At 39.8% G+C, this 115,343-nt stretch carries 89 protein-coding genes, 3 tRNA genes and 1 pseudogene (1 of these 93 only partly in view); 54 read left to right on the top strand and 39 right to left on the bottom strand.

The features are described 5' to 3' along the window. The first annotated feature begins 27 nt into the window (after positions 1-27). Both CJ263_RS08590 and CJ263_RS08585 read left to right on the top strand, forming a co-directional pair. Positions 28-1,275 (top strand): mechanosensitive ion channel family protein, encoded by a 1,248-nt coding sequence (locus tag CJ263_RS08590; protein ID WP_094996890.1) that lies wholly within the window; start codon positions 28-30, stop codon positions 1,273-1,275. A 364-nt stretch (positions 1,276-1,639) separates the two neighbouring features. After that, on the top strand, positions 1,640-2,644 hold the full coding sequence (locus tag CJ263_RS08585) for a DUF3500 domain-containing protein (RefSeq protein WP_094996889.1): 1,005 nt from the start codon (positions 1,640-1,642) through the stop codon (positions 2,642-2,644). Positions 2,645-2,778: 134 nt separating this feature from the next. On the opposite strand, the gene CJ263_RS08580 is transcribed toward CJ263_RS08585, so the two are convergent. From CJ263_RS08580 to mce, 3 genes are all read right to left on the bottom strand, one after another. After that, a tRNA-Ile gene (locus CJ263_RS08580) sits at positions 2,779-2,852 on the bottom strand. Between the two features lie 2 nt (positions 2,853-2,854). Beyond that, a complete protein-coding gene (locus tag CJ263_RS08575) occupies positions 2,855-3,037 on the bottom strand; it encodes a GIY-YIG nuclease family protein (protein ID WP_317044133.1) in 183 nt (60 codons plus the stop codon). Positions 3,038-3,237: 200 nt separating this feature from the next. Continuing rightward, entirely contained in the window at positions 3,238-3,645 is a 408-nt protein-coding gene (gene mce / locus CJ263_RS08570; protein ID WP_094996887.1) for a methylmalonyl-CoA epimerase, read from the bottom strand. A 64-nt stretch (positions 3,646-3,709) separates the two neighbouring features. Here mce and rbfA point away from each other — a divergent pair, with 64 nt between their 5' ends. After that, positions 3,710-4,102 carry a 30S ribosome-binding factor RbfA gene (rbfA, locus tag CJ263_RS08565; protein WP_094999172.1) on the top strand — a complete coding sequence of 131 codons (393 nt, stop codon included), beginning with the start codon at positions 3,710-3,712 and terminating at the stop codon, positions 4,100-4,102. A 3-nt stretch (positions 4,103-4,105) separates the two neighbouring features. Then, complete coding sequence (locus CJ263_RS08560; protein ID WP_094996886.1) at positions 4,106-5,317, top strand: FtsX-like permease family protein; 1,212 nt, start codon at positions 4,106-4,108, stop codon at positions 5,315-5,317. Here CJ263_RS08560 and dusB read toward each other — a convergent pair. Both dusB and CJ263_RS08550 read right to left on the bottom strand, forming a co-directional pair. Further along, entirely contained in the window at positions 5,314-6,312 is a 999-nt protein-coding gene (dusB, locus tag CJ263_RS08555; RefSeq protein WP_094996885.1) for a tRNA dihydrouridine synthase DusB, read from the bottom strand. The genes CJ263_RS08560 and dusB overlap by 4 nt on opposite strands. A 42-nt stretch (positions 6,313-6,354) precedes the next feature. After that, positions 6,355-7,581 (bottom strand): M28 family peptidase, encoded by a 1,227-nt coding sequence (locus tag CJ263_RS08550; protein WP_094996884.1) that lies wholly within the window; start codon positions 7,579-7,581, stop codon positions 6,355-6,357. Positions 7,582-7,613: 32 nt separating this feature from the next. On the opposite strand from CJ263_RS08550, the gene CJ263_RS08545 reads away from it, so the two are divergent. From CJ263_RS08545 to CJ263_RS08530, 4 genes are read left to right on the top strand one after another with little or no spacing between them, the layout of a single operon-like run. Next, positions 7,614-8,780 (top strand): TolB family protein, encoded by a 1,167-nt coding sequence (locus CJ263_RS08545; RefSeq protein ID WP_094996883.1) that lies wholly within the window; start codon positions 7,614-7,616, stop codon positions 8,778-8,780. A 2-nt stretch (positions 8,781-8,782) separates the two neighbouring features. After that, positions 8,783-9,556, top strand: coding sequence for a prolipoprotein diacylglyceryl transferase family protein (locus tag CJ263_RS08540; RefSeq protein WP_094996882.1), 774 nt, complete (start codon positions 8,783-8,785; stop codon positions 9,554-9,556). Beyond that, a complete protein-coding gene (locus tag CJ263_RS08535; protein WP_094996881.1) occupies positions 9,528-10,922 on the top strand; it encodes a radical SAM protein in 1,395 nt (464 codons plus the stop codon). The genes CJ263_RS08540 and CJ263_RS08535 overlap by 29 nt, the downstream gene beginning before the upstream one ends. Next, on the top strand, positions 10,919-11,131 hold the full coding sequence (locus tag CJ263_RS08530; protein WP_094996880.1) for a hypothetical protein: 213 nt from the start codon (positions 10,919-10,921) through the stop codon (positions 11,129-11,131). Before CJ263_RS08535 ends, CJ263_RS08530 begins: the two co-directional genes overlap by 4 nt. Position 11,132: 1 nt before the next feature. Here the strand turns inward: CJ263_RS08530 and CJ263_RS08525 are convergent, their stop codons facing one another. Then, on the bottom strand, positions 11,133-13,538 hold the full coding sequence (locus tag CJ263_RS08525; RefSeq protein ID WP_158657114.1) for an outer membrane beta-barrel family protein: 2,406 nt from the start codon (positions 13,536-13,538) through the stop codon (positions 11,133-11,135). Positions 13,539-13,639: 101 nt separating this feature from the next. After that, positions 13,640-16,048: an outer membrane beta-barrel family protein gene (locus tag CJ263_RS08520; protein WP_094996878.1), complete on the bottom strand. Its 2,409-nt coding sequence runs from the start codon at positions 16,046-16,048 to the stop codon at positions 13,640-13,642. Between the two features lie 207 nt (positions 16,049-16,255). Between CJ263_RS08520 and lepA the strand changes: the two genes are divergently transcribed. Beyond that, complete coding sequence (gene lepA / locus CJ263_RS08515) at positions 16,256-18,052, top strand: translation elongation factor 4 (protein WP_094996877.1); 1,797 nt, start codon at positions 16,256-16,258, stop codon at positions 18,050-18,052. 47 nt (positions 18,053-18,099) lie between these two features. Here the strand turns inward: lepA and CJ263_RS08510 are convergent, their stop codons facing one another. Further along, a complete protein-coding gene (locus CJ263_RS08510) occupies positions 18,100-19,968 on the bottom strand; it encodes a cation:proton antiporter (protein ID WP_094996876.1) in 1,869 nt (622 codons plus the stop codon). A 366-nt stretch (positions 19,969-20,334) separates the two neighbouring features. Between CJ263_RS08510 and CJ263_RS08505 the strand changes: the two genes are divergently transcribed. From CJ263_RS08505 to CJ263_RS08475, 7 genes are all read left to right on the top strand, one after another. Continuing rightward, on the top strand, positions 20,335-23,772 hold the full coding sequence (locus CJ263_RS08505) for a PAS domain S-box protein (protein WP_094996875.1): 3,438 nt from the start codon (positions 20,335-20,337) through the stop codon (positions 23,770-23,772). A 9-nt stretch (positions 23,773-23,781) separates the two neighbouring features. Beyond that, entirely contained in the window at positions 23,782-24,171 is a 390-nt protein-coding gene (locus tag CJ263_RS08500) for a response regulator (protein ID WP_094996874.1), read from the top strand. A 152-nt stretch (positions 24,172-24,323) separates the two neighbouring features. Then, positions 24,324-25,187 carry an MBL fold metallo-hydrolase gene (locus tag CJ263_RS08495; protein WP_094996873.1) on the top strand — a complete coding sequence of 288 codons (864 nt, stop codon included), beginning with the start codon at positions 24,324-24,326 and terminating at the stop codon, positions 25,185-25,187. Between the two features lie 29 nt (positions 25,188-25,216). Continuing rightward, positions 25,217-26,848 (top strand): S8 family peptidase, encoded by a 1,632-nt coding sequence (locus CJ263_RS08490; protein WP_094996872.1) that lies wholly within the window; start codon positions 25,217-25,219, stop codon positions 26,846-26,848. Between the two features lie 18 nt (positions 26,849-26,866). After that, on the top strand, positions 26,867-28,726 hold the full coding sequence (locus CJ263_RS08485) for a M1 family metallopeptidase (RefSeq protein WP_094996871.1): 1,860 nt from the start codon (positions 26,867-26,869) through the stop codon (positions 28,724-28,726). Between the two features lie 16 nt (positions 28,727-28,742). Continuing rightward, positions 28,743-29,147 (top strand): ribonuclease P protein component, encoded by a 405-nt coding sequence (gene rnpA, locus CJ263_RS08480; protein ID WP_229702392.1) that lies wholly within the window; start codon positions 28,743-28,745, stop codon positions 29,145-29,147. Further along, a complete protein-coding gene (locus CJ263_RS08475; RefSeq protein WP_094996870.1) occupies positions 29,128-30,762 on the top strand; it encodes a S41 family peptidase in 1,635 nt (544 codons plus the stop codon). The genes rnpA and CJ263_RS08475 overlap by 20 nt, the downstream gene beginning before the upstream one ends. On the opposite strand, the gene CJ263_RS08470 is transcribed toward CJ263_RS08475, so the two are convergent. From CJ263_RS08470 to CJ263_RS08460, 3 genes are read right to left on the bottom strand one after another with little or no spacing between them, the layout of a single operon-like run. Continuing rightward, positions 30,759-31,649 carry a 3-keto-disaccharide hydrolase gene (locus tag CJ263_RS08470; protein ID WP_229702391.1) on the bottom strand — a complete coding sequence of 297 codons (891 nt, stop codon included), beginning with the start codon at positions 31,647-31,649 and terminating at the stop codon, positions 30,759-30,761. The genes CJ263_RS08475 and CJ263_RS08470 overlap by 4 nt on opposite strands. Positions 31,650-31,676: 27 nt before the next feature. Beyond that, on the bottom strand, positions 31,677-32,504 hold the full coding sequence (locus tag CJ263_RS08465) for a PIG-L deacetylase family protein (RefSeq protein ID WP_094996868.1): 828 nt from the start codon (positions 32,502-32,504) through the stop codon (positions 31,677-31,679). Positions 32,505-32,532: 28 nt separating this feature from the next. Beyond that, the gene (locus CJ263_RS08460; protein WP_158657113.1) at positions 32,533-33,639 is read right to left on the bottom strand and encodes an acyltransferase family protein; all 1,107 of its coding nucleotides are present in this window, start codon (positions 33,637-33,639) and stop codon (positions 32,533-32,535) included. A 91-nt stretch (positions 33,640-33,730) separates the two neighbouring features. Between CJ263_RS08460 and CJ263_RS08455 the strand changes: the two genes are divergently transcribed. The 6 genes from CJ263_RS08455 (at position 33,731) to CJ263_RS08430 (ending at position 42,382) form a co-directional block, all read left to right on the top strand. Next, positions 33,731-35,233 carry a S10 family peptidase gene (locus CJ263_RS08455; RefSeq protein WP_094996866.1) on the top strand — a complete coding sequence of 501 codons (1,503 nt, stop codon included), beginning with the start codon at positions 33,731-33,733 and terminating at the stop codon, positions 35,231-35,233. 13 nt (positions 35,234-35,246) lie between these two features. After that, positions 35,247-36,200 (top strand): MBL fold metallo-hydrolase, encoded by a 954-nt coding sequence (locus tag CJ263_RS08450; RefSeq protein WP_229702390.1) that lies wholly within the window; start codon positions 35,247-35,249, stop codon positions 36,198-36,200. A gap of 6 nt (positions 36,201-36,206) precedes the next feature. After that, complete coding sequence (locus CJ263_RS08445) at positions 36,207-37,070, top strand: fructosamine kinase family protein (RefSeq protein ID WP_094996864.1); 864 nt, start codon at positions 36,207-36,209, stop codon at positions 37,068-37,070. Between the two features lie 178 nt (positions 37,071-37,248). Beyond that, complete coding sequence (locus CJ263_RS08440; protein WP_449405335.1) at positions 37,249-39,222, top strand: outer membrane protein assembly factor BamB family protein; 1,974 nt, start codon at positions 37,249-37,251, stop codon at positions 39,220-39,222. A gap of 25 nt (positions 39,223-39,247) precedes the next feature. After that, entirely contained in the window at positions 39,248-40,735 is a 1,488-nt protein-coding gene (locus tag CJ263_RS08435) for an acyl-CoA synthetase (protein WP_094996862.1), read from the top strand. A 126-nt stretch (positions 40,736-40,861) separates the two neighbouring features. Beyond that, positions 40,862-42,382 (top strand): sodium:solute symporter family protein, encoded by a 1,521-nt coding sequence (locus tag CJ263_RS08430; RefSeq protein ID WP_094996861.1) that lies wholly within the window; start codon positions 40,862-40,864, stop codon positions 42,380-42,382. An 11-nt stretch (positions 42,383-42,393) separates the two neighbouring features. Here CJ263_RS08430 and CJ263_RS08425 read toward each other — a convergent pair whose 3' ends face one another. Further along, positions 42,394-43,578: an SH3 domain-containing C40 family peptidase gene (locus tag CJ263_RS08425; RefSeq protein WP_094999170.1), complete on the bottom strand. Its 1,185-nt coding sequence runs from the start codon at positions 43,576-43,578 to the stop codon at positions 42,394-42,396. An 89-nt stretch (positions 43,579-43,667) separates the two neighbouring features. Between CJ263_RS08425 and dcm the strand changes: the two genes are divergently transcribed. From dcm to CJ263_RS08405, 4 genes are all read left to right on the top strand, one after another. After that, positions 43,668-44,894 (top strand): DNA (cytosine-5-)-methyltransferase, encoded by a 1,227-nt coding sequence (dcm, locus tag CJ263_RS08420; RefSeq protein ID WP_094996860.1) that lies wholly within the window; start codon positions 43,668-43,670, stop codon positions 44,892-44,894. Positions 44,895-44,904: 10 nt separating this feature from the next. After that, on the top strand, positions 44,905-45,513 hold the full coding sequence (locus CJ263_RS08415) for a hypothetical protein (RefSeq protein WP_094996859.1): 609 nt from the start codon (positions 44,905-44,907) through the stop codon (positions 45,511-45,513). Between the two features lie 123 nt (positions 45,514-45,636). Then, complete coding sequence (locus CJ263_RS08410) at positions 45,637-46,011, top strand: hypothetical protein (RefSeq protein ID WP_094996858.1); 375 nt, start codon at positions 45,637-45,639, stop codon at positions 46,009-46,011. Positions 46,012-46,190: 179 nt separating this feature from the next. Further along, positions 46,191-46,829: an NAD(P)-dependent oxidoreductase gene (locus tag CJ263_RS08405; RefSeq protein WP_094996857.1), complete on the top strand. Its 639-nt coding sequence runs from the start codon at positions 46,191-46,193 to the stop codon at positions 46,827-46,829. Positions 46,830-47,123: 294 nt separating this feature from the next. Here CJ263_RS08405 and CJ263_RS08400 read toward each other — a convergent pair whose 3' ends face one another. The 8 genes from CJ263_RS08400 to rpiB all read right to left on the bottom strand — a co-directional run bounded on the left by CJ263_RS08400 (position 47,124) and on the right by rpiB (position 52,204). Next, the gene (locus tag CJ263_RS08400) at positions 47,124-47,444 is read right to left on the bottom strand and encodes a hypothetical protein (protein ID WP_094996856.1); all 321 of its coding nucleotides are present in this window, start codon (positions 47,442-47,444) and stop codon (positions 47,124-47,126) included. A 16-nt stretch (positions 47,445-47,460) separates the two neighbouring features. Then, positions 47,461-47,961 carry a hypothetical protein gene (locus tag CJ263_RS08395; RefSeq protein WP_094996855.1) on the bottom strand — a complete coding sequence of 167 codons (501 nt, stop codon included), beginning with the start codon at positions 47,959-47,961 and terminating at the stop codon, positions 47,461-47,463. A gap of 164 nt (positions 47,962-48,125) precedes the next feature. Continuing rightward, positions 48,126-48,428 carry a hypothetical protein gene (locus CJ263_RS08390; RefSeq protein ID WP_094996854.1) on the bottom strand — a complete coding sequence of 101 codons (303 nt, stop codon included), beginning with the start codon at positions 48,426-48,428 and terminating at the stop codon, positions 48,126-48,128. Between the two features lie 147 nt (positions 48,429-48,575). Then, positions 48,576-49,714 (bottom strand): IS3 family transposase gene (locus tag CJ263_RS08385; protein ID WP_229702482.1). Its coding sequence is split into 2 segments (ribosomal slippage): positions 48,576-49,453 and positions 49,453-49,714, totalling 1,140 coding nucleotides; the frame shifts between segments, so codons are not numbered across the junction. Between the two features lie 248 nt (positions 49,715-49,962). Then, on the bottom strand, positions 49,963-50,409 hold the full coding sequence (locus CJ263_RS08380; protein WP_094996853.1) for a GNAT family N-acetyltransferase: 447 nt from the start codon (positions 50,407-50,409) through the stop codon (positions 49,963-49,965). Next, complete coding sequence (locus CJ263_RS08375) at positions 50,406-50,831, bottom strand: PH domain-containing protein (protein WP_094996852.1); 426 nt, start codon at positions 50,829-50,831, stop codon at positions 50,406-50,408. The genes CJ263_RS08380 and CJ263_RS08375 overlap by 4 nt, the downstream gene beginning before the upstream one ends. 13 nt (positions 50,832-50,844) lie before the next feature. Further along, the gene (locus CJ263_RS08370) at positions 50,845-51,765 is read right to left on the bottom strand and encodes a cation diffusion facilitator family transporter (RefSeq protein ID WP_094996851.1); all 921 of its coding nucleotides are present in this window, start codon (positions 51,763-51,765) and stop codon (positions 50,845-50,847) included. A 7-nt stretch (positions 51,766-51,772) separates the two neighbouring features. Beyond that, positions 51,773-52,204, bottom strand: coding sequence for a ribose 5-phosphate isomerase B (gene rpiB, locus CJ263_RS08365; RefSeq protein ID WP_094999169.1), 432 nt, complete (start codon positions 52,202-52,204; stop codon positions 51,773-51,775). A 626-nt stretch (positions 52,205-52,830) separates the two neighbouring features. Here rpiB and rnr point away from each other — a divergent pair. The 3 genes from rnr (at position 52,831) to CJ263_RS08350 (ending at position 56,451) form a co-directional block, all read left to right on the top strand. Then, the gene (gene rnr / locus CJ263_RS08360) at positions 52,831-55,017 is read left to right on the top strand and encodes a ribonuclease R (RefSeq protein ID WP_094996850.1); all 2,187 of its coding nucleotides are present in this window, start codon (positions 52,831-52,833) and stop codon (positions 55,015-55,017) included. A gap of 74 nt (positions 55,018-55,091) precedes the next feature. Continuing rightward, entirely contained in the window at positions 55,092-55,769 is a 678-nt protein-coding gene (locus CJ263_RS08355) for a head GIN domain-containing protein (RefSeq protein ID WP_094996849.1), read from the top strand. A gap of 7 nt (positions 55,770-55,776) precedes the next feature. After that, positions 55,777-56,451, top strand: coding sequence for a LysE family translocator (locus tag CJ263_RS08350; protein WP_094996848.1), 675 nt, complete (start codon positions 55,777-55,779; stop codon positions 56,449-56,451). Positions 56,452-56,499: 48 nt separating this feature from the next. Here CJ263_RS08350 and CJ263_RS08345 read toward each other — a convergent pair whose 3' ends face one another. The 5 genes from CJ263_RS08345 to CJ263_RS08325 form a co-directional block, all read right to left on the bottom strand. Beyond that, the gene (locus CJ263_RS08345; protein ID WP_094996847.1) at positions 56,500-57,006 is read right to left on the bottom strand and encodes an OmpH family outer membrane protein; all 507 of its coding nucleotides are present in this window, start codon (positions 57,004-57,006) and stop codon (positions 56,500-56,502) included. A gap of 230 nt (positions 57,007-57,236) precedes the next feature. Further along, on the bottom strand, positions 57,237-58,067 hold the full coding sequence (locus CJ263_RS08340; protein WP_094996846.1) for a class I SAM-dependent methyltransferase: 831 nt from the start codon (positions 58,065-58,067) through the stop codon (positions 57,237-57,239). Positions 58,068-58,112: 45 nt separating this feature from the next. After that, positions 58,113-59,981, bottom strand: coding sequence for a tRNA uridine-5-carboxymethylaminomethyl(34) synthesis enzyme MnmG (gene mnmG / locus CJ263_RS08335; RefSeq protein WP_094996845.1), 1,869 nt, complete (start codon positions 59,979-59,981; stop codon positions 58,113-58,115). Between the two features lie 5 nt (positions 59,982-59,986). Further along, positions 59,987-60,406 carry an rRNA maturation RNase YbeY gene (gene ybeY / locus CJ263_RS08330; RefSeq protein WP_094996844.1) on the bottom strand — a complete coding sequence of 140 codons (420 nt, stop codon included), beginning with the start codon at positions 60,404-60,406 and terminating at the stop codon, positions 59,987-59,989. Beyond that, on the bottom strand, positions 60,399-63,881 hold the full coding sequence (locus tag CJ263_RS08325) for a DUF4175 family protein (protein WP_094999168.1): 3,483 nt from the start codon (positions 63,879-63,881) through the stop codon (positions 60,399-60,401). Before CJ263_RS08325 ends, ybeY begins: the two co-directional genes overlap by 8 nt. A gap of 184 nt (positions 63,882-64,065) precedes the next feature. On the opposite strand from CJ263_RS08325, the gene gltX reads away from it, so the two are divergent. Further along, a complete protein-coding gene (gltX, locus tag CJ263_RS08320; protein ID WP_094996843.1) occupies positions 64,066-65,595 on the top strand; it encodes a glutamate--tRNA ligase in 1,530 nt (509 codons plus the stop codon). A gap of 2 nt (positions 65,596-65,597) precedes the next feature. Here gltX and CJ263_RS08315 read toward each other — a convergent pair whose 3' ends face one another. The 8 genes from CJ263_RS08315 to CJ263_RS08280 form a co-directional block, all read right to left on the bottom strand. Further along, positions 65,598-66,878, bottom strand: a complete 1,281-nt coding sequence (locus tag CJ263_RS08315) for an alkaline phosphatase family protein (protein ID WP_094996842.1) — start codon at positions 66,876-66,878, stop codon at positions 65,598-65,600. A 124-nt stretch (positions 66,879-67,002) separates the two neighbouring features. Beyond that, positions 67,003-67,740 carry a sulfite exporter TauE/SafE family protein gene (locus tag CJ263_RS08310; RefSeq protein ID WP_094996841.1) on the bottom strand — a complete coding sequence of 246 codons (738 nt, stop codon included), beginning with the start codon at positions 67,738-67,740 and terminating at the stop codon, positions 67,003-67,005. 39 nt (positions 67,741-67,779) lie between these two features. Then, positions 67,780-68,415, bottom strand: coding sequence for a DUF1801 domain-containing protein (locus CJ263_RS08305; protein WP_094996840.1), 636 nt, complete (start codon positions 68,413-68,415; stop codon positions 67,780-67,782). A gap of 185 nt (positions 68,416-68,600) precedes the next feature. After that, positions 68,601-69,089, bottom strand: a complete 489-nt coding sequence (locus CJ263_RS08300) for a DUF4440 domain-containing protein (RefSeq protein ID WP_094996839.1) — start codon at positions 69,087-69,089, stop codon at positions 68,601-68,603. Positions 69,090-69,130: 41 nt separating this feature from the next. Then, the gene (locus CJ263_RS08295; protein WP_094996838.1) at positions 69,131-69,583 is read right to left on the bottom strand and encodes a hypothetical protein; all 453 of its coding nucleotides are present in this window, start codon (positions 69,581-69,583) and stop codon (positions 69,131-69,133) included. A 1-nt stretch (position 69,584) separates the two neighbouring features. Then, a complete protein-coding gene (locus CJ263_RS08290) occupies positions 69,585-70,760 on the bottom strand; it encodes an amidohydrolase family protein (protein WP_094996837.1) in 1,176 nt (391 codons plus the stop codon). Between the two features lie 18 nt (positions 70,761-70,778). Then, positions 70,779-71,741 carry a cupredoxin domain-containing protein gene (locus CJ263_RS08285; protein WP_094996836.1) on the bottom strand — a complete coding sequence of 321 codons (963 nt, stop codon included), beginning with the start codon at positions 71,739-71,741 and terminating at the stop codon, positions 70,779-70,781. Positions 71,742-71,772: 31 nt separating this feature from the next. Next, a complete protein-coding gene (locus CJ263_RS08280; RefSeq protein WP_094996835.1) occupies positions 71,773-72,270 on the bottom strand; it encodes a YybH family protein in 498 nt (165 codons plus the stop codon). Between the two features lie 305 nt (positions 72,271-72,575). Here CJ263_RS08280 and CJ263_RS08275 point away from each other — a divergent pair, with 305 nt between their 5' ends. Next, positions 72,576-73,511, top strand: coding sequence for an SPFH domain-containing protein (locus tag CJ263_RS08275; RefSeq protein WP_094996834.1), 936 nt, complete (start codon positions 72,576-72,578; stop codon positions 73,509-73,511). 79 nt (positions 73,512-73,590) lie between these two features. Here the strand turns inward: CJ263_RS08275 and CJ263_RS08270 are convergent, their stop codons facing one another. Then, complete coding sequence (locus CJ263_RS08270) at positions 73,591-75,276, bottom strand: glutamine--tRNA ligase/YqeY domain fusion protein (RefSeq protein ID WP_094996833.1); 1,686 nt, start codon at positions 75,274-75,276, stop codon at positions 73,591-73,593. A gap of 221 nt (positions 75,277-75,497) precedes the next feature. On the opposite strand from CJ263_RS08270, the gene CJ263_RS08265 reads away from it, so the two are divergent. From CJ263_RS08265 to CJ263_RS08240, 7 genes are all read left to right on the top strand, one after another. Then, positions 75,498-77,744 carry a T9SS type B sorting domain-containing protein gene (locus CJ263_RS08265; protein WP_094996832.1) on the top strand — a complete coding sequence of 749 codons (2,247 nt, stop codon included), beginning with the start codon at positions 75,498-75,500 and terminating at the stop codon, positions 77,742-77,744. An 8-nt stretch (positions 77,745-77,752) separates the two neighbouring features. Beyond that, positions 77,753-79,987, top strand: a complete 2,235-nt coding sequence (locus CJ263_RS08260) for a PorP/SprF family type IX secretion system membrane protein (protein ID WP_094996831.1) — start codon at positions 77,753-77,755, stop codon at positions 79,985-79,987. A gap of 495 nt (positions 79,988-80,482) precedes the next feature. Next, on the top strand, positions 80,483-91,402 hold the full coding sequence (locus CJ263_RS08255) for a T9SS type B sorting domain-containing protein (RefSeq protein ID WP_158657112.1): 10,920 nt from the start codon (positions 80,483-80,485) through the stop codon (positions 91,400-91,402). A gap of 19 nt (positions 91,403-91,421) precedes the next feature. Next, positions 91,422-92,378 (top strand): PorP/SprF family type IX secretion system membrane protein, encoded by a 957-nt coding sequence (locus tag CJ263_RS08250; RefSeq protein ID WP_094996829.1) that lies wholly within the window; start codon positions 91,422-91,424, stop codon positions 92,376-92,378. Positions 92,379-92,426: 48 nt separating this feature from the next. Next, positions 92,427-92,798 carry a dihydroneopterin aldolase gene (gene folB / locus CJ263_RS08245; protein WP_094996828.1) on the top strand — a complete coding sequence of 124 codons (372 nt, stop codon included), beginning with the start codon at positions 92,427-92,429 and terminating at the stop codon, positions 92,796-92,798. 47 nt (positions 92,799-92,845) lie between these two features. Beyond that, positions 92,846-92,917, top strand: a tRNA-Cys gene (locus CJ263_RS20920). 128 nt (positions 92,918-93,045) lie between these two features. Continuing rightward, positions 93,046-93,119 (top strand) — tRNA-Cys (locus tag CJ263_RS08240). A 26-nt stretch (positions 93,120-93,145) separates the two neighbouring features. Here CJ263_RS08240 and CJ263_RS08235 read toward each other — a convergent pair. Both CJ263_RS08235 and CJ263_RS08230 read right to left on the bottom strand, forming a co-directional pair. Further along, the gene (locus CJ263_RS08235) at positions 93,146-93,544 is read right to left on the bottom strand and encodes a DoxX family membrane protein (RefSeq protein ID WP_094996827.1); all 399 of its coding nucleotides are present in this window, start codon (positions 93,542-93,544) and stop codon (positions 93,146-93,148) included. Then, complete coding sequence (locus CJ263_RS08230; protein WP_094996826.1) at positions 93,544-94,707, bottom strand: DNA polymerase III subunit; 1,164 nt, start codon at positions 94,705-94,707, stop codon at positions 93,544-93,546. The genes CJ263_RS08235 and CJ263_RS08230 overlap by 1 nt, the downstream gene beginning before the upstream one ends. 114 nt (positions 94,708-94,821) lie before the next feature. On the opposite strand from CJ263_RS08230, the gene CJ263_RS08225 reads away from it, so the two are divergent. The 3 genes from CJ263_RS08225 to CJ263_RS08215 all read left to right on the top strand — a co-directional run bounded on the left by CJ263_RS08225 (position 94,822) and on the right by CJ263_RS08215 (position 98,767). Beyond that, entirely contained in the window at positions 94,822-96,012 is a 1,191-nt protein-coding gene (locus CJ263_RS08225) for a phosphoglycerate kinase (protein ID WP_094996825.1), read from the top strand. A gap of 117 nt (positions 96,013-96,129) precedes the next feature. Further along, positions 96,130-97,761: a LysM peptidoglycan-binding domain-containing protein gene (locus CJ263_RS08220; protein WP_229702388.1), complete on the top strand. Its 1,632-nt coding sequence runs from the start codon at positions 96,130-96,132 to the stop codon at positions 97,759-97,761. A gap of 13 nt (positions 97,762-97,774) precedes the next feature. Beyond that, positions 97,775-98,767 (top strand): DUF4837 family protein, encoded by a 993-nt coding sequence (locus tag CJ263_RS08215; protein ID WP_094996824.1) that lies wholly within the window; start codon positions 97,775-97,777, stop codon positions 98,765-98,767. 90 nt (positions 98,768-98,857) lie between these two features. On the opposite strand, the gene CJ263_RS21095 is transcribed toward CJ263_RS08215, so the two are convergent. From CJ263_RS21095 to tatA, 3 genes are all read right to left on the bottom strand, one after another. Then, the gene (locus CJ263_RS21095; RefSeq protein ID WP_188669432.1) at positions 98,858-99,034 is read right to left on the bottom strand and encodes a DUF6747 family protein; all 177 of its coding nucleotides are present in this window, start codon (positions 99,032-99,034) and stop codon (positions 98,858-98,860) included. A 253-nt stretch (positions 99,035-99,287) separates the two neighbouring features. Next, positions 99,288-101,885: an OmpA family protein gene (locus CJ263_RS08205; protein ID WP_094996822.1), complete on the bottom strand. Its 2,598-nt coding sequence runs from the start codon at positions 101,883-101,885 to the stop codon at positions 99,288-99,290. 269 nt (positions 101,886-102,154) lie between these two features. Then, entirely contained in the window at positions 102,155-102,340 is a 186-nt protein-coding gene (tatA, locus tag CJ263_RS08200; RefSeq protein ID WP_094996821.1) for a twin-arginine translocase TatA/TatE family subunit, read from the bottom strand. 192 nt (positions 102,341-102,532) lie between these two features. Here tatA and CJ263_RS08195 point away from each other — a divergent pair, with 192 nt between their 5' ends. From CJ263_RS08195 to neuC, 13 genes and pseudogenes are all read left to right on the top strand, one after another. Then, positions 102,533-103,402, top strand: a complete 870-nt coding sequence (locus CJ263_RS08195; RefSeq protein ID WP_094996820.1) for a M23 family metallopeptidase — start codon at positions 102,533-102,535, stop codon at positions 103,400-103,402. Between the two features lie 5 nt (positions 103,403-103,407). Further along, on the top strand, positions 103,408-104,907 hold the full coding sequence (locus CJ263_RS08190; protein WP_094996819.1) for a GH3 auxin-responsive promoter family protein: 1,500 nt from the start codon (positions 103,408-103,410) through the stop codon (positions 104,905-104,907). Between the two features lie 50 nt (positions 104,908-104,957). After that, complete coding sequence (locus CJ263_RS08185) at positions 104,958-106,637, top strand: DUF6909 family protein (protein WP_094996818.1); 1,680 nt, start codon at positions 104,958-104,960, stop codon at positions 106,635-106,637. A gap of 2 nt (positions 106,638-106,639) precedes the next feature. Beyond that, positions 106,640-107,644, top strand: coding sequence for a hypothetical protein (locus CJ263_RS08180; protein ID WP_094996817.1), 1,005 nt, complete (start codon positions 106,640-106,642; stop codon positions 107,642-107,644). Then, positions 107,645-108,652: a dTDP-glucose 4,6-dehydratase gene (rfbB, locus tag CJ263_RS08175; protein WP_373288284.1), complete on the top strand. Its 1,008-nt coding sequence runs from the start codon at positions 107,645-107,647 to the stop codon at positions 108,650-108,652. A gap of 2 nt (positions 108,653-108,654) precedes the next feature. Next, on the top strand, positions 108,655-109,515 hold the full coding sequence (gene rfbA / locus CJ263_RS08170) for a glucose-1-phosphate thymidylyltransferase RfbA (protein ID WP_094996816.1): 861 nt from the start codon (positions 108,655-108,657) through the stop codon (positions 109,513-109,515). Positions 109,516-109,626: 111 nt separating this feature from the next. After that, positions 109,627-110,010 (top strand): annotated as a pseudogene (gene rfbC, locus CJ263_RS08165) (dTDP-4-dehydrorhamnose 3,5-epimerase). Between the two features lie 270 nt (positions 110,011-110,280). Then, entirely contained in the window at positions 110,281-110,457 is a 177-nt protein-coding gene (locus CJ263_RS21255) for a sugar nucleotide-binding protein (RefSeq protein WP_229702405.1), read from the top strand. Between the two features lie 88 nt (positions 110,458-110,545). Beyond that, positions 110,546-111,733 (top strand): UDP-N-acetylglucosamine 4,6-dehydratase, encoded by a 1,188-nt coding sequence (locus CJ263_RS08155; RefSeq protein ID WP_094996815.1) that lies wholly within the window; start codon positions 110,546-110,548, stop codon positions 111,731-111,733. A gap of 9 nt (positions 111,734-111,742) precedes the next feature. Continuing rightward, entirely contained in the window at positions 111,743-112,882 is a 1,140-nt protein-coding gene (locus CJ263_RS08150; protein WP_188669431.1) for a LegC family aminotransferase, read from the top strand. Continuing rightward, complete coding sequence (locus CJ263_RS08145; RefSeq protein ID WP_094996814.1) at positions 112,869-113,501, top strand: acetyltransferase; 633 nt, start codon at positions 112,869-112,871, stop codon at positions 113,499-113,501. The genes CJ263_RS08150 and CJ263_RS08145 overlap by 14 nt, the downstream gene beginning before the upstream one ends. Continuing rightward, complete coding sequence (gene neuB / locus CJ263_RS08140) at positions 113,498-114,505, top strand: N-acetylneuraminate synthase (protein ID WP_094996813.1); 1,008 nt, start codon at positions 113,498-113,500, stop codon at positions 114,503-114,505. The genes CJ263_RS08145 and neuB overlap by 4 nt, the downstream gene beginning before the upstream one ends. Further along, positions 114,502-115,343 carry the 5' portion of a UDP-N-acetylglucosamine 2-epimerase gene (gene neuC, locus CJ263_RS08135; protein ID WP_094996812.1) on the top strand. The gene runs 322 nt beyond the window's last position, so 842 of the gene's 1,164 nt are visible here — the first part of the coding sequence; its start codon is at positions 114,502-114,504; its stop codon lies off the right edge, out of view. The genes neuB and neuC overlap by 4 nt, the downstream gene beginning before the upstream one ends.

Here is a 115,343-nt window from a genome sequence, read left to right as displayed (position 1 = left end):
AAAAGGAATAATTGATACTTTTGCGGCATGGAAAATGAAACATCCAGAATACTCTACAACTACCTGTTGAAGACCGGTATCAGCGAAACAGTTGCCGCCTATCTGAACCTGATTATCCTCATGGCCGTCCTTCTCGTTGTTGCGTGGTTCGTTGATTGGGTCATTTGGAAGATATTACGTGCGCTTTCCATTAGGATAGCAAGACAATCCAAAACCAACTTTGATAATTTTTTGGTAGCGAACAGGGTTCCCAGGTATATGGCCCATATGGCTCCGTTGTTCCTCTTGTTTAAAATGGCACCTGTCGCTTTTATTGATTTTGATTTCGCCCGGGGCATTGCCATGAAGACCTTGCAGGTGCTTTTGGTACTCTTGTCGTTGGCCGTCATAAAACGGGTCTTTAGAAGTATCAATGATTACCTCAAGACCAAACCTCGTTTTAGGGACAAGCCACTCGATAGTTACATACAGGTATTTATGATCTTCGGCTGGTTTGTGGGGATTTTGGCCATTTTAGCCATAATAACCAATGTCCAGGTTTGGAAATTCTTTACCGCCTTGGGTGCCGGATCTGCCATAATATTATTGATTTTCAAGGATTCCATTTTGGGACTTGTAGCAAGCATACAGGTAAGCGCAAATGATATGGTGCGCATAGGTGATTGGATCACCTTTGATAAATATGGGGCGGACGGGGATGTGATAGAGATCAACCTCGCCACGGTCAAGGTGCAGAATTTTGATAAGACGATTACAACCATACCTACGTACGCCTTGATATCGGACTCCTTCAAAAATTGGAGAGGCATGCAGGAATCGGGTGGAAGGCGCATCAAAAGGGCCTTGATCATCAGTCAAAAAAGTATTCGTTTCCTCTCTGATAAAGATGTGGAAACCCTAAAAAAAATCCAATTGATTCAGCCCTACTTGGCGGACAGGAATGAAAAAATAAGGGCCTTCAATATTGAAAATGGCCGGAACAAGGAACTGTCCATCAATGGAAGGAACCTCACTAACATTGGTGTCTTTCGCAAGTATATTACGGACTATTTGGAAAACCACTCTGCCGTGAATAAGGGCATGACCCTGATGGTTAGACAACTGGCTCCTACCCCGCAAGGTATTCCTTTGGAAATCTATGCCTTTAGTGCGGACAAACGCTGGGAAAATTATGAATACGTCATGGCCGATATCTTTGACCACCTGTTGGCGGCCCTTCCCTTTTTTGATCTAAAAGTATTTGAATTTCCTTTGAACCTGACCCAGGAACCCTGATCATCCACAAAAGGCCGGCAATTTGATTTTGAATTTCTTGCCAAGGATTTGTTTCTAAAAAAAGCACCGGCTAATACTATGGTTTTTTTATGATTCTAATGCTCTACTCGTCGCACCTTGAATCCTTTTGGTTGTGGTCAGGATAAACTTCTCGCACAAGGTTTGCTCCACAAAAAACTATCTAGTCTTAAATAAATTTAACTACGCTGAATAAGTGGTTTTAAATCCTCTCATTATCCAACTTACTACATGTAATACGCACTACGATCTGTTGGCCATAAACATGCAAGTCATTTACCGATAGTATCATAAAAATCAATATCTTACCGGAAGCAAACTTTTATTGCAAGTCCATGCCTTTATAATGAAAAAAACAATATTTACAATCCTGGTTGCCATTTCTCCTTTTTTTGGATTTTCGCAGGATGCTACCGTCGTCAACCAGTTTATCAATTCGTTGACAGCAACACAAAAAGCAAAAATTGTTCAAGATTTTGCTTCGGACACAAGAGACGATTGGCACTTTCTGCCCTGGAGTTCCTTTGAGCGACAAGGATTGTCTTTAAAGGAACTAAATCCGGAACAAAAAGCCTTGGTCCATAAGCTGCTTCAATCCTCCCTAAGTGAAACCGGTTATCAGCAGACAACGGAAATCATTGGTTTGGAAAAGGTGCTGGCGGCCAGTTCCGGCGACCCGGTTTATAGGGACCCAGAGCGATACTATATTTCCATTTATGGTAACCCGTCACAGGAAGATGTATGGATGTGGACTTTTGAAGGGCATCATGTTTCACTCCATTTTACCACCGTTGGGGATAGTGTTTCCTATGCACCCCGATTCTTTGGTTCCAATCCTGGTAGGATTATGGAAGGGGAACGGAAGGGATTCAGTCCTTTGGTCCATGAAGAAGATCTGGGGTTACAACTCATCAACATGTTAAGTAATGACCAGAAAAAAATGGCAATATTTAGTACAAAGGCCTATAATGATATTGTAAGCTACAACAAGCCTAGTGCAGAGAAAATTGAATCAGAGGGTATATTGGTCAGCGACCTGACCGATCCACAAAAAAAATTACTGATAAATCTCATCTATGAATATGCCTCAACTATTCCGGCGGAACAAGCTATGAAGCGCATGAGCAACATCCGCAATGAAGAAATGGACGACCTTCTTTTTGCCTGGGCCGGTGCGACCGAATTGGGAAAAGCGCATTATTATCGTATCCAAGGAAAAACTTTTATGATTGAATTTGATAATAGCCAAAATAACGCCAACCATATACATACCGTATGGCGAGATTTTGAGGGGGATTTTGGAAGGGACTTGTTAAAGGAACATTACGCCAATCACCCACACCCGCATTAGTTTTTTTGGTGCTTTGAATAAATAAAAAACGCTCACATTGACTTCCTTCGGCTACGCTAAGGATACACCTCTTGCCCAAGGTTTTTTCCACAAAAAAAGTCCTAGCTAACGCTAAGACTTTTTCACCACTCTAGTGGTCCCACCTGGGCTCGAACCAGGGACCCCCTGATTATGAGTCAGGTGCTCTAACCAGCTGAGCTATAGGACCGGTTAATATTTTTGTTTTAGCCACTGCTTTCCGTATCCACTTTTTAGATACTTCTCTCTTTTTCTAGCAGAAGCAATATCCGGGTACGACTCTTTATAAACTAATTCCCATGGTCTATACCCTTTTGTGCTTTTTGTTCTTCCTGAATTGTGCTCTTTTAAACGTCTATCTATATCGGAGGTCATTCCAATATATAATCTTCTGTCTTTTAAGCTACGAAGAACATAAACAATCATAATGTCAATTAAGCAAGTTTGGCTGAGCCCCGCCTACCTGCCGCTAGGTGGGCAAGTATAGGACCCGCAAATTGCGGATGCAATATTAGTGTTTATTTTTATATGCCGCAAGATTTTGTGATGTCATTTCGACAACGCTCCATGGCCAATTATCCCTGTTTAATTTCTTGGCAAAGTTCTATCAATACGCCGTTAGTGGACTTCGGATGTACAAAGACCACCCATTTATTATCGGCACCCTTTCTAGGCGCATCGCCCAGTACCTGAAATCCTTCTTTTTTTAACCGCTCCATCTCCACAATTATATCCTCTACTTCAAAAGCGATGTGATGTATACCTTCCCCTTTATTAGCCAAGAATTTAGCAATGGGGCCATCTTCATTCAGCGATTCCAATAACTCTATCTTATTGGGTCCGGTTTTAAAGAAGGAAGTCCTTACCCCTTCAGAAGCGACTTCTTCCTCTTTATAAGGTCCTTCACCCAACAATTTTTCAAACAAAGCATTGGAATCCTCCAAGTTTTTTACGGCAATCCCCAAATGTTCAATTTTTTTCATGTCAAAATGGTTTACAGGAACGAAGGATATCAACAAGATACATTATTCTGTGTATTTTTGCCGTATGGAAACACAAAGACAACGAAAGATAGCTGGGGTCATCCAAAAGGATATTGTAGCCATACTACAAAAAGCTGCCATAGAAGGTGGGCTTCGGGGCATCTTGATTTCAGTATCTAAGGTTTCCGTTACAACGGACCTTTCCATTGCCAAGGTCTACATCAGTATTTTCCCGACCGAGCAGGCCAAGGAATTGTTGGAGGGCATAAAATCCAACCAACCCTTGATCAAACATGAATTAGCCCAGCGTACCCGAAACCAGTTGCGTAGGGTGCCGGAACTACTGTTCTATTTGGACGATTCGTTGGATTATATCGAAAAAATTGAAAAGTCCTTGAAAAGGGAAGAAAACCCCATTGAGAACAGGGATCTGTTGCCTAGAAGAAAAAAGTCCTGATTTTTGAACTTTCCGCTATATATCGCTAAAAGATATGTGCGCTCCAAGAGCACACAGAATGCGGTGAACATTATCAATTTCATTACCTTTTTGGTCATTGTCATCGGTTCGGCGGCACTGTTTATCGTGCTTTCCGGATTTGCCGGGCTCAAGACCTTTAGCCTTTCCTTTACCAACTCCTTTGACCCGGAGTTAAAAGCACTCCCCGTAGCGGGAAAATTCTTTTCCATTACTCCCGAGCAGGAAAATCGATTGAATAACATTAGTGGCCTTGCTTCCTATTCCAAGGAAATCGAGGAAAAGGTTTATTTAGAGCATAAAGGGAAAAACCATATCGCCTATATTAAGGGCATTGACTCCAATTACACCAAGGTAGTAAATACCGATACCATTTTATATTTGGGCGACTGGACCATTAATGACCAACAGGTGGTTTCTGGAGTAGGTATCGCCAATATCCTTAGTGTGACCATTAACCAATTTAGAAGCCCGATGCAAATCTACGCCTTTAAACCGGGGAAGGGGTCTCTCTCACAAGGGGCTTTAGGCGTAAGTTCGCTCTATAACCGACTGCCGGTTATCATTGGAGGGGTATATGCGGTGGAGGCCGATTTGGATAACAAATATGTATTCGCCGATCTTGCCTTGACCCAGGCCCTTTTGGAAAAAACAGAAAACGATATTTCCGGTATCAATTTTAAACTGAAAGATTCTGCGGATGAGCAAGCTGTTCGTTCCGAAATCAAGGAGGTTTTAGGAGATTCGGTCACTTTGAAAAATCGTCAGGAGCTCAACAGTACGCTTTATAAAATGTTGAATACTGAAAATATGGCGACCTACCTTATCTTTACTTTGGTACTGATCATTGCCCTGTTCAACGTAGTGGGGGCCATTATCATGATGATTTTGGACAAACAACAGAACTCCAAAACTTTGTACAGTTTGGGAACCACCATAAAGGAATTGCGCAACATTTATTTTGTACAGGGAATTTTGGTTACCGGGCTTGGGGGGCTTATCGGGGTGTTGTTGGGGTCGCTATTGGTCTGGTCACAGATTTTCTTTGGCTGGTTAAAAATTACACCTTCATTAGCCTATCCCGTGGAGTTCCAACTAATCAATGTCCTAATCGTATTGGCCACTATATTGGTCCTTGGCGTCATCGCTTCCAAAATAGCCAGTAGCAGAATCAACAAAAAATTGATTGCCTCCTAGGCATGTTCAAATTCGTAATCCCCGAATTTTTCCAGAACCTCATCAAACGCATCAAAAACATCAACCGCATCGTCACTGGTGACCATTTTCATACGATATTCCTTAAAATTAGGGATGCCCTTAAAGTAATTGGTGTAGTGACGTCTGGTTTCGAAAACCCCTAATTTCTCCCCTTTCCAATCAATGGACATTTGCAAATGCCTCCTTGCGGCTTCTACCCGTTCTTTCATGGTTGGGGGGGCAAGATGTTCTCCCGTTTTAAAGTAGTGTTTTACTTCCCTAAAAAACCAAGGGTAACCAATACTGGCCCTACCTATCATGGCGCCGTCCAAACCATATTCATCACGCATCCTAACCGCCGCTTCTGGACTATCCACATCTCCATTACCAAAAACAGGAATATGCATTCTAGGATTGTTCTTTACCTCGGTAATGGGTTCCCATTTGGCGTAGCCCTTGTACATTTGGGCACGGGTTCGTCCGTGTATGGCAATGGCCTTGCATCCTACATCTTGTAGACGTTCGGCCACCTCAACGATTTTTATGGAATCCTCGTCCCAACCCAATCGGGTCTTCACCGTAATGGGGAGTTTGGTATGTTTCACCATAGCATCCGTTAGGGAAACCATGAGGTCTATATCCTTTAAAATGCCCGCTCCGGCACCCTTGGACACCACTTTTTTAACCGGACAACCAAAATTGATGTCGATGATATCCGGATTGGATTTTTCTACAATCTCCACGGACTGCAACATACTGTCCAAGTTGGCTCCAAAAATTTGGATTCCCACAGGACGTTCCTTTTCGTAAATGTCCAACTTCATGACGCTTTTGGCGGCATCACGAATCAACCCTTCGGAAGAAATAAACTCCGTGTAGACCACATCGGCACCCTGTTCCTTACAAAGGGTACGAAAGGGCGGATCGCTCACGTCCTCCATGGGTGCAAGTAACAAAGGAAAATCGGGTAATTCTATGTCGCCAATTTTGGGCATATTACGCAACGTTTTTAACGGGGTGCAAAAATAGTATTAATTTTAAAATGAAATAGTTGCATTGATCTTTTCCCCATTACGGTCTACGGTGACTTCCGTAGTATCCCCTTCCTTAAAAATAGAAAGTGCTCGCATATAGCTCATCATATCCACGACGGTACTGTCACCAAGTTTCACGACTACATCGCCTTTTTGAAGTCCGGCCGCAGCAGCTGGTTTTCCATCAGAAACTCCATCGATTCGCATGCCTTTACCATCATAAAGATAATCGGGCATAACTCCCAAGGCTACTTTAAACCTGGGCGTATCCTCGCTTTCATTTTTCGTTTTTCTAAAAGCAAGCTTGTCATCGTCATCCAAATCGTAAAGTACAGAGAGAATATAGTCACTGATCATTTCCATACCTTTATAATTCAATTTATCAGAATCATCAGAAGGCTTGTGATAGTCCTCATGCTGTCCCGTGAAAAAATGTAGCACTGGAATATCCTGCAAATAGAAAGAAGTATGATCGCTAGGTCCCATACCGGATTCACTCAATACCAACTTAAATCCAGGATTATTTGAGTTCAAAACTTGGCCCCAAATAGGCGTAGTTCCTGTACCGCTGATCGAAAGGGTCTTATCCTCACGCATTCTCCCCACCATATCCATATTGAGCATATAATTTGCTTTAGATAGGTCGATAGTAGGGTTTTTGGAAAAATAATTGCTCCCCAAAAGTCCCATTTCCTCACCTGAAAATGCCATAAAAAGATAGTTGTGCTGGGTAATAGTATCCTTGAGTTTGGCTGCCAAGTTCAATAAAACGGCGACCCCACTGGCATTGTCATCCGCTCCGTTATGAATGGCCTCGCCATCAGCATACAATGAGCCTTCACCCCCCATCCCCAGATGGTCGTAGTGCGCCCCGATAATCACGGTTTTATCTGCCTTGTTATCTATAAAACCAATAACGTTGGTACCGGTAATGGTGCTATCGCCCCCAACAAATTGAACTTCAGAATGTGGATCGGTTTTTGGTTTGAAGCTAAAGGTCTGAAAATACGTGCCCGCATTTCCCTTGGGTAACAATCCTATGTTTTTCATCCGTTCCTGTAAATAGTGGGCCGCCTCCATCTCGTAGGCCGTCCCCGTTTCGCGGCCCTGTAAGCTATCACTGGCTAAAAAGGCTACATCCTCTCGTATAGTCACTTTCTTCTGGGTCTCCTGTTTACAAGAGCCCAACACTATAAAAAAACCGAACAAAAATATTAGATTGCGTAGCATAGCGTTTATTTTTGACAAAAATACACATCTCCATGAGAATTCTATTTGCTTTGGGCCTTATCTGCCTCGTTTCCAGTTGTAAAAACGAAACAAAAACCAACACCAAGCCACAAGAAGAAACCACCTCACTTATGGCCGGTGCCGATACCTTGATCTATCCTGAGGAAAAGTATTTTAAAAGTATACGGCAAATTACGTTTGGTGGGGATAATGCGGAAGCCTATTGGAGCTGGGACGACAAGCAAATGATCTTTCAGTCCAACAATGCCAATTGGGGATTAAACTGTGACCAGATGTTTTTGTTGAACGTGGAAGAGGGTATTCAGGATTCTATTCCTCCTATGGTGAGTACAGGCTATGGCAGAACTACATGTGCCTATTTTCTTCCGGATAATGAACACTTTGTTTATGGTTCTACCCATTTGGCGGACAAAGAGTGCCCCGAGGTACCTTTACGGCGAAACGGTGCCTATGTATGGCCGGTGTATGATTCGTTCGACATTTTTGTCTCGGATCTAGAGGGAAACATCACGGCGCAATTGACTGACGAACCTGGATACGATGCCGAAGCCACCGTGTCGCCCAAGGGAGATAAAATTGTTTTCACTTCTACCCGAAGTGGCGATTTGGAATTGTATACCATGAACTTGGACGGGTCCGATGTTAAGCAGGTTACCAATGAACTGGGCTATGACGGCGGCGCCTTTTTCTCCCCAGACGGCACAAAACTCATTTTTAGGGCATCTAGACCCAAAACCCCCGAGGCCATTAAAAAGTATAAAGATTTATTGGCTGAAGGTTTGGTAGAACCCACCGATATGGAGCTCTTTATTTGTAATGCCGATGGAAGTGATTTGAAACAACTTACTTTTTTGGGTAATGCCAACTGGAGTCCGTTTTTTCACCCCTCGGGAAAAAAGGTATTGTTCTCCAGTAACTTTGAAGCTGAAAAGGGATTTCCTTTCAATTTGTATTTTATTGATATCGACGGCAAGAATCTGGAACGTGTTACACATGGGGAAACCTTTGACGCCTTTCCCGTTTTTTCCAATGATGGCAAATACTTGGCTTTTTCAAGTAATCGCAACAATGGAGGGACACGGGATACCAATCTGTTCATTGCTGAGTGGCAAGAAGCCTCCCCTAACCCTGTCCCTTCCTCTCGCGATAGCTCGTCGGAGGCAGGAGGAGGGGAATGATAATGATATTGTTATCTTTCATTCCATTTGAGCCCGAACTCTTCGGCCATAAGGTCAATGTGCATTTGGTATTGGAATACCTGGCTTTTCTTGTAGGATTTCGTTATTATCTTTTCCTACGGAAAAATTCCACGGACAACATATCCTCAAACAACCGGCTTTCCATTATCATTGGGGCCATTTTTGGAGCACTTTTCTTTTCCCGATTAGTTGCCTTTTTTGAGAACCCGTTCCTGCATTGGAACCAAGGTTGGATTGCCATCTTAAACAATAAGACTATCATGGGCGGCTTGTTCGGCGGGTTATTGGGCGTAGAATTGGCCAAAAAGATTATTGGGGAGCGACAATCGTCTGGGGATTTATTTACCCTTCCCATTATTTTGGGCATCATTATCGGTAGAATTGGGTGTTTCTTAGCGGGTATGAAGGAGTTCGCGTATGGAAAGACAACCCACTTTTTCTTGGGGATGGATTTAGGCGATGGGTTAGATCGTCACCCCATAGCACTTTATGAAATCTGCTTTTTGATTCTGCTGTTCATAGGCCTCAAAAAGCTAGAGCATAGTGCCGTCTCCCTGGAGAATGGATCTTTGTTTAAGGTTTTCATGGTAAGTTATTTTGGATTCCGCTTTTTGGTCGAGTTTTTAAAACCTAATAGTTTTTATATTCTAGGCCTCAGTAGCATTCAGATTTTATGTTTACTTTGTTTCCTTTATTATCACCAATCTATCCGTCAAGGAATATCCTATGCCCGAAAAAAACTACACCTACTATGATTTTACGCTAAGCCTTTGCCCGGATTGTCTTAGAAGGGTGGATGCCAAAATCATATTTGAAAACGAAAAGGTGTATATGCTCAAGAACTGTCTGGAACACGGGCGTTCCAAAGTCTTGATTGCGGACGACATTGAATACTACAAGAACATCCGTAACTATAACAAGGCCTCCGAATATCCAAAAACCTTCAACACCAAAACCCATTATGGTTGCCCCTATGATTGCGGCCTTTGTCCCGATCATGAGCAGCATTCCTGCCTTACGGTAGTCGAATTAACGGATCGCTGTAACCTTACTTGCCCTACCTGTTATGCCGGTTCTTCGCCAACATACGGGAGGCATAGAACCTTGGAAGAGGTAAAAACAATGTTGGATGTTATCGTAAAAAACGAAGGGGAACCCGATGTAGTGCAACTTAGTGGTGGCGAACCCACCTTACATCCTCAGTTTTTCGAAATTTTGGATTATGCAAAATCCTTACCCATTCGCCACTTGATGGTAAATACGAACGGTATTAAAATTGCTAAGGATTTTGAATTTGCTGAGCGCCTGGCAACCTACATGCCCGATTTTGAAGTTTACCTCCAGTTCGATTCCTTGGACAATAGCGTTTTACAGACTTTGAGAGGGGCAGACCTAACGGAAATTCGTCTACAAGCCTTGCAACATTTAAACCAATTAAATCTTTCCACAACTTTGGTAGTGACCCTCCAAAAAGGGCTAAACGACCACGAGATGGGAAAGACCATAGATTTTGCCCTACAACAAAAATGTGTGCGCGGGGTCACCTTTCAACCAACACAGATAGCGGGGCGGTTGGAAAATTTTGAGGTGGACGAAAATAGAATTACCCTTACAGAGGTGCGAAGAAAGATTTTGGAACAATCCCCTATTTTTGAACCGGAAGACCTTATTCCCGTCCCTTGTAACCCAGATGCCCTGGTCATGGCCTATGCCTTAAAATTGGGAAATGAAGTTAGTCCGTTAACGCGCTACATCAACCCGGATGATTTGCTGAACGAAGGAAAAAACACCATCATCTACGAACAGGATGAGCAACTGCATGGCAAAATGATCGAGCTTTTTAGTACGGGTAATTCTGTGGAAAAAGCATCGGAAAACCTAAAAAGTATTATGTGCTGCCTTCCGGAAATAGACGCTCCGGAACTTGGATATGACAATCTTTTCCGCATCATCATCATGCAATTTATAGATGCCTATAATTTTGATGTAAGGGCCATAAAAAAATCCTGCGTGCATATCGTGAACAAGGACAACAAAATCATTCCCTTTGAGACGATGAATCTTTTTTACAGGGATGATAAAATAAATCGGTTAAAAGAACTACAAAAAGAAACACTATGAGCTTATTTCCGCTAGAAGTTGGCAATTTGGATGGCTTGTTCGTACTGATCCTCCTAATCATGTTCGGTCCAGCCGCACTTTTGGGCATTATAGGAATCATTTTGATGACAAAAAACAAAAAGAAGGCAGGAAAGATATTTATGATCCTGGCAGGGGTTTACTTGCTCATAAGCCTTGGTGTTTGTGGGTCCATGATAGTGGGATTATGATTTAAATCCTGTCCCCCTCGTCCGTGCTTTTTCGTTTTTGATTGTCCCTAATTTTGTTGTTTCCAAATTTATATCGGAAACCAATAAGGAATAACCTCGTCTCTCTTCTGGAGAAGGAACTGTTGTCCTGGTTTAGGTAGTTTCTTGTGGAGAAATAATTGCCGTTGTTAAAAACATCATCGATGGACAAGGATACTGCCGCCCTGCGTTGCCAAAAGCTTTTACTAAAGGAAAGTGTCAATTGGCTGGTAGATTCCCTTTTAGAGTTGCCAAAAACCGTGGGAGCGGAATATCGAAACAAAATATCTGCATACAGTGAACGATCCTTCAACAAGGTAAAGTAATTGTTAAACCGCACATGGCTCGTCCAGATACTATTGTCCAAAATAGCCCCGGAATCTATGTCAGTAAAACTATTTTGTTTGTAGTAATGGCTTAGAAGCAGATACGTATCCCAAAAGTTTGTTAGGCTTTTGTTCCACCTGAACTCGGCCCCATAGGTAATATTCGATTCCAGATTAACACTTAAAAAACGTAATAGGTTTGTTTCATTATCCTGAACCACTTGCTCAAAAAAGTCGTTCTTTTTATGAAAATAATAGACCTCTAGCGAGTAGGTCCTGTTTAAGCTATATTCCAAGGAGACATAATTCCTCGTGGCCGGTCTCAGAAATGGGTTTCCCTCAACCACGGAGTTGTTGCTTTGAAAATATTGAAAAGGATTGAGGTCACTATATCGAGGCCTGGAGATGCGTCGGTAGTATCGCATGGCCAAACTATGCTTATCGTTAAACTTATGCTGTACGGACAAAGAAGGGAACATTTGTAGGTATCTATTTTCTACCGATTCGTTTGTGGTATCCAAATTCCCTAAGGTTTCGGTATATTCTGCACGCAAGCCCATATTGAGCTGCCAATCCTTCCAGCTATTGTTCAGACTAACATAGCCCGCCATAATTTGTTCATCATAATCGAAGACTCCTGCTTCCGTTGGGTTGATTCCTGGTTGGGTCCTGTCAAAACCCTCTTGTGTAATGGTAGATTGGGAGTTGATTCCGGAATACCGTAACCCGGTTTCCAAAATGCTTGATTGTTTTATAGGATCGGTATAGTCTACTTGTGCGCTATAGAGCGATGTTTTCTGACCGGATTGTGTGATAAAATCGTTTTCTCCCGTAACCGCTCCATTGATATCAAAAAAATCCGTGTTCAAGTTTTGGCCCCTCTCATAATCATAAAAGGTGTAATTGGTCGCAAAAGTAATTTTCTCCCCTTTTTTTTGAAATTGATGGTTCCAATCCAGATAATAGGCCGTGTTAAAGACCTCATAATCAGAATCGTTTTCTGTGTAAAAGCTGGAGTCCAAGTCGCCAGCCGTGTCCTCAATAATTGTTTGGGAAGTGATATATCTATTGCCGGGCGTGGTGAAGGAATTGATTGAAGAAAAGCTAAGACTATTCCTTTCGTTGATCTCATAATCCAAAAATCCACTAAGATTATGTTGTTTGTCGCGTATAATGTTTTTTTGTTCGGTCGTCCAGACCTCGTTCACTGAATTGGCATCAAAAAAGTTAGTTATGTCCGTAAATCGATTCAAGTTCTTGTTTTGCCTAAAACTATAGGTAAGCGTAAAATCTGTTTTCTTTCCCTTAAAAAAATGATCTGTACCAAGCATATGCTTTGGAAAAACGGCTTGTGTATATCGGTTGTATATTGAGCCGTTATATCCGGCGATAAGGTTCTTCTTCATTTTTACGTCCAATAAAAGACCGCCTTCGGCACTATATTTTGCTGGGGGATTTAAAATAACCTCTACAGATTCCACATTGTCTGCCGAGCTTCCTGATAGAAGATTGACGATATCCGACTGCGGGATATTTACCAATCTCCCATTGATCATTACGCCTATATTGGAGCTTCCCTTAATATTGATTTTATCGTTAATAATGATAACTCCAGGAGTCTGCTTTAGAATGTCCCAAATGTTTCCTTGGGACAAGGAGGTATTTTCTACATTAAAAATGATTCGGTCTGCCTTTTGTTCAATGGTAGGTTTTTTATAGGTGACCTCAACCTCGTCCAGTTCCATCTCCGTTAGTTCAATAATCAAATCGTCCAAGGAAACATTGGAAGTGACCTCTATAGCTCGAATTTCGCTAGTATTATCCAAGTAGCTAGCGGACAATAAGTATGTGCCGGATTTTATATTTTCTATCCTGAACACCCCCCCCTCATCGGTCGCTGACCCTTGCAAGAGAACGGAATCCGTATCCTTGAGCAGAACGTTGGCAAATATAAGGGGTTGGTTGTTTTGGTCAATGACCCTACCAGAAACCTCATGATTTTGGGCCTTAATCACAGTAGTTAAGAGTAAAAAAAGAATTAACGTACTTAATGCGTTTTTCATGGGGCAACCGTAGTAGCCAACGAATATAAACATAGTTGTTCGGAATTATCTTACAGATACACATCTTTGTAAGAATTGCAGGAAACTATTGATAATCTACCTCATTCGGACCCTATTCGGTCTCTTTCCGCTTTTTCTATTTGACGCTGATTGTCCTCCAATCTGAAATTACCAACATTATAGGTAAAGGAAAGTCTAAGGTTTTGTGTTTCCTCCACCGCAATATAGGCATTGTCTTGGTTTAGGTATTTAGAACTATGCCAAGGGTTTGCCTTTCCTAAGATATCATTGAGCGAAAGGCTTATTTGGGCCCGTTTGTTCCAAAAGGACTTTTGAAGCCCCAAGGTAAGGTTAGTCGTTTCTGACATTGTGTAAGAACCGGCCAAAAAACCAGAAAGGTAGGCTAGCCCAAGCTCCCCCTTAAAAGTACCGTCCTTGGAAAGGGTCAAATAATTTGTGATATCAACATAATACCCATTTATCTCGTTAGTTGCTGAAAATGCATCGCTTTCCAGGGCCAAGAAGGTCTCGTCCTCATGAAAAATAGAAATGTAGCTGTAGAGATACCAGTTGTTGGTTATGGATTTTCCATAATTAAAGTCAAAACCATAGGATGTACTTTCCAGAACATTTTGTGTAACGTCCCTGAGTACCTGGTTTTGGTTATCTTGAAAAGAGAGGGTAGATATGTAATTACCATTATCCCGATAATAAAAATCAAAGAAGTATTCCTGTTTTAGCGTGTAATTGAGGTTAAAATTATTGCTAAAATTGGGCACTAAGTTTGGGTTACCTTCATAATAGATGTTTTCATTGATGAATGTCCGGAAAGGGTTTAAATCCTCATATCTGGGTCTTTCTAATTTTCGGGAATAATCAAAAGCAAAACTGTGGTTTTCATTGATGTTGTGGAGTAGGTAAATAGAGGGGAAAAGTTCAAAATATTCTAGGTTATTTACTCTGGCCAATGCCAAAGAGTTACCAGAACTTTGCGTGTGTTCCGCCCTAAGGCCTGCCTTGATGCTCCATTTTTCCCAATCCTTGGAAGCACTAACATAGGCGGCGTACACATTTTCATCATATAAGTAATTGTCCGAAAGCTCAGGCACAAAAATACGCCCGTTGTTCTCCGTAAAAAATTGTAATTGGCTTTCGGAATTTATCAAAGAAGTCTTGACCCCTGTTTCCAAGCTTACCGTGCCCAATAGTTTATTGTAGTCAATTTGAGCGGTTATAATTTCAATATCCTGATCGGCATCCGTAAAGAAACTATAATTTCGGATGAAATCACCGGTAGGTAGAAAATAGTTGGAACTCGCACTTTGGGTTCGGTTTAAATCAAAGGTAGTGTAATGACCATTAAACCTTAAGGCGCCTCCCTCCTTAAAGGAATATTTGTAGGTCAAATCTCCTGAAATATTGTTCTTGGTCTCATCCAACAAACTTGCCGTGGTAAATGTGGAATCCACAGTGCCAATACCATTGGTTATAATGGTATTTTGAAAATTATCATATTCCCTTTCGGGTGAAAGCTGGATGTTTGAAGTAAAATTGATTTCATTTTTATCATTGATGGTATAATCTACCGTAAGGCCCCCATTGTGGGCTTTAAACCTGTTGGTTTTATCAAAATTCGTATCCCATCGAGAAAAGATACCTGTGTCATTTATAAAGTTCGTCCTGTTCTGAACATCTTTAAAATCTTTTCTGGGAACATAGGAGTAAGTGGCATTTAGATTTAATTTTTTGGTTTTGTAAAAATGTGATGTTCCAAAATTATACTTGGGAAATATACCTTGGGTATAATTGGTGGTCACATTCCCTTTGTATCCCAACGAGATGTTTTTGCTTGTAATGATATTCAACACGGCACCGCCCTCTGCATCATACTTTGCCGGTGGATTGTTTATAACCTCTACGGATTTGATATTCTGCCCTTGATAATTTTCCAATAGACTTCTAACCTCAGAAGGGGACAGTTGTACTTTTCGATCATTGATATACACTACAGCAGGCTGGTTTCTAATTTGAAGCTCGTCCTGCATCAAAATGACACCGGGAGTCTGCTTAAGGATATCCCAGGAGGTACTTTGCGAGAGCACTGTGTTTTCCACGTTAAAAATCAACCGATCCACCTTGCGTTCGATTTTAGGTCTAGAGGACACTACAACAACCTCATCCAGTTGCTCAGATTGTTGGGGAATAATCAATGCACCAATCTTGATATCTGATTGGATGTCCAAAGGAAGTCCGTTGGAACTTTTTCCAATGTAGGAGCACCGAACGATATAAAGTCCCGGTTCAATATCGGAAATCAGAAATATTCCGTTTTCATCTGCCGATGCGCCTTTGACCATTGTCGAATCCAAAGCCTGTAGTAAAAAAACCGAAGCAAAAGGAATCGACTCACCCACCTCATCCCTTACCGCACCCGTAAGTTGATAGGATTGGGAAAACGCAACCTGGGCACACCCTAGAAAGGCTAGGAAAAATAGCAGTAGTGGTTTCACTTTTAGTTTGGGTTGAAGTCCAAATCTAACAAATTATCACTGCATTTTATTACAAATAGTCCAATACGCTTTGATTTTGGCTGGATAATGCCTATTTATTTAAATGGACCTAGCTAAAATGTCCATACAAATTAGATTATATTTGCAATTGCTTTTTAAAGGAGGGACATTCCAGATTTAAATAGCACTATTTTTTCAACCGTTGCTATGAAAAACATTCGAAATTTCTGCATTATTGCCCACATTGACCATGGTAAAAGCACCTTGGCCGACAGGCTTTTGGATTTTACGGGTTCCGTTACCGAAAGGGAAAAAAAGGAACAGCTATTGGACAATATGGACCTCGAACGTGAGCGTGGTATTACCATTAAAAGCCATGCCATTCAAATGGATTATACCTATAACGGTGAAAAGTACATCCTAAACCTAATAGACACTCCAGGCCATGTTGATTTTTCCTATGAGGTCTCTCGTTCCATTGCAGCCTGTGAAGGCGCATTGTTGGTGGTGGATGCAGCACAAAGTATTCAGGCACAGACCATATCCAACCTATATCTGGCCTTGGAAAATGATCTGGAAATAATTCCTGTTCTAAACAAAGTGGATTTGCCCAGTGCCAACCCGGAGGAGGTTACAGATGATATTGTGGATCTTTTGGGCTGTAAAGCCGAAGAGGTTATTCCCGCCAGCGCAAAAACGGGGATTGGGATAGAGGAAATCCTAAAGGCAATAATAGAAAGGATTCCGCCGCCAAAAGGCAATCTGGACGAGCCTTTACAGGCACTGGTCTTCGATTCCGTATACAATCCATTTAGGGGGGTTGAAACCTATTTTAGAGTGGTCAACGGCTCCATTAAAAAGAATCAGAAAATAAAATTTGTAGCTACTGGTAAGAGTTATGATGCCGATGAAATAGGCACATTAAAACTAACTCAACATCCTAAAACCATAATCAGTGCAGGAGATGTGGGATATTTGATTACGGGGATAAAAGATGCAAGGGAAGTAAAGGTAGGGGATACGATTACCGATGCGCACGAGCCCACAAAAAACCCTATCGGAGGATTCGAAGATGTAAAACCCATGGTTTTTGCAGGAATTTATCCTGTAGACACGGAAGATTTTGAGGAGTTGAGGTCTTCCATGGAAAAACTTCAGTTAAACGATGCATCCCTAGTATTTACACCGGAGAGTAGTGCCGCCCTGGGGTTTGGTTTTAGATGTGGTTTTTTGGGTATGCTCCACATGGAAATTATACAGGAAAGACTGGAGCGTGAATTTGATATGACCGTAATCACGACCGTGCCCAATGTTAGTTATTATGCATATACCCGAAAGGATCCAGACACTCCAATTATTGTCAACAATCCAAGTGATCTTCCCGACCCTTCAACCATTGACCGGGTGGAAGAACCGTACATAAAGGCTACCATTATTACCAAGGCCGATTTTGTGGGTAACGTAATGTCACTTTGTATTGAAAAAAGAGGACAGATTACCAACCAGACCTATTTGACCACTGAAAGGGTAGAGCTGAATTTTGATATGCCCCTAGCAGAAATAGTATTCGACTTTTATGATCGACTAAAAACAGTCTCCAAGGGCTATGCGTCCTTTGATTATGCCCCGATAGGTATGCGGGCATCAAAACTAGTACGTGTGGATATCTTGTTGAACGCACAACCGGTAGATGCTTTGTCGGCTCTTATCCATTTTGACAACGCGGCCAACATCGGTAAAAAAATGTGCGAAAAGTTGAAAGAGCTCATTCCAAGACAGCAATTTGATATTCCTATTCAAGCAGCCATCGGTTCCAAGATTATTTCCAGGGAAACGATTAAGGCATTAAGAAAGGATGTTACCGCTAAATGTTATGGTGGGGATATATCTAGGAAAAGAAAGTTATTGGAAAAGCAGAAGAAAGGTAAAAAACGAATGCGTCAAGTAGGTAATGTAGAAATTCCGCAACAGGCGTTCATGGCCGTACTGAAACTGAATGACTAATAGTATTCCGGTTTAATAAGCTAAAAATATAAAAGCCCTCTGACCTGTTAAGTATTGGTTTTAGCTTCTGAATCTTTGTTTTTTGATTCTTCATCTATAGGCAAGACTTTTCCAAGGTATACCAATTTTGAGCCTTCCTGAATATCCGTAAAATCCTTGCTGTAAGCGGAAATAATTTTGATAACATTGTCCGGAGTTTTTAGAAACAGCGGAATAACATCCGTATCGGCCTTTGTTATTTCAATGAGCCCTTCGTAATGTTCAGTGTCATTTACTTCTATTTCACGTATTACAGGATTTTTTCTGGCGGTTTCAGTGAGCTTAATAAAGTCGTCCGTATGGGAAAAGAGGCCTTCTTTGGGGTTGTTCTCAGGATCGTTCATCTCTTCGGCATCCACTAATCTAAAAGAGCCGTTTTCCCCAAATTGTTTTTCAAACTTGGAAATGGCATACTTGTTAATGTCAGAGTTTCCCGTTAATGCCATTAAATATCCTATATCGTTAAGTTCAATATTATCGGTCAATGAATCGGAATAGATATTGGCCACAAAAGCTTCAAGGCCAACATTCTTTGCCTTGGTGATATTGGTTTGGTTATTATCTACCAATACCACATGCCTATTGTTTTTTTGAAGATATTCCCCAATTAGTCTAGATACCTTGGATGCACCCAAAATTAAAATCCCCTCAGATTTTTTAAGAAAAACACCTACGGTTTTGGCAAACAGCCTTGCGGTAGTGGCATTTAATAGTACGGTTCCAAGTACGATCATAAAGACGAGGGGAGTTATATACTCCGCGCCAGGTTCCCCCCTGGAAATTAGTTTAGACCCAAAAAGAGAGGCAATACCTGCTGCAACGATACCTCTTGGACCTACCCAACTGATAAAAAGTTTTTCGTTTAGTTTAAGGTTTGAACCCATAGCACTTAAAAAAACGCCCAAGGGCCTAATGATAAATATGATTGACGCAAAAAGAGCGACGGTTTTCCAATTATAGATAAGTTCTAAATCCGCTAAATCTATATTTGCCGCTAAAAGGATAAAGAGAATCGAAATCAATAAAATACTCAGCGACTCCTTAAAATATAGGAGTTCCTTAATATTGGGCAGGTCTATATTTCCTAAGACCATCCCCATAACCACAACAGCCAAAAGGCCCGATTCATGGGCAAAGACATCCGACTCTACAAATACCAAGAGTACTACGGATAATGAAACCACATTTAGCAAATAATGAGGTATAAAATTCTTCTTTATGACAAAGGCCAACGCATGTGCAAAGGTGAATCCAAAAGTAAACCCAAACAATAGAATTTTACCAAACTCTACCAAGGCTGTTTGTGTATAGGCTTGTCCCTCCCCAACACTAATAAATTCAAAAACCAACACTGCCGCCAGTGCCCCAATGGGGTCAATTAAAATACCTTCCCACTTAAGCACAGCGGAAACGTCCTTTTTTAAAGGAATATTTCTCAAAATAGGTGTGATTACCGTTGGCCCGGTAACTATTATTAAAGAGGAAAATAAAAAGGATACCTGCCAGGAAAGACCAAAAATGAAATATGCGGCAACTGCTGCAGCAAAAAAAGTAACTATGCTTCCTAGCGTTATTAGTTTTGTAATTACCGGACCCACATTTCTAATCTCAGAACGTTTTAACGTAAGTCCTCCCTCAAATAAAATGATACTGATGGCCAGCGAAACAAAATAAAAAAGACCTTCTCCTGGAAATAGTCCCTTTTCCCCGTTCCACATGGGCTCAATTAACTTTGAGCCATCCGCAGTATATAGGGTAGATAAGGGCCCAACTATAAGACCTATTAAAATTAAGGGTAATATGGCTGGCAATTTAAAACGCCACGCGACCCATTGTGCAATTATTCCCAGAATGATGATGCCGGCCAGCTCTAGCATGGATTACTTTTTTGCTAAAAATAAGAATTAAAAGGGAGTTGTGAACACAATGATACTCGAATACCTCGCCACCGCTAATAATTACATTCATTTCTATATCCGGGCTATTCTACCAAAAGTGTGCAAATAACATAATTTTCAATTATTAGACTGTTATATGTAAAACATGTAACTTTTTACTTACATTTTCTGAAATAAAAACACTCGAATATAAAATGCTTTACTATTTTTGCTTTGGTACCCCAAAGTGAAAAAACTTGCTTAAACCACCCCTGAAACCTACTATTAAGTTAATAAGGGCCATACAATGAATGATAGTGCGGCCAAAAGTTCGATGCATGACTAACCAAAAGTCAAGGTGCCGGTATGATGTTTAAAAGTAGTCCCTTTAACAAATTTCGCTTAAGCACTCCGCTTTTATCAGGTTTTCTTGTCTTTCTACTAGTATTTTCCCTAGCCTATTATGTGACTTATCAAAGATATCTTATCCTAAAAAACTCCGAAGAAGAGGAGGTGAGAAGAACAGCTAACCGTGTAGAAAGAGAAATGAAAGGTGTATTGGAACAGGGCTTTTCAAGCACACAAAATCTAAGTTTTTTGGTTGAAAACTATGGCGTTCCTGAAGATTTTTCAAAAATTTCAAAGTTAATTCTTAGCACCAACAAAAGCGTGGACGCCCTGGAACTGGTTGATAGTACCGGAGTAATTACGAATGTGTACCCATTGGAAGGGAACGAAGTTTTGGGATTCAATATTTTGACGGATTCCATTGGCAAACCTGGAGCCCTAAAAACCATTGAAAAAGGGAAATACTACATCTCTGGACCAATCGATTTAAAACAAGGAGGGTCAGGTTTCATATGCCGTACGCCCATTTATAACCAAAGTAAATTTGCCGGATTTGCAGCTGCGGTAATTAAACTTAGCTCATTATTGTCAGAAATCCATTTGGATACCTTGGAAAACAATCCGTTTTCTTATCAACTTTCCAAAGCCAACCCAGATGGGTCAGAAAAAATATTCTTTTCCTCGACCCGTGCTTTTCCTGGAAATTCTCTCAAAAATTCGATTAGCGATTATAATGGGGAATGGAAACTACACGTTATTTCCAATAAAAATCCTTCCAAATATGGGTTATATGTGCTGGGAGGATTGGGGTTTTTTATAGCCATGCTCTCAGGTTTCTTTACCAAGTTCATGCTTGAACAGCCAAAAAAATTAAAAGAAAAAGTAGAGCAGAAAACACTTCTTCTAAAAGAAAATGAACAGAAACTAAGGACATTTATAGAACAGGCATCGGATGGAATATTCATAACGGATTTCGATGGTAATATTTTAGAAGCCAACTTACAAGGGGTTGAAATGTTTGGTTATCCCAAAAAAGATTTGCTTCAAAAAAACCTTAGCGACCTTACCACAGAACAGGATTTAACAAAAGTTCCATTAAAATTCATGGAGTTAAAATCCGGCCAGGCCGTATTAACGGAGCGAGAACTATTAAGGAAAGATACGTCTTCCTTTTATGGTGAAGTTAGTGCCAAAAAGTTGACCAATGGTACCATCATGGGAATTGTTAGGGATGTGACCATAAGAAAAGAATTGCAGCGCGCTGCTTTGGACAACCTTCAAAAGTTCAAAAAAGCCTTTAATAGCAAAACCATTGGCATGGCCATCTTTGATGAGCAGCTAAATTTTGTGGACGCCAACTTTTATTTTTTGGAAAAATTAGGGATTGGTAAAGATTTTAGGGGAAAGTCATTAGAAACACTTGTAAATAAGATAGTTGGTGGAAAAGCAAAGAGAGAGGAGGCTTTAAAAGCCCTTGAAAAACATGGAAAGGTTTTGTCCATGAATCTAATTGTTCATACAAAAGACAAGAGGAAAATTCACTTTTCAACTGCCGCGGAAACTTATGAGGTGGATGACAAAAAATATATTCTGGCAACCTATTTGGACATCACAAAGGAAAAGAAGGCCCAGGAACAAATTATATCAAGCGAAAAAAAATATCGCGAGTTGACAGAGCGGATATCAGATGCATTTATTTCTGTTGATACCCATTGGAACCTTACTTATGTCAATGCAAAGGCAAAGGAGTTCATTAAAAACCCCCAACATGAACTTACCGGAAAGAATTTATGGGAAACATTCCCAGAACTTTTGGGCTCCCAAGTAAAATTAGAATTGGAAAGCGCATTAAAAAAACAGAAGGATGTTCATCTAGAACATTTTCATCCTAAGGATAATGTGTGGATAGAAAGTCATGCTTATCCATCCCCAGAAGGACTAACCGTATACTTTAGGGATATAAGTATGAAAAAGCATACGGAACAGGAGAATCAAAAACTTCTGACCGTAGTTGAAAAAAGCCCTGGTTTTATTGGTCTGTCCGGGTTAGATGGAAAGTCTATTTATCTTAACGAATATGGACGGGAATTAGTCGGTTTATCCGCTGAAGATTCAATTGCCCCCCTTTCATTGTTAGATTTCTTTCCAGAAAACGCGCAGGAAATTATAAGGGACGAATATCTTCCCATAATTTTCAAGAGCGGTATCTGGAGCGGGGAAGGTTATCTTAAGCACTTTAAGACAAATAAAAATATTCCCGCCCTACTTTCAGCTTTCATTATAAACGACAAATCCACCAATAAACCCATTGGAATAGGTTCGGTCGCTTTCGATTTAACGGAGCAAAAGAAAACCGAAAGGGAAATACTTGACCTCCAAAACAAAATGGATGCTGCCATTCGAATTGGAAAAATAGGTTATTGGAACTGGAACCTTAAAACGGATATTATTGATTGGTCCGATAGGATGTATGAAATATATGACGTTAAACCTGGTAAAAAAATAGACGCTTCCTTCTCAAAGACACTTGTCCATCCAGATGATCTTGAAATGCACGATGCAATCATTGAAAACAAAATTTCCAACAGGGACAATAGTTCCTTTTCCTATAGAATCGTCCACAGGGATAAATCCATAAAATACGTTAGGGTACAAATGGAAGTGACTACGGACGTCCACGGGAACCCAGTCACCTATCAAGGTACCGCAGTCGATATTACCGAAACAAAAATGTTCGAGGAAAGACTTGAAAAACAGAACGCTGAACTGATCAAGACCAATTCTGAACTAGATCGCTTCGTTTACAGTGCCTCACATGAACTTAGGGCGCCATTGTCCTCATTATTAGGCTTATTGAACATAATGAAAATTGACGAGAAAAGGGAGGTGGTGGTTGAAAGACTGGTGATGATGGAGAACTCCATCATGCGTTTGGATGGATTTATAGGAGATATTATAGCCTATTCCAGAAATAAACATTTGGATCTTAAAAAAGAAGAAGTGAATTTTAACATCTTGATAGAAAAGGTATTGGAGGATTTATGGTATCTTAAGAACACCAATAAAATTAGTATATCGACAAAAATTGATACCGGTTCTAAATTTTACTCGGACAGTAAGAGTATTTCCGTTCTTCTGAACAATTTTTTGTCCAATGCCATAAAATATTATGATCCTAAGAAATCCGCACCGTACATTCGGATTAACGTAGAGACAACAAGAGAAAACGCCGTCGTAGAAATCAAGGACAACGGCATAGGTATAAAAAAGAAGAGCCATGAGAAAATATATGATATGTTCTACCGGGATTCAACAAGCGAAATGGGCTCCGGGATTGGGCTATTCATTGTAAAGGAAATAATGGAAAAACTAGGAGGGACTATTGCGCTTGAATCCAAACCTGGAATAGGTTCCACCTTCATTCTAACATTGCCTAATTATTATTCCAAAGACTAAAGAAACAATATGAGAGTATTATTGATCGATGATTCTGAAATAGACAACTATATTAACAAGGCCATTATTTCAAAATCTACACGTATAACGGATGTTGTAGTAAAACCATCTGGAGTCAAGGCGCTTGATTATTTAAAGGAAATTGAAGAAAATCCTGATGAGTTTCCGGACATTATTTTTTTGGACATTAGAATGCCGGAAATGGACGGCTATGAGTTTATAGAAAATTATAAGGAGCTGCCCCAAGAAAACAAGGACAAATGTAGGATATTCATGTTGAGCTCATCCATAAACCCAAAGGACCTCGAACGTTCTGAGAGTTATCGGGAAATAGAAAAACATCTTTCCAAGCCCTTGGCCCACCATAATATAGAGGAATTGTTGAAGAATCGTGAATAACCTCCTATTTGCCCAATCGGTTTTGTAAGCGAAGTGCTCAACTTTAACGGTGTTTTTGGGCCTTAGCAAGTTAAAAACTCTTAAACAACCTGTTTTTCCTAATCATTTTAATTAATTTTCCCAACTTATACTGTTTATTACCCAGTAGATTCATGAATCTATATCCTGTTGAATGCGGAAATTTTAAGTTAGATGGAGGGGCCATGTTCGGAGTAGTTCCCAAAACGCTCTGGCAAAGAACAAATCCCGCAGATAACAACAATTTAATTGATATTGCTGCCAGAAGTCTTTTAATACAGGAAAGTGACAGGCTTATTCTTATAGATACAGGGCTTGGCAATAAACAATCCGATAAATTTTTTGGACATTACCATCGATGGGGTGATTTTTCCTTAGAAAAATCATTACACCAATTAGGGGTTGGCAAAGAAGATATTACCGACGTATTTCTGACACATCTTCACTTTGACCATTGTGGTGGTTGTATTCAGTGGAACAAGAATAGAACAGGATATGAGCCTGCATTTAAAAATGCCCGTTTTTGGACCAATAAAAATCATTGGGAATGGGCCACAAACCCAAACGCCAGGGAAAAGGCCTCCTTTTTGTCGGAAAATTTATTGCCCATGGAAGAAAGTGGTCAATTAAGCTTTGTTGAAAACCACGGCTCTTCCTTTTATAAAAATAGTCCAGAATTTAGCTTTGGCATCTATTTTGTTGATGGGCATACAGAAAAACAAATGTTGCCGCTTATTGAATACAAAGGTAAAACACTGGTTTTTGTGGCCGATTTAATTCCTACCGTAGGACATATACCATTGCCATATGTTATGGGTTATGACACAAGGCCGCTACTGACTTTATCCGAAAAAGAAAACTTTCTAAATGAAGCTGCGGAAAAAAACTATTTTCTCTTCTTTGAGCACGATGCGCACAATCAGCTTTGTACGCTTAAAAAAACGGATAAAGGGGTAAGGTTGGACCAAACCTATACCTTCGATGAAATCTTTAACTAAAACACCAAAAATTAATTTTAAAATCACATATGATACGCTTAATTACTAAATCATTCTTAGTGCTTTCTTTCGTCTCACTAGTTGGGTGCGGGGGAACTGGAGGTCTAATTTTAACACCTGTAGAAAATATTGATTCTGTTCCCCTGAAGGTTTCGGACCTTACCGAAGCAGAAAAGAAAAACTGGGGGCATTTGGACCTAGCCACGGATACCATTCCTGGAATGAGTGTTGACAAAGCTTATGATGAAATCATCAAAAATAAAAAAGGAAAAAAGGTTATTGTTGCTGTTCTCGACTCAGGAATTGACCTCAACCATGAAGATTTGGACGGGGTTATTTGGACCAATACGGACGAAAAGCCAGGGAACAATAAAGATGACGACAACAATGGTTATGTGGATGATATCCATGGATATAATTTCTTGGGAGAGTCATACAACGAGCAGCTTGAATATGTTCGAATGATACGTTTGAACATTGGTGACCAAACCACCCTAGCGAAAGCAAAGGGAAAATTATCCGAAGAATATGCAAGCGCCCAGCAGAACAAGGAGCGATATGAGCAAATTTTACAGGCCGTTAAAAATGCGGATGCAGAGGTAAAGGAGTTTCTTGGAAAGGAAAATTATTCTAAGGAAGATGTCGCCGGTATTGAAGCTAGAACCGAAGCAATGCAGCGTAACAAAGCGGTGTTAATGCAAATGTATTCCTTTAAGGATACCATTCCAGAGGTTATTGAAGAGCTAGGTGAGGGTATTAAATATTTTACGGAACAGCTTAATTACAACCTCAACAAGGACTTTAATGGAAGGGAAATTGTTGGTGATGACCCATACGATTACAACGATACCGATTACGGAAACGGCAATCCCAAGAATAGGGTTGATGATGAAAGTCATGGCACCCATGTGGCCGGAATCATTGCGGCGGAAAGGAACAATGGCCTTGGGGCAAACGGTGTGGCCAATAATGTGGAAATTATGAGTATCCGCGCTGTTCCCAATGGAGACGAGTATGACAAGGACATAGCGCGTGGAATAAGGTACGCGGTTGATAATGGTGCTAAAATTATCAATGGAAGTTTTGGAAAATCCTATTCGCCCAATGCGCAATGGGTATATGACGCCATAAAATATGCTGCAGACAATGATGTGTTATTCGTGCATGCTGCAGGTAACGACGGTGCAAACCTAGATGATCCTGCAAATCCCAATTACCCTAATGATCAAATAAACAATGGGGCGGAATTTGCGGACAACGTCATTACCGTAGGGGCCTTAGATCCCAACTATGGTTCAGAGCTAGTGGCTTCCTATTCCAACTACGGGAAAATTAATGTGGATGTTTTTGCCCCTGGTACCGATATCTATTCTACCTATCCCAACAACACGTATGAATATTCCCCTGGAACCTCCATGGCCGCACCTGCCGTAGCCGGTGTTGCAGCCTTAATACTATCACAGTATCCTAACTTAAGTGCCAAACAGGTAAAGAAAATTATCCTTAACTCCGGCTTACCGGTAAAAACCAAGGTAATTTTGGGTGGTGATAACACAAAAAGTGCTGGTCTTAGTGAAATATCAACTTCAGGTAAAATAGTAAATGCCTACAATGCCCTTATCATGGCAAGCAAGGTAAGCAGCGGTCAACTAGAATTATAATTTAAGAACACAGACAAAATGAGGAAACTAATTCTTTCTGCTTTAGTAATTTTGGCCGTAGGTGCCTTTTCCTATGCCCAAAATCAGACAAATTATTGGCAACAACATGTAGACTATACCATGGATGTAAACATGGATGTTGAAAATTACCAGTACACCGGAACCCAAAAGCTGGTATATACCAATAACTCTCCCGATGAATTGAACAGGGTCTATTACCATCTATATTTTAACGCCTTTCAACCTGGAAGTGAAATGGACATAAGGCTTCAGAATATACAAGACCCTGATAGAAGAATGATTACCGAGGACAAAAAAAGTCGTATAGCGAGTCTTTCGGAAAGCGAAATTGGATACCTTCATGTGGAATCGCTTACACAGGACGGGGAAAAAGTAGACTTTCAAGAGGAGGGCACGGTTCTAGTTGTGGATTTGCCGAAGCCTATTCCCTCAGGAGGCAAAACAACTTTCGAAATGACTTTTAAGGGTCAGGTGCCCGTTCAGATCAGAAGGTCGGGCCGTAATAATGCCGATGGGGTAGCCCTTTCCATGAGCCAATGGTATCCAAAATTGGCCGAATATGATTTTGAGGGGTGGCACGCCGATCCCTATATTGCAAGGGAATTTCATGGTGTGTGGGGCGATTTTGACGTGAAATTAACCTTGGATAAGGACTACGTTGTGGGAGGAACCGGTTATCTGCAGAATCCGCAGGAAATAGGACATGGTTATGAAGCCCCTGGAACATCCATCAAAAAACAAAAGGGTAAAACCTTGACATGGCACTTTAAAGCGCCCATGGTCCATGATTTTATGTGGGCAGCAGATCCGGATTATGTTCACGATACCCTTCAAATGGAAGATGGCCCAACACTTCATTTCCTGTATAAGAACGACCCTAAATTTTTAGAAAATTGGAAGGCCGTACAGCCAATGACAGAAAAGGCCATGAACTTCTTTAGCAGAAACATAGGCAAATACCCTTATGACCAATACTCCGTTATACAAGGAGGGGATGGAGGTATGGAATATGCCATGGCAACATTGATTACCGGTGGTGATAAACCGGGAAGCGTCATTGGCACCATGATCCATGAATTGGCCCACTCTTGGTTTCAACATGTATTGGCGACCAATGAAGCCAAACACGAATGGATGGACGAAGGATTCACCTCTTTTATATCGGCGCTGTGCAGTAATGAAATCCGTGAACAAAATAAGGAAAACCCTTTTGAAAATTCCTATAAAGGCTATTACAACCTGGCCCTTTCTGGAAAGGAACAACCCATGAGCACGCATGCGGACCGCTATGATTTAAATTTTGCTTACGGAATATCGGCCTACAGTAAGGGAGCCGTCTTTTTGGCCCAACTGGGATATATTATAGGACAGGACAAACTCATGGAGACCATACGGAAATATTACGAGGACTTTAAATTCAAGCATCCTGTGCCCAATGATATTAAAAGAACTGCCGAAAAGGTTTCCGGTATGGAGTTGGATTGGTATCTGACCGATTGGACCCAGACCACCAATATCATAGATTACGGAATAAAATCCGTTGATTCAGAAGAAAACGGAACAAAGGTCACCATGGAAAGGATAGGCTTAATGCCCATGCCTTTGGATATTTTAGTAGTATACAAAGATGGCTCAAGGGAGACCTTTTATGCGCCGTTAAGAATGATGCGTGGAGAAAAGGAGAACCCCTATCCCCAAATTGATAGAACGGTATTGCCGGATTGGCCTTGGGCATATTCCAGTTATGACTTTACTGTAAATAGACCCATTTCGGATATTCAGGCCGTAGTTATTGACCCGTCCCAGTTAATGGCCGATGTAAACGCCGAAAACAATGTTTGGCAAGCGGAAAACTAGGGTCCGTCTGCACTAAATGAACGCACTAAAACAACAGATGGACGCTTCCTTCGGAAAAAAAGAAAAACTTAAAAGCCAAAAACTTATTGGCAAGCTCTTTACCGAAGGAAGCAGCCTTACTGTCTTTCCCATAAAACTCATCTACCTTGAGACACCCTGTCAAGAGGTTTCCATTAAAGCGGCCGTAACGGTTCCAAAAAAAAACTTCAAAAGTGCGGTCCATCGAAATAGAATAAAAAGGTTGTTACGGGAATCCTACCGATTGAACAAAGACATCGTATTTAACAATACTCAGGAGAACTTTGCGTTTTTATTTTTATACCTTGGAAAGGAAATACCGGCTTTTGCGGATCTAGAGTCCAAAATGAAGCTGCTTTTGGAAAAATTTAATGCCCGGATTCATGAAAAAACTAATGCGTAAAAGAATCATTTTTCCCGTTCTGGCCCTTACTTTTCTTGTGGTTGGAAGTAGTTTTAAAAGCGATTTTTTTGAAATAGCGAAGCAGATAGAGATTTTCACGACGCTTTTCAAAGAGCTCAACATGAACTATGTGGACGAAACCAACCCTGCGGAATTAATGGATACGGCCATAAAAAACATGTTGGAGGACCTGGACCCCTACACCAAGTTTTTAAACGAACAGGATGTAGAATCTTACAGGATAAACAATGCAGGAGAGTATTCTGGCATCGGGGCGCTCGTACGCACTTACAAAGATCGGTTGTTGATTATAGAGCCTCATCAAGGATATCCTGCGGACAAGGCCGGACTTAAAGCAGGGGATCAAATTATACAGATAGGGGATATCAAAGTAGCCGATTTTGAAGATAATGCAAGTGAACTTCTCAAAGGTTCAGAAGGCTCTTCCGTTGACGTAATTTATAAAAGACAGGGCAAGATAAGCAGTACTACTATTGAACGTGGAGGAATAGAGGTAGATGCTGTGCCATTTTACAAAATGATAGACGACCAAACCGGATATATCGTCTTGTCCAAATTCAATGCCAAGGCTACGGACCAAACAAAAAGTGCTTTGTTGGATTTAAAAGGAAAAGGTGCGGAAAAAATAATTCTAGACTTAAGGGACAACCCCGGTGGATTACTTTCCGAGGCTATTAACGTTACCAATTTGTTCGTACCAAAAGGCGAGCTGGTGGTAACTACCAAGTCCAAGGTTAAAAAGTTTAATCGGGAGTATAGAACTACAAACCAACCTGTGGATGCAGAAATACCATTGGTGGTGCTGGTCAATGGAAGCAGTGCCTCTGCCAGTGAAATTGTTTCCGGGAGCTTACAGGATTTGGACCGAGCCGTAATCATGGGAGCCCGGAGCTTTGGAAAAGGCTTGGTACAACGGCCTTTAAAACTCACCTACGGCACACAGCTCAAAGTTACCATATCTAGATATTATACCTCATCTGGAAGATGCATTCAGGCCTTGGATTACTGGAACAGGGATGATAATGGTAATGCCGTAAGAAATACCACCTTCAATGATTTTACCACAAGAAACGGGAGAAAGGTTCAAGATGGGGGTGGAGTTCTGCCCGATGTAGAGATTGCCGCTGTTAAAACAAACGACTTGACCATGGCATTGCTTCAAAACAATGTGATTTTCGATTATGCCACTGACTATTATTTTAGTCATAAGGTAGATAATGTGGCCGATTTCAAGTTTTCCAATTCTGACTTCAACAACTTTAAGGCTTTTGTAAGACAGAGTGACTTTTCATTTAAAACAAAAGCGGAAAAAGCGATTACCGAGGCATTATCGGGTCCAGAAAATGACTTTTTGGGACAAGAGGTTAAGGACAGCTACAAGACCTTATTGGCAAATATTCAAAAAGGGAAAATCAATGCACTGGATAAATACCAAAATGAAATCCAAAAAAACCTTGAGGATGAAATCGTAAAGCGTTATTTCTATCGTGACGGGCTATATCAATATTACTTGGCCAACGATGATGCTATCCTTGCCGCTACCGAGCTACTTGGCAATGGCTCCAAATATGATGGCCTTTTGGGTAAACGTTAATCGTAGCTACATTTTCCGGGCTGAATAAAATGAGCACCATAATTAGTGGCTTTGGGGTCCATGCACCCTTTTAGGTTTCTTATTTTTATATTCCTGAAGTCAATAGGCTGCCCTTCACTTTGTAGGGCAATATATCCTTCCTTTAAAGGTGTTCCCGGCTTAAAAATATTGGTGTCGTATCTTTTGACATTTTCGCCGCCCATTTGGGGTTTGGCATATTCCAATACCGTTTTGCCATTGATGATATGCCTTACTAGTGAATCGCCATAGACTATAAGTTCTGCCTTTACCCATTGGTCACCAAAATAGGTGTCAGAGGCTGAGTTTATACAATGAGTAGCATCCAATTTCCCTTTGTAAACCACATTTGTTCCTGGGGAGCACATATTACCAGTGGGCCTATTCTTTCCTGGCTCTAGTCCCGCCAAGAATTGCATTTCCACGGAAATAGGCCAGTCCTGATCCTTAAGTAGGGTTCGCGGGTCTTGAGAATGGTACATTAAACCACTATTTAAAATTGTATAATCCGGAGACCCAGGGAAAAGTTCGCCAACAAAACGATATTCCATAGATAGATGAAAATGGGAATAAGGCTGATCGTAGTACAAGTGTCCAAAGCGATCGTTGAACAAACCTTCGTATTGGTCATATCTTACTTTTAAAATACCATCCTCTACCCTAAAGGTGTCCCCATGGTTATCAAACACATCATAATGCTGGATTTTAGCGGTCCAGCCCTCTAAATCACTTCCGTTGAGCATTGAGGTCCATCCTTCTTCCTCTTTTTGTTGTGATGAGGCGAAAACACAACAAAATAAAATGGAAAGCATACATATCCCTCTGAAGGGGAAAGCTGGTTTTACAAAATTGATTACTGAATGTTTCATTAGAACTTTTATTAAGGGAGTTGTATTCTATTCAAAAATAGAATTTGAATCTGATTTAGGGGCTTCAAATTTTCTTAGATATACATATTTGCCGTTTTTAGACCGTCGTTCCATAAAATCTTCTTCCGTAAGCGTAGGGTCAATTTGACTGTAGTGGCATCTGTAAGACTTTGCGGCTTTTTCCAAATCTTCATCGGTATAGGGAACTTTCGTTCTTAAATATTTACTTGCCTGCCCTCTTAAAACCTTTCCTTCAGGGTCATCGATGTTGTCAGCTGGGGTACCATAATAAAACAAGTCCACCCCTTTATCCCAATCCTGGCTAAGGTACACTTGGGCAACGGACGCTCCCACCAATCTATGGTCCATGTGTGTGGAACCACCATCAGGGCCCCATGTAATGATGGCGTCAGGCTTTAACCTGTTTACAATTTCATTGAGTTGCTTTATCATTTCCCTTGCGTGTGGAACATGGCCGTCATAGCCCTCAGCTGCTCGAAGTTGGTCATGAAAATCTAAGTGAATCAACTCAACTCCCAACAATTCTGCGGCACATTTCATTTCTTCCCTTCGGGTAACGACCAATTCATCCCCTGCCTTGTGGTCATGGAAATCGTTGGTGCCATACCTACCATCCGTAACAACAACTAAATGTACCTTTGCTCCTTCTCTGGCATATTTGGCTAATATGGGAGAAACGGTACTCTCGTCATCGGGATGTGCAAAAACCGCCAGTAACACCTTTCCTTCATAGGGCTTTTGCGCCCGGCACGTAGAACCCACCAAAAGAAAAATTATAAACACATATGCGCGTAGCCATAATACCGATTTACTTGCTATTGATGTTTTCTTCATGCTGGGCTTTTTTAGATGTTTCTTATATCTACACTTTAAAATAGATTTTGCGCTTGTCCAAATAATAGGTGATATACCATAAAAATAGGAGAATTAACAATGATTCCAAAACCAAAAGCCAATCCTTATAAGCGTCAAGGTTATGAAAAAGACCGGTGTTCCAAAGAATATCGAACTCCCTGAATATCAAATGCCCAAACGTTTCTGCAAATAAATAAATGAAAATGGAGTTTGTGCCTATAACGGCAAAAATTTGTAGCCATTTTTTCCTGTATCCCTTTACATCGATAATCCAATAAAACAGGGCCAGTGCCAAAATTGAAATACCTCCAGAGGCCAGTGTAAAGGAGGTGGTCGCAATACGTTTAACAATCGGTGTAATATCAAAAAAATCCAAGGTAAACCCTGTAACGGTTGCCAAAACTCCCCAAAAGAGGAAAGTCTTTAATTTACTTGATGTGGCTCTAGAGTTCTGCAATAGTTGACCACAGACAACGCCCCAGATGGTATGGGTCGCCGTTGGCAGAAAATTTATGAATGCCCAATATCCGTCATTCACCTTCCCCATCACCAAGAGGTCTACCCAAGCGCCAAATGTTTCGTGACCTTGTGCGTAAGGGGCTTCTGGGTTGTAGATCCTGTATAGGACTTCAGTCAGCAGCAAAAGAAAAATTGTAAACCCTATTTGAAACTTTGTGCTTTTACCCATAACAGCATAGGCAATCAGAATGGTGAAGGCCAATTGAACCAAAACGTTCCACAGCTCCCATACAGGACCGTGACTGTAAATACAATGTAACAGGACACCAAAAAGGAACAACTTGAGACATCGCATGGCAATATGTTTGTTCAATTCCTTTCTGCCTCCCTTTTCCAATCGTTTTTTAAAGGAAAAAGGCATGGCCACACCCACAATAAACATAAAAAAGGGCTGTATGAGGTCCCAGAACCGAAGGCCGTTCCATGGATGGTGCTGCAATTGAAGCGCCAGTGGATAAAAAGTAGAGCCTTCCGTTAAACTCGCGAAACTTTCATGGAACCCTGCAGCCTCCGCTATGAGCAGGAACATTATGAATCCTCTGAAAACATCCAAAGAATACAGGCGTTGAGTCAATGGTTTGGCGAATTGCGACATACCATTTGGATGATTAGGTTTAGCCTAGAAATGTACAACAAATTTTAAATGAAATGATTATCTTCCAAATTCCTTTTTAGAGCCATCTCCTATGAAAAAATTAGCGCTTTTTACCCTTTTGTTTACCTCAAGTCTTTTTGTCCTTTCGCAGACCGACAATAAAGAGGAAATCGCAAAACCTATTCCTAAGGCAAAGACGTTTGAAACCATGCACCAAGGTGTTTTCGGAGGGAAGACTATCAATTATAAAGCGACTGCCAAGGAAACCTTTTTAACCAATGAAGCAGGGGACTCCATAGCTACTTTCTGGTCGGTTGCCTATACCAAAAATCCCATGGGGGATGTTAAAACAAGACCTGTCACCTTTGTTTTTAATGGTGGTCCTGGTTCGGCCTCCGTATGGTTGCACATGGGGCTTTTTGGGCCCAAAATCATAAAAGTGGATTCAGAAGCCAAGAAGGACGATGGTGCCGCTCCTTATAATCTTGTGGCCAATGAACATGGCCTTTTAGACCTTACTGATCTTGTTTTTATTGATCCCGTAGGCACTGGGTATAGTCAATTGGTGGGAAAAGGAAAAGGAAAGGACTTTTATGGCCTCAAAGAGGATGTCGCTTCCTTTGCTCAATTTATAAGAAAATGGGTCACCGATAACGGGCGCTGGTTCTCTCCCAAATATTTGGCCGGTGAAAGTTACGGTACCACAAGGGCCGCCTATTTGGGCAACGCCTTGGAGGGCTCGGGTCAGAACATGGCGCTCAACGGTATGATTCTTATTTCCCAGGCCTTGGATTATGCCGGTTCTACCTCTATCCATTATAACATCACTTCCTATATCACCTATTTACCAAGTATGGCAGCCACTGCCTGGTACCATAAAAAAGCGGGGCAGGGAAAAACGTTGACCGATTTTGTAAAGGAGTGCAGGGAATTTACCTATGGTGATTACACCAAAGCCCTTTACAAGGGCAACCTCCTGGACAATGCCGAGAGGAATGACATAGCCGAGAAGCTCAGTTATTTTACAGGATTGGACAAGGACTATATACTTAAATCTAACTTGCGTATTCTCGTAGAACGATTTCAGAAAAAACTCTTGGAGAATCAAGGTTTGGCCATTGGTCGTTTGGACGGTAGGTTTATGGGTGATGAATCCGATGATGTGGCCGAACGTCCCCACCTAGGAGACCCGGCAAGCTACCAAATCGGCGCTGCCTATACTGCGGGAATCAACCATTATTTTGCAACCGATTTAAAAGTTGACATGGACCGGCCTTACATTACCTCCGGAGGGGGTGAGGGATGGCGATGGCGCACCGTCCCAGATGGCCAATATTGGGAACCGATGCCCGTGAACACGGCGCCTTTTCTTGGGGAGACCATGAGACGCAACCCAGAAATGAAGGTAATGGTCGCCAACGGTTACTACGACCTTATTACGCCTTTTTTTGATGCCGAATACACGTTTGCAAGAAATGGGATTGTCACCGAAAAAGTCTCCATGAAATATTATGAGGCCGGCCACATGATGTACACCCATGAACCCGACCTTATACAGCTGTCCGAGGATATTCGCGTATTTTATAACAACTAATACGTTTTCTCTATTGAAGTTCACTGATATCCATCTCGTTCTCTTTTTACTGGTTCCCCGACTGTTTTTTGGACAATTTTCCCCTTCCGAATCTCCGAACGAAGGTTTGACCGTGCATGTTTTGGGAACGGTACAAGATGCGGGCAGTCCGCATATCGCCTGTGAAAAAAAGTGTTGTGCTCATCTTTTTGAGACCGGTGATCGGTCTAGAAAGGTGGTGTCCCTAGGGATTGTGGATTCCAAAAACAACAAAACATTCCTTATAGAGGCAACACCTGATATGCCCAAACAAATCAGGGATTTAAGGCTGAATGCGCCCTTCAAGGAAAACGATTATCCAGACGGTGTTTTTCTTACCCATGCCCATATTGGCCACTATAGCGGGCTCATGTATTTGGGTAAGGAAGCGGCAAATACGAAAAATATCCCGGTTTATACGATGCCTAAAATGCATCGGTTCTTGAGGGAAAACGGTCCATGGGGCCAATTGGTGGCCAATAACAACATCCAACTCATTCAAACTGAAAATGAAAAAGCAATAACGGTTTCGGAACAACTGACCGTAATCCCCTTTACCGTACCTCATCGTGATGAATATTCGGAAACCGTAGGCTACAAGATAATAGGGCCGAACAAAACCTTACTTTTTATTCCGGATATTGATAAATGGGAGAAGTGGGACAAGGATATTAAGGAAGAAGTTAAAAACGTGGATTATGCCTTGATCGATGCCACTTTTTATGATGCCGAAGAAATAAATTATCGGGATATTTCAGAAATACCCCATCCCTTCGTCATTGAAAGTATGCAACTATTCCAAGGGCTTTCAATATCGGAAAAAAATAAAATTCATTTTATCCACTTCAACCATACCAACCCTTTATTGAATAGGGATTCCGAACAGACTCGAAAAGTACTGGAAGAGGGCTTTCAAATCGCCAGAAAGGATATGGTATTTAAATTATAATTTGTTTTGGACAAAGAGCTAATAGAACATCTCAACTATATTCTATGCACAAAAATAGAGCGAGTTTCGCCGCTTTCCGGAGGGGATATATCCAGAGCCTATCTGTTGGAGTCCGAAACCGAAAAATTCTTTTGTAAGCTTAATGCCGAGAAAATGGCATTACCCATGTTCAGAGCGGAAAAAAATGCACTTCATGCCTTGTTGAAAACAGGAGCCATAGCCACACCACGGCCCTTTCAGGTTGAGCCTTACAAAAAGGGTGCCTTTATTCTAATGGAATACATTGAGAGCAAAAGAGCGAATACTGAGGACATGGCTCTTTTTGGACGGCAACTTGCAAAACTGCACCAAGCATCAGTCAAAAATGAGTTTGGGCTGGAGGAAGATAATTTCATAGGCAGTTTGCCCCAATCCAACAAAAAGCATTTGGACTGGACTACATTTTATGTGGAAGAACGATTGCTTCCCCAATTAAAATCAGCTGCTGACAAGGGGTTATTGGGGAGGGATGAAATTCCTTCAGAAGATACGATGATGGTGGTCTGTACCGATATGTTTCCCAAAGTATCGCCTTCTTTACTGCATGGGGATTTATGGAGCGGTAATTATTTAATTTCAAACCATGGGGTTCCTTTTTTAATCGACCCTGCGATTTATCGGGGTCATTACGAAGTGGATATTGCCATGACGAAGCTTTTTGGAGGTTTTGGGGATTCCTTTTACAGGGCATATAAAGAAGTAATGCCTCCTGAACCAGGTGAAAACGAACGAACGGATTTGTATCAATTGTACTATCTCCTCGTGCATTTAAACCTATTTGGGAACTCTTATAAACCAGCTGTCAAAAGAATTTTAGCTGCTTATTTTTAGGCTTTTGGCTATCTTTATTTCAAACTCGACCCTACATGAAACTGATTAAAATAAGTGCCGCATTTTTACTTTCCCTCGTTTTAGGTTCCTGCGAAACAGAAAAAAAAAAACAGCAAAAAAGGAATATGCTACTTGGTCTTCTTACTTAGGCGATGCGGGAAGGACCCATTTTTCCACATTGTCCCAAATAAACAAAGAAAACGTAGAAACGCTTAAAGTGGCTTGGACCTATGAAGCGGAGGATTGGGGTCAAATGCAAATGAACCCCATAGTGGTGGATTCCATTCTCTATGGCGTGACAGCAGCCCTTAGAGTCGTGGCCCTCCATTCAGGAACCGGGGAGGAACTTTGGCAGTTTGGGGATTCCGTTAAAGTTTGGCACTCTACGAGTCGTGGCGTTTCTTATTGGTCCAAAGGAGAGGACCAAAGAATTCTTTGTACCCGTGGTGCCTATCTCTATGCCTTGGATGCCTTGACCGGTAAACCCATAGCATCCTTTGGCGAGAATGGTAGGATAGATTTGCGTTCAGGCATGGACGAAAGTGCCCAAAACAAGTTTGTCATCTCCAATACCCCGGGCACTGTTTTTAAGGACTTGATTGTAATGCCGCTTCGGGTATCGGAAGGAGTGGGGGCGGCTCCAGGAGATATAATGGCTTTCAACATCATTACCGGCAAGTTGGAATGGTCCTTTTATACCATACCTCGTCCCGGCGAATTTGGCCATGAGACCTGGGAAGATTCCACAGCCTATAAAAGCCCCCTTGTGGGAGCGGCCAATAATTGGGCCGGCATGGCCGTAGACAAGAAGGCTGAAATCATTTATGTGCCAACAGGCTCGGCTGCGCCCGACTTTTACGGAGGTGTCCGGCTTGGGCAGAACTTGTTTTCAAACTCGCTCTTGGCCTTAAATGCCAATACGGGGGAACGGCTTTGGCACTTTCAGTTTACACATCATGATATTTGGGATCGGGACCCACCCGCTCCACCCAATCTTCTTATGGTAGAAAGGGATGGTGAAAAAATTCCCGCTGTGGCCCAGGTGACCAAACAGGGATATGTTTTTGTGTTTAACCGATTAACCGGCGAGCCTCTTTTTGATATAGAGGAAATGCCATTTCCCAAATCGAAATTGGAAGGGGAAGAAACTTGGCCCACCCAACCCATACCCAAAAGTCCAAAACCCTTTGCAAGGCTTTCCCAAGAGCTTACCGAAGCGAATATTAGTCCGTTTGCGGAAAACAAAGAGGAGTTGTTGGACGTCTTCGCTTCGGCAGACAAAAGGCTTTACGCTCCGCCAAATATTGCTCCTGTTCTATTGTTGCCTGGTTATGACGGGGCTGCAGAATGGGGTGGGGCCTCCGTAGATCCCGAAGAGGGAATTCTTTATGTTAATTCCAACGAAATGGCTTGGATGCTGGGTGTTATTGAAAATAATGAAGAGGCTTATGACGGTCCCTTGGGCGAAAGTATCTATCAAAAATATTGCGTAACCTGTCATCAACCCGATAGAAAAGGAAATGTGGGCAGTGGTTATCCTTCTTTGCTTGACTTACAACTTCGGAAGGAAAAAAATGAAGTGTCACAGATCATTACCAACGGAAAAGGAATGATGACAGGTTTTCCCCAACTGACCAAGGAAGAGATGGACGCCTTGCTATTGTTTCTTTTTGATGAAGAAATAAAACACACTGTTGTGGATGAGCGCTCCGAAAATAGCGAAACAGAAGAAAAATACAAACATGCCGGATATACCAAGTTCTTGGACAGCAATGGTCTTCCTGCCATTGACCCTCCTTGGGGCACAATGCATGCAATAGATTTGAATACAGGTGATTACAAGTGGTCAATTTCTTTCGGAAATACTCCCGAATTGGGAGAAAAGGGTATTGGCACAGGTACGGAGAACTATGGGGGTGCCGTGGTTACGGAAAACGGCCTATTGTTCATTGCAGCGACAAAAGATGGGTTTTTCAGGGCTTTTGATAAGGAAAATGGCACTCTTCTCTGGGAATATGAGCTGCCGGCTCCGGCATTCGCCACGCCCGCCATGTATGAGTTTAATGGAAAGCAGTATATTGCCATTGCTTGTGGTGGGGAGAAACTAGGAACCAAAAAAGGGAATAAAATCATTGCCTTTGCCCTGCCCTAATGGCTTAAGAACAAACTGACCGACGATGTTAACACTATTTGAGCGCGCCAAAACTTTTGGCGAAAGAAAGGCTATATCCTCCAATAATCAAGGTTATAGCTATGACCAGCTTATAGCTTCTTCCAATGCTGTAGCTTCTAATTTGTTAGGTAATTCCACCGATTTAAATGAGGGTAGAATTACCTTTTTGGTTCCTCCCTCTTTTGAATATACGGCGATTCAATGGGGAATATGGAAGGCTGGCGGAATTGCCGTGCCTTTGTGCGTTCTTCATCCCTTACCCTCCATCCAGTATGTTTTGGAGGATACCCAAGCTGAAATGGTCATTGCCCATAAGGATTACGTTTCTTTTTTGAAACCTTTAGAGGCTGAACTGGGAATTTCAGTAGTTCCCATGGAGGCGATGTTTGCTGAAAACAATTCTAGTCTGCCCAATCTGTCCCCGGATAGAAGAGCCATGATTTTATATACCAGTGGCACGACAAGTAAACCCAAAGGAGTAGTAACGACACATGCCAATATTGAGGCACAAATTACGGCCTTGGTAGAAGCCTGGGAATGGGAAAAGGACGACTACATTCTTAATATTCTGCCCTTACATCATGTCCATGGAATTATCAATGTGATGAGCTGTGCGCTTTGGAGCGGGGCGTGTTGTGAGTTTTTACCAAAGTTCAACGATGAAAAAGTTTGGGAAATTATTTGCTCTGGAAGGCTCACCCTTTTTATGGCCGTCCCAACCATTTACTACAAACTAATTGCCTTTTGGGACGACGCAAACGAAGAGGAGAAGAAAAAGATGTCCGAAGCAGCATCCAAGCTTAGGTTGATGGTTTCTGGATCAGCCGCGTTACCGGTTCCCGTTCTGGAAAAATGGAGGTCCATTTCCGGCCAAACACTTTTGGAACGTTATGGAATGACGGAAATTGGCATGGGACTATCGAATTCCTATCGCGGGGAACGAAGACCCGGCCATGTTGGCTTGCCCTTGCCAACGGTTGAAATGCGTTTAGTTGATGCAGATAACAATTCTGTTGGAGAAAACGAACCCGGGGAGTTTCAGATTAAAGGCCCCAGTGTTTTTAAGGAATACTGGCAAAAACCCGATGCAACGGAAAAAGCGTTTACGGAAGACGGCTGGTTCATTACGGGAGATATCGGTATGCTCAACGATGGTCTTTATAAAATTTTGGGTAGGGACAGTGTGGACATTATAAAGTCCGGCGGGTATAAGATTTCGGCCTTGGAAATAGAGGACGTCATGCGAAAACATGACTTTATAAGTGATTGTGCCGTTGTTGGATTGCCCGACGAAGAATGGGGCGAGGTTATTGCCGCCTGCATCGTTCCTTCGAACGAAGGATTAAATACCGAGGAATTGAGCGCTTGGCTAAAGACCCAGTTGCCCGGTTATAAAATTCCGAGGAAATATATAAAGATATCTGAGTTACCAAGGAACGTCTTGGGCAAGGTGACCAAAAACGAGGTAAAAAAGCTGTTCGAAACCAAATAACCAAATTATGGATTTTCTAACCTGGGTTCCCTATGGGGGAATTTTAATTCTAGTCATCATCAATGCGATACTTGTCCTTAGAAGGGATATTCATGTAGAGGAAAACGACCATAATCCGGAGCACTGATGGACTACTTTTTCGAACACTATGTAACCCTTATTTTAACCACGCTATATGTAGGTGGTTGTTTGTACATAGGGTGGTTTTTCAAGAAAAAGGCCTCTCAGGGGGTTGAAGGTTTTTATGTGGCAAAAAGGGAAATACCGGGCTGGGTAATCTCCTTGGCTTTTTTTTCGACTTCAGCCAGTACCAACACCTATATAGGACAAGCGGGAAAGTCCTTTGAATTTGGCCTCTCGTGGGCTTGGATGGGTTTTATTTGGACTTTTTTCTGTGTTATCTCATGGCAACTTTTAGGTCCCAAAATGCGATTTCAAACCGCTAGATTAAAATCCTTTACCATCCCCGATTATTTTCATTTACGATATAAAAGTTCCTTGGCACAAACCATAAGAGTACTTTCCGCCGTAATCATCCTTTTCGCAACCCTTTGGTATATGGTGGGCATAGCCAAGGGCTGTGCCCATGTATTGACCTCCGTATTGGATATTCCTTATGAATATGGTTCTTTCGCCATAATTGCTGTAACCTGTGCCTATACCATTTGGGGTGGCATGTACAGTGTTTTATGGACCGATGCCATACAGGGTATCATTATGTTCGGGGTCGCCATTTTAATGTTGGCCATTCCTTTTATGTATGTCGGAGGGGTGGATAATTTGTTTGAAACCATCTCAAATACGGAACACTTGACCAAAGCGGGTGCCCCTATCAAATCCGGGTTGGTGACCTTTGGGGAATTGGTTTCGTTTTTATACATCCTTGGAATCGGCCTTGCCGTAGGGATGAAGCAGATATCAGAACCCAAAAATCTCATCCGTTTCTATTCAGTCAATAATTCCAAAAGTATGCGGTTCGCCATGATATGGACCCCGGTTTTTTTAGGTGTTTCCCTAGTTTGTGTCATGGGTCTAGGAGCTTTGGTGCATGGCATGACAACGCCTGAAGAAGCCAACTACCTTATAAACCATACGGATGAAGTGGTCGGATTTATGCTGGATAAGTTTGACAATAAATTGGTGAGCGGTATCTGTGTTGCCGGATTGTTTGCCGCGGGAATGTCCTCTTTGGCTTCTGTTATCATCATTATTGGTACTGCATTTGTCAAGGATATTTGGCATGTGGCCAAACCCATGAAGGAGTCCAAAATAATACCTAGGACCAAGTGGTTCATGGCCTTTTATTGCTTAATGGTGTTTTTGTTGACGCTTTACCCTATTGCCGGTATTGTTGAGCTAACGGCCTTTGCGGGTGCAGTATTTGCAGCTAGCTTTTTCCCTGCAATTTTCGGTGGACTCTATCTAAAATGGGGTACGGACCTGGGCGCCTTGGCCTCTATGATTATTGGAATGCTGACCAATATCATTTGGCGTTTTGTGTTCAGATTTAATTATGAGGCCCTAAAGGATATTCATGAGATAATTCCGGCCTTTTTGCTGTCCATGCTTACCTATGTGGTGGTGAGTATTCTTAGCAAAAACCGTAAACCGGACGATGCGCATTTAAAACATGTTTTTGGTAAATAAGAGGCAGCTGTTTAGTTTGAATTCAAAAAGGTAAAGTTGCGTTGTAAATCAATCAAAGCTTGGTCCTTTTGGTTCAAGACACGTTTGGTGCGTAGGTATCGATTTAAGTTGTATTCATCATAATTTTCAGCATCCTTGTCCATACTGCTAATTCGTACTCGGTCCGATGCATGTATAAATTCATTGTTCCCAATCCACATTCCTACATGGACCACTTTTTCCGCGGTAGAATCTGTAGCTTTTCTACCAAAAAACAGTAGGTCCCCTTTTTGTAATTGATTAAAGTTCTTGACAGAGTCTATGCCATTTCCGGTACGTACTTGTTGTGAAGCATCCCGCGGAATAATCATGCCGTTTAAAAAATACACGGTTTTGGTGAAGCCACTGCAATCCATGCCCTTGGTAGAAGTTCCACCCCAAAGATAAGGCACTCCCATAAGAGTCTTGGACGTTTCTACAAGCGACTCCTGACTTCTGTCCAAGCCATCCAGCCAAGTATCGTAGGGTTTTGCTTCTTTCTTTCGAACATAGGCCTCCCTGCCATCAGGAAACCTGACCCTGTAGAAATCTCCCTCTTCTCCAGTTGTTTCCAAAATATTGCCCGCTACCAGATCCGAAACCCTGGTTTGGGACCTTACATTGGAGAAAGCATGTCCGTATGTATCTATATAAATTATTTTATCCCGGTTCATCCATTCGTCCAGTTCCGCATCGGTCAACAATGAAATTTCACCGGAATTTACCCAGGCCAAATACTTGTCAGGGGTTTGGATGTAATACCAGCCTCCCTCCATTTTCCAAACTTTTAATGGGGTTCCCAGTGTTGCCTGTGTAGAAAGTTCAGCAGAGTGTTTTGGTTCGCTTCGCAAATTGGCCACAGAAATGGATACCACGGCATGGTGTTTCCCCTCCAAATTTTCACCTGGCAGTACTTTTATACTATCGATATAAACAATGTTGGCTTCCTCCAATTTTTCTTTAAGGGCAATGAGTGCTTCCGGCAAATTAGTTTCTCCTTTAAGCGTCCAACCCTTAGGGTTTTGCTCTCCTTCTATCTTGAAAAGAGCCACTCGCTTATCCGGCGCAAATTCATTTTTGATTTCTTCAATATAGGATGAAACTTCTACATCTTTCTTTTGTTCGGGTTGGCAACCAAATATCAAAAACAGAACTAAACAATAAATAGAAAACCGCATGTGTTTTTTTGTAAAAATAACGAATCTACTCCTTTTTACTTCAAATAGTTCTTGGATCTCATTATATAATTTAGCTACCTTAGCCATCAATGAAAAAGCTGACCGTTATAGAACTTTTTGCCGGTGTTGGAGGGTTCCGCCTAGGGTTGGAACAAGCCGATAACTATAAGGTTGTCTGGAGCAATCAATGGGAACCCAGTACCAAAACACAACATGCCTCCATGGTCTATGAGGCTCGATTTGGTCCTGAAAATCATAGTAATTACGATATCTCAGAAGTGCCCTCCTCAGAAATTCCCGATGCAGATTTACTCGTAGGGGGATTCCCTTGCCAAGACTATTCGGTGGCTACTACTTTACAAAATTCCAAAGGCCTTATTGGTAAAAAAGGAGTGCTTTGGTGGAGCATCCACAGGATTCTATCGGAAAAAAAACATCCTCCAAAATATCTTTTTTTAGAGAATGTGGACCGTTTACTTAAGTCACCTTCCAGTCAAAGAGGTCGGGATTTTGCCATTATGCTCAAAAGTTTGGAGGAACTGGGTTATGCCGTGGAATGGCGTGTTATCAATGCTTCGGAATATGGTATGCCACAACGGAGGAGGCGTATCTTTTTTTTGGGCTATCACAAAAGCACCCAGCTCTACAAAAAATTAAGGAAGTCCGATGCCAAAAATTGGATGTTACAGGATGGTGTCCTGGCCGAAGCCTTTCCGGTTGATGAAGGCACTTCGGTTATTCGAGAATATACTATAGAGGGAGATTTGGTTTCCCTTTCGGATAACTTCAACAAGGGGCAAAAACTATCACCCTTTGAAAATACCGGCGTATTTGTTGAAGGAAAAGTGATTACGGCGAAAACTAAGTCGTGCTACGAAGGGGAAAGAACGTTTTTGAAAGATATACTTCAAAATGGGGATGTCCCGAAGGAGTTTTACATCGGTGAAGAAGACCTGCCCAAGTGGGAATATTTAAAAGGTTCTAAAAAAGAGGTCAGAACTGCTAAAAGTGGATTTAGCTATAACTACAGTGAAGGGGCTATGGTGTTTCCGGATGCCTTGAACAATGCCTCAAGAACAATCATTACCGGGGAAGGTGGTAAAAGTCCATCAAGATTTAAACATGTGGTGCAAACTTCCAAAGGATTGCGCCGGTTAACTCCAATGGAGTTGGAGCGATTGAACATGTTTCCGGACAATCACACCCAGTTAGATGGGATTAGCGATACCAAGCGGGCCTTTTTTATGGGGAATGCCTTGGTGGTCGGTATAATAGAAAGGATTGGTGCCGTATTGTCACAAAAGATAAACGTTTAAGCACCTTGGTTTGAAAAGTACCTTTACATCGGACCTAAAAAAAGAACAAAGACTTTCCTTGTTATTGGACTCATATTACACCAAGCACTTAAAAAATTATCATTTTGAACGCATTCATGATATAAACGAACAACTACAGGGGGTGGATCTCTTGCTCAAACAAAAATCCTCCCACATGACCCATGTCGTTGATGAAAAAGCACAGCTGGACTACATCAATGAAAGCCTACCCACATTTGCCTTTGAACTCAGTTATTATAAAAATGATTTTATAAAGCAGGGCTGGTTATACGATGCCAACAAAAAAACAGATTTTTATGCCTTGGTCACTTCCATTTACGAGGATGAACCCGAGGTTTTTACTTCGTGCAAGGTAACCTTTGTAAACCGTCAAAAACTTATCGCTTTTCTAGAAACGAGGGGAATTACCCAGAATATAATCAGCCAGAATTATCCAGCGGAAAGCCTTCCACACGGTAAAACCAACATTAAGGAGCTAAACCCAAGCACGGAAGGTTATTTATATCATTCCAAAAATAACAAATCAGAAAAACCCATAAATCTGGTTTTGCGCTTGGAATTTTTACTGGATATGGGTTTGGCCAAGAACCTATTTTAGAACAAAAAGCACCTTTCTCAAAGCTTAAAGAAACCTGAGCCATTAAAAATGGTGTTACGTTAAAAACCTGTTAATCAGGCTCTTTTTTTTGGATTTTTCCTTTATTCTGTTATCTTACTAGGTATGGTAAAATTAGACAAGTCAGAAAATATAGAATTTTTAGAGAAATCGATACATCATTTAGAAGCCACTGGTTTTGAAAATATCAAGGCCGATATGGAAGGCTATGAAAAACCCAAATCCTATAGTAGAAAGGGAGCGGAGGATAAAATTACGCCGGATATCGTAGCTATAAAAAATGGAAGAAAATACTTTTTTGATATCAGCTTAAAATCCGAGAAACCAAGGTTGTTAAAGACAAAATGGTTATTCCTGGACACCTTGAGCAGAATGAAATCCAATCGATTTCGTATTATAACCACAAGGGGTCACTACAAGTTTACGGACACCATGTTGGAAGATATTAACCTTAGTAATAAACAACCGATTAAAATTTAGGATTAAATACAGTACTTAATTCCTAAAGGAACACAAATTTGTGTTCCTTTATTTTTTATATTTAAGTATTAAAATCTCTTTATAAAATAGTATGCTTTTCAGTTCCCAATGGGGACTGAAGAAAACAGAAGCCCTAAACAGGGCTAACTTTTTACTGCTAAATTTTATAAAGAAACAAAATGAAAATACATAAAGTAGCCGTAATCGGCGGGACCGGAAAATCCGGTACCTATTTAGTGTCCAAATTACTTCAACAAGGATTTCACCTTAAACTTCTTTTAAGACATCCAGAAGAACATTGCTTTAAAAATCCTCTGATTGAGACCCTCAAAGGAGATGCCAGGGATTATAACTCTGTTCTGCGGTGTACTAAAGATTGTCAAGCTATAATCAGTACTTTGGGTCAACCTAGGGGAGAAAAATCTATTTTTAGTCAGGCCAGTAAAAACATCATTAAATCCGTTCAGAAAAATGGATTTTCCAGATATATAGCCATAACTGGCTTAAACGTAAATACTCCTTCTGACCAAAAAGATGAACGCGTTAGGTATGCTACCCAATGGATGTACGATAATTTTCCTGAAACCACTAGGAACAAACAAATGGAATATGAATATTTAAACCAGAACACGATGGTAGATTGGACTTTGGTCAGATTACCTTTAATTATTCAAACCGAAGAACATTTCCCTGTCCAAACAAGTTTGGAAAATTGTAAGGGAGATAAGATAAGTGCTTCAGATTTGGCCGATTTTTTAATTACGCAACTGGAGGATAGGCAATATATCCATAAGAGCCCTTTTTTGTACAATCTTTAAAATGGAAATGGGCGGAGCTATCCGCCCATATTTTATAAGTTTTCTCATATGCCCCAATAAAATTCTTGCGTTAACCTTTGAATTTTGTCATATTGAGAGAAACAAAGTGTCCTTTTATAAGGTAATTTGATTCTTCACTGAGCTAAACTTCGTTCAGAATGATAAAATACTTTTTCTTGGCCTAAGACTTATTGTTATATTTTACTGCTTTTGACTTTATGAAATTGCTACTAGTCAAAGACTCGCGCGAATTGGGGTCTAAAGTCCGCATTATTTAGACTTTGTTATACTTTACTATTTTACAAACTTTAATACAAGCCTACCAACTGAATTTACACAATCACGCACAAATTCGGCTAACCATCTGTCAGATGTTTTATCAAAATGAGACTCGCTGAAATTGTTTCGTGCATTAGAAACTGCATTAGTAATTGTTCCGATTAGATTAAGCATTTGTTCTGGAAACTTTTCGTCGTTCTCCTCAAAATGCTCTTTTAAATGAGATTTTACGATTTTTGATAACTTGGAAAGTTCGTATTCTTCTTTTTTATTAGGTAAATTATTTTCAATATATGCTTTGAATAAACCCTCTAAACAGGAATAGGCATATGTCAATGTTAAATTAAATTCACTATTTTTTTATAGAAATGTCCATTTTATCAATGCATTCCTCTAGCTTTTTCGAGTTCCAAACAGTTGAAGGAATAATTGATTTTGGAACTGCAGATTTTTCCTGAGTATTTAAACGTTCAATTACATCATAAATGTCATTTGGGCAATTTAGTAACTCTAAATCTTCTATAATTTCACTTGTATCAATCGATTCGCTAGTCCATTCTGAGAAAGTAAATATTAAATCTCTTATAAAATAAAAAAATTGATTATTGTAATTTTGATAGAGGTCATTTAAGACAAGATTTAGAGCTGCCTCAGAATCATACTTTTCATGATCCATTCCAACCGAGAAAAAGCTTCTATTCTTTTTCGCTTCATCATAGGCTCCTCTCCAATATTCTTCGATTCCAGCCTTTATACAATAACGCTTAAAATCTCGGGATTTTAAATATTCCCCAATACCTAAATTCTCTAAATCCTTAGATAACGGTTCAAGTATTGCTATTGGTTTTTTCATTCAATTATTCAGTTCTTGGTATTTGAGTACTACATAGTACCCATTATTACGTTGGGGACACTTACTATGAGAAATGTTCTGAACAAATTGGGTTGTATTAATGGTTATCTTGTTTAGAGTTAGAAAGAACAGCTTTAAATTATAGCAGGTATAGCCATAAGTTTTTATAAGCTTATTATTTCAATTCCAGTAGGTTCAAGTTTCTTAATTCCAAAATACCACCTCTTTCTATTTTTGTTGTCAAGTCCAGAAAATAATAATTTATAATCTTTACTATTCGCTAATTTTTCAAAATTAATCTCATTTTTTGTTATAGCTTCGTAATTGTCGGGTGTATAATGTTCAGGAAAAGTGTCTTTATGAGATTGCCTGTCTTTTTTTTCTTTAGAACCAACATCGCAATACCAAACATCAAAAAGGCGATTATATAATTTTCCATATCCAGGAAACTTCTTCTCATAACCCATTTCAAACCATTTTTCAGATTTTCTATAAATTTTTTCCCAATTAGGATTATCTGTTTCTTCAATTTTTCGAACGTAGTTTTTAGAATCTCCTCGAAAAATTATTTCTCTAACTACTTTTCTTTTTATGGGCTTGTAGCCTTCCCCTTCTTAGGACATCGCTAAATTCATAAAATTATCATTAATGTTGTCCGTTTCGGGGAAGAATTCTTCCCCGAAACGGTTCTTGTATTCCCTAGGCGGCATATCCCCGATGGATGAATGGGGATGCCTTGTATTGTAATCCTCCCTCCATTTTTGGGTCAGCGCCCTTACTTGGTGCAGGTCGTTGAACCAGTATGCATCGAGTACGTCCTCCCTGTAAAACCTGTTCAGGCGTTCCATATATCCATTCTGCATGGGCTTGCCCGGTTGGATGAACCTGAGTTCGACCCTTTTCTTTTTGCACCATGCCGCCAAGGTCTTGGAGATGAACTCGGGACCGTTGTCGCACCGTATCGTTTTGGGAAGGCCTATCTCCTCTTCCAGGTGCCCAAGGGTCTCCACGACCTTTCTTGCCGGGTAGTTCAGGCCAACGTCCATTGCCAGTGCCTCACGGTTGCAATCGTCCATGACGTTGAACACCCTTACCTTTCTTCCATCGGACAGTACATCGGCCATGAAGTCCATGCTCCATACCTCGTTGAGCTCGATCGGGGCCTCCAACGGGTTCTTTACCCTTGCCGGGAGTCTTTTCTTATGTTTTCTGCGCAACTTTAGACCCATGTTCCTGTAGACCCTAAGTACACGTTTCCTGTTCCATTTATGGCCTTCGCGACGAAGCCGTTTAAAATATACCTCGAAACCCCTGGTCGGCAGTTCTTCCGCCAACCTCGATAACGCATCGATGACTTCCGTATCGTCCTTTTTGGTACGGTAGTACCACATCGAACGGGCAAGCCCGATTACCCGGCAGGAACGCGATACGCAGACCGAATAGGCCTCCTGGAGATATTTTGCGCGGTGCTTCTTGTCGGAAGGCCCTAGAACTTTTTTGACAGTACATCCTTTAACATACGAACGTCCAGACTTACATCGGCGTACATCTGTTTGAGCTTGCGGTTCTCATCCTCGAGCTCTTTGAGCCGCTTCATATGGGCCACTTCCATGCCCCCGTACTTCTTCCTCCAATAGTAAAAGGTGCTCTTGTCAACACCCATCTCGCGGGAGATGTCCCCGACACTTCTTCCTTGTTCGTTCTCTTTTAATGCCTTGATGATCTGGCTCTCGGTAAACTTGCTTTTTTTCATATGACAGTTAAAATTTAAAGTTAGAAAATTCTAATTTTAAGCTGTCCTATTTTTAGGGAAGGCTACAGGCTTATTTTTTTTATCCTTTTTTGATTTGTTCTTTGATACAAAGAAAACAATCACAATTAAGATAAAAACTCCAATAAATAAATAAAGCATAAGATTTTTCTAAATTATTATCAACGTATGAATATAAATCATACTTCCTTTTTATGAATAACGCTCGTTAATAGAACCCCTTTTCAACCTTAAAATTCTACCCGCACCATGGAAACATGCGGAATACCGTCTTCTAAATATTCTTTCCCTTCAGCTTGGAAACCAAGCGAATTATAAAATTTTAAGAGATAGGTCTGAGCAGAAATTCTAATGGTCTTGGTATGGAGTTCTTCTTCAATAGCCTTTATGGAAGCTTCCATAATCGTTTTTCCATACCCATATTGCCTTTGGTCTTTTTTTACCACTACCCTACCAATACTAGCTTCGGGAAAATAGTCCCCCGGAGCAAAAACACGGGTATAGGCAACAATTTTATTTCCCTTTTTTCCTATCACATGAATGGCCTTAGTATCCTTCCCGTCCAAATCTTGGTACACGCAATCTTGCTCCACCACAAAAACTTCGCTACGTAATTGCAACAAGGCATATAGTTCCTGTATGGTCAAGGCATCAAAGGGTTTGGTATATATCTTCATAGGTTCACGTAGTCTTTTATATCAGGATTGATTACTATTAAATCTTGTACAAAGTTTTCCTTGTCCTTGGGGGATATGATCAATATACCAAAAGAATCATAGGCAATCTGTATCCGGTCCAAGGATGCCGCGGGAGCGGAGAACATACTGCTTGTTCTTTTAACCGATCGGATTCTTGAAATATCAAGATGCTTTCTGTAGATAAAACCACATTTTATAAACAGCCTTTCTTTATCGATGGAATATTCCGTAGTAATCAATAGATATAAAATGCACAATCCCACGAGTAAAAAAATAAAAGAAGTCGTAAGGATTGCCAAAGGTTCTTCCCCTTTTACCATCATGTACACGATGATTCCTAAAAAAGGCAGCATCGGAAAGAATAAAAGTCCCCAACTAATTTTTGATTTATAGATTTTCATGGGTTAAAATAACTCAATCCTGAACAATGACATGTTTATTGTCACACTTACCAAATTCGGGCTGAATATTGACATGGTTTATTCCGTGCTTATGGTATAATTCTTCTTCTATATCTTCTAAAATTTTATCGAATTCTGAAAGCTTTATATCCTCACTAAAATCTATATGGGCTTCTAAATGAATTTGGTTTTCGTTCAATTGCCACAGATGTACATGATGTACATTTTTAACGTCATCCAAACTGGATATCGTATCCACAATCTGTTGTACCTGAACAGTATTTGGTGTAAAAAGCATAAGAACACGGGTAGAATCCTTTAAAAGATCAAATCCCATATAAATCAAATAGACGGCAATGATAAAAGTCAACAAGGGATCTACCCAATATAGTTCGTAGAACTTCATCAACAATCCCCCAATTAAAACGGCTACGGAAGCCAGCATATCCGTTAATAAATGAAGATAGGCAGATTTCATATTCATGTTTTTATCAGAATCCTTTTTAATAAGAAAGACGCTAAAACCATTGGCTACTATACCTAAAAGGGAAAGCCAAATAACCAAATCAGATTCTACTTCCTGGGGAGTAATAAAACGTTCAATAGCTTCCTTAATCAATAGAACCGCAACGACCATTAGTGTAGCCGAATTAACAAAGGCCGCAATTATTTCCGCTCTTTTATAACCAAACGTTTTAGTAGTAGATGCTTTTTTTTTGGAAAGTACGTTGGCTATATAACTAACGATAAGCGATAAAACATCACTAAAATTATGAAGGGCATCAGAAAGTAAGGAAAGACTGCCCGAAATGATACCTCCTACAACCTGAGAGGCGGTAATTAGAATATTTAAGAATATGGAAATAACAAGGTTCTTACCCTCTACTTGTGGATGGGCATGCCCATGAGCGTGATTATGGTGATTGTGGCCCATATACCTATTAACTACAAGGTATCTTCTCTATTCTTCTCTCGTGCCGTCCACCTGCAAACGGGGTTTTTAAAAAGACCTCTACCATTTCCAAGGCCTGTTGTAAAGCGATATACCTGGCTGGTAAACTTAGAATATTCGCATTGTTGTGTTCCCTGGCCAATTCCACAATTTCCTTGGTCCAACACAAGGCGGCCCTTACTTTTTGATGTTTGTTGGCCGTCATGGAAGCACCGTTTCCACTACCACAGATAATAATACCGTAATCCACTTTGCCATCTTCCACATCCTGGGCGACCGGATGTACAAAATCAGGATAATCAACACTATCTGAACCGTCCGTTCCATAGTTGATTACTTCAATGTCCATGGACCTTAAAAGACCTATGACGGCAAGTTTATAATCTGTACCCGCATGATCGTTTCCTATAGCTATTTTCATAATAAAGTTTTTTAATATAAAACTCCTATTGTAGGCATTGGGGGAATTATAATAGCCATAAAGGTACAACTTCCCTATGTTGACCACAAAAAATCATAGGTTTACAACATAGTTTTCCTAAAGTTGAATTTACACTGTTTATTAGAGGTTGGAAATTGGTTGTAAGACGCTAATAATATGTTAACAACTAAGCAATTCTAAATTTGCTTTGAACGGGAATTTTTTACAATACAATCCTTTTTTGTACAAAACCAAAAATGATATTAGAAACTGTAAGTAGGTTTTTAAAAAATTCTATTCCTTAGTTAACATTAAATTTACTTAAACTTATTAATAAATACATGTTTAAATAGGTTATCAACGCTTGCTGATAACTTATTTAATATCTTGATTTTCACGGTTATTTTTTATTCATAATGTGTAAATAACTATTAGTATCTAACAAAATCAAGTATTCTTAAAATAAGTTTTACCCCATATTAACAATCTATCATAACCATCATTTTAATTTTAAATTTTAAAGAAAAAAAGATGAGTATGTATTATATGTTGATAACAACTATGAAATGGATATAATCCTCGCTACTGGATTATAATTCGTAATTTTCCGATAAATAGAAACTTTAATGTCTAAGAGAAATAAGAAGAGTAGAAACCATAGAAAGAACGAAATTACAAAGGGGATTTTTACCGTATTGGAGAAGGAGCCCAAAAAAAGTTTCAACTACAAACAAATAGCTGCCAAAATTGGGGTTACGGAAGCCCAAGATAGAAATACGTTGATCAAGCGCTTGGTGGAATTAAAGGAGAAAAAGAGGATTCAGGAAATATCTATAGGTAATTATCAGGTTTTGGAAGATACTAAAACCTACCACAAAGGACAGGTAGATATTACCGGGCGTGGAAATGCTTATATTATAGTAGAGGGTATGGAGGATGATATCTTTATCCCAAATAATAAGATAAATAAAGCTTTCCATAAGGATATCGTTGAGGTATACATCCACCCCAGGAAGAAAAGCAAAAAGGTTGAGGGTGAAATCGCAAAAGTGATTGAACGGTATAAGAATACGTTCGTGGGTATTGTTGATATGCAAAAGACTTTTGCCTTTGTACGACCTACTGATTTTAGAATGTACACGGATATTTTTATTACTCAGGACAAATTGAACGGAGCTAAGGATGGGGACAAGGTTATTGTAGAATTGATGGATTGGCCCGATGGTGTGGATTCACCATACGGAAAGATAACCGAAGTTTTGGGTAGACCTGGAGAGCACAATACGGAAATACATTCCATTTTGGCCGAATATGGTTTGCCTTATGAATTTCCTGTAGAAGTAGAACGATTTGCGGATAGTTTGGATACAAGTATACAAGCCGATGAAATTGCCAAGCGGAGGGATATGCGAGATGTCTTAACCTTTACGATTGATCCAAAGGATGCGAAGGATTTTGATGATGCCCTTTCATTTTCTGAATTAGAAAACGGAAATTATGAAATAGGAATTCATATTGCGGATGTTTCACATTATTTAAAAACGGATACCATTTTGGACGATGAGGCCTATGATAGGGCTACTTCCGTGTATTTGGTAGACCGCGTGGTACCTATGTTACCGGAGGTGTTGTCCAACAATGCCTGTTCCTTAAGACCTAAGGAGGAAAAGTATACATTCTCGGCTATTTTCGAATTGGATAAAAATGCTATTCTAAGAAATCAATGGTTCGGAAGGACGGTGATAAATTCAAATGAGCGCTTTGCCTATGAGGAAGCTCAGCATATTATAGAGACGAAAAAGGGTAAGATACCTAAAGATATCTCAATACGAGAGGGAGCCTATACTGTTGATGAGGAAATTGTGGAGGCCACATTGACGATGGACCGTCTTGCTAAGATTATGCGTAAAAAGCGTATGGACCAGGGGGCAATCTCATTTGATAAGGTTGAGGTTCGTTTTAATCTTAATGAAAATAATGAACCTGTAGGAGTTTATTTTAAGCAATCCAAGGATGCCAATAAGCTCATAGAGGAATTTATGTTGCTGGCCAATAGAAAGGTGGCGGAGTTCATAGGAAAACAGAAGCCTAAAAAAACCTTTGTGTATCGGGTCCATGATGATCCGGATGAGGATAAACTAATTGCCTTGAACGGTATCGTTTCTAAGTTTGGACATAAATTGAATTTTAAGGATAAGAAAACCATCAGTGCTTCATTGAACAAACTTTTAGAGGATGTTAAGGGACAAAAGGAGCAAAATTTGGTGGATACCTTGGCGATAAGGAGTATGAGCAAGGCTATTTATACCGTGGATAATATTGGTCACTATGGTTTGGCATTCGACTATTATACCCATTTTACCTCACCTATCAGAAGGTATCCAGATGTTATGGTTCATAGGTTGTTACAACACTATTTAGATGGTGGTAGTTCCGTTAAGGCAGATAAATACGAAGAAAAATGTAAGCACTCATCGGATATGGAAGGCTTGGCAGCGAATGCAGAACGCGATTCCGTTAAATACATGCAGATTAAATTTATGGAAGACCATAAGGATGAGGAATTTGTTGGTGTAATCAGTGGGGTTACGGAATGGGGTATTTACGTAGAGATTATTGATAATAAGTGTGAGGGTATGGTGCGTATCAGGGACATAAAGGGAGATTATTATATCTTTGACGAGAAACAATATGCCATCGTTGGGGAAAGAACAAAGAAAATGTATCAATTGGGTGATGAAGTTATCGTTATGGTAAAGAGCACTGATTTGATAAAGCGTCATCTGGATTTTTCCCTTATTGGTAAGAACTAGTAGTTTTGGAATGAATTTTGATTCATAGGAATCCTTGTATCAAAAACCTGAATTTCAGGTGTTAAACCATGTTAATGAAGCGTTTATTGTTATTAGTTATTATGTTTCTTGGGTATATGGTGCCTGCTCAAGACAATACTTTAACACAAAGCCTTGAAAAGTTTGTTGAACTAAAGGGTTTTGATGGTATTTCTATCAATCTTATAAGGTCCACGGAGAACAAGGCCGTAATTTCAGGTGAGAGTACGGATAAAGTGGCTATCGTGAACAATGACGGTATCCTAAAGATTAGGATGCAGTTAACCAAATTCTTTAGAGGATATAAAACTTTTGTGGATTTGTATTATACTGATGATATAATGGTGATTGATGTAAACGAAGATGCAAGAATTGTTTCTGAGGGAACAATTATTCAGGACATTCTAGAACTTAAGGCCCAAGAGGGCGGAGAGGTTAATGTATCCACCGAAGTTGAGCAGTTGTTGATTAAATCCGTTTCAGGAGGTATAGTAAAGGCTACGGGTACATCCAATCTTCAGGATGTTCAAATCAATACTGGTGGTGTTTATGAGGGTAAGTCCTTAAAGACAAAATTTTCAACCGTGAACGTCAATGCCGGTTCACGAGCTGAAATTTATGCCAGTGAGTATGTAAAGGCTGCTGTAAAGGCGGGGGGAGAGGTTTTGGTTTATGGTAATCCACCAAAACTGGAAGAGAAGACGGTTTTTGGGGGTAGCATAAAAAGAATGTAGTTTATAAATGTGGGAAGATATACATGCGGCAATACCATTAGGCTTTATATTGAGCTTTATGGTGGGTCCTGTGTTCTTTGTACTGTTAGAAACAAGTGCAATTAAAGGTTTTAGGGCAGCCCTTGTTTTTGATTTGGGTGTTATCCTGGCCGATGTTGTCTTTATTACCATAGCTTATTTTAGCAGTTATCAGTTACTTGAGAATCTGAGTAATCAACCGGGGCTATATGTTTTTGGTGGGGTTATTTTGTTAGTTTATGGTATTACTATCTTTTTTAAACAAGGTTCAGGGCGAACTTCGGATTTACCTATTAACGCCAAAACAAAGAGGAGTGATTATTTAAGTCTTTTTGTAAAGGGTTTTCTTTTGAATTTTATCAATATTGGGGTATTGGTATTTTGGCTAGGCGTTATTATTATAGTCGGTCCGAGTCTGGATAATGAGCCGAATAGAATCCGTGTTTTTTTTAGTACTATGCTTCTTGCTTATTTCGTCACGGATCTTTTTAAAATATTGTTGGCCAAACAGCTAAAAAAGAAACTTACTGGTAAACGCATTCGTTTAATTAAAAAGGGAATAGCTATTATATTAATAGTGTGTGGAGTTGTACTGATAATTAAGGGGTTTATACCTAAAGATAGATTCAACTTAGAGAAGCGTATTGAAAATATAGCGCAATAAAAAAGGACCATAAATTAGGTCCTTTTTTATTGGGTACTATCTAATGGATTACTTTTTGTACTTGGAATTTAACAATTCTATGATTTCATTGGTTATATCATAAGTATCTTTTCCGTAGAGTACACTACCGCCGTCACCTCCACCAAGGATGTAACTGTACCCATTATTTTTTCCATAAGATTCTATTTCTTTTTTTACTTTGGCAACGACACTATCCATTTCTGTTTGACCGGACAATTGTAGTTGTTGATCTTCCATCTGTAATTGTTGTCCCATTTGCTGCCCTCTTTGCTGAAATTGTGCGTATTCTTGTTGAGCCTTTGTTTGGGACATGCTTTGGGCCCTTGATTGAAATTCTGAAGCCTCTGCTTGAAATGCTTGAGATATACTGTCCCTTTTTTTAGCCAGTACTTCTGCTTTTTCTTTAAATTTTGTTTCAATATCAATTTTCTCTTGATATTCATTCATAAGTTTAACATTATCTACAAACGCAATTTTTTCTTGTTGGCAAGAGGCTAATATCAAAAGTGACAGGCCAAATATTATTTTTTTCATCTATGTTTATTTTAGTTTGCAAAAGTAGCAAAGCTTTTTATAAAAAGGACAAATATCAGCTTTCCCTTAATTTTATATTAACTATGTATTTAGTTTATGGTTTTTAAAATTTAAATAGACTTTAACTATTATAAAAAAGACTTTTATTTAATTTTTAAGAGACTTTCTAGGATAAGGAAAGGTATCTCCTATCTAGATTAATTATTATGTCTTAATTAGCTTTATATTGATTATTGGGTCTTTTTTAATATATAAATTAGTGAGGAGTATTCTTTTGTGTATAGTGCCTTAATGTTAGATATCAATCCTAACATAAAACCTTTTAAGTAATTGTTTTTACCTGATTTGTATTTTTCTGATAGTAGGGATACATAAAAGGAATCAAAGTACATAGGTTTGGTTTCAATGAGTTCCATGTTATGTTTACGTAATAAAGCGGGTATTGAGTTGCGTGAGAAGTGCCATAGATGTCTTGGAGTGTCATAAGCCGCCCAAAATTTTTGGTAATGTTGAGCGTCATAGGATTTGAAGTTAGGGACAGCTACTATTATGAAACTGTTTTTTTTAAGTAGTGAAGTAATTTTAATAAGTTGGTTTTCTAAATCAGGTAGATGTTCTAACACATGCCATAAAGTAATAACGTCATAGGCATCATATGTTATGGTATCAAAATCTTTATGAAGCGTAATGTTTTTCTTTTTTGCTTGATTCCTGGCATTGATATTTGGTTCAATACCTTCAGCTTTCCAAGAGTTTTGATTTATTGTTTTAACGAAATCTCCTGTACCGGCTCCAATATCTAATAGTTTTTTTTGAGTTGTGTTCAACGAATCTATTAACCTTAATTTCTTACTTAAACTATAATCTTTAACGTATTTATAAATTTTATCTATTATAGATTTACGCTGATCGTTATGGGATATATAGTAATCGCTCGAATAATATTTATCTAAATCCTTTGGTTGTGGATCAGTGATTAGCATATCCAATTCGGGATTGTATATTAAATCAAAAGATTCGTGGGTATTAAAATAATCTTTTGTTTTCAGGTACAATTTCATGGTTGGTTGTATTTTCCACAGATCGTTCCACGTGGAACAATTATTTTATCGACCAAGATGTACAAGTAATACACTAATATCACTTGGAGTTACACCACTAATTCTTGAGGCTTGGGAAATGGTAACAGGTTGTATTGCACTTAATTTTTCCCTTGCTTCAAAGGACAAGGATTTTAATATTTTATAGTCAAAACCATCTGGAATCCTTACAGCTTCGAGTCTATTAAGTTTGTCCGCATTTAGTTTTTCTTTTTCAATGTAACCTGAGTATTTTACTTGAACTTCTGCTTGTTCTAACACTTCTTGGTCTAATTGGTTTTCTTCGACATATTCAAGAACTGGATTTAATGTCATCATGTGATTCATAGTGACTTTGGGTCTTGAAAATAGTTTGAACATTTTATCAGATTGGCGAATAGGCGATGATTTTATAGTATCCAATATCGGATTCATATCTTCTGGTAGTACACTAGTTTGTTTAAAGAATTCTATAAACGCTTCTGATTTTTGCATTTTCTCCTCCATTCTTTTCATTCTATTCTCTTTTGCCAGACCTAATTTGTAACCTTTTGGGGTTAATCTTAAGTCCGCGTTGTCTTGTCTTAACAAGGTTCTATATTCTGCTCTGGACGTAAACATTCTATAGGGCTCTTCGGTTCCCTTTGTAATAAGGTCATCGATTAGAACTCCTATATAAGCTTCATCTCTTTTTAGTATAAAGGGGTCTTTCTCATTAATTTTTAAGTGTGCATTTATTCCCGCCATTAAACCTTGTGAAGCTGCTTCTTCGTATCCGGTAGTTCCGTTGATTTGTCCGGCAAAATAGAGATTATCTACGATTTTTGTTTCCAGAGTATGTTTTAATTGGGTTGGTGGAAAGTAATCGTATTCAATGGCATATCCTGGCCTAAAGAATTTTACTTTTTCAAAACCTTTTACAGAACGTAGAGCTTTGAACTGTACATCTTCTGGCAAGGAGGTTGAAAATCCGTTGACATATACTTCTACGGTATCCCAACCTTCTGGCTCAATGAACATCTGATGGGAGTCTTTATCTGCAAACCGATTTATTTTATCCTCAATAGATGGGCAATATCTCGGGCCAATACTTTTTATTCTACCGTTAAACATTGGTGATCTATCGAAACCCTCTCTAAGCAAATCATGAACCAAGGCGCTGGTGTGGGTCATGTGGCAGTCACGCTGTTTTGTTAAAATTGGTGTATTCAAATAGGAGAATTTTTCAGGGTTTTCGTCACCCGGCTGTACAATCATTTTCGAATAATCCAATGATCTTCCGTCTACACGCGGAGGTGTACCGGTTTTCATTCTTCCGCTTTCAAATCCTAATTGAACAAGTTGTTCTGTAATACCGGTAGCGGCTTTTTCTCCTGCCCTGCCACCACCAAATTGTTTTTCGCCTATATGAATTAATCCATTTAAAAAGGTACCATTTGTTAGGACTACTGATTTTGCTTTTATTTCGATACCTAAAGAGGTTTTTACACCTACCACTTTATTATCCTCTATCAAAAGACCGTTAACCATTTCCTGATAAAAGTCAACATTGGGAGTTCTTTCCAAAGCGAGCCTCCATTCCTCAGCAAAGCGCATTCTATCACTTTGAGCCCGAGGACTCCACATAGCAGGACCTTTCGATTTATTGAGCATTTTGAATTGAATGGCCGATTTATCGGTAATAATACCGCTGTAACCACCCAAGGCATCTATTTCCCTCACAATTTGTCCTTTGGCTATTCCGCCCATAGCGGGGTTGCAGGACATTTGTCCTATAGTTTGCAGATTCATGGTAACTAAAAGAGTTTTTGAACCCATGTTGGCGGCTGCGGCCGTTGCTTCGGCACCGGCATGTCCTCCACCCACTACAATAACATCATAAATTTCGTCAAACATAGCATCTAGTGTTCCACGTGGAACATTTTAATTTTTTCTTCTTCTTTTGAACGCATTTCTTTAATGTGTTCTTCCTTTTTGTCTTTGTAACCGGCCAAATGAAGGATACCATGGGACATTACCCTGAGCAGCTCGTTTTCGAAGGGAACATGATATAGGTCTCCATTCTCGCGAACACGATCCACGGAAATATAAATATCTCCGGAAATAATTTTACCTGCCGTATAATCAAAAGTTATAATATCGGTAAGCGTGTTGTGGTCTAAATATTGTTGGTTTAAATTCAACAAATAATTGTCGTCGCAAAAAATATAGTTAAGTTCGCCGGCTTGATATCCCTCGGATTTGCAAATTGATTGAATCCAGTCTATATATTTTTCAGGGTTTGAAAGCTTAAAATCCGTCTCAAAATTAAATTCAATCATTGTCCTTAAAGTACTCTTTAACCTTGTTTTGAAAATTTTGGCGCAAAGGTAAGGCTTGTCTATTTAAAATTTCTACCTCGTTCCGATAATTATCTAGTAATGAGGGTTTGGTGGTTATAGGATTTGTGAAGTCTTTTTTATTGCTATTACTTTCACGTTCTGATTTTTTTCCTTGCTTTAAAGCTGCGTTTTCCAACTTGAGTAATTCATATTGCACCGTGTTGGCTTTGCTTATAGTGTGTTGTGTTATTCCGTTTTCAAGAAGATCATTTTGAAAATCTTCCATCTGCCTAATGAGTTTTTCTCCTAATTTTCTATCTCCTTCATTAATCATATTTTCCAATTGCTGTTCCAACTCTTGCTTAATACGCTGTTGTTCTTGATAGATTTCATATATCTCCTGGAGTTCGGATTCTGTCATTCCACCACTACCCTGACCCGAATTTCCATTTCCGTTGGATTGTCCTTGGGAATCATTTTCTCCTTCTACAGAATGCTCGCCTTGAGCACCCTCACTTCCTTGATTACCTTGTTGTCCTTGCGAACCTTTTCCTCCTTTGTTGCCTTCACCCTGGCCCTTATTTCCTTCTTTTCCATTTTCTCCCTGTTGTTGATTACCTTTAGAACTGGATTGTCCTTGGCTTCCTTGTTGACCCATTTTTTCACCTAGGGACTGTTGTTGTTTTATGATGTCCGGTAGTTGAAATCCATTTTGGCTCTGGCCACTGCCCTGACCCATTTGCATGCTTTGCTGCATATTTTCTAAAACGTGGGCAAGAAAATCCGCAAGACTATTTGAAGCAGTCAACACATATTTTTGATAGGATACTCCTTGGTATATTTGACCTTCCGCAACGCTTTCCAAAGACTTATCTATGTTATAATACACCTCTGTAATTTGCTCGTTTACAAATTCTGAAAGTTCTGCTTGCCGAAGGGAAAGAGCAAACAAGCTATCGTCAACATGTTCGAAAAGACTGCGTAATTCTTTCTGATGTCTAACCGTTTCCGAATAATGGGAGATATCCTCCCGGTCTTGAACGCTAAGCTTATCATATAGACCTTCCTGCTTAAAGGAAAATATAATGAGGTTGTCCAAAATTTGTCGCAGCATTTCCGCATCTTCGGCCACCGAGGATTCTCCACCGCCACCGCTCATGGCAGATTTACCGAGCTCTTGACTCATTTCCTTCATTTTTTCAGCAGCTGACTTTTGATTTTGTTTGGCCTTATTGGCATTTTGCTCCTTGGCGTCCGTATCTAAACTTTGTTGGTTGCCTTGATGCTTTTTGACTTCCTCAAGAGCAGTATTCTGATTATCTTTTACCCCCGCTTCTTTTTCTTTGTCTATATTTAATTCTACCGGCTTTTTCAACTGGCCATTATCTTTTTGTAATTCCTCCAGTTCCTTCGCAATGTTTTCAAATGCCTTATTCAGCTCTTGCTGCTCTTTTTCTGTATAATCTTTTTTTATTTCTTGATTTGACAACTCATCTTGTCTTTCCGACAACTTTTCCAAGTCATTGGCCAATTGTGCCGCTTTTTCCGTGACATAATATCTTTTTGTAAGTTCAACAAGTTGCTCCAGATTTCTCTCTGAGTTTTGTTGCTTTTTGCCCAACTCCTCCAAACGCTGGGTTAATTCTTCCTTATTGATTTTATCCGCAATCTTGTTGAGTTCTTCCAAAAGCTTTTGGTTCTTTTTTGCCTCTATCTCTTGTCGCTCCAACCGTTCTTGCAGTAATTGGTTTAGCTTGTCGTCCTTCTCCCCTTTCTGCAAATTATTTTTAAGCTCCTTGCTAAACTTTTGCATCATTTCTTCCTGCTGCTCCTGCTTTTGAAGAAAGTCCTTAATCTGGTTTTTGTCATTAAAATCCAATCGGTCTTTTTCTTTTTGTAACGTATTGATTTCCTTCAAGGCATCTCTTTGGTCAACCGCTTTTTCAAGGGACTTATCCATACTATTAATTAAAGACTGTTGAGATTCTAACTCTTTGTTCCTTAGTTGATTACCATCTAAAATCATCTGATTGAAAACAGAACTTTTTACCGTTTTACCACCATGTATGGCATCATTATCGGTCACCTGGAAATAAAATGAATAATTTTTTCCTTCCTCTAATTGTAGACCGGATGGAAAAGTATAGTAGAACTGATGGAAACTATTATTTGGGCTGTTTAGTTCAAGGATTTTTTCCTCTTCTTCCTTCCCTTGTTCATAATAGACCAAATCTATTTTTTTAAGTCCATAGTCATCTGTTGCTTCTCCAGAATAATAAGAAACATTGGGCTCCAAAGAATCCAACACCTGCTGTACTTTTATGGTAGGATAGGCGTCCTTCACAACCTGAAAGGAATAGCTCAAGGTTTCATAATCCCGAATATTGGTGTTTGAGGTGGCCAACTGGTACACCCAGTTGGAATAGATTCGTTTAGAGAGCTTAAAATCATCACCTCGGTTTTCAAAAAACAGCGAAGTATCTTTTGCAATTAGCCTTATTTGTTCCGTATCCTGCCCCTTTATTTCCCAAGTAACCTTTGTGCCTTCAGGAAGTACGGCGTTACCGGTACTTTTAATGATTTCCGGGGTTTTATTAATGTATTTTGGGTATTCCAGGAGAAGATTGAAATCCGATATTGCGGGTGCCTTTAAAGCTTCAAGGGTAAAGTCCCTGGATATAACGTCGTTTCCTTTAAAGCTAAAAGTAGCGGAATTTATTGGTGGTGAAAGGGTATATTGAAAGATTCCGTTTTCTTCCTGTAATAGAATTTCCTTTCCTTCTAAAAGCAAATAAACGTTTTCTGGCCTTATTTCGCCTTCCGTTGCCACTTGAAATGTAAAGGGCTCACTTTCAATAACCTGAAGATGAGGGGATAACAGTTCAAATTTGAATGGGGCGGGGGGTTCATAGGCAAGGTTGTAATTGACCACACGTGTGTAGCTTCCAAAAAAAGAATTCCAATTACCTGATGCCCATAACAACCCAATGATGACTATGGGGAACAATGCATATTTTAAATATTTAAGGGGTTCTTTGGTGTTGATGGCCCGTTTAAAGGGAATGGTTTTAAGTTGTTCCGAACGCTGTTCGATACTGGCCAATAATAATTCCGATTTTTCAGGATTATCCACGAGGTCCAATAAATTATATAACTTATCCCCCACTTCCGGAAAGTGCTTACCAATCATTACCGAGGCATCTTTGGCTGAGATTCCCCTTCTGATTTTAAACAGATAAAATAAGGGAATGAAAATATATTTATAGAGCAAAAACCCTTCAACCAGCAGAAAGGATAAAAACAAGATCAATCTTCCCGTGGAATTTAACCAAAGCGCAAACTCTATACCTAGAACGGCCAGAAAGAAAAGCAGGCCAAGTGTAATAAAAAGAATAAGCCCTTTAATTAGTTTTTGGGTATAATACGACTTTATAAAGCCGTTGAGTTTGTTTAATATTTGGTCGCAGAACTTCAAATGCAATGTATTTTTATACCAAGATATAAGGTTTTCAATTTTTAGCTTAGAAATATTTGTTAAAAGGCACTAAATCTGTGACTTAAACCTATTGAATGGAAATACCAAGACCACAGATGAAAATTAATACCTAAAACGGCAATGTGAGTTTTTACTCCAACATCCCTTTTTATACCTTTGCGACATGACACAAAAAGTACGGGTAAGATTTGCGCCTAGTCCTACTGGGCCTTTACATATTGGTGGTGTACGGACCGCTCTCTTCAATTATTTGTTTGCCAAGAAACATGGCGGGGATTTCATATTGCGCATAGAGGATACGGACCAAAACAGGTTTGTAGAGGGAGCAGAGCAATATATAGTGGAGGCCTTACATTGGTGCGGTATTCCATTTGATGAAGGACCAGCTTCCCCAACTTCAAAGGGGAACACTTTGGGCAAACATGGCCCATATAGGCAGAGTGAACGAAAGCATCTATATAAAAAGTTTGCGGAAGACCTCATTGAAAAGGGCAAGGCCTATTATGCTTTTGATACTGCCGAAAAATTGGATTTTCATAGAAAAGACCACGAGGCAAAGGGAAAGACATTTATCTATAATTGGCATAATCGCCTAAAACTGGACAATTCGTTGTCACTTATGCCGGAAGAAGTAAAGAAACGGTTGGAATCGGGTGAAGATTATGTCATAAGGTTTTTAACCCCACCGGATGAAAAACTTCAACTTAAGGACATTATCCGTGGAGATATTGAAATAGACACCAATATATTGGACGACAAGGTGCTCTTTAAGAGTGATGGCATGCCCACCTATCACTTGGCCAATATTGTGGATGACCACTTGATGGAGATTTCCCATGTTATTCGTGGGGAAGAATGGCTGCCCTCATTGGCTTTGCATCAACAATTGTATGACGCCTTTGGATGGGAAGCCCCCCAATTTGCCCACCTGCCTTTAATCATGAAACCGGTTGGAAAAGGAAAGTTGAGTAAACGCGATGGAGAAAAGGGAGGATTTCCGGTATTTCCATTGTCGTGGAACGAGTCTGTGGGATACCGCGAAGCAGGATATTTTCCAGAAGCTGTGGTCAACTTTTTGGCCTTGTTGGGCTGGAACCCAGGAACGGAACAGGAACTTTTCAGTTTGGTGGAATTGGTAGAAAGTTTTTCTTTAGAAAGGGTAAACAAGTCTGGAGCTAGATTTGACCCAGATAAAACCAAATGGTATAATCAGCAATATATGCATCAAAAAAGCGATGCGGTATTGGCCGAATCTTATCTAGGTTTTCTATCCGAAAAAAATATTGAAGCACCATCTATGGAATACGTGGAACAAGTGGTTTCCCTTATAAAGGACCGCGCCACATTTGTTTCTGATTTTTGGGAGCTGAGCGATTATTTTTTTGTTGCCCCTGCCGACTACAATGAAAAGGCGGTTAAAAAACAGTGGAAAGATGATACCGGGCAAATTATGAGAGCGTTGTTGGACGTGTTGGATACTATTAAAGATTTCTCCTCGGAAAACGTGGAAACGGTAGTAAAAGCCTGGATTGCCGAAAAAGAATTGTCTTTCGGCAAAGTGATGCCCCCGTTACGTCTCGTTTTGGTCGGTGATATGAAAGGACCTCACATTTTTGACATTATAGCCTTGATTGGTAAGGAAGAAAGTTTGGAACGTATTAATAAGGCAATAACCGAATTGGCGAAGACCTAGCGCTATTTCTTTAAAACCTCTCGAACAACTTTTAAATCTCCATCCACTTCTTTTGGAACATTCAAACCTAATATTTCACAGATGAGCGGGTATATGTGGATGTTTTTAAAGGAGTTGATGTCGTAATTGCTTTTAAAGCTTGGTCCATTGGCATAAAAAATACCGTGCATTTCTTTATGTTTTGGGTCATAACCATGAACCCCGAACGGAGTCTTTGATTTTGAAATGATGGTTTCGATTTTGTCCTGGGGGGCAAAATAATAGCCAAAATCCGGGATTATCTGTATTTGTCCCCAGTCTGGATTTATAGCTACATACTCAAAACCAGGGGTTTCTGAGGTTTTATGGACCTTATAGTGGTTTTCCTCTTGCCTAAGGGAATCCATAACCCGCGCCTCATCCTGTTTATTTTTCAAATGAATATTAAGGAGGGCGCCATTATCTACAAGTCGGTAGAGTGAATCATTTTTTATGGTATCTACGGGCAAGTAGTGCTCCTTGGGAACCTCAGCCATTCCATGATCGGAAACTATAATAATATCAACAGGAAGCCCCGTAGCTTTTACTCCTTGGAACAGGGATTCCAGGTTTTTGTCCAACTTTATTAGGGTGCTTTTCAGTTCGATATCGGCATTTGGCCCATAACGATGTCCGGTATCGTCTATATCCGAAAAATACATCGTAATTAAATGGGGTCTTTTCTTTTCCGGTAAAGCAAGCCATTTTAAGGCCTGTGATACTCTTTCCTCATTTTTGACTGACTCGTCATACTTTTTGTAATACGTAGGCCAAGAACCCAAAACATTGGCCTCAGAGCCCACAAAAAAGTAGCTTGCCGTGACCATTCCGGACTTCCCTGCCTGTATCCATAGGGGTGTGCCCCCATAGAAAGTACCATCTTCCACGAGTTCCCGTCTGTTGATACGGTAGATTTCGTCTTTCGTATGGCTATAAAAGCTATTGCCGATGATACCGTGTTTATCGGGATACATGCCGGTTGCAATAGTATAATGGTTTGGAAAGGTTTTGGAAGGAAATGACGGAATTAAGGATTCCGCATTCACCCCGTTTTTGATAAAGTCGGTTAAGAAGGGAGGTTTGAAACGCGCCACATAGTCCCACCTAAAACCATCTAAGGAAATCAGTATCACATATGGCTTTTCTTGGGCCTCCTTGGAGTTTATTTTGGCGGTATAGATGACACCGGAACTGCTTTTACAGCCGGAAAAAGCCAGTAAAAAAACAAAAAGCAACAGAAAAAAGACCGATTTTCTTTTAATCATTTTAGCTAAATTAATGCAATAGGCCCCTAAAGTAGAGTATAAAACACATGGCGGCAATCATAAAATTAAGTTTTACCAAGAAATAACATGGAGACTTAAAAAGGCAATGGAAAAGAAATACGATTTAGGCTATTTTATAATAAACATTGACTAGGGTGACAAGGCCGATAAGCAATATGAGTACTAGAGAAATTCTTTTAAACTTATCTTGTTGGATGTAATTGAGAATGCGTTTGCCCAAATAGGTGCCCAAAAAGCCAATTACCAATAAGAAGGGCAAATAAATCAGGTGTTCTTTATGTATATATCCGTTGTTGAAGTAGACAAATGTTCTGGTAAAATCAATAAAGAAGTCGATAAATGCAGAGGTAGCGATAAAAACACTTTTTTCAAGATTGAAGGCCGCCATGGTAAGGCCTCGAATGGCACCTCCCGTGCCCAGCAGTCCGGCGGAGAACCCGGATAACACCCCGCCGGTTATGGCATTCTTTTTATTTGGATCGATAACCAAGTCCTTTTTTATAAGGAACAGCAAACTCAGACAAACCAAAAACAAGGCAAGAGCTATTTCCAAAAAGAAGCTATCCATAACCTTGGTTAAAAAACCACCAACAACAACAAATATAACGGACGGTATACCGATGTTCATCAACAGTTTTTTGTCCAGCCCCTTTTTAAAGAGCATGATTTTACTCACATTACTAAATAGATGAAAAAGGGCGGTAAGACCTAGAACAAAATGAAAATCAAAGAAAAAATTCCCAATAGGAACAAAAAACACAGAAGACCCAAAACCTCCAACGGTACCCACTATTTCCGCCACCAAGGCTAGTAGTAAGAAAAGATAGTTGAGCTTGTTCATGGCGTTGGAATCAGGAGGTCCCTAAAGCTACCAATTTACTCAAATATATTTATGGGAACCGTCGCAAGAAGGCATTTTTTGGGAATGGCCACAGACACAATCATGTATGCCTTTCCCTGCCATGATACGAGACCTGTGTTTTTCTATTCTTGAAACCCTCGTGGCCGACTGTTTTGCTCCAGAAATAAAAAGCAGATATCCCTTCTGTCTTCCGGGCGTTAGATTCTTAAAGGCAAACTCGAAGTCAGCATCTTTTTGGAAAGCCCGCTCCAATTCCTCTGGAAATCCCATTTCATTGGGTTGACGATATTCAACTTTCAACCCCGATTTTTCAATTTCAATAGCCTCGAACACATAGGCCTTAATTATAGGTTTTAACCGCATGATTTCGCTCATATTGGTAAAGGGGACGATTCTTGCGGATTGGGTGTTCTCCCCCTGTTGTTTTAGAATGCCTTCGGCATCCTTTAAAAGTACGCCCTTGAAAAAGCTAAGACAACAAAAATCTTTGAAAGAGCCAATAATTAGTATGTTTTTACCTTTGAAAGTATAACAAGGTTGTCGCCATTTTAGAGTTTCTTCCAATCCACAATCAAGTAATAAGTTCCTGATATGGGTAATTTCCCTAGACCAACTTTTTTGTTTTGAGATATATTTATCTACGCGAGCACCCATAGGTTCAGTATTAGAGAATTAAGGCACAAGATATAAAAAGAGAAAATGCTAATTTGCCTAAATGCTTTTTCAGCTCCAACACTTATAGCAGAAGTAATTTGGGCAATACAAAACAGTGTTGTTTTATTAACACTACCGACTCTCAAAACGAATATAACAGTTGCTTTTATTATCGGGAAGGGATGTTATTCAACAAGTGAAGATGCCAATTCTCTGTACAGTTTCCATTGACCATCCACTTTCTTCAAAAGGACCAAAAAGGAATCTCCCATTTCATGAACGGTTCCGTTTTCGTCCGTATAGTACGTTCTACTTACTCCAAAATCGTAGGCCATGGTGTCAGAGAGGATTACGGTCTCTTTTGGGGTCATGATGATGCTATCATACCGAAACTTATTACCATGTTGTTCCCTAAGTTTTCTGTAGGCTATCCAGTCTTCGCTTCCTGGGCCAATCGAAACAAGGTCTTTGGTCACAAAGTTTCCTAGGTCTCCATACCGCTTCTCTCTTACCGTTTTTTCAAATGAATCCCTCATGGCTTCAATTTTTTCCAATTCAGCCGCAACATCCATAGTGCGTACTTCTTGTTTAGGCTCAGCGTCATTTGTTGCTTTTTCTTTTTCATTACAGGAAATCCACAAGACTCCAATACATAGGGCTAAAGCTTTATTCATAGCATAGATTTATTGAGTATTTAATCGTTAGTATAATGACTTTAGTTACATTCTTTCCTCAAGGAATTGTTCATTTGTATAATCTTCCAAACACCTTTTTTTCTTTCCCAAATTCTAGCGCTGGTTTCCCTGGCGGTATCCCCAACGCTCTTCCTCAGATAAATTTGGCTAACATAATCGTATCCCAAATCAGTGGCAAGCAAACGTTGCTCTGTTATGGTACCAATCACCTCCTTTTGTGGTAGATGAGGACAAAACATTTTTAATTGATCGTAAGTTATGGTCCGGTTTGGACCTCCAAACTGAGCTTCGGACATGATAATATTCTCGTCCAAATGGCTTAAAATTTCATCGCAATTCGCATTTCCATCCATATAGATTTTTTGATAGTTTTTTGCGACCTGCTCAAATTCATCTTGTTGATTTTTGGTAAAGGAATCGTTATTGCTACTCGAGGCAAAAAGAATGATACATAGGGGTATTATATACTTCATTTTATTGTGTTTTTCCGTTTTTCCAGACTTGCTCTAAGGTTCTTAGATTTGACAGGTCATTTAATGGATTCTTATTGAGAAGAAGAAAAGTTGCCTGGCTTCCTACCCTTATTTCCCCGATGGGCAAGTTAAATGCCTTTGCCGCATTTCCTGTAGTGGTTCTAAGCACTTCAAGGTTTGAGAACCCTGCTTTTTTGTATAATTCCAATTCCAAAAAATAATCCGCTCCAAAATCCATCTGGCCCTCTTGCGCATCGGTTCCAGCTACAATAGGAATATCATACTCCTGATATTTCCTAATGATTTCTGCCCTCTCCTCGGCGTTCAGTACATTTTCAGACACCCATTCTATGATAAAGGGTGGTAAACCGTCCATTGGCTTAAGTGAAATCCCGCCAGTTGGAACAATGAAAGCATCACTTTTTTCAATTTCCTTAAAATAACCTTCTGGAACCGGATATTCATCCTTGTAATCCAACATATGAACAAAGCCGTCTGGTTTGTATTTAGCAATTTCCACCATTTCATCAATACTGGTCGCATGAATGACTACCTTATAACCCCTCTGATGACTATATTCGATGAGTTCACCTATCTGATTATAATTTAAGGACGGAGGTGTAGGCTCTTCCATAAAACCTCGGGTGACATGAATGAGCTTTATATAGTCCGCACCGTTTGCAATGCGATGGTCTACCCAGTCTTCTATATTTGTTGAATCATTGATAGTTTCCATATTTGGGCTGAACTGGGTAGGATGCCCCCCAGGAACCGTAGCCGCATGGCCGGAACCATATAGAACGGAATACCCAAGGGAGTCTTTGGCTAATTCTTTCCAGTCTTTTTCACGGTCCTCTTGCCCTGTGTGCATATTTAACAAGTATAGAATTCCCAGGGGATAGCCGGTCTTGAGATGTTCCTCTGAAGAAGCATGGACATGGGCATTCACTAAGCCCGGAATGATATATTTTCCCGTTCCATCGATTACCGAATCCCCCTCAATATCTCCTAAAGCGATTAGGGCAATAGTATCGGCATTTATGGCCAGATTTACCCGGCCATGATCTTTTTCCCCATCGAAAAGCCCGATGTTTTCAATGACCAAATCATATTTTTTTGGACTTGAACAAGATATGGTGATTAAAAAGAGAATTATGTTGAATATAACCCTATTCATATAAAAGTGTTTTGTTTTCTATTTTACCTCAAAAACCTTAAGCATATTTTTGGAAGAAGCCTCGGGCACTTCAGAAATCAGGGCATAGTTCCCGGGTTCCAATGTCGCCGTAAAATACCCGGTTTTTCCGGCCGGCATATCGTTTACGCCCCCTAAAAAGGTAAATCCCTCAGGAACCGGATCTATGAGACCATCAAGATTCAGCCAATTCATCCAAGTTTCAAGCTTTTTTATGTCTGCGCCGTTGGCTATTTTTACCAAATTTACATCGTGCCCTTGAAAATGCTCATGTTTCTTTTGGTCCAGATAGTGTACCGAAAAGGTGAATGCTCCAGCACCTGTGGGAGACTCAAATGAAATACCGGTTTCGCCTGAAACCGAAACGCTTATATCGGCATTGGGCTTCGATAATGGGGAAACCTCATCGGATACCACCAGCACCTTATACATTCCCATGTTGGTGTGGAACATACCGTTCGGCATTTTTACGTAACATTCCATGATATAATACCCTGGAGCTAAATTCATAGTGGTTTGTGCGGTATGTCCTCCGGATATCAATCCAACCCCGCCGGGCCAAACGGTACCGCCATACCATTCGGGTATTTTGCCAAAGGCGGCAAAGGCCTCTTCATTTTTTCCTTCATATAAAAGGGTAATCCCTTCTCCAAAAGGAGGCAATAGCTCATTTTCAAAATCTTCAACGGTTATACTGTCAATAGGGTCATCTATAAGTATAAAATGGGGCTGCGGGGATTCATTGTGATATTTCCAAGTGACCCATCCGGAAGGGATGGTGTCGGGAGCCTGAAACTCCATGTTTTCTGTAACGATATCGATGACGGAAATTATCTCCTTTTTTTCAGGTGTTTCTTCAACAGGTTTTTTCTTTTCTTCTTTACAGGCTTGCAACGATATGAGAACCAAGGCAAATGCCATTAGCACCAGCTTACTGTTCTGTATTTTAATTTGATTTTTCATGTGTTTTAGTTTTTAGTTGGTATTGACCGAATCAATTATTATGCAGTGTTTCAAAAGCTATCTTCCAAGAATCGTCCGGCTGCCTACGCCATGCAATAATGTAAGTTCCCACACTTTTGGTGGTATCCCTAGTTTGCTTGTTAATGAAGATTTCATTAAAGCTATTGTAGGAAATGGCCATGTCCTCTGAGGTTATGATGGTCGGCTCTCCCCGGTCTAGCAATTTAACTTCGTACTTTTCATAGATTCCTTTCCAGTTCTGTCTGAGTGAATCAGTTCTGTTCACATTTATAGGGGTATCCGGATAAATAAAGGTATAAGGGTCTTCATAAAAATTTATCCAGTCATAATCAAATCTAGAGTAAACGGCGTATAGACTGTCCACCTGCTTTTTTATAAGGGCGTTAAGTTCTGCATCTGAGGTTTTCTTAACCGAAGCTTGCTCGGGCTGTTTTTCATTACAACTGCCCGTAATAGAAGGGATAAGGATTAAAGCGAATAAAGTTTTGGAGAAGTAATTTGATTTCATGAGGTATAAGGGTTGGTTTTGATTTATGCACTTGAAAATTATCGCTTACAGAAAATACAAAACAGGGGCGTTTTTAGGTAAAATAACTGTATCGACAGTATAAGTTAATGTATAAACAGCAGATAAAGAAGCCCTTGTAAAATAATAATAATTGGTATTTTTTGGTCATAAGCTTAATTTTTACGTTAGTGAACAGAAATTCATGCCTTCCATCATTTGAAGAGATTTGTAACAAATAGAAGATAAATACGACCTATAAGAACCTACAATTTTGTACATTCAATCATTAACTTAAAACAACGATTATGGGAAATTTCATCTTAATACCAATTGTAATTATTTTGGGACTCTTGTTATTGTCCTTTGTGTTCATCGTAAAGCAACAAACCGCTGCTATCATAGAAACCTTTGGTAGGTTCAGTAGTATAAGACAATCTGGCTTACAGTTTAAAATACCTTTTGTTCAACGAATAGCCGGAAGGTTAAGCTTAAAGATCCAACAATTGGACGTAATAATAGAGACCAAAACTTTAGACGATGTTTTTGTAAGGCTCAAAGTATCTGTCCAATACCGCGTTATTCGGGAAAAAGTGTATGATGCCTTTTACAAGTTGGATTATCCGCATGAACAGATTACTTCCTATGTATTTGATGTGGTTCGTGCCGAAGTGCCCAAAATGAAATTGGACGATGTCTTTGTAAAAAAGGATGATATTGCCCTTGCCGTTAAAGCAGAACTGAACGACGCCATGTTAGACTACGGTTTTGATATCATTAAAACTTTGGTAACTGATATTGACCCAGATGCCCAGGTAAAAGCGGCTATGAACCGTATCAACGCCTCGGAGAGAGAAAAAATAGCGGCCCAGTTCGAAGGTGATGCGGCACGTATTCTTATTGTGGAAAAAGCCAAGGCCGAAGCGGAGAGCAAGCGTTTGCAAGGTCAGGGTATCGCAGATCAGCGCCGTGAGATTGCCCGAGGTTTGGAAGAATCCGTCGAGGTATTGAATAAGGTAGGAATCAATTCTCAGGAGGCTTCCGCCTTGATCGTCGTGACCCAACACTATGATACCTTACAAAGTATAGGGGAGGAAACCAATACCAATTTGATTCTATTGCCAAACTCTCCACAGGCAGGCAGTGATATGTTGAACAATATGGTGGCTTCCTTTACGGCCAGTAATATGATTGGAGAACAAATGAAGAAAACTAACGGGAAAAAGTCCGAAGATAAAAAATAGAGTTGTTGTTGCAAAACTGAAAAAGAGCCCCAAACAAATTGTTTGGGGCTCTTTTATATCTTGTTAAAAAGCAAAAGCTTTAATTCTTCTGCTGAATCTTTGCCCAAGAATCTCGAAGCCCCACGGTTTTGTTGAAAACAAGATTTTCGTCTGATGAATCCTTGTCTACGCAGAAATACCCCATACGTTGAAATTGAAAGCGGTCCTCTGCCTTGGAATCCTTTAAACTCGGTTCCACGAACCCAGTAATTACTTCTAAAGAATTAGGGTTTACAAAATCCATGAAATCTTTATCCTTTTGTGTGTCCGGGCTCTCGTGGGTAAAAAGTCTATCGTATAAGCGAATTTCTGCAGGTACCGCATGTTTTATGGAAACCCAGTGCAAAGTCCCCTTTACCCTGCGCAAACTCTCAAGGGTTCCACTACCACTCTTACTTTTGGGGTCATAGGTACATTGAACCTCTATAATATTCCCATCGGTATCTTTTGAGCAGCTTTCCGCTTTAATGATATACCCATTCTTTAATCGCACTTCACCCCCTAATTTTAGACGGAAGAACTTTTTATTTGCCTCTTCCTTAAAATCCTCTTTCTCTATATATAATTCCTTGGAAAAAGGCACTTCTCTAGACCCTAAGGATTCATCTTCCGGACTGTTTTCAGCTTCAAGCCATTCTTCCTGACCTTCGGGATAATTGGTAATCACAACCTTTAGCGGGTTCAGAACACCCATAACCCTTGGTGTGGTTTTGTTGAGGTCCTCACGTACGTGAAACTCCAATAGGGAAACATCGATTAGGTTGTCTCTTTTAGCAATTCCGATAGTATCCGCAAAATTCCGAATGGATTCCGGGGTATACCCCCTTCTTCGCATCCCTGAAATGGTGGGCATTCTTGGGTCGTCCCACCCATTGACGATTTTTTGTTCAACCAGTTGTGCTAATTTACGCTTGCTCACAACGGTATGGCTCAGATTCCTACGGGCAAACTCACGCTGTTTAGGCCTTAATTTCTTAGGGTCGTACACTTGATCTAAAAACCAATCATACAATTCTCGGTGAGGTAGGAATTCCAGCGTACAAAGAGAATGGGAAACTTGTTCTATATAATCACTTTCCCCATGTGTCCAATCATACATAGGGTAAATACACCAATTGGTATTTGTTCTGTGGTGCGCTCTATGTAGCACCCGATACATTATAGGGTCCCGCATTAACATGTTGGTATGGGCCATATCTATTTTTGCCCTAAGTACATGGGCACCTTCATCAAATTCGCCTTTTTTCATTCCTTCAAAAAGGGATAAATTTTCCTCAACGGACCGGTCTCTATAAGGACTATTCACGCCAGGCTCCGTTGGAGTTCCCTTTTGGTCTGCCATAGCTTCCGAAGATTGGCTATCCACATAGGCTTTACCATCTTTGATCAACTGAACGGCCCAATCATATAATTGTTGGAAATAATCGGAAGCATACCGTTCGGTATCCCACTGAAAACCCAACCAAGAAATATCTTTTTTGATGGCATCTACAAATTCCTGCTCCTCTTTTGCCGGGTTGGTGTCGTCAAACCTCAGATTAACAGGGGATTTGTAACGCAGCCCTAAACCAAAATTCAGACAAATTGAGCTGGCATGTCCTATGTGCAGATAGCCATTGGGCTCGGGTGGGAACCTAAAACGTAAGTCACTCTTTGAGTAACCATTTTCAAGATCTTTCTCAATAATTTGTTCAATAAAATTCAAAGACTTAGTTGTCTCGCTCATGTCATGATTTTTCAAGCTACAAAAGTAGCAAAATTGCTTTATAACATAGGATTAAAATAGGTTCACCTTGTACAAAATGCGTTTCACAACAATTTTGATTCGGCCCACAACAATAAATTCCCTAAGCACGTTATTAGTTTCATATTTGTTTTGAGTACCAAAGGTTTAAGGTGAATGACCTACAATATCACTATCATTTGGGGCGCAAAACACACATCACTATGAAAAACAATTACAAATCTTACTACTTGACCGCCATAATTGTGCTTTTAGGCTTCCTACGGCTTTCTGCACAGGCCATTGTTATCAATGCGCCGGAACCTGTGGACAATCCAAATTTGGGGGGGGACTCTCCTTGGCCATACATATGTGCGGGTAGCAGCGGCTTCAATGAATATTTTGTAAATATTACTTGGGCAGGAACTGCAAATGCAGGAAATCAATTTATCCTAGAGCTTTCAGATGCCAACGGCAGTTTTTCCTCACCAACGGAATTGGCTACCATATCGGATAAAAATACTATAAACGACTTTGACGTAAGCTTTTCCGTCCCTGACGACACACGGGGCCTTGGCTACAAGATGCGCGTAAGGAGTACGGATCCCGTAAAGCTTGGAACGGAATCCCCTGCCTACAACATGTATTACATGGATATTACCAACAACCTGAACATTAGTGAACTTGGAGATGGGGTGCCACCAGGAAGCGTTTGTGCTACGGGACCCATTACATTACAAGTGGATAATATTCCCAACCCAGAAACCTATCAGTATATTTGGTTTAGGAGCGGTACGCTCTTAAATGGCGAAACTGGGCATACCCTGAACGTGACCCAAAGCGGCATGTACAATGCTTATATAGATTATGGTCCTAATTGTACGGGTTCGGGAAATACGGATTCCAATATTGTGGATGTAACCATAGGCGGCACCGGTACAGGTATTGCCATTAATCCGCCGAGCCAGACCATTCTTTGTCCCACGGATAGTGAAATACTGTCCATAGATCAAACAGACCCATCATGGAGCTACCAATGGTATAAGAACGATGTTGCCATCGCAGGGGCGATTGGTACCACGTTTACGGTTGATGGGGGAGTAGTTGGTTTTGAAGGTGATTATGCCGTTGAAATTTCCGCTACGGGAATATGTACGGAGCGTTCGGCGCCAATAACTATGAGCAACCCCGGTTCTTTTACGGTAACCAGGGACAATCCAGCCAATATTGTAGTCCTTCCATCACAACCCCAAACCTTGTCCGTAAGTACGGATGCCAGTTCCCCAACTTATAAATGGTATAAGAACGGGGCAGAGATTGCAGGGGAAACAAGTAACACCTTAAGTGTAACAGAAGTTGGTAGTTATTATGCTCAAATAACCGAGACGGGTGGATCCTGTGGAAGTTCAAGTAAAAATTCTGAAACTACAGTGGTAGTTACCCCAGCTTCTTTCGAAGTAATTCTAGATTATGCGGATAATTATACTTCCTGTGTTTCCACAAGTACGGTGCTGCAAGTAGAGAGCATTAATGCGGTTGCTTCGGACGGAACCAAAACAGATGTAACCACCAACCTAATCAATTCCTTTGCCTATCAATGGCAAAAGGATGGGGCTGATATTGCAGGCCAAACAGGAAACTCCATTAGCCTTGCTTCCAATATGGAGAACGGAAATTACCGTTTAAATGCAAATATTGATTCGTACAACGCCACTTCCAATGTAATGTCCGTACAATTATTGACCGGAGATACAGTTACAATTAATAGTACCGGTACGGTCTATTGTAGTTCCAGTGACATGGTTACATTAAGTTCATCATTGGATTTGTCCACCGAAACCTATGAGTGGCAATTGGATGGTAATACAATAAGTTCCTCTGATATGGATTTGAATGTTAGCGCCACAGGAACATACCGATTGGTTTTGAACAGGGACGGGTGTCAACTGATTTCCAATGAGATTGTCATTTCTCCATTGGATGAAAACCTAATTACTCTTGAACCATCCGGAAATCTTGTGATTCCTGAAGGAACGACGAGAACCATTAGTGCTTTGGGAGGAACTGCATACCGATGGATGGATGCCAACAATATAGAGATAAGTTCTTCCGATAGTGCTTCTATTACAGAGCCTGGAACCTATACGCTAATTGCCAGCATTGATAATTGTGATATCGTGAAGCAATTTGAGGTTTCTATATTGGATACGTTCAAAGTACCGAATGTCATTACCGTAAACGGGGATGGAATCAATGACCAATGGATAATACCCAATTCATATTCCAATAGGACGGATATAAATGTAATTATTTACAATGGACAGGGTGAAGAAGTGCTTAACGAGTTCGAATATAAAAATAATTGGCCTCAGACCTCAACTGCTTTTACCAAGCAAAACATGGTGTTCTATTATAAGATCCGCAACGCCAAAGAGGTGCTGAAACAAGGCACGATCACCGTAATACGCTAAAACCAAACATGCTACCTAAAACACGTATACTACTATTAATTGTACTTCTTGCACTTGGGTTCAACAGGGCCCAGGCGCAGGAAGACAATCCTTATTTTGGGTATGAAGTACCTTCCCAGAATTTATTGAAATATAATAGATTCTTGATTAACCCAACCTTTTCTACGGTTAGGGAAGACAAATCGTACATCAATTTACTACACAGAAACCAATCGGTACAATTTGATGATAACAACCAAAATTACTTTTTAAGTTATAGTGGGCGAATCAGTGACCGTACGGGATTGGGATTGAGTTTGTATACGCAGCGTTTGGGTGCATTGAGCAACTATGGGGTTTTAGCCAATTATGCTTATGGTGTGAAATTGAGCGACAAGAGTAATTTTACATTTGGGGCGAACCTCTCTTACTATAATAGTGGTTTCGACGAAGGTAGGGCTACAACGGTGGAACAAGATCCCTTTTTGGCAGGATTCCAGGACCAAAATCTTTTGTCCTTTCAACCAGGGTTTAACCTTTCTTACGGTAATTTTGACATAGGTGCCTTTGCCGAAAATCTATTTGATTATAATTTAAAGACCAGTAAGTCCTTAACGGATTTTAGTGAAAAGACATATTCCGGACATTTACAATATACCCATCAGTTTAAAAATACATCGGGTATTTTGGAGGCTGGACGTTTGATGCCTTTGGCAAGAGTCCGTATGGATGGGGAAGAGGATAATGTAACCTTGGGAGGTAGTTTAATCTTGGACCTTCCTAAAATTGGTTGGATCCAAGGGGGATATGATAGTTTTTATGGAGCGGCTGCAGGAGTTGGTTTTAACCTAAACCGAAGGATTTCCTTAGGGTATACCATGGAAAAAGGACTCTCCAACAACTTTGACAATTTTGGACTTACCCATGAAATATCTTTTGCTTACTCCTTTACGCCAAATCTTACGGAAGACAGGGTCATGTTAGAGGATGACAACCTTGATGATTTAGTCACGAATGATATAGAGCCGGAGAACATCGCGACCAATGAAGAGATAGAGGAGCTTAAACGGAAGTTGGCTGAAAACGATGCCATCATTGAGGAGCTTATGTTTAGACAAGACTCCTTGGAATCCAACAGGCAGGCAGATTTGGAACGTAGATTCAATATGGTCATGCGTATGGTTCGCAACGAGACCAATGGTGACCGTCCGGATCTGGAAAAAAGAGCGGAAGAAATATTTAAGGGGAATGAAACTGATGTAGCATTGGCATCGGCGCAAAATACCAACAAGGATATTGGTAAGGAAACAAAAAATACCGAACGAAATATTATTCAAAAAGATGCTATAGCATCGTCTGTTACAAATCCATCCAATGTAATTGAGAAAAGTAACCAGAATGATAGGCCCTCAGAAGTTGAGAGTAATTGGAAAAAGGAGGAAGTGGAAGTTGCTTCCAATGAAAATCCTCAAGCAAGAGAGCCTAAAAAAGAATTGGTTAGGGAAGCGTCTCAAAAGGATGTTATAGTTTATACTCCTCCCGCAAGAAAAACGGTAAAAAGGGAACAGAATGAGCCTGTGGTTCAGGATAGGGTGAAAAGCAGAAAGTTTAAGGATTTACCTAACGTAAGGGATGGCTATTATGTAGTGGCCAACGTATATAAGGGAGGTCAGTACATGGATAACTTCTTAAACACTTTGGATGCTAAAGGCATCAACGCAAATTACATAGATAACCCTAACAACGGATTAAAATATGTCTATCTAGATAGATATGATACTTGGGAGGAAGCTGTGGCCGCTCATGACACAAATTTTAATGGTGCATACGAAGGAACAACATGGATTATGAACGTAGAGAATAGGTACACCAACGAAGCCTATGCAAACAATGTAAATAAGCTTAAAGAAAAATCATCTAAATACGATACAGGAGTACTTCGAAAAAATGTGGTGGAACAGGATAAGGTGGCGGCAAATAGTACGGAGCCTAGAAATTATGAAATTGAAGGAATCGGTTCTGGATATTATATAATTGCCAATGTATTTGCCAACCCCAGAAACGCCAATAGATTTGTGGCACTATTGAACTCCTATGGACTTAGTGCAAGTTACTTCATCAATCCTGAAAATAATTGGAGGTATGTATATCTAAAAAAGCATGATTCTTGGACGAATGCTTTGATTTCCTATTACTCCAAGCTGAACGATGCCTATGATGAAAAAATGTGGATAATGAGGGTAGCACCCGGACAGGTGGCTTAGTAAGTAAGAAATAATTAAAAAAAAGGACCAAGGAAACTATTTTCGCTTGGTCCTTTTTTGTTTATAGGCATCAACTCTATCTATCACCATCAATAGTGTTATTACTTTTGAAAGTTGTCGTTTTCATAAAATAAGATACATGGTTCCAAGGGGCAGAATAACATGTTTGGGGCGCCCGCAAGCCTTTTTTTTATTCTTTGTCCACATGATAGATTTCACCAAAGTTTCTAATCGCTTTTACGACATAAAAACGGAGCGTAAAGACTGAAAAATAGAGTATTTGCACTTCACTAACCATCAACAATTCCCTTTTCACAACATATTGCAATTCGGCTACAACATTAAATTTCAAACCTTCCTAGTATGGACAATCTTTGTTATTGGTGTATTCCATAGTGCCACCACCTAATTGGGGAGGCATAGGAATGATCCAAGAACAACCAGACTATGATTAAAGAAACTACCCTTTCTAGGTTCACCAAACCAAAATCGTCTATGAGAGATTTATTTCTTAGGCTTTCCTTGTTTTTGATTTTTTTGACAATGGGAACCTACACCTTGTTTTCTCAAGAATATGTTCCTTTTACCCCACGTCTTGATGGAGGAAATATAGAAGTAAGAGGCGACATTATTTTTGTGGGTAATAATATTCTTAACCGTGCATCTGAGTCAAATCCAGCACAAGCTAATGATCCATATAACGGAACAGAAAACAATAACTCGCTGTGGATGGAGTATATTGACATAGACAGTGATCCATCGACCTTCAGTTCCAGTAGTGCAGAATTGAACCTTACGGATCCCGACTGTTCTCAAATACGCTATGCAGGATTATATTGGGCAGGGACTTACCCCAATGAAAGAAGTACAGACGGTGGAGCACAATTTAACGGAACTCCTAGGATAGAGGAATGGAACGAGATAAAATTTCAAATTCCGGGAGGTGCTTATGTCGATTTAGTCGCGGATAATAATCCCGATCCCGTAGGCGAAGAGGACGATATTATTTTAGATGGATATCAACCGGGAAATCCTGGGGTATTCGTGAAGGACGCTCCTGTCATTTGCTATAAAAATATCACGAACTTAGTACGTAGCAATGCCAACCCCAATGGTTCATATACAGCAGCAAACATTAGGGCTACACGAGGTAGAAGAGATGGTTCGAGCTCTGCCGGATGGGTGATGGTCATTATTTATGAAAACCCAAACGAATCTGGTAAGTTTATCTCCACTTTTGATGGTTATGCAAGTCTTTCGGGAAGCGTAGGAAATGTTGATGTTGATGTTAATGGGTTTAGAACGCTTCCAGCGCCTTTTCCAGTCAGGGCGAGAGTAGGTGTTGGGGCCTTGGAGGGGGATCGAGGAATCAACAATGATAGATTTTTTATAAGAGCGGATCTCAACTCAAGTTCTGCATTTACCAACTTAAGTACCGGTTTTAACCCAGATAACAATTTTTTCAACTCAACAATTACAACTAATGGAGTCCAAGTTCCGACTCGTACACCTTATGGCACGAACACGCTGGGAACCGATTTGGACATTTTTAATTTAAACAACCCTAGTGAAACTGTGTTGCCAAACGATGAAACTGGTGCCACATTACGTTTTACTTCAACCGGAGATGGATATGGACCTTTCTTGGCATCCTTTTCAGTAGAAATTATAGAACCTAATATTGTTCTTGAAAAAAGGGTAGAAGATATTGCCGGAAACGACATTACCGGTCAAGGTGTAAATTTGGGACAAACGCTTGATTATGTTCTTTCCTTTAGAAATTTAGGAAACGATGATGCGGTGGGATATACCATAAGAGACGTTTTGCCCGTTAACACTACCTTCCTGAGCGTGGATCTTGATGGCGCTCCCGGAGTTACTCATTCGTTCGATTCAGCCACCAATGAAATTACATTTAATGTTCCGGACAATCTTGTCACAATGGGCAGCGCCGTTTATAATATTCGCCTTAGGGTTCGGGTGGCCGAAAACTGTTTTGATTTTGTGGACGCATGTACTGATCTTATACAGAATTTAGCCTATTCAACATATCGTGGAGATATCAATAGTGCTGTTATTTCGGATGACCCTAGTGTTTCCGATTTTGACAATTGTGGTTTTGTTACCCCAGGAGCAACTAATTTCTTATTGGATGACCTTTCCGCTTGTAATTTTTCCAGAACAGCACAACTCTGTGGTGATAACGTTGTGTTGGATTCAGGGGATGGATTCGATAATTATGTTTGGTATCTGGATGTTAACCAAGATGGTTTAATAGATGCCGGCGACGTTAATATAACAGGTCAGGATGGTAATCCGGATAATGACCCAAGTACCATTTTGGTTAGCGAAGTAGGAGTATATATTGTGGACAAGCAGGTTGCCGATCCCTGTAAGGGGTTTATGGAAATCATTACTGTTGAGCGTTTTGGAAGCACCCAAACGAATCCAATAATTGACTTTTTTAACAATAGTAATGCAGACGCAGATCCAACCAATGATATCCAAGGGGAAATCGTTGCCGACTGTGGTGATGGTACCACACTTTTCCCAAAAATATTTCTTTGTGGGATAAACGATACGCAATTATTACAGGTAAATATTTCAGATGCGCAAAATCTTTTTTGGGAGCGATTGGATGAATCTAGTTGTACGGTTCAGCCAGAAAATTGTTTGAATAGGAACTTGGGTTGTTCTTGGGATCAAGTTGGAACAGGAGGTAGTTTTACGGCTACAACGGCAGGAAAATATCGATTGTCCATTACCTATCAGAACGGTTGTGTTAGCCGTTTTTATTTTGATATATTTCAGAACACCTTGGATATTCAGTACAATACTACTAATGTAGTTTGTGATACGGATGGTAACATTACCATTACAAATTTAGGATCAGGGTATGGATATCAATTGGTTAACGCAAGTACAGATGCGGTAGTCATACCATTTAGCGCTAATAATGGGCCAAGCTTTGATTTTACTAGTAATGGAGCTTATAGGGTAGAAGTAGTTCAATTGGATCCGTCAACCGGTAACCCGATTCTCGGAGCATGTATTTTTAGCACACCGGATATAGGAATTCTTGATAGGGATTTGCAGGTAGATGTATTTCAAACGGATGCTAATTGTAATAACCTGGGAAGTATCCATATAAATGCTAACAATGTTCTTCCAAACTACCAATATGAACTTAGATTGGACGACGGAACGCCACCTCCCGCTACGCCTGCTTATCCTGGCCATCCGGGCGGAACACTGGTGGATAGCGAAACCGCTCAACCAAGTAATACCCATACTTTTAATAATGTCAACCCAGGTAATTATTTTATAATAACCAGAACTGATGATGGTTGTGTGGATGTTCAGTCGGTTACTGTAGGTCGTATACCGGACCCAACATTATCAGGCGTTACCATAGCCGATATTGGCTGTACCGCGGGAAGCATAGAATTGTCCAGAACCGGAGGGCAAGGCAATCCTGACTTTTTATTTGCTATCTGGAGTAAAGATGGCACAATTTTACATAGTCCTGGAGGTAGCCCTACCGAAAGGGAAATTGTAGATAATATTGACCCAAATGCGTATCAAGTAGAGACTACCTTCACTTTTGGATGGAGGGATGAAGATGACGACGGGAACGATGAATATTATCCAGGAGAAAATGGTACGTATCAATTTATCGTATTGGATGCTAACAACTGTTATGCTATTTCAAGTCCCATTACAATTAATGATAATGGCTCGTCCACTATTGATTCAATTGATGAAGTTCAACCTTCATGTAGTGGGGATTCAGATGGCGAATTAACCATAAATATTTCAGGTGGAATTGGACCTTATCAATATAGTATTGATAATGGAGCTAGTTTCCAACCTACCAATACCTTTGTAGGGTTGTCTGCTGGAAATTACGATATAAGAGTTTTGGATAGTAGTGGGTGTGATATATCCCAACAGTACGTACTTAACCAACCTTTTCCATTAAGTGCCTCCGCAGGTGTATCAAGGGATGCAACATGCGATCCGAATGGTGCTGAAGTACGGATTACAAATGTAGTCGGTGGAAATGCACCATACGAATATAGTTTTGATGGCGGTAGTACATGGGGAATTGCATCTACGGCTCTGTTGCCTCCTGGGGATTACACCGTTTATGTAAGGGATGGCGCCTGTTCTTATCCAATGGATGTAACTGTGGAAGGTCTGCCCACACCTCCAAATGTAACGTTAACCCCAGAGGTCTCTTATAATTGTGATGGTACGGGAACAATAACCGCGTCCCCAAGCATAGCTGGGTATGATTATAGGTATGCCCTTGATGGTATTTTTAACACTCCGGAAGATAGTAATGTATTTAACAATGTAGGACCGGGTACATATACCGTGACTACCTATTATGCTTCACAAACACCTCCCACACCAAGCCTTTTGTTAACTGAAGATTTTGGTGTTGGAAACGGAACAATTCCTAGTCCGGATACTATTGGATACGCGTATGAAGACCAAACCACCAGCACAGCAGGGGGTGGTGATACGAACAGAAACATTAATGATTTTCAATACAGCGTCACTAACCATATAGTAGCTCCTTTCGGGCCTTGGGTTAATCCAAATGACCATACAAACCCATCCGATCCAGATGGCCGTTTTTTGGTGATTAATGTGGGAACCCCTAGTCCTGGTCAAATCATTTATACAAAACCAATAAATGATGTTATTCCTAACAGGCCATTAACAATAAGCCTGTACATTTTTAATTTACTCAATGGGTTAATAGGAAACACACAGTTAAATCCTGACCTGACAATTGAAATAAGGACTACAGGGGGAGTTGTTGTCCAATCGATAAGAACGGGACAAATTCCTAAGAATACAGGACCGGATGACTGGGAGCTTTTCAGTACAAATCTAGATCCAGGTCCAAACACCAGCTTAGAATTTGTAATTCGCTCGGAAATTTCGGGGAATAGCGGTAATGATTTGGCATTGGATGATATTGAAATCTTTCAGGTTCCTGAAGTATGTGAGCTATTTGTTGAAACACCGGTAACCGTTGAAGCAGGAAGGGTTTTTGGAAGTACTTTCTTAAGTTCTACTAATGTGTCTTGTAATGGAGTATCTGATGGAACCATAACTTTTGAAGTAGATAATTTTGATCCTGTGGCTGGTTTCGAATATTCGGAAGACGGGGGAACAACTTGGATTACATCTACCACATCTCCAGTGACCACAAATGCCGTTTTTGGAGCAGGAAGTCAAACGGTATTACTTAGAAAAGCGGATGAAATAACATGTACATCCTCTGTAACAGCAACGATTACAGAACCAGCTGCATTGGTTGCTACTGCTATAGTTAACGAACAAATAACATGTAATGCAGGAGCAACGATAACGGCTAATGCGACTGGTGGAACACCAACGTATGTTTACCAATTGGAGGATGATTTGGGCAATGTGATTGCAGGATACGATTTTGCAACTAATGGCAACAATAGGGTATTTAGTAATATTACGCTTGCCGGCGACTATATTGTTAGGGTAAGGGATACTAATAATTGTACTGATGCGATAGACACTGCGTTGACAATTACAGAACCTGAAACCATTGCTTTTGACGCGATTCCGACAGCATGTTATTCTGGAAATAATGACGGAACCATTATTGTAAATGTAACCGATGGAAATGGCGGTTATCAATTTAGAATCGATGGAGGCCCATGGAGAACACCTACACCTGTTACCGCAACCACGTTTACATTTCAGAGTTTAGCAAGTGGAAGCTATGATATTGAGGTTAGAGACCAATTTGGATGCCCATTGGCCTCCAATACACAAACAGTTGTACTTAATCCAAGTTTGAACGCTACGGTTGAGGTAGTTAATATTAGTTCATGTGCGGACGGTGGTATCACTGTCAATGCACAAGGGGGTGATGGAGACTATTCCTATGCCTTTATGCCAACAGGTTCTGCACCAGTATTTACAGATTTTGGTTCATCCAATACGTTTGCGGTTACTACGGGCAATGATGGGGATTATGATGTATATGTACGGGATAATTTTGCCGTTGCTCCGGATGCTTGTAATTATATGGAAACGGTTACTGTAAATCCTGCGGTGGCCTTGGCTTTCACGGCAACACCTACGGACCCGGAATGTTATGAGGGACCAGGATCTATTGAAGTAGATATTACATCTGGTATTGGCCCTTACACCATACAAATTATAGATTTGGATAATGGTGGTGCAGCTGACCAGACCAATACAAACGTTGTCAACACAACAAGGACTTACTTTAATCTTGCAGATGGAGATTATACCATAATCGTAACGGATGCTAATAATTGTGCCATAACAGAGACGCCGGTAACCATCAACAATCCTGATGAACTTATTGCGGAAATCAGTCCTATTTTGCCTCCCGGTTGTGACCCTGACCCTAATTTATACGGGTTTGAATTTATCAATTATACGACAACATTAGGAACATTGGAATTTAGTTCCGATGGTGGTGCAACTTGGGGGTTATCAGATACTTTTGTTGGTGCTAGTTTCGCTTCCGGGACAGAAGTATTGCCTTCAGTACGGGTACAGGGTACTAATTGTCAGATGGACCTTCCAAGGTATACGATACCATATCCTTTGGATGATTTGGATATCACCATTGCAGCGATTGTTATAGATTGCAATGACCTACAGGTTACCGTACAAGGTACTGCAGGGCTTTCTCCTTACGAATATACCTATTCTGAGGATCCGGTCAATTTTGACCCCGCCACAGCAACTTGGACGGCCGCCACACCTGGAAGTCATGTTTTTGCAGGTCTGGTTCCGGGACGTACTTATGTGTTCTATGTTAGGGATTCCTCCGGGCCTCCAGGATGCGTGCGTCAAAGTAGTGTAAATGTTAATAATGTGGCACCGCCGCCAATACAAATTGATGGTGTAGCTACACCAACTTGTGACGGACTTACAAATGGTCAAATCACGTATACAGTTACTGAAAATAATCCCGGCGAATTGGGAGGAACCTTTGATTGGGAACTTTTTAGAGTAGGAAGTCCTGCCCACACTTCTATAGCTACAGGTACCGTTGCTTCTTTTACAACAGGTGATACTTTTGTAGCGCCAACCCCGGCAAGTTTGGGAGCTGGAGATTATTTTGTAGAAATTAGGGGAGCTGCACCGAATAATTGTGTAATAGGCAGCGAAAATGTAGAGGTTGAGGTATTAGACCCCATTACTTTTACACCAAATGTATTAGCTGACATTACCTGCGCCGACCCGGGACTGATTGAAATACAGAGCGCACAAGGGGGAGGTGGAATGTATACCTACACTTTAAGCAGTGCTAATTTCATTGCACCTATTGTAACCACTAACAATCCTATAGAGGTTCCAATTGCTAATTTGGTAGACCCTACAGCTACTCCTTTTAATGTGTTGGTTGAAATAGCCGACCAGTATAGTTGTCCTGTTACCAGTTTGCCTACCCATACGGTTTCTATGAATATTTCACAGAGTCCCACCATAACCAGCGTAACTACTACAAATTGTGGAACGCCTTTTAGCATTACCGTTAATGCGAGTGGCGGTTTGGCGCCGTATCTGTACTCCATTAATGGAGGCACTACGTATGTTAACAATGGAGGGGTTTTCAATAATGTTCCAGTAGGTTCCTATGCTATTTCCATCATTGATGCGAATGGTTGTACCGCTTCTGATACCGCCGAAATTTATCCAACTTTACAGGCAAGTGCGGTACAGACAAAATTTTTAGACTGTACGGTATCCCCCAATGCCGAAATTACGATTTCAGCAAGTAATGGTTCAGGTTCTTATGACTATCAAATTTCCGGACCGGTAAATCAAGTGAGAACTGCACTTCCTTCTCCGGCGAATTCAATTGTATGGGACATGGCATCAGCTGCGGGAATCTATACGGTTGAGGTTTTTGACAATAACAGACCAACGTGTCCGGCTAGAAGTTTTATAATCGATGTGCCAGCAGCGATTGTACCTACAATCGACACAATCAACACAACCGATGTAACCTGTAACGGTGCGTCGGATGGAACTATATCCGTTACTGTCTTGGACAATGCTACAGGACCTTATACTTTTGAAATCACTTCCTTGGATGGAAGCCCCATTTCGATTGCTCCAACAAGTACTTCCAATATTTCTGCAACATTCACAGGTTTGGCACCAACAACTACTCCTGCGGGTTATATAGTTACAATTACGGGTAACGCCGCTACAAACAACTGTAGTGTGGATAGCAGCTCCATTACAATTGCAGAGCCTTCTCCTGTAGTGGTAACCATGGATGCTACGGTGGAATTTGCTTGTACCATGGGTAACAACGGCAACAATGCAAGTATTTCTGTACAGAGCGTAACAGGAGGTTCAAATACTTTTGTGAGGTATCAATTTATCAATGATTTAAATCCTGGCATACCAGTTCAGGATGGTACGAATACAACATACATCGAAACCAACCCTAACGGCGGAAATTATACCGTCAATGTTTTTGATGATTTAGGGTGTATAGGCACTGCAACAGCCAGTATTGCACCGTTTGTACAAATAAGTGATCCAGTTGTGACGGATACTGCTGATGTGACCTGTAATCCAGGTAATGATGCACAGATTGAGGTTGGTGTTACTGTAAACCCAGGAACTGCCACCCCAAATTTAGAATATGTGGTAAACGGAATCAATGTGGTGTATAATCAATCAGTTTCCTCAACAAATCATTCCGAAACCTTCAATGGATTAGCGGCCGGTAATTATAGTATTTCCATCACTAATTTGGATACAGGGTGTATGATCAATACGGTACATACGGTTGAAACACCACCAGAAATGGATGTGGTTGCAACAAAATTGACCGATGAGGAGTGTTTGAACAATGGAGTGGATGATGGAAGTTTCGGGGTTGCAATATCAGATTATGTTGGAAATTATTCCTATCAGGTATTTGATGTAAACAATAATCCGATTGCAGGGCAAAATGGAACAGGCAACACAGCCACTGCCTTGCCACCGATAACTAATTTGCCGGGAGGAACATACTACGTTCGTATTACACAGACGGAAGCACCATTCTGCGTGGAGAACTCCAATGTAATTACGGTTAGGGCGCCACAAGCGGCAATTACCGCCGTCATTACTCAGCAGACGAGTGTTAGTTGTTCCAATGACCAAGGAAGCTTGTTGGTAAACCCAAGTGGTGGGCAAGGTCCTTATACGATTACGTTAACAAACACTGTCACGGGTCAAGCGCCTTATATTCAGACCAATGTGAATGCATTTATTTTCACGGGTTTATCAGCAGGAGATTTTGATATTTTGGTGACAGATGCCTATGGTTGTGATTTCACCGATAGCATTACTTTAATTAGACCAGATGACATTCTTGCAACATTATCGGCAAGTACGCTTGTTTGTTACGGCGACAATAATGCTTCTGTTACGGCTTCGGTTGGACCAAGAAACGTTACACCACTTTATCAGTATCAGTTAAATGTATATGATAATATGGTATCAACAACACCATTACAAACGTCGGTTAGACAATCATTAAATACTTTTGACGGCCTCAGTGCTGGATTTTACAGTGTTACGGTAACTGATGATGAAGGTTGCGCTACGGAGACAAATAGAATTCAAATAACCGATCCGGCGGAGGTATCCGCACAATTGATACGAACAAGCGAATTGACTTGCCAGACGGGTGCTGAATTGGAATTAAGGGCAGTTGGAGGAACTGGTCCGTACACTTATAGTGAGGATGGGGTCAATTTCTTTCCAATGAACGCGGCTAATGGGCCTAACACACACTTATTTACAGGATTAAGTGCGGGAACCTATCGCTATTACGTTCAGGATTCATTCAATTGTCAATCCATACTTTCCAACGAGATTGTGGAAGACCCAATTGAACCGTTGACTTTGGACGTTGATACTTCTGGAGCGTTCATCAATTGTACTGGAGAAAATACCGCTATTATTTTTGCGGATGCTGACGGTGGCTTAGGAGATTATGAATACTCCCTTTACACGGATGCCTCTCTAAGTGTAGGTTCTAGAGTAGCAGGACCAAATTCAGATGGTATTTTTAGAAATCTTACCGCAGGTGTCTATTTCGTAGAGGCCGTTAGTGGAGATTGTACAACGACTCCTGTTCGGGTGCCAATTATTGAGCCAGACCCACTGGCTATTTCAGATAGTTTTACTAATGTAACGTGTGCGGGCGAAAATGACGGTAGTATTACGGTTACCCTTTCGGGTGGAGCTGGTGGATATCAATATGCCATTTCTCCAAACCTAAACCAGTTTGATACGGAAAATACATTTACCGATTTGGCTCCGGGCGATTATGTTGTGATAGCGCAAGATCAAAATGGATGTTTTGAACGTTTGGAGTACACCATAATAGAACCAGCGGTGATTATGGTTGTTCCAACCGCATTACCGGAAGTTTGTGTTGGAAGTGCTGACGGTTCAATCACACTGGATATTACGGGGGGAACAGCGCCCTACAGTACGGCATTAAATTCTAATAACGATGCTGATTTTGTTCAAGACAGGTTAGCTTTCAATGGCTTGTCCGGAGGTAACTATTTGGTATTCGTTAGGGATGCCAATGGTTGTGAAACCAATTTGGTCGTTGATATCGACCCTGGTGTTAATTTGAACGCAACGATTGAACCTGTATACGAATGTTCTGGAGATACTCCGGATAACTATGTGAACATTACATTGGAAGATCAAACGGTAATCGGAGATGTACTTTATGCATTGGATTCAATGGATCCTGCTGATATGCAGTTGAATCCTGATTTTAGAAATACCGCGCCAGGCTTGCATTATATAGCAATTGCCCATTCTAATGGATGTGTTCAAACATTCGATTTCACTATTGAGGCCTTTGAACCTCTGACGTTGACTTTAGAACAAAGAAACCTCAACGAGATTACCGCACTGGCGGAAGGAGGTAGGGAAGGATACACCTTCTATTTTGACGGTAGGGACAATGGAGATGACAATACGTTCTATATCACCAGAACGGATACTTACGAAGTAATCGTGATTGATGAGAATGGCTGTGAGATGGCTGCCAATATATCCATGGAGTTCATAGATGTAGATATTCCCAACTTCTTTACTCCTGATGGAGACGGGAAAAACGATTTCTGGATACCTAAGAATATTCAGCAATTCCCAGATATACTAATAAAGATTTATGACCGTTATGGTAGAGTGGTTTCCAGACAGGCCTATGATGCTCAAGGCTGGGATGGAAAATATGAAGGAAATGAATTGCCAACAGGAGATTACTGGTACGTCATCCAATTGAACGGAGAGGAAGATAGTCGGGAATTTGTAGGCCATTTCACCCTGTATAGATAAAAACCTTAACCTAAAAAATATGCTTAAGAGATTATTGACCTTCGCCCTTATTACAAGTGCCTTTTTAGTAAGGGGTCAAGAACTTAATTCTCCACAACTTTCGCAATACTTGGCAGACAATCCGTTCGTGCTGGCACCTACGTATGCTGGTATTGGGGACCATGTTAAGATTAGGCTCAATGGTTTGGCTCAATGGGTAGGAATTAAGGATGCTCCAAGAACGCAGTCATTGGCCGCGGATATGCGTATAGGCGAAAAATCCGGGATAGGCGTATTTTTATATAATGATTCCAACGGATATACCAAACAAAGGGGAGCCAGGGTTTCATTTGCCCACCACCTTACCTTGGACCGCTATGAGGATGAATTTTTATCTTTCGGTCTTTCATACAATTTTAACCAGTTCAATATCGATATTGACCAGTTCAATCTTATCGATTTTCCCGATGGTGGAATCGTAAACAACAGGCAAACCACCAATCACAACTTTGATGTCGGGGTTTTGTATCGGTACGATAAATTTTACTTTGCGGCCAATGCTTCCAATATACTTGACAAAGACCCAAGAAGCCTTACCTTCAATATAGACGAGCCCAATGAACTGAGAAACTATTATGTATATACAGGTTACAGATATACCAAAAGCAGAACGAGCAATTTGGAAATAGAACCTTCATTATTGTTCAAGATTTTTGAAAGTGATGGAAGGTCTGAAACAGATTTGAACCTAAAGTTTCGCTGGTATGATTTTGAGGATTATTACTATGCCGGGGTCACCTATAGATTCTTGAACGATCAAATAGGTAATCCGCTCTATATTGCCCCAATCGTAGGGTTCAAAAAGAGCAACTTCTATTTTGGCTATTCCTATCAAATAATTTTAAACGAAATATTGGGATACAGTACGGGAACCCATGTGGTGACCATAGGTGTTGACCTGTTCCAAGGTATCAGTAATTGTAGATGTACCTATTAAGTTACCCTTCTTTGTTTTAAGTTTGTGAACAGAATCAACAACTTTTACATGGGAACGATAAGGGTAGATAATATTCGGGTATATTCATATCATGGATGTCTTTCTGAGGAAACAAAAATTGGAAGTGATTACTTGGTAAATGTAAAAGTCAAGGCGAACCTTTCAAAAGCTATTGAGTCAGATGAATTAAGGGACACGGTTGATTATGTTCAAATTAATCGTATCGTGGTGGAGGAAATGGGTATTCCCTCAAAATTATTGGAGCATGTGGCCAAAAGAATTGGTGACAGAATTTTTAAGGAGTTACCTATGGTGAAAAAATCAAAAATAAATGTAGCCAAAGTAAATCCCCCAATCAATGGAGATGTGGAAAAAGTTTCGGTGAACCTTTCATTTAAACGGCAAGATGATACGTTCTAGTTTTTAGAAACTGAATTTTTCCCTTAGCCTTGGTTATTAAAAATAATGGCATTGTGGCTGAACGGTTAGGCAAAACCCCGCAAGGGTTTCTAATAGTGGTTCGAATCCACTCGATGCCTCTAAAATCAATAAAACCGGGCCAAATAAAATCCATGACAACAATGTCATGGATTTTATTTTGAACAAACTTCGTTTCTTTAAAAAGGAAAGGATTAATTTTTACTAAATTTGCAATCGATTAAAAAAGGGCATCGTGGCCGAGTGGCTAGGCAGAGCTCTGCAAAAGCTTGTACAGCGGTTCGAATCCGCTCGATGCCTCCAAAAACCTCCCAATCCCGGGAGGTTTTTTAGTTTTGTAGCAGGAAGACCAAAAAAACTGTGGGGATAAGATAAATGACAATGGTCCTTGCTCCGTCGTAATCCTTCGCCACACGCTGCCCGAATAAAAGCATCAATAGGGTGATGCATCCCAAGAAAGCCCCTAGGAAGGCAAATGAAGTGTTTTGGCTACTCAAGACGCTATAAATCCCCAACAGTGAAACTATTCCCGCAATCATTTCCAAAACAAGTATAGCGCCCAGCAAAACGGGAACCGAACCCTTGAAAAGCGTTTTGGCGAAGTGTCCTTTTAACCATTCAACGTTACCTTTCCAATCCGTTATTTTGTCCAACCCGCTTTGTAAAAAAGTAATGGACAAAAAAAGGAGTAATATGAGCTCTGAGGCATATTCTTTGATCACTTCCATTAGGAACCTATTTTAGTTGGTTTTTTGTGCAGTAGCCTTGTTAGGCGAATCGATAAATCCGTAAATATGATCTTGGCATTCCCATTTCTTTCAATATGATATATGGCCCTTTCCAATTCTTCGGTAATTTCCAAAATATTATTTTCATGGACAAAGGGTGCAAACTTCTGTAATTGAAAACCATTTGAGTGCATTTTCATATAGGCAAGTTCATCTATACCATAATTCAACAGCATGGCTTGTCTCATTACCATGATACAGTAATGTAGAAACTTTTTTTGTGTTTCTCTGCCTGTTTTTGAAAGTTCTTCGCTCCAAAGCAGCAATTCGTGGATTGCTGCTTTGTTGCCCTTTGCCTTAAAGGCACTGCGTACCCATTGTACGAACCATTTCTCGAATACAAGGTCTTCAGAATCCTTGTTTAGTAGATCTAGGGCTTTGTTGAAATTGCCGTTGGCCTCATGGGCTATTTGCATGGCTTCTTGATGTGAAGCCCCTTTCTTTAAAAGTTCAGCGGCAATAACATCCTCAGCCAAAGGGGGAAAATGTAAAATTTGACAGCGGGACCGTATAGTTTGTAAAATCTGTTCCTCATCCTGGCAGAGCAACAAAAAAACGGTTTTCTCCGGAGGCTCCTCTATTAATTTCAAAAGCTTATTGGACGCTGCGGTGTTCAATTTTTCGGCCATCCATACAATCATCACCTTAAACCCTCCTTCATAGGATTTTAAGGATAATTTTTTCACGATATCCTTGGCTTCGTCTACACCGATTTGCCCTTGTTTTTTTTCTATGTCAATTAATCGGTACCAATCAAAAAGATTACCATAGGGTTGTTCCTTCATAAAGGTGCGCCACTCTTTCAAAAAGTGGTCACTTACCGCATGGCTTCTGGCTTGTTCCGTATTGGCTACCGGAAAGGCAAAGTGCACATCTGGATGGGCAAATGAGTTGAATTTTAGGTTACATGATGGATTCCCACCCTCATTTTCACCGTTTACGTTCCCACAAATCAAATATTGCGAGTAGGCCAACGCCATAGGTAAAGTACCAGAACCTTCTGGGCCAACAAACAATTGTGCATGGGGAATCCTTCCCGCATCGGCACTGGAAGTGAGGTGGTTCTTTAAATGAGTAAGCCCTAAAACGTCCTTAAAAAGCATAGCTTCAAATATAGTTGTTTTTCACCCATTAAAGAATATGCAGAATTTGGAGGGGAAGGTTTTAACTACACCTATTAATCTTTACATTTGCCTTTTATTTTAAAGCACCATTCCATGAAAGTAATAGACAACTACAATTTTGAAAATAAAAAAGCTTTGATCAGGGTCGATTTCAATGTGCCCTTGAATGAGAAATTTGAAGTGACCGATGCGAACAGGATCGAGGCGGCCAAACCAACCATCATCAAAGTTTTGGAAGATGGCGGTAGTGCGGTGCTCATGAGTCATTTGGGTAGACCAAAAGGGGAAAGGAACCCGGATTTGTCGCTGAAGCATATCTGCGCCAAGGTTTCAGATGTAATTGGTGTTGCCGTTAAATTTGTGGATGATTGTATAGGCGAAAAAGCAGAAAAGGCTGTGGCCGATTTAAAGAGCGGAGAGGTCCTTTTGTTGGAGAACTTAAGATATTATAATGAAGAAGAAAAGGGAGACGAGGCTTTTGCTGAAAAATTATCGAAACTTGGAGATATTTATGTGAACGACGCTTTTGGAACGGCCCACAGGGCACATGCTTCCACGACCATTGTGGCCAAGTTCTTTCCTGATGCCAAATGCTTTGGATATTTATTGGCCAAAGAAATAGAGGCTATTGAAAAGGTTATGCGAACAGGGGAAAAACCAGTTTTGGCAATATTGGGCGGCGCCAAGGTTTCGTCTAAAATTACCATCATTGAAAATATCCTGGACAAAGTGGACGATTTGATTATTGGTGGAGGAATGACTTATACTTTCATCAAGGCAAAGGGCGGTAGCGTAGGCGATTCCATATGCGAAGATGATAAAATGGACTTGGCACTTGACATCTTGAAACAGGCAAAGGAAAAAGGAGTAAATGTTCATATTCCCGTGGATGTTCTAGCGGCCGATGATTTTAGTCCCAATGCCAATACCAAGATTTTGGATGTGGATAAAATACCAAGTGGTTGGCAAGGTTTGGATGCTGGACCTCAAACCTTAGAGAATTTCAAAAAAGTAATCTTAGGAGCTAAAACAATCCTTTGGAATGGTCCTATTGGTGTATTTGAAATGGAAAAATTCGCCAAAGGAACGATAGCCTTGGGCAATTATATTGACGAGGCTACTCAAAATGGTGCCTTTTCACTTGTTGGAGGAGGGGATTCGGTAGCTGCGGTCAAGCAATTTGGTTTTGAGGATAAGGTTAGTTATGTCTCCACTGGAGGTGGGGCCATGTTAGAGAGTCTTGAAGGAAAAACTTTACCCGGAATTGCCGCAATAAACGAATAGCCAGGGCGTTATCGATTAACGGCTTCATCGATAGAATGTACATTTTAAGAAAGAAAATTTTATTCTAAGGGAAAAATGTACGATTTTCGTTGGTCCCGCTAAGAAATTTTACGCTCTATGAACCAATTGAACATCCGAAATTTTTTTCTTGTCGGTCTTTTTTTGTTGCCCGTGGCTATAATGGCGCAACAAAAAGACACCACAGCTATTGTCCATAAGGAAATAACTTCGCTAAGAGAGGTGGAAAACGACTCTGCTACCTTACAGGCAGAAAATGTAATTGATTTGTCTGCGGTAGACTCCATCCCAGACAATGATTTCATACTTGTAAAGTCCAATGAGACCAGAAAGTACGACCTAGCAGATAATGCCCAGGCAGCGAGGTATGATAGTCTTTGGATGAAGGAGCTAATTGCGAATGCCCCTCTTTTTGATGCTATCTATGAAGATGTAACGACTCTCGAGCCTGATTCCACGTATGTATTGGATTTGAATACGGATACTCTGAAGCTTAGGCTGGAAAAACTAAATCAAAAAACTCCGTTTAACGTTGCTTATAATCCTTCCCTTGAAAATGTAATAAAATCATTTTTAACTCGTAGAAGAGGATTAATGCAGCGAATGTTAACCGCCAGTCAATTTTATTTTCCACTTTTTGAACAACAGATGGACAACCATAATATTCCATTGGAGATGAAATATTTGTCCATTGTTGAATCCGCCTTAAATCCAAAGGCTAGGTCTAGGGTTGGTGCCACCGGCTTGTGGCAGTTCATGTATGGCACAGGAAAAATGTATAAGCTGGATGTCACCAGTTATGTGGACGAACGTAGCGACCCTATAAAATCCACAGAGGCTGCATGTAAATACCTGTCCAAGCTTTATGACATTTTTGGGGATTGGGATTTGGCGCTAGCGGCATATAATTCGGGCCCTGGAAATGTAAACAAAGCAATAAGAAGATCAGGAGGCTATAAAAACTATTGGAATATTAGAAGAAACTTGCCCAGGGAGACCGCAGGTTATGTACCGGCATTTTTGGCCACCATGTATATTTTCGAGTATGCCGAAGAACACGGTTTACAAGGACAAAAAGTGGATAGGGCTTATTTTGAGACGGATACGGTACACGTAAAAAGTCTTATTACGTTTGATCAGATTTCGGAATTGGTAGGTATAGGAAAGGAAGAACTTAAAATATTGAACCCTTCTTATAAATTGAACGCCATTCCCTATGTGGAGGGCAAAAATTATACACTGAGACTACCGGTAAGTCATATAGGCAAGTTCGTGGCCAATGAGGAAGCTATTTATGCCCATGTAGAAAAAGAGCTCAATAGTAAGGAAAGTCCTTTACCCCAGTTGATAAAACAGGCCGAAGAGGAACGTATCCGCTATAAAGTGCGAAGTGGAGATTATCTAGGTAAAATTGCCGAACGCTATGGGGTTGGGGTAAGCCAAATAAAGAGATGGAATGGTTTAAGAAGTAATGACCTAAGAGTGGGTCAGCGTTTGACTATATTTCCTAGAAAACAACCCGTAGCATCTGTCAGACCCAAGGAAACCCCATCAAAATCAACCATTTCCAGCAACACAAAGGTCCATGAAGTACGAAGTGGTGATTCACTTTGGACGATTTCTAGAAAATATCCTGGAGTTAGTATCGAAAATTTACGAAAATGGAACGGTATTAGTGGTAATAATCTAAAACCGGGCACAAAATTAAAGTTGTGCGATTGTTCATCGTAAATTTGGATATAAAATGAAAAAAATTGGAACACTATTTTTATTGACCACATTAATTCTTACTTCCTGTAAGGAAGGCAAGGAACAGGATTATTTACCAGAATCCATTGGTGCCTACAATACGCTTACCGTTGTGATTAACAATGATCTTTGGAAAAGCGATGTTGGAGATAATATTAGGAGTCATTTTGCTGCCCCGGCATTGGGCCTTTCCTGGGATGAGGCACAGTTCAGCATAACACAAATACCGCATGAGGTGTTTTCTGGATCAGTAAGGAACACCAGGGCGGTTTTGTACGTTATGGAAGATACCTTGGATATAGCGCATTTGAAGCGTAATATGTACGCAAAACCACAGTTGATAGGAGTTATAAAGGGCCGTAATCACGAGGAAATCATTGAAAATCTAAACAAAAAGGCCCCGGAATTTATCGCTGATTTCAAGGCTTTGGAGATTCAGGAAGCACAAAATAAGTTTGTAAAGTCCCTTAGCAAGGAAAAGGCCTTGCAAGAAAAGTTAGGAATAACCCTTAACGTGCCCTCTGTATATAAAGTTGGAAGGGAAGAAGATAATTTTGTTTGGATGGACAGGCAAATTCAAAAGGGGAACATGAATATTATCGCCTATAGTGTTCCATGGGACACCTTTCAGAACGATTCTACCTTTGTTCAGGACATTGTAAGTATGAGGGATTCTATTGGAAATCTTTTTATACCAGGTGAGGATATACCCGGAAAAAACAACCATATGATTACCGAAAAGGCTTTTTCACCTTATGTTTTTCCTGCAGAAGTGGCCGGAAGAAAAGCCGCCGAAGTCAGGGGAAGATGGGAAATGTCCGATTACCCCATGGCAGGTCCTTTTTTGACATATATCATCAACGATAAGCCAAATAACAGAAAATTGGTTTTGGAAGGATTTACCTTTGCTCCCGCAACCGAAAAACGAGACTATATGTTTGAACTCGAAGCCATATTAAAGACGGTAAAGTTTAATGAAAATCAGTAACTTCTTCATATAAAATTAAAAAGCGGCCCAGGAGAAATCCTGGGCCGCTTTTTTTAATAAACATTGGTAAGGTATATGAACTAGGCTTTTTTAAAGATTGCTAAATGAAAAGCCGGTAGATATTCTAAAAATCAGTGCATAGGCGGCTAGGACAATTAGGGCAAAGCATGCCCAAGAAAAGATTTTGAAATAGTTCTCTAAAATAAAGCTTTTCCAATTTTTAAAGGCTTCGATATAAATTTCCTTGATAAGTAAAAGATTCCCCATAATCATATTTTTTAGTTATTGCATCAAACTTCCAAAATAGTTGGCAGACCTCTAAAAAGATTAGATTAAAGGATTAAAAAGTCTATAAAGAAAGGAGGTTATTTTAAAAATTCCTCAAACGGTTTAAATTAACGATAAAGGGTAACACCCATTAAGGAACGGTTATATGAATGATATTTATGGAGCAAAACTAAAAAGGCCAGAACCTGTGATTCTAGCCTTTTGTTTAATTATCTGTCAGAATTCAATTTTATTACATATCAACGATGATGAATTCCGATCGCCTATTTAAGTAATGTTTTGGTTCTGTACATTGGATACTGCCGTCACATTCGTTCAATAGCCTTTCCTCCCCATATCCGATGGCACTTTGTATTCTTTCAGGGGCAATTCCTCGTGATATAATATAATCACGGGTTGACTTTGCCCTTTTGTCGGATAGGTATTTATTGTATACATTACTACCTCTGGAATCTGTATGGGATTCAATCTTAATGACCATTTGAGGGTATTCGTTCATAACGCTTACAAGTTTGTCAAGTTCTTTCGCTGCATCGGTACGAATGTAGAATTTGTCGAAGTCAAAATGTATCATTTCCGTTTTGAGCTTTCTGATTCCATCTTCTACGGCAATCATTTCTTTCAGCTTTTTCATCTGAATATCCACGCTTATGGTATCGTTATTAGCTGTTGTGACTTCCTGTATATCGTCAAAATAAGAATCTTGGGTGGTTTTAAGCACATATTTGGTATCGGCGTCTAAATCCTCAAAGATGAAACTTCCGTCCTCTTCGGCTTCTACCTCTTTTAATTTAATGTTGTTCTCGTCCAACAATGTGATAAGTGCCCTTGGCATAACATCTCCAGTAATGAGCTCCGTAACTATTCCGGCAATGGCGTTTTGTACAGCAGGAACTTCTTCTATTTTTAAAATTTTAAAGGAGTAAATATCATCAAATCCTTTGCCTCCGTCCCTATTGGATGCAAAATAGCCTATTTGTTTTTCTTCGTTGACAATAAAGGAGAAATCATCCTTGTTGCTATTGATGGGCTTGCCCACGTTTTTAACTTCCATAAAGCCTCCCTCTTCATCAAAAGGAGCCTCATAGACATCCAGACCGCCCATTCCTACATAACCATCTGAAGAAAAGTATAGTTTTTCCTGGTTAACGAAGGGGAACATTTCCCTTTTTGCCGTATTAATCCCGGGCCCTAAGTTTCTAGGCTCCGAGAAAGACCCATCATCCATTAGGTCCACTACGAATATGTCAGTTTCACCAATACTACCTGGCATGTCTGACACAAAATACATTTTTTTGCCGTCCGGACTTAATACAGGATGGCCTGTAGAATAAGAATCGCTGTTAAAGGGCACCTCGGTAGCTTCTGTCCACTCACCATCCACTTTAGTTGACTTGTAAATTTTAAGGTGATTAATTCCGTTGTTGTCTCTCTTAAGCTTTTTTCCATAATTGTTTCTCGTGAAAAACATAGTATTGTTGTCTGGAGTAAAAGTGACCGCCGCCTCGTGATATTTGGTATTGATTTTCTTGCTAAATTTTACAGCATTCCTTAGTTCTTGGGTCTCTTCGTTCAATTTTGCGGTATAAAGATCCAAATAGGGTTGATTGTCCCATTTATACCGCCTGGTCCTAAATATGGATGAGTCTTTAGCTGAAGCGTACACTACCTTATCATCCTCTAGGAACGTGGGGGAGAATTCGCTGTATTCTGAATTAATATTAAGATTTTTAATATCAAACCTGTCCTTTGTGTTTAAAAGACGGTCTAACATCAACTCTCTTTGTTCGTTCGAAATATTGGAATTTCCAAGTTGAGCCTCATATTTTTTGTTGTAAAGGCGCATCAACCGTTTGGATCTGGCATATTTTCCAGTGCCTTTTAAAGAATGTGCATATCTAAAAATATTGTCCGCTGACATCTCGTCCCCATAAGTTTCAAACATGGTATTGTACCATTTATAGGCCTGTTCCATGTTTGTATTAAAATAATGGGCATCCGCTATTTTTTGAAGAACCTCATAGGAATAGTTGTCCTTATTTTTATCCAAGGCCATCTCATAAAGTTTGGCGGCTTCTGCATACCACATTTTATCAAAATACTCATCGGCCCTTTTTATCAACATACTCTTGTTTGGATTGGTTTCAATGGCTTTTGAACCAGGATTAAGCTGTGTACCTTCATCAATAAGTAAGTCTGAGTTTGCTACCTGTTGCTGAATCATATCATAGGTTACATCTTCAGGCTCAAGGGGTGTTGCCAATATTTCTGTATTGGAGAAAGAATTGGTCTCACCGGCCGTTTCTCTTTTTTGGTCCAATATCCTATTTGCCAACAAACCCTTTTCACTGGCAATCATACTATTGTCAAAAGAATTGTCCCTTACCATGTTAAGTATCCAGACATCATCATCATATTCCCCCCCAAAGTCACTCTTGCAGTCGGCAATGGCCGTTTGCCATGAGCCATAATGGTTTAGGTAGAGGTAGTAAAGCTTGTTTTCGGGGTTTTTGATGTAACCCGCATTAAACCCCTTTTTCTTAAGTTTCTTTATTTGCTTATCAAGTTTATTGGGGTTACTAAAAACACCGGCTATGACATAGTATCCATTTGAAAATCCATCAAAATCCGTAAGGGTCCGTTGTGGTATATCGTTTGCTCTTGCGGCTTTAAGAAAATCTTCATCATTTGACCTATCTACTCCGTAGTGTGAGGAATCCGATGTATTTTTAGAGGATACGGTATTACCAGATGCCAAATCTGTTTGAAAATCCTGTGCGCTCAGGGATAGGGACAAGAGAAAAATACAAAGGGAAAAAATATGTTTCATGCCTTAAAAATCATTTTCGAAAATCGTCATCCAAATTATAATTGTCTAATAACAGTTTTTGGATAGATTTATTTTCGAAAATACCTTTAAAGTATAATATGAATTATTTTTTGTTGTGAAAGAGGTGTTTTTTGTCGTGTAGCCTTTGCAATTACTAGGTTTCCTAAAAGGTCTAAGATAAAACCTACCCTTAAAACAACCCTATAGAAAGGTATAAAAAAAGCGTTGACCCAGAAGGGCAACGCCGTATATATATTTCTTCAATAAGGTTATTCCTGCTTTTTGTCTTCTGTGGGCTCGTCCTCTTTGGAAGCATCCTTAAACTCTTTAATCCCGCTACCTAGGCCGCGCATAAGCTCAGGAATTTTTTTGCCTCCGAAAAGCAAAAGGACCACCAGAACCACTATTGCTATCTGCCATGGCCCTATGGCCAAAAAAATATTCGCTATTGTCATAATACAAAGTCTTTAATAGAATAACAAATGTAGGAAAATCTAGTTTACCTAACTAGAATATTAACGCTATTCCGATTATACATAAAATTAGTTGATTTAATTGAGCTTAAAACAGCCAACAGACACGGTATAAATTGCTTATTTTTTGTTGTTATCGCTATAGTTTTCATTTCTAAGTTTATCTTTGTTAAGATGGCCAAAAAAGTAAAAAGACGAAAGCAAATAAAGCGGAAGTTACTCCACAAGTATCGCTTGGTAATACTGAACGAAAGTACTTTTGAGGAAAAAATTTCCTTCAAGCTTAGCCGGTTGAACGTTTTTGTAACAGGATCCTTATTCATGATCGGACTAATAGGGCTAACCATTCTTCTCATTGCATTTACCCCGTTACGGGAATATATCCCAGGATATTCGTCCACAAAATTAAAAAGACAGGCTACTGAACTTACCTATAAAACGGATTCCTTGGTAAGAACCCTTAATTATACCAATAGGTATTTAGATAATATTCGCATGGTTTTAAAAGGAGATATTGAAAACAATGAGATTAACAGGGACTCACTTTTTGAACAGTTTAAAATAGACCCTTCCACAGTGGATTTAACACCAACGCGGGAAGATTCACTTTTAAGGGCGGAGGTAGCCTTAGAGGACAAGTATAATTTGTTCGAAAGGGACCCCAATAGAAAAAATTTAGTGCTTTTTCCTCCTGTATCGGGAACAGTTTCCATGAATTATGATTTGGAACGCAAGCATTTTGCCGTTGACATTGTAGCCCCCAAGGACACACCTGTAAAGGCAGTGGCAAACGGAACTGTTATATTTTCGGAATGGACCGCAGATACAGGGTATGTTATTATCTTGGAGCACCAAGATGGTCTATTGAGCGTGTATAAGCACAATGGGTCTTTGGCCAAGTTCCAAGGAGATGTTGTTAGAGGGGGCGAAGTTATAGCTTCAGTAGGAAATACAGGCGAATTTACTACGGGACCTCATTTGCATTTTGAACTTTGGGACGAGGGTAACCCCGTAGACCCTCAGAATTTTATTGATTTCAATTAGGTATCATGTCCTTAAAAGCATTTGCAGCAAAGATTTTCGCCAAACGAATTGTGGCCAAAACCAGAAAGTGGGTCAATAATCCCCATGGAACGCAGCAAAAGGTTTTCAATGAGCTGATCGAAAAAGGAGGGGAAACCAAATTTGGCAAGGACCATAACTTTAAAAAAATTCAAACACATCAAGATTTCATCGAAAATGTACCGGTAAGGGACTATGAGGAACTTAAATCTTATGTAAACCAAGTAGTCGATGGTGCTAGGGATATACTCTGGCCAGGAAAACCGCTTTATTTTGCCAAGACATCGGGAACAACTTCAGGAGCCAAGTATATTCCCATCACAAAGGAATCCATAAAGAATCAGGTTGAGGCTTCCAGGAATGCCATTCTCACTTATATCAACGAAACAGGAAGAGCTGACTTTGTGGACGGGAAGATGATTTTTTTACAGGGCAGTCCAGAACTCACCGAAAAGAATGGAATACAATTGGGAAGGCTCTCAGGCATTTCCGCGCATTATGTTCCCAATTATCTTCAAAAAAATAGACTGCCCAGTTGGGAGACCAATTGTATTGAAGATTGGGAGACCAAGGTGAATACCATTGTAGAGGAGACCAAAGATGAGAACATGACGGTCATCGCAGGAATCCCTTCATGGGTCCAAATGTATTTTGAGAAACTCAAAGAAAAAACCAATCGGAATATTGGAGACTTGTTCCCTAATTTTGAACTTTTTATCTATGGTGGTGTCAATTACGAGCCCTATAGAAAAAAGTTTGAGGAACTCATAGGAAGTAAAGTGCCAAGCATTGAACTTTTTCCCGCCAGTGAAGGTTTTTTTGCCTATCAAGATTCACAGGTTAAGAAGGGAATGTTATTGCTATTGGATTCCGGTATTTTCTATGAATTTATAAGGGTGGATGAATTTCATCAAGAAATTAGAAAAAGGTTGACCATAGAACAGGTTGAAATCAATGTGGACTATGTAATGATTATCTCTACAGATGCAGGGCTTTGGGCCTATAATCTTGGAGATACCATTCGGTTTGTTTCTTTAAAACCGTACAAGGTTGTAGTTTCTGGGAGGGTGAAGCATTTTATATCGGCCTTTGGGGAACATGTTATTGCCAAGGAAGTTGAAGAGGCTATGTTGGAAGCTACCAAGGAAACCGATGCAAAAATCAACGAGTTTACCGTAGCACCACAAATAACTCCGGAAAATGAAGAACTGCCCTACCACGAATGGTTTATTGAATTTGAAAGGGAACCATCGGATATACAAAAGTTCAATAGTATCTTAGATAAGGCCTTGCAGAATCAGAATAGCTACTATTTCGATTTGATAGACGGGAAGGTCCTGCAACCATTGAAAATAGCCAAAATAAAAAAAGGAGGTTTTAGGGATTATATGAAGTCTATAGGCAAATTGGGTGGTCAAAATAAAGTCCAAAGGCTGGCAAATGATCGAAGTGTAGCGGATAGATTGAATGAATTTAGATCAACATAATCATCTTGATCAAAACAAAATAATAATTGTAGTTTTGCGGGAAATCTCTTATGGGCAAAACAGTCACAACAACTAGGGCACAAGAGTCTACCAATGCCATTGAACGCATGTATATTACCATGCGACACTTATTTAATAGGGGTTTTTACAAACCTACGGGAGTCTCCGGTGAGGCATTGAAAAACTCCCTACTCCTCATAAGACCAGAGATTTATGGCTCTTTAGGAGAAGAGAAGGCGGAGCTGAACGGTCTTCTATACGTATTGGAAAGGCTACCCGAGGGAATTGAGCAATGTAGGTTCATCAATCTAACTTCTGATGAAGGCTACGGAATTTCACATATAAGCCCTATTATTCCGCCAAAAAGAAGGCGTAATTGCTATCGTATCGATGATGAGCAGATGAACATTGAGATTACCAGGGGTAGATCTGATATATATGATATATTGACCCACTTGACTTTTTTGTTCATTGAATCCGAGAAAATATGCAAGAAAATCTTGATTCCAGAATCCAACAAAACCATAAGGGATTGGACCAAACTTGAAAAGTCCTTGGAAAAGGAGGAGTTGGACCAATCTGAAAGGGAAATAGCCTTGATTCATACGGCAAATATATTGGGAAGGTCCTTTGAGGAGGTTTTAAGTGTATACGACAAATTAAGTACATCAAGCAATCCGGAACGCTTTTTAAGAATTGTGTATTGGTTGGGAAAACTGGCATTGGAAGAAGAGTTGACAGGAGATAAAAGATCGATCACCTTTAGCACCTTATTAAGAGAGCGATTGGGACATCATATACATGGTGAGCGCTGGGCAAATGACATTAAAAAGGTGCTGGATGAGAATAATCTGTTACAAAGACCCATTCATATCATTTCTGCGAATATGCATAGTGTCATGAACTCTTTTTTTGCCACTGAGGCGCTTAGCGAAGAACTCCCTGAATCTAATCGATTGGAAATATTCGAGGCTTTAAGTGCCGTGGGCAATGAAACCATACGATTAAAAGTCAAAGAAGTAGCGGAAGCAAATGGTATGATTTCCCTTGAGGATACCTCAGGGACAAACATTGATGTGCAGATTTTTGATACGGCCAAATTTAGTGAAAAGGCATGTTATTATAAGTTTTCCGAAGGAGCAGATGAGGAAAAACCAGTTATATTTGTAATGGACTATGCTTTTGGGGAACAGGCCTATGAGACAATTGACGAGTTTTTGAAACCCTTTGAAAGAGATAAAAATGAAGTGTTTCTGAATGTGCTATCCGTATCGATAATGGGAAAAGCGGGAATACTGGAAGGAGGAAAGGGCGACTTGATGATTCCTTCCGCACATATTTTTGAAGGTACGGCGGACAATTATCCCTTTAAAAACGAACTATGTGCCAAAGATTTTGAAAATCATGGTTTACAGGTATTTGAGGGTGCTATGGTAACCGTATTGGGAACTTCCCTTCAAAATAGGGATATATTAAAGTTTTTTCATGAATCTACATGGAACGTAATAGGCTTGGAAATGGAAGGGGTACATTATCAAAAGGCGATACAATCTGCCTCCAAGATACGGAAAAGTATACGTGAGGATGTTAAAGTGAGATATGCATATTATGCTTCGGACAATCCACTGGAAACCGGAAGTACCTTGGCTTCGGGCGGTTTGGGAACAACGGGAGTAAAACCCACATATTTGATAACGGATAGAATATTAAAACAAATAGTTAATTCATAGTAATGGCGGACAATCAATCAACAAATGGTCAAAATACTTCCGATGAAATCGATTTGGGGCAGCTGTTCCAGTTTATAGGAAGGGGATTCAATGCTATTTTTAGGTTTATACTTAGAATATTTCTGTACCTCAAAAGGAATATTTTAATACTAATCGGTCTTTTTGTTTTGGGAGTAGCAATAGGCTACGGATTAAATAAAATAATATCCAAAAAACTAAAAACCGAGGTGATTGTAAAACCGCAATTGGAAAGTAAAAATTATTTGTATGATGTGATTGAAGAAATCCAGTCGAATATTAGCTCCCAAGATACCTTGTTTTTTAAGTCTATTGGGATAGATGAAATTAATTTTTCTGGTCTTGAAGTGACTATTTCAGCTGTTGACTATAATAAAGAAAGTACGGAAGGTGAAATGAAGTATTTGGAATTACTTCAAAGCTTTGAAAATACCGGAGCCATTACTGATATTGTTCGGGCAGAACTTCAGAACAAAAGTTCTTTTAATCACAGAATCACCTTCTTCTATAAAAATCGTGATACGGGAAAGATTTTTGCTGAAAAGATAATGGAATACATAAACTCTAACCCTTATTTAGAAAGGCTTATTGAAATCAGCAGGACCAATGCGAAAAGCCGTATAGAAGAGAATCAAATATTACTAAAGCAAGTAGATGAAATTATTTCTAACTATACAAATGGTCTGGGTACAAAAGGAACTAATTCAATTTCGGATCGTATTGTTTTAGATAATCAAGAGCAGGTAAATATTGCAGACTTATTCGAATATAAAAATCTATTGATACGTGATACTGAGGCAAAGAAAATCGAGCTAGTACAACAAACCGAGCCAATTAATGTGATTAATTTCGGAAAACCTCAAGTAGTTCGAAAATCCTTTTTTGGCAAGAACTTAGTGTTGTTACCTCTTATTTTTATAGGCGTATTCTTCTTAATCTCGTTCCTTATTTTCCTAAATAATAAGGCGAAGGAAATATCTTCTCACTAAATGAAAATGCTTCCAAAAGAGAGTAAGTCCGTTTTAATTACCGGTGGAGCAGGTTTTATAGGGAGTAATTTTATTCCGTACTTTTTAGATGTAAATCCAAATGTAAACGTGGTCAATTTGGATAAGCTTACCTATGCTGGAAATTCGGACAATCTTAAGGAAGTTGAATATCATTCAAGATATAACTTTATTTTAGGCGATATATGCGATAAGGTTTTAGTAACTCGGCTCTTTGAAAATTATGACATTTCAGGAGTTATACACTTTGCGGCGGAATCCCATGTAGATAATTCCATTAGTTCCCCTCATGATTTTATAAGAACAAATATTGAAGGCACTTTTAATCTATTGGAAATAGCGAGGACCTATTGGAACGGAAAAAAAGATAGATTTCACCATATTTCAACTGATGAGGTTTTTGGGTCTTTAGAAGAGGAAGGGTACTTTAAAGAAGATTCAAAGTACGCACCTAACAGTCCTTATAGCGCTTCAAAGGCCTCTGCAGATTTTTTGGTAAGAAGCTATCGTCATACTTATGATATGAATGTGGTGACTACGAATTGCTCAAATAATTACGGACCAAAGCAGCATGATGAAAAATTGATTCCCACAATTATCCGTACCGCTATAAATGGCGAGGAAATTCCTATTTATGGAAAGGGGAATAACATTCGCGATTGGTTGTATGTGTCTGACCATTGCATTGGAATTAATAAGGTCTTTAACCAAGGAATAGCGGGTGAAACTTATTTGTTAGGGGGAAACAATGAAAAGGACAACTTAACCATTGCCCATAAAGTATGTTCAATTTTAGATAGGCTTAAACCCTTGAAGAAGGGAAAATATGCAAGCCAGATTAAATTTGTCCAAGATCGCGCAGGTCATGATTTCAGATATGCGATTGACACATCGAAAATTAAAAAAGAACTTGATTGGGAGGCAAAAGAAAACTTTGATAGGGGATTAGAAAAAACAGTAACTTATTATTTGGATAAGTATACAATTTAATAATGAGAGGTATCATTCTTGCAGGAGGGTCGGGTACACGCTTATGGCCATTAACTAGGGCTTTAAGCAAGCAACTCATGCCTATTTATGACAAGCCCATGATTTATTACCCTTTGTCTACCTTGCTAATGGCAGGCATTCGAGAAATATTGATTATTACTACCCCAGATGATTTGGACTTATTCAAGAAGTTGTTATCTGACGGAAGTCAGCTCGGATGCGAATTTACCTATGCCGTCCAGCAACGACCCAATGGTTTGGCTGAGGCTTTTATTATAGGGAAGAAATTTATAGGACAAAGTAAAGTAGTTTTAATTCTGGGAGACAATATATTCTATGGCAATGGTTTGGAGACCTTGTTAAAGGAAAATACGAACCCAGATGGAGGAATTGTTTATGGGTATCATGTAAATGACCCAAAGCGTTACGGTGTAGTAGAATTTAACGAAAAAGGTAAAGTCACTTCCATTACTGAAAAACCGAAACATCCAAAATCGAATTACGCGATACCGGGAATATATTTTTTTGACAATGATGTCATACAAATAGCATCATCAATTAAGCCGAGCCATAGAGGAGAGCTGGAGATTACTGATATTAATAGGGCTTATTTGGAAAAAGGAAAATTAAATGTCAGTATTTTGGACAAGGGCATTGCTTGGTTAGACACGGGTACATTCGAATCCCTGATGCAGGCTTCGCAATTTGTTCAGGTCATTGAAGACAGACAAGGACTAAAGATTGGTTGTATTGAAGAGGTAGCATTTAGGCAAGGATATATTAATAGTGAACAATTGAAAAATTTGGCAAAACCACTGTTCAAAAGTGGTTATGGCGAGTATTTAATGAATTTGATTTCATGAACATCACATCATCGAAACAAAACTTAAGGATGTTTTTTAATTAAACCTGAGCTTTATACAGGTCAAAGAGAAGTTTTTGAGATATTCCCACAAGATCAATTGTAAAATAAATTGGGCTATGAAATCAATTTTGTTCAGGAAAACCAATCCATTTCCAAAAAAGGAGTTTTAAGAGGGCTTCATTTTCAAAAGGGAAGTGCGGCTCAAGCTAAATTGGTGAATGTGATAATGGAAGAGGTTTTAGATGTAGTTGTAGACCTTCGCCAAAGTAGTCCAACTTTTGGAAACCATATAAAAATCAAATTGTCTTAGGAAAACCGTTACGGTTTATTTATCCCAAAAGGAATGGCACATGGCTTTATTACTATTTCCAATAAAGCTATTTTTAATTATAAGTGTGATAATAATTATTACCCTGATAAAGAAAGGGGAATTTTCATAACGATTCTAACTTGTCTATTGACTGGGAAAATCACAGGACATGGAAAATGGTAGTTTCAGAAAAGTACATGAACTTACCAAGCTTTAAATCATTTCGAGCATGAAAAAAGTTCTGGTTACAGGCGCCAATGGCCAATTGGGATAATGCATTCAAAAAGCTGCCCCGCTATATTCAGATTTGAATTTTTCATTTAAGAATTCAAAAGAACTTGATATTACCAAACCTAAATCTGTGAATGCCGTACCTCATGGCTTTATTCAGAATTTTGGAAATAATTTTTATAAACCATTTTGGGAAAAGCAAGTTCTGGTAAGATAATTAAAGTGACTGATTCACAAATCGGTTGCCCTGCTAAAGCGAATAATTTAACTACATATATTTTGAATCTTATCTTAAAAAACGTGACCGATTTTGGTATTCATCATTTCACAGATAAAGAACCTATGACCTGGTATGAATTTACAAATAAGATTTTAAGTCAAAATAATATAGCGAATTAATCAAAGCTTGTTAAGGATAAGAATTATCGTACTTTTGTTAAAAGGCCAGTAAATAGCATACTTATATAGCATTGAAACTATTTAATTTATGGAAATACTTAACCTAATTGGAAGAGAAAAAGAATTGTTTAAAAACGATATAGCCACTCATGAAAATGAATTATATCAGAAGGTAAGTACATCCTCTTTTCTGGTAATAGGAGGAGCCGGTTCTATAGGACAGGCGGTTACAAAGGAAATATTTAAGAGAGACCCAAAAAAACTTCATGTTGTGGATATAAGTGAAAACAACATGGTAGAACTGGTAAGAGATATTCGTAGTTCATTGGGTTATATAGAAGGGGATTTCCAAACTTTTGCTTTGGATATAGGTTCAAGTGAATATGATGCATTTATCGAAGCGGACGGTAAGTATGACTATGTGTTGAATCTCTCCGCTCTCAAACACGTTAGGAGTGAAAAAGACCCATTTACTTTAATGAGAATGATTGAGGTAAATATATTTAACACTGATAAGACTATAAAACAGGCTATCGACAAAGGAACTAAGAAATATTTTTGTGTATCAACTGACAAGGCAGCTAATCCAGTGAATATGATGGGGGCATCAAAACGTATTATGGAAATGTTCTTAATGCGGAATAGTGCCAAAATATCAATTTCTACTGCCCGTTTTGCCAATGTAGCGTTTTCAGATGGTTCATTGTTACATGGTTTTGACCAAAGAATCAAGAAGTCCCAACCAATTGTTGCACCAAATGATATAAAAAGGTATTTTGTAATACCTAAAGAGAGTGGAGAACTTTGTTTAATGTCATGTATATTTGGAGAAAACAGAGATATTTTCTTTCCAAAACTAAGCGAAGACCTTCACTTAATTTCTTTTGCGGATATAGCAGTTAAATACCTGAATAGCCTGGGTTTTGAGCCATTTTTATGTAAAGACGAACAAGAAGCCAGAGATTTAGTCAAAACTTTGCCTAAAGAAGGTAAATGGCCGTGTTTGTTTTCGGATAGCGACACTACTGGAGAGAAAGATTTCGAGGAATTTTTCACGGACCAAGAAAAATTGGATATGAGTCGCTTTCAAAAACTCGGTATAGTTAAAAATGATTTTAATGTTGATTATAAGAAACTTGAATATTTTGAAAATACTATAGAAAGCATAAAAAATAAAAAAACATGGTCTAAAGAACTTATAGTCGATTTATTTTTTGAAATGATTCCATCATTTGGACACAAAGAAAAGGGCAAATACTTAGATAGTAAAATGTAGTATCAAATAATGATAAAAGAAACCATCGATTTTATTAGAGCCCACTACCAATCTGAAGGTTTTATACCACTTCATGAACCTTTTTTTTCGGGAAATGAAAAGGAGTATTTAAGCGAATGTATTGATACCACGTTTGTTTCAAGTGTAGGGAAATTTGTAGATAAATTTGAACAGGATATTGCCAAATATACCGGGGCTAAATTTGCAATAGCTACAGTAAACGGTACTGCTGCATTACATATTGCGCTGCAATTAGCAGGTGTAAAAAAAAATCATGAAGTGATTACCCAATCGCTCACATTCATTGCAACATGTAATGCTGTTAGCTATATTGGAGCTCATCCTATTTTTATTGATGTAGATAGGGAAACTATGGGCTTGTCACCAGAAAAACTTGAGCATTTCTTGTCTACGGGAACGCATATGGAAAATGGCCATTGTATAAACAATGCAACAAAGCGAATTATAAAGGTGGTTGTGCCAATGCATACCTTTGGTATTCCCATAAATCTAGATGAATTAAAAACTGTGTGTCAAAAGTATAATCTTCAGATAGTGGAGGATGCTGCGGAATCACTAGGAAGTTATCAAAACAATGTGCATACGGGTACGAAAGGCCTTTTAGGAACATTAAGCTTTAATGGCAATAAAACTATTACCACAGGGGGAGGTGGAATGATATTAACCAATGACGAAAAGCTTGCGAAACAAGCTAAACATCTCACTACAACCGCAAAAATCCCTCATCGTTGGGATTTTGAACACGATAGAGTAGGTTACAATTATAGAATGCCAAATATAAATGCCGCTTTAGGTTGTGCTCAATTGGAAAAATTGCCTGAAATTTTAAAGGAAAAACGTGGCTTGGCTAAGAAGTATGAGGTTTTTTTTAAGGATAAAGCCGCACGTTTTGTGACAGAGCCTAAAAATACCGTGGCGAATTATTGGCTTAATGCAATTGTCTTGGATGATGCTCCAAATAAGGATATGTTCTTAACCACTACAAATGATGCTGGAGTTATGACCAGACCTATTTGGAAGCTTATGAGCAGCTTACCCATGTTTAAAGACGCACAAAAGGGAAACCTTGAAAATTCAATATGGCTAGAAGAACGTGTAATAAACATACCGAGTAGTGTTAAACGATAACAATATTTATTTTTTAGGTTATTCCGGTCATGCTTATGTTGCAATGGATGTGGCAAAGGCAAATGGTTTTTTTATTAATGGTTATTTTGATAAAAACGAAAACAAAAACGACCCGTATAACATAAAATATATTGGAAATGAAGAAGAACTAGATGTTAGGTCTATTGTGAAGGATGCGTATGTTTTTCCGGCTGTTGGGTCTAATATTATTCGTAAAAAATTACATTTCTTAATTAAGAATTTAAACGTTAAACAATTGGTTTTAAAACACCCTACGGCCTGTATATCAAGTTCTGCCACCATTGGGGAATCTAGCTTAATTAACCCAAACGCGGTTGTAAATAGTTTCTCCCTTATTGGTAAAGCATGTATCATTAATACGGGAAGTATAATAGAACATGAATGTATGATTGATGACTACTCCCATATTGCACCAGGAGCTGTATTGGCGGGGAAAGTAGTGGTGGGAAAAAATTGTTTTGTGGGGGCAAATGCTGTAATAAAACAGGGCGTAAATATTACTGATGAGGTGATTATAGGAGCAGGCTCAGTAATTTTAAATAATATAACCGAAAAAGGGACTTGGGTGGGTAACCCTGCGAAATTACTTTTAAAATGATAGCAGAAAAAGTGTTGATAATAGCGGAGGCAGGGGTTAATCATAATGGCAAAATAGATGTAGCAAAAAAACTTATAGATGCTGCTGCAGAGGCAGGGGTAGATTATGTAAAGTTTCAGACATTTAATTCCAAAAAACTGGTTAGTAGGTCAGCCCAAAAGGCAGATTATCAAAAAGAAAATACGAATGATCCTGTTGAATCACAGTTGAAAATGCTCCAAAAACTGGAATTGAGCAAAGAAAACCATTTAGTATTAATTGAATATTGTAAAGAAAAAAATATTGGATTTTTATCTACAGCTTTTGATTTAGACAGTATTGATTTTCTAAATGAATTAAATATTGACCTTTGGAAGGTACCATCTGGAGAGATAACGAATTTGCCTTATTTAAGAAAACTAGGAAGCTTTGAAAAACCTGTTATTATATCTACTGGTATGGCAGAGATGCAAGAAATAGAAGATGCCATAAAAGTAGTTGTATCTGCGGGAACAAAACGTAATAAAATTACCGTACTACATTGTAATACAGAGTATCCTACCCCTATAGGAGATGTAAACCTAAGGGCTATGAATACTATCAATAGTGTTTTCAAGGTACCGGTCGGTTATTCTGATCACACGTTAGGTATTGAAATCCCGATAGCCGCAGTAGCATTAGGTGCAAAGGTTATAGAAAAACATTTTACCTTGGATAAGACTATGGAAGGCCCTGACCATAAAGCTTCTTTAGAACCTAATGAATTAAAGGCTATGGTTACTGCAATAAGAAATATAGAAAAGGCAATGGGTAATGGAATTAAGGCACCGAGCCAGAGCGAAGCTAAGAATAAACCGATAGCGCGTAAAAGCATTGTTGCAAATAGGGATATTTTCAAAGGTGAAGTTTTTGATGAAAACAATTTAACCATTAAACGTCCTGGCACGGGTATTTCGCCGATGAAATGGGATGAGGTTATAGGGAGTAAGGCCACTAGAGATTATAAATCAGACGATTTGATATGAGAAATATTGCAGTCGTTACTGGAACTAGGGCAGAGTATGGTCTTTTAAAACCCTTAATTCAAGCGATTAATGAAGAAAAAGACATCAACTTACAGCTTCTAGTAACTGGCATGCATTTAATGTCTGAGTTTGGAAATACCTACCAACAAATAGAGAAAGATGGTCTTAAAATCGATGCCAAAATCGATGATGGCTTAGAAGGGGATAATGCTTTGGCCATTTCCAAAGCGGTTGGTAAAGCAACGATTGGTTTTGGGGAAACCTATAATCGATTAAAACCAGACTTGCTTGTAGTGCTAGGAGACCGAAGCGAGATTCTAGCTGCTGTGACGGCTGCGATAATATCGAACATACCAGTTGCTCACATTCATGGAGGTGAAACTACTGAAGGCGCTTATGATGAATTTATCAGGCATGCGATAACTAAGATGAGCCATTTACATTTTGCAAGCTCCGAAGTTTATAGAAAAAGAATTATTCAGATGGGGGAACATCCTTCCAGAGTTTTTAATGTTGGTGCAATAGGTATTGATAGCATTAAGAACCTAAAGTTGTTGAATAAAACTGAATTTCAAACGGCAATAAACTACGTTTTAAAACCAAAAAATTTACTTATCACATATCATCCTGTAACACTTGAAAATGATACAGCAGCTTATCAATTTAAACAGATTATTAAAGAATTAGATAAACTAGACGAAACTTTATTAATATTTACAAAACCAAATTCTGATAAAAACGGGAAAATAATTGTTAAAATCATAGATGATTTCGTGGCCCAAAACCCTCATAAATCTATATCTTTTCAATCTATGGGACAACTAAGATATTTATCTGC

This window comes from Maribacter cobaltidurans, assembly GCF_002269385.1.
Lineage (GTDB): Bacteria > Bacteroidota > Bacteroidia > Flavobacteriales > Flavobacteriaceae > Maribacter > Maribacter cobaltidurans.
This window is presented reverse-complemented; position numbering and strand designations above follow the sequence as displayed.

What these genes read in the sequence shown, in the direction of transcription:
- CJ263_RS08235 (WP_094996827.1), bottom strand. Translation starts at nt 93,544, where the DNA reads ATGGAAGTGATCAAAGAATATGCCTCAGAGCTCATATTACTCCTTTTT.
- CJ263_RS08205 (WP_094996822.1), bottom strand. Translation starts at nt 101,885, where the DNA reads ATGAAACATATTTTTTCCCTTTGTATTTTTCTCTTGTCCCTATCCCTG.
- CJ263_RS08310 (WP_094996841.1), bottom strand. Translation starts at nt 67,740, where the DNA reads ATGAACAAGCTCAACTATCTTTTCTTACTACTAGCCTTGGTGGCGGAA.
- CJ263_RS08545 (WP_094996883.1), top strand. Translation starts at nt 7,614, where the DNA reads ATGAGAATTCTATTTGCTTTGGGCCTTATCTGCCTCGTTTCCAGTTGT.
- CJ263_RS08375 (WP_094996852.1), bottom strand. Translation starts at nt 50,831, where the DNA reads ATGAAAATCTATAAATCAAAAATTAGTTGGGGACTTTTATTCTTTCCG.
- CJ263_RS08490 (WP_094996872.1), top strand. Translation starts at nt 25,217, where the DNA reads ATGATACGCTTAATTACTAAATCATTCTTAGTGCTTTCTTTCGTCTCA.
- CJ263_RS08540 (WP_094996882.1), top strand. Translation starts at nt 8,783, where the DNA reads ATGATATTGTTATCTTTCATTCCATTTGAGCCCGAACTCTTCGGCCAT.
- CJ263_RS08230 (WP_094996826.1), bottom strand. Translation starts at nt 94,707, where the DNA reads ATGCTTTTTAAGGACGTTTTAGGGCTTACTCATTTAAAGAACCACCTC.
- CJ263_RS08295 (WP_094996838.1), bottom strand. Translation starts at nt 69,583, where the DNA reads ATGAAGTATATAATACCCCTATGTATCATTCTTTTTGCCTCGAGTAGC.
- rnpA (WP_229702392.1), top strand. Translation starts at nt 28,743, where the DNA reads ATGAACGCACTAAAACAACAGATGGACGCTTCCTTCGGAAAAAAAGAA.
- CJ263_RS08345 (WP_094996847.1), bottom strand. Translation starts at nt 57,006, where the DNA reads ATGAAAAAAATAATATTTGGCCTGTCACTTTTGATATTAGCCTCTTGC.
- CJ263_RS08195 (WP_094996820.1), top strand. Translation starts at nt 102,533, where the DNA reads ATGGCCAAAAAAGTAAAAAGACGAAAGCAAATAAAGCGGAAGTTACTC.
- CJ263_RS08575 (WP_317044133.1), bottom strand. Translation starts at nt 3,037, where the DNA reads ATGACCTCCGATATAGATAGACGTTTAAAAGAGCACAATTCAGGAAGA.
- CJ263_RS08380 (WP_094996853.1), bottom strand. Translation starts at nt 50,409, where the DNA reads ATGAAGATATATACCAAACCCTTTGATGCCTTGACCATACAGGAACTA.
- rpiB (WP_094999169.1), bottom strand. Translation starts at nt 52,204, where the DNA reads ATGAAAATAGCTATAGGAAACGATCATGCGGGTACAGATTATAAACTT.
- CJ263_RS08530 (WP_094996880.1), top strand. Translation starts at nt 10,919, where the DNA reads ATGAGCTTATTTCCGCTAGAAGTTGGCAATTTGGATGGCTTGTTCGTA.
- CJ263_RS08260 (WP_094996831.1), top strand. Translation starts at nt 77,753, where the DNA reads ATGCTACCTAAAACACGTATACTACTATTAATTGTACTTCTTGCACTT.
- CJ263_RS08225 (WP_094996825.1), top strand. Translation starts at nt 94,822, where the DNA reads ATGAAAGTAATAGACAACTACAATTTTGAAAATAAAAAAGCTTTGATC.
- CJ263_RS08220 (WP_229702388.1), top strand. Translation starts at nt 96,130, where the DNA reads ATGAACCAATTGAACATCCGAAATTTTTTTCTTGTCGGTCTTTTTTTG.
- CJ263_RS08340 (WP_094996846.1), bottom strand. Translation starts at nt 58,067, where the DNA reads ATGAAATTGTACCTGAAAACAAAAGATTATTTTAATACCCACGAATCT.
- CJ263_RS08470 (WP_229702391.1), bottom strand. Translation starts at nt 31,649, where the DNA reads ATGAAACATTCAGTAATCAATTTTGTAAAACCAGCTTTCCCCTTCAGA.
- CJ263_RS08150 (WP_188669431.1), top strand. Translation starts at nt 111,743, where the DNA reads ATGATAAAAGAAACCATCGATTTTATTAGAGCCCACTACCAATCTGAA.
- ybeY (WP_094996844.1), bottom strand. Translation starts at nt 60,406, where the DNA reads ATGATTGAATTTAATTTTGAGACGGATTTTAAGCTTTCAAACCCTGAA.
- CJ263_RS08265 (WP_094996832.1), top strand. Translation starts at nt 75,498, where the DNA reads ATGAAAAACAATTACAAATCTTACTACTTGACCGCCATAATTGTGCTT.
- CJ263_RS08500 (WP_094996874.1), top strand. Translation starts at nt 23,782, where the DNA reads ATGAGAGTATTATTGATCGATGATTCTGAAATAGACAACTATATTAAC.
- CJ263_RS08285 (WP_094996836.1), bottom strand. Translation starts at nt 71,741, where the DNA reads ATGAAAAATCAAATTAAAATACAGAACAGTAAGCTGGTGCTAATGGCA.
- CJ263_RS08495 (WP_094996873.1), top strand. Translation starts at nt 24,324, where the DNA reads ATGAATCTATATCCTGTTGAATGCGGAAATTTTAAGTTAGATGGAGGG.
- tatA (WP_094996821.1), bottom strand. Translation starts at nt 102,340, where the DNA reads ATGACAATAGCGAATATTTTTTTGGCCATAGGGCCATGGCAGATAGCA.
- CJ263_RS08590 (WP_094996890.1), top strand. Translation starts at nt 28, where the DNA reads ATGGAAAATGAAACATCCAGAATACTCTACAACTACCTGTTGAAGACC.
- CJ263_RS08425 (WP_094999170.1), bottom strand. Translation starts at nt 43,578, where the DNA reads ATGCGGTTTTCTATTTATTGTTTAGTTCTGTTTTTGATATTTGGTTGC.
- CJ263_RS08270 (WP_094996833.1), bottom strand. Translation starts at nt 75,276, where the DNA reads ATGAGCGAGACAACTAAGTCTTTGAATTTTATTGAACAAATTATTGAG.
- CJ263_RS08395 (WP_094996855.1), bottom strand. Translation starts at nt 47,961, where the DNA reads ATGAAAAAACCAATAGCAATACTTGAACCGTTATCTAAGGATTTAGAG.
- gltX (WP_094996843.1), top strand. Translation starts at nt 64,066, where the DNA reads ATGACACAAAAAGTACGGGTAAGATTTGCGCCTAGTCCTACTGGGCCT.
- dcm (WP_094996860.1), top strand. Translation starts at nt 43,668, where the DNA reads ATGAAAAAGCTGACCGTTATAGAACTTTTTGCCGGTGTTGGAGGGTTC.
- CJ263_RS08505 (WP_094996875.1), top strand. Translation starts at nt 20,335, where the DNA reads ATGATGTTTAAAAGTAGTCCCTTTAACAAATTTCGCTTAAGCACTCCG.
- CJ263_RS08435 (WP_094996862.1), top strand. Translation starts at nt 39,248, where the DNA reads ATGTTAACACTATTTGAGCGCGCCAAAACTTTTGGCGAAAGAAAGGCT.
- CJ263_RS08305 (WP_094996840.1), bottom strand. Translation starts at nt 68,415, where the DNA reads ATGGGTGCTCGCGTAGATAAATATATCTCAAAACAAAAAAGTTGGTCT.
- CJ263_RS21095 (WP_188669432.1), bottom strand. Translation starts at nt 99,034, where the DNA reads ATGGGGAATCTTTTACTTATCAAGGAAATTTATATCGAAGCCTTTAAA.
- CJ263_RS08290 (WP_094996837.1), bottom strand. Translation starts at nt 70,760, where the DNA reads ATGAATAGGGTTATATTCAACATAATTCTCTTTTTAATCACCATATCT.
- CJ263_RS08585 (WP_094996889.1), top strand. Translation starts at nt 1,640, where the DNA reads ATGAAAAAAACAATATTTACAATCCTGGTTGCCATTTCTCCTTTTTTT.
- mnmG (WP_094996845.1), bottom strand. Translation starts at nt 59,981, where the DNA reads ATGTTTGACGAAATTTATGATGTTATTGTAGTGGGTGGAGGACATGCC.
- CJ263_RS08300 (WP_094996839.1), bottom strand. Translation starts at nt 69,089, where the DNA reads ATGAATAAAGCTTTAGCCCTATGTATTGGAGTCTTGTGGATTTCCTGT.
- CJ263_RS08405 (WP_094996857.1), top strand. Translation starts at nt 46,191, where the DNA reads ATGAAAATACATAAAGTAGCCGTAATCGGCGGGACCGGAAAATCCGGT.
- CJ263_RS08410 (WP_094996858.1), top strand. Translation starts at nt 45,637, where the DNA reads ATGGTAAAATTAGACAAGTCAGAAAATATAGAATTTTTAGAGAAATCG.
- rbfA (WP_094999172.1), top strand. Translation starts at nt 3,710, where the DNA reads ATGGAAACACAAAGACAACGAAAGATAGCTGGGGTCATCCAAAAGGAT.
- CJ263_RS08430 (WP_094996861.1), top strand. Translation starts at nt 40,862, where the DNA reads ATGGACTACTTTTTCGAACACTATGTAACCCTTATTTTAACCACGCTA.
- CJ263_RS08275 (WP_094996834.1), top strand. Translation starts at nt 72,576, where the DNA reads ATGGGAAATTTCATCTTAATACCAATTGTAATTATTTTGGGACTCTTG.
- CJ263_RS08370 (WP_094996851.1), bottom strand. Translation starts at nt 51,765, where the DNA reads ATGGGCCACAATCACCATAATCACGCTCATGGGCATGCCCATCCACAA.
- CJ263_RS08550 (WP_094996884.1), bottom strand. Translation starts at nt 7,581, where the DNA reads ATGCTACGCAATCTAATATTTTTGTTCGGTTTTTTTATAGTGTTGGGC.
- CJ263_RS08215 (WP_094996824.1), top strand. Translation starts at nt 97,775, where the DNA reads ATGAAAAAAATTGGAACACTATTTTTATTGACCACATTAATTCTTACT.
- CJ263_RS08355 (WP_094996849.1), top strand. Translation starts at nt 55,092, where the DNA reads ATGAAGCGTTTATTGTTATTAGTTATTATGTTTCTTGGGTATATGGTG.
- mce (WP_094996887.1), bottom strand. Translation starts at nt 3,645, where the DNA reads ATGAAAAAAATTGAACATTTGGGGATTGCCGTAAAAAACTTGGAGGAT.
- CJ263_RS08525 (WP_158657114.1), bottom strand. Translation starts at nt 13,538, where the DNA reads ATGAAAAACGCATTAAGTACGTTAATTCTTTTTTTACTCTTAACTACT.
- CJ263_RS08190 (WP_094996819.1), top strand. Translation starts at nt 103,408, where the DNA reads ATGTCCTTAAAAGCATTTGCAGCAAAGATTTTCGCCAAACGAATTGTG.
- CJ263_RS08185 (WP_094996818.1), top strand. Translation starts at nt 104,958, where the DNA reads ATGGGCAAAACAGTCACAACAACTAGGGCACAAGAGTCTACCAATGCC.
- lepA (WP_094996877.1), top strand. Translation starts at nt 16,256, where the DNA reads ATGAAAAACATTCGAAATTTCTGCATTATTGCCCACATTGACCATGGT.
- CJ263_RS08280 (WP_094996835.1), bottom strand. Translation starts at nt 72,270, where the DNA reads ATGAAATCAAATTACTTCTCCAAAACTTTATTCGCTTTAATCCTTATC.
- CJ263_RS08510 (WP_094996876.1), bottom strand. Translation starts at nt 19,968, where the DNA reads ATGCTAGAGCTGGCCGGCATCATCATTCTGGGAATAATTGCACAATGG.
- CJ263_RS08180 (WP_094996817.1), top strand. Translation starts at nt 106,640, where the DNA reads ATGGCGGACAATCAATCAACAAATGGTCAAAATACTTCCGATGAAATC.
- CJ263_RS08255 (WP_158657112.1), top strand. Translation starts at nt 80,483, where the DNA reads ATGAGAGATTTATTTCTTAGGCTTTCCTTGTTTTTGATTTTTTTGACA.
- CJ263_RS08460 (WP_158657113.1), bottom strand. Translation starts at nt 33,639, where the DNA reads ATGTCGCAATTCGCCAAACCATTGACTCAACGCCTGTATTCTTTGGAT.
- CJ263_RS08485 (WP_094996871.1), top strand. Translation starts at nt 26,867, where the DNA reads ATGAGGAAACTAATTCTTTCTGCTTTAGTAATTTTGGCCGTAGGTGCC.
- neuB (WP_094996813.1), top strand. Translation starts at nt 113,498, where the DNA reads ATGATAGCAGAAAAAGTGTTGATAATAGCGGAGGCAGGGGTTAATCAT.
- CJ263_RS08350 (WP_094996848.1), top strand. Translation starts at nt 55,777, where the DNA reads ATGTGGGAAGATATACATGCGGCAATACCATTAGGCTTTATATTGAGC.
- CJ263_RS08250 (WP_094996829.1), top strand. Translation starts at nt 91,422, where the DNA reads ATGCTTAAGAGATTATTGACCTTCGCCCTTATTACAAGTGCCTTTTTA.
- CJ263_RS08390 (WP_094996854.1), bottom strand. Translation starts at nt 48,428, where the DNA reads ATGGGTTATGAGAAGAAGTTTCCTGGATATGGAAAATTATATAATCGC.
- CJ263_RS08155 (WP_094996815.1), top strand. Translation starts at nt 110,546, where the DNA reads ATGGAAATACTTAACCTAATTGGAAGAGAAAAAGAATTGTTTAAAAAC.
- CJ263_RS08475 (WP_094996870.1), top strand. Translation starts at nt 29,128, where the DNA reads ATGAAAAAACTAATGCGTAAAAGAATCATTTTTCCCGTTCTGGCCCTT.
- CJ263_RS08315 (WP_094996842.1), bottom strand. Translation starts at nt 66,878, where the DNA reads ATGATTAAAAGAAAATCGGTCTTTTTTCTGTTGCTTTTTGTTTTTTTA.
- CJ263_RS08465 (WP_094996868.1), bottom strand. Translation starts at nt 32,504, where the DNA reads ATGAAGAAAACATCAATAGCAAGTAAATCGGTATTATGGCTACGCGCA.
- rfbA (WP_094996816.1), top strand. Translation starts at nt 108,655, where the DNA reads ATGAGAGGTATCATTCTTGCAGGAGGGTCGGGTACACGCTTATGGCCA.
- rnr (WP_094996850.1), top strand. Translation starts at nt 52,831, where the DNA reads ATGTCTAAGAGAAATAAGAAGAGTAGAAACCATAGAAAGAACGAAATT.
- rfbB (WP_373288284.1), top strand. Translation starts at nt 107,645, where the DNA reads ATGAAAATGCTTCCAAAAGAGAGTAAGTCCGTTTTAATTACCGGTGGA.
- dusB (WP_094996885.1), bottom strand. Translation starts at nt 6,312, where the DNA reads ATGCCCAAAATTGGCGACATAGAATTACCCGATTTTCCTTTGTTACTT.
- folB (WP_094996828.1), top strand. Translation starts at nt 92,427, where the DNA reads ATGGGAACGATAAGGGTAGATAATATTCGGGTATATTCATATCATGGA.
- CJ263_RS08535 (WP_094996881.1), top strand. Translation starts at nt 9,528, where the DNA reads ATGCCCGAAAAAAACTACACCTACTATGATTTTACGCTAAGCCTTTGC.
- CJ263_RS08455 (WP_094996866.1), top strand. Translation starts at nt 33,731, where the DNA reads ATGAAAAAATTAGCGCTTTTTACCCTTTTGTTTACCTCAAGTCTTTTT.